This is a genomic window from Microbacterium sp. sgz311019, assembly GCF_056135325.1.
Genome location: NZ_JBWAXO010000009.1, coordinates 56341 through 171045, shown reverse-complemented (window position 1 = coordinate 171045; position 114705 = coordinate 56341). Strand labels below are relative to the sequence as shown.

At 69.7% G+C, this 114705-nt stretch carries 100 protein-coding genes and 1 tRNA gene (2 of these 101 cut by a window edge); 62 read left to right on the top strand and 39 right to left on the bottom strand.

The genetic code is table 11. The annotated features are described in order from the left end of the window. The 12 genes from AC0NZN_RS15200 to AC0NZN_RS15145 all read left to right on the top strand — a co-directional run. Positions 1-83, top strand: the 3' end of a protein-coding gene (locus AC0NZN_RS15200; protein WP_474593151.1) for a metal ABC transporter solute-binding protein, Zn/Mn family. The gene continues 829 nt to the left of window position 1, outside the view; 83 of the gene's 912 nt are visible here — the last part of the coding sequence; its start codon lies beyond the left edge, outside the window; its stop codon occupies positions 81-83. Then, positions 80-910 carry a metal ABC transporter ATP-binding protein gene (locus AC0NZN_RS15195; protein WP_474593150.1) on the top strand — a complete coding sequence of 277 codons (831 nt, stop codon included), beginning with the start codon at positions 80-82 and terminating at the stop codon, positions 908-910. Before AC0NZN_RS15200 ends, AC0NZN_RS15195 begins: the two co-directional genes overlap by 4 nt. Continuing rightward, on the top strand, positions 907-1767 hold the full coding sequence (locus AC0NZN_RS15190; RefSeq protein WP_474593149.1) for a metal ABC transporter permease: 861 nt from the start codon (positions 907-909) through the stop codon (positions 1765-1767). Before AC0NZN_RS15195 ends, AC0NZN_RS15190 begins: the two co-directional genes overlap by 4 nt. A gap of 41 nt (positions 1768-1808) precedes the next feature. Continuing rightward, a complete protein-coding gene (locus AC0NZN_RS15185; RefSeq protein ID WP_474593148.1) occupies positions 1809-4823 on the top strand; it encodes an FtsX-like permease family protein in 3015 nt (1004 codons plus the stop codon). After that, entirely contained in the window at positions 4820-7531 is a 2712-nt protein-coding gene (locus tag AC0NZN_RS15180) for an FtsX-like permease family protein (protein WP_474593147.1), read from the top strand. The genes AC0NZN_RS15185 and AC0NZN_RS15180 overlap by 4 nt, the downstream gene beginning before the upstream one ends. A gap of 5 nt (positions 7532-7536) precedes the next feature. Then, positions 7537-8430 carry an ABC transporter ATP-binding protein gene (locus tag AC0NZN_RS15175; protein ID WP_474593146.1) on the top strand — a complete coding sequence of 298 codons (894 nt, stop codon included), beginning with the start codon at positions 7537-7539 and terminating at the stop codon, positions 8428-8430. Beyond that, positions 8423-9205 (top strand): ABC transporter ATP-binding protein, encoded by a 783-nt coding sequence (locus AC0NZN_RS15170; protein ID WP_474593145.1) that lies wholly within the window; start codon positions 8423-8425, stop codon positions 9203-9205. Before AC0NZN_RS15175 ends, AC0NZN_RS15170 begins: the two co-directional genes overlap by 8 nt. 287 nt (positions 9206-9492) lie before the next feature. Beyond that, on the top strand, positions 9493-9906 hold the full coding sequence (locus AC0NZN_RS15165; protein WP_474593144.1) for a Fur family transcriptional regulator: 414 nt from the start codon (positions 9493-9495) through the stop codon (positions 9904-9906). A 193-nt stretch (positions 9907-10099) separates the two neighbouring features. Further along, complete coding sequence (locus AC0NZN_RS15160) at positions 10100-11050, top strand: permease (protein WP_474593186.1); 951 nt, start codon at positions 10100-10102, stop codon at positions 11048-11050. Continuing rightward, positions 11043-11804, top strand: coding sequence for a TIGR03943 family putative permease subunit (locus AC0NZN_RS15155; RefSeq protein ID WP_474593143.1), 762 nt, complete (start codon positions 11043-11045; stop codon positions 11802-11804). Before AC0NZN_RS15160 ends, AC0NZN_RS15155 begins: the two co-directional genes overlap by 8 nt. Continuing rightward, complete coding sequence (locus AC0NZN_RS15150; RefSeq protein ID WP_474593142.1) at positions 11794-13206, top strand: hypothetical protein; 1413 nt, start codon at positions 11794-11796, stop codon at positions 13204-13206. Before AC0NZN_RS15155 ends, AC0NZN_RS15150 begins: the two co-directional genes overlap by 11 nt. Positions 13207-13229: 23 nt before the next feature. After that, complete coding sequence (locus AC0NZN_RS15145) at positions 13230-13862, top strand: DNA-3-methyladenine glycosylase (protein ID WP_474593185.1); 633 nt, start codon at positions 13230-13232, stop codon at positions 13860-13862. Positions 13863-13906: 44 nt separating this feature from the next. Here the strand turns inward: AC0NZN_RS15145 and AC0NZN_RS15140 are convergent, their stop codons facing one another. After that, positions 13907-15535, bottom strand: a complete 1629-nt coding sequence (locus AC0NZN_RS15140) for an MFS transporter (protein WP_474593141.1) — start codon at positions 15533-15535, stop codon at positions 13907-13909. Between the two features lie 219 nt (positions 15536-15754). On the opposite strand from AC0NZN_RS15140, the gene rpmB reads away from it, so the two are divergent. The 6 genes from rpmB to AC0NZN_RS15110 all read left to right on the top strand — a co-directional run bounded on the left by rpmB (position 15755) and on the right by AC0NZN_RS15110 (position 20362). After that, positions 15755-15991: a 50S ribosomal protein L28 gene (rpmB, locus tag AC0NZN_RS15135; protein ID WP_474593140.1), complete on the top strand. Its 237-nt coding sequence runs from the start codon at positions 15755-15757 to the stop codon at positions 15989-15991. Then, complete coding sequence (gene rpmG, locus AC0NZN_RS15130) at positions 15991-16161, top strand: 50S ribosomal protein L33 (protein WP_320942767.1); 171 nt, start codon at positions 15991-15993, stop codon at positions 16159-16161. The genes rpmB and rpmG overlap by 1 nt, the downstream gene beginning before the upstream one ends. Before the next feature lie 3 nt (positions 16162-16164). Next, positions 16165-16470, top strand: a complete 306-nt coding sequence (gene rpsN, locus AC0NZN_RS15125) for a 30S ribosomal protein S14 (protein WP_474593139.1) — start codon at positions 16165-16167, stop codon at positions 16468-16470. Between the two features lie 74 nt (positions 16471-16544). Then, positions 16545-17636, top strand: a complete 1092-nt coding sequence (locus AC0NZN_RS15120; protein WP_474593138.1) for an alpha/beta hydrolase — start codon at positions 16545-16547, stop codon at positions 17634-17636. Positions 17637-17826: 190 nt separating this feature from the next. Continuing rightward, positions 17827-18114, top strand: coding sequence for an HU family DNA-binding protein (locus tag AC0NZN_RS15115; RefSeq protein ID WP_320942770.1), 288 nt, complete (start codon positions 17827-17829; stop codon positions 18112-18114). A gap of 193 nt (positions 18115-18307) precedes the next feature. Continuing rightward, positions 18308-20362 (top strand): bifunctional copper resistance protein CopD/cytochrome c oxidase assembly protein, encoded by a 2055-nt coding sequence (locus AC0NZN_RS15110; RefSeq protein ID WP_474593137.1) that lies wholly within the window; start codon positions 18308-18310, stop codon positions 20360-20362. 8 nt (positions 20363-20370) lie between these two features. On the opposite strand, the gene AC0NZN_RS15105 is transcribed toward AC0NZN_RS15110, so the two are convergent. Continuing rightward, positions 20371-22116, bottom strand: a complete 1746-nt coding sequence (locus AC0NZN_RS15105; protein ID WP_474593136.1) for a SulP family inorganic anion transporter — start codon at positions 22114-22116, stop codon at positions 20371-20373. Between the two features lie 5 nt (positions 22117-22121). After that, a complete protein-coding gene (locus tag AC0NZN_RS15100; RefSeq protein WP_474593135.1) occupies positions 22122-23354 on the bottom strand; it encodes a hypothetical protein in 1233 nt (410 codons plus the stop codon). Between the two features lie 66 nt (positions 23355-23420). Here AC0NZN_RS15100 and AC0NZN_RS15095 point away from each other — a divergent pair, with 66 nt between their 5' ends. The 5 genes from AC0NZN_RS15095 (at position 23421) to crcB (ending at position 27961) form a co-directional block, all read left to right on the top strand. After that, positions 23421-24791 carry an ATP-dependent DNA helicase gene (locus AC0NZN_RS15095; RefSeq protein WP_474593134.1) on the top strand — a complete coding sequence of 457 codons (1371 nt, stop codon included), beginning with the start codon at positions 23421-23423 and terminating at the stop codon, positions 24789-24791. 146 nt (positions 24792-24937) lie between these two features. After that, positions 24938-26215 carry a serine hydrolase domain-containing protein gene (locus AC0NZN_RS15090; RefSeq protein WP_474593133.1) on the top strand — a complete coding sequence of 426 codons (1278 nt, stop codon included), beginning with the start codon at positions 24938-24940 and terminating at the stop codon, positions 26213-26215. Continuing rightward, on the top strand, positions 26212-27129 hold the full coding sequence (locus tag AC0NZN_RS15085) for an EamA family transporter (protein WP_474593132.1): 918 nt from the start codon (positions 26212-26214) through the stop codon (positions 27127-27129). The genes AC0NZN_RS15090 and AC0NZN_RS15085 overlap by 4 nt, the downstream gene beginning before the upstream one ends. Positions 27130-27191: 62 nt before the next feature. After that, positions 27192-27593: a fluoride efflux transporter FluC gene (locus tag AC0NZN_RS15080; protein WP_474593131.1), complete on the top strand. Its 402-nt coding sequence runs from the start codon at positions 27192-27194 to the stop codon at positions 27591-27593. Next, a complete protein-coding gene (crcB, locus tag AC0NZN_RS15075; protein WP_474593130.1) occupies positions 27590-27961 on the top strand; it encodes a fluoride efflux transporter CrcB in 372 nt (123 codons plus the stop codon). The genes AC0NZN_RS15080 and crcB overlap by 4 nt, the downstream gene beginning before the upstream one ends. 78 nt (positions 27962-28039) lie before the next feature. Here the strand turns inward: crcB and AC0NZN_RS15070 are convergent, their stop codons facing one another. Both AC0NZN_RS15070 and AC0NZN_RS15065 read right to left on the bottom strand, forming a co-directional pair. Beyond that, positions 28040-28864, bottom strand: coding sequence for a GCN5 family acetyltransferase (locus AC0NZN_RS15070; RefSeq protein WP_474593129.1), 825 nt, complete (start codon positions 28862-28864; stop codon positions 28040-28042). A gap of 137 nt (positions 28865-29001) precedes the next feature. Then, positions 29002-36027, bottom strand: a complete 7026-nt coding sequence (locus tag AC0NZN_RS15065; RefSeq protein ID WP_474593128.1) for a N,N-dimethylformamidase beta subunit family domain-containing protein — start codon at positions 36025-36027, stop codon at positions 29002-29004. Between the two features lie 436 nt (positions 36028-36463). On the opposite strand from AC0NZN_RS15065, the gene AC0NZN_RS15060 reads away from it, so the two are divergent. After that, on the top strand, positions 36464-36865 hold the full coding sequence (locus tag AC0NZN_RS15060; protein ID WP_474591230.1) for a VOC family protein: 402 nt from the start codon (positions 36464-36466) through the stop codon (positions 36863-36865). A gap of 590 nt (positions 36866-37455) precedes the next feature. Beyond that, positions 37456-40545 carry a PxKF domain-containing protein gene (locus tag AC0NZN_RS15055; RefSeq protein WP_474593127.1) on the top strand — a complete coding sequence of 1030 codons (3090 nt, stop codon included), beginning with the start codon at positions 37456-37458 and terminating at the stop codon, positions 40543-40545. A gap of 57 nt (positions 40546-40602) precedes the next feature. On the opposite strand, the gene AC0NZN_RS15050 is transcribed toward AC0NZN_RS15055, so the two are convergent. Then, a complete protein-coding gene (locus tag AC0NZN_RS15050; protein ID WP_474593126.1) occupies positions 40603-41595 on the bottom strand; it encodes an aldo/keto reductase in 993 nt (330 codons plus the stop codon). A gap of 157 nt (positions 41596-41752) precedes the next feature. Here AC0NZN_RS15050 and AC0NZN_RS15045 point away from each other — a divergent pair, with 157 nt between their 5' ends. The 10 genes from AC0NZN_RS15045 (at position 41753) to AC0NZN_RS15000 (ending at position 50747) form a co-directional block, all read left to right on the top strand. Then, positions 41753-42736, top strand: a complete 984-nt coding sequence (locus tag AC0NZN_RS15045) for a zinc-dependent alcohol dehydrogenase (protein ID WP_474593125.1) — start codon at positions 41753-41755, stop codon at positions 42734-42736. Further along, positions 42733-43494 carry an SDR family oxidoreductase gene (locus AC0NZN_RS15040; protein WP_474593124.1) on the top strand — a complete coding sequence of 254 codons (762 nt, stop codon included), beginning with the start codon at positions 42733-42735 and terminating at the stop codon, positions 43492-43494. The genes AC0NZN_RS15045 and AC0NZN_RS15040 overlap by 4 nt, the downstream gene beginning before the upstream one ends. Then, entirely contained in the window at positions 43491-44096 is a 606-nt protein-coding gene (gene eda, locus AC0NZN_RS15035; protein WP_474593123.1) for a bifunctional 4-hydroxy-2-oxoglutarate aldolase/2-dehydro-3-deoxy-phosphogluconate aldolase, read from the top strand. Before AC0NZN_RS15040 ends, eda begins: the two co-directional genes overlap by 4 nt. After that, positions 44093-45043: a sugar kinase gene (locus AC0NZN_RS15030; RefSeq protein ID WP_474593122.1), complete on the top strand. Its 951-nt coding sequence runs from the start codon at positions 44093-44095 to the stop codon at positions 45041-45043. Before eda ends, AC0NZN_RS15030 begins: the two co-directional genes overlap by 4 nt. A 92-nt stretch (positions 45044-45135) precedes the next feature. Beyond that, positions 45136-46509 carry an ABC transporter substrate-binding protein gene (locus AC0NZN_RS15025; RefSeq protein WP_474593121.1) on the top strand — a complete coding sequence of 458 codons (1374 nt, stop codon included), beginning with the start codon at positions 45136-45138 and terminating at the stop codon, positions 46507-46509. A gap of 1 nt (position 46510) precedes the next feature. Then, on the top strand, positions 46511-47452 hold the full coding sequence (locus AC0NZN_RS15020; protein ID WP_474593120.1) for a carbohydrate ABC transporter permease: 942 nt from the start codon (positions 46511-46513) through the stop codon (positions 47450-47452). Positions 47453-47454: 2 nt separating this feature from the next. Then, complete coding sequence (locus AC0NZN_RS15015) at positions 47455-48369, top strand: carbohydrate ABC transporter permease (RefSeq protein WP_474593119.1); 915 nt, start codon at positions 47455-47457, stop codon at positions 48367-48369. 28 nt (positions 48370-48397) lie between these two features. After that, positions 48398-49579, top strand: coding sequence for a mandelate racemase/muconate lactonizing enzyme family protein (locus AC0NZN_RS15010; protein WP_474593118.1), 1182 nt, complete (start codon positions 48398-48400; stop codon positions 49577-49579). Then, entirely contained in the window at positions 49576-49914 is a 339-nt protein-coding gene (locus tag AC0NZN_RS15005) for an L-rhamnose mutarotase (protein WP_474593117.1), read from the top strand. Before AC0NZN_RS15010 ends, AC0NZN_RS15005 begins: the two co-directional genes overlap by 4 nt. Continuing rightward, complete coding sequence (locus AC0NZN_RS15000; protein ID WP_474593116.1) at positions 49911-50747, top strand: amidohydrolase family protein; 837 nt, start codon at positions 49911-49913, stop codon at positions 50745-50747. Before AC0NZN_RS15005 ends, AC0NZN_RS15000 begins: the two co-directional genes overlap by 4 nt. Here AC0NZN_RS15000 and AC0NZN_RS14995 read toward each other — a convergent pair. From AC0NZN_RS14995 to AC0NZN_RS14985, 3 genes are all read right to left on the bottom strand, one after another. Further along, positions 50732-51529 carry a FadR/GntR family transcriptional regulator gene (locus tag AC0NZN_RS14995; RefSeq protein ID WP_474593115.1) on the bottom strand — a complete coding sequence of 266 codons (798 nt, stop codon included), beginning with the start codon at positions 51527-51529 and terminating at the stop codon, positions 50732-50734. The two genes, AC0NZN_RS15000 and AC0NZN_RS14995, sit on opposite strands and share 16 nt — an antisense overlap. Positions 51530-51775: 246 nt before the next feature. Further along, positions 51776-51849, bottom strand: a tRNA-Gly gene (locus tag AC0NZN_RS14990). A 105-nt stretch (positions 51850-51954) separates the two neighbouring features. Then, positions 51955-52542, bottom strand: coding sequence for a GNAT family N-acetyltransferase (locus tag AC0NZN_RS14985; RefSeq protein WP_474593114.1), 588 nt, complete (start codon positions 52540-52542; stop codon positions 51955-51957). 155 nt (positions 52543-52697) lie between these two features. On the opposite strand from AC0NZN_RS14985, the gene AC0NZN_RS14980 reads away from it, so the two are divergent. The 5 genes from AC0NZN_RS14980 (at position 52698) to AC0NZN_RS14960 (ending at position 56767) form a co-directional block, all read left to right on the top strand. Beyond that, the gene (locus tag AC0NZN_RS14980; protein ID WP_474593113.1) at positions 52698-52949 is read left to right on the top strand and encodes a DUF4242 domain-containing protein; all 252 of its coding nucleotides are present in this window, start codon (positions 52698-52700) and stop codon (positions 52947-52949) included. 121 nt (positions 52950-53070) lie between these two features. Then, entirely contained in the window at positions 53071-54897 is a 1827-nt protein-coding gene (locus AC0NZN_RS14975; RefSeq protein WP_474593112.1) for an AfsR/SARP family transcriptional regulator, read from the top strand. A gap of 131 nt (positions 54898-55028) precedes the next feature. Next, positions 55029-55568, top strand: coding sequence for an SRPBCC family protein (locus tag AC0NZN_RS14970; RefSeq protein ID WP_474593111.1), 540 nt, complete (start codon positions 55029-55031; stop codon positions 55566-55568). 52 nt (positions 55569-55620) lie between these two features. Continuing rightward, a complete protein-coding gene (dcd, locus tag AC0NZN_RS14965; RefSeq protein WP_474593110.1) occupies positions 55621-56226 on the top strand; it encodes a dCTP deaminase in 606 nt (201 codons plus the stop codon). Positions 56227-56278: 52 nt separating this feature from the next. Then, positions 56279-56767, top strand: a complete 489-nt coding sequence (locus AC0NZN_RS14960; RefSeq protein ID WP_474593109.1) for a 2'-5' RNA ligase family protein — start codon at positions 56279-56281, stop codon at positions 56765-56767. Positions 56768-56789: 22 nt separating this feature from the next. Here the strand turns inward: AC0NZN_RS14960 and AC0NZN_RS14955 are convergent, their stop codons facing one another. The 12 genes from AC0NZN_RS14955 to AC0NZN_RS14900 form a co-directional block, all read right to left on the bottom strand. After that, positions 56790-57758 carry an NAD(P)/FAD-dependent oxidoreductase gene (locus tag AC0NZN_RS14955; RefSeq protein ID WP_474593108.1) on the bottom strand — a complete coding sequence of 323 codons (969 nt, stop codon included), beginning with the start codon at positions 57756-57758 and terminating at the stop codon, positions 56790-56792. After that, positions 57755-59098 carry an FAD-dependent oxidoreductase gene (locus AC0NZN_RS14950; RefSeq protein WP_474593184.1) on the bottom strand — a complete coding sequence of 448 codons (1344 nt, stop codon included), beginning with the start codon at positions 59096-59098 and terminating at the stop codon, positions 57755-57757. Before AC0NZN_RS14950 ends, AC0NZN_RS14955 begins: the two co-directional genes overlap by 4 nt. An 8-nt stretch (positions 59099-59106) precedes the next feature. Continuing rightward, a complete protein-coding gene (gene cobA, locus AC0NZN_RS14945; RefSeq protein WP_474593107.1) occupies positions 59107-59877 on the bottom strand; it encodes a uroporphyrinogen-III C-methyltransferase in 771 nt (256 codons plus the stop codon). Continuing rightward, positions 59874-60854, bottom strand: a complete 981-nt coding sequence (locus AC0NZN_RS14940; protein WP_474593106.1) for an ABC transporter permease — start codon at positions 60852-60854, stop codon at positions 59874-59876. Before AC0NZN_RS14940 ends, cobA begins: the two co-directional genes overlap by 4 nt. Continuing rightward, positions 60844-61590 carry an ABC transporter ATP-binding protein gene (locus AC0NZN_RS14935; RefSeq protein ID WP_474593183.1) on the bottom strand — a complete coding sequence of 249 codons (747 nt, stop codon included), beginning with the start codon at positions 61588-61590 and terminating at the stop codon, positions 60844-60846. Before AC0NZN_RS14935 ends, AC0NZN_RS14940 begins: the two co-directional genes overlap by 11 nt. A 47-nt stretch (positions 61591-61637) precedes the next feature. Next, positions 61638-62708 carry an ABC transporter substrate-binding protein gene (locus AC0NZN_RS14930; protein ID WP_474593105.1) on the bottom strand — a complete coding sequence of 357 codons (1071 nt, stop codon included), beginning with the start codon at positions 62706-62708 and terminating at the stop codon, positions 61638-61640. A gap of 55 nt (positions 62709-62763) precedes the next feature. Further along, on the bottom strand, positions 62764-64068 hold the full coding sequence (locus AC0NZN_RS14925; RefSeq protein ID WP_474593104.1) for a sulfate adenylyltransferase subunit 1: 1305 nt from the start codon (positions 64066-64068) through the stop codon (positions 62764-62766). Next, on the bottom strand, positions 64068-64991 hold the full coding sequence (cysD, locus tag AC0NZN_RS14920) for a sulfate adenylyltransferase subunit CysD (protein ID WP_474593103.1): 924 nt from the start codon (positions 64989-64991) through the stop codon (positions 64068-64070). The genes AC0NZN_RS14925 and cysD overlap by 1 nt, the downstream gene beginning before the upstream one ends. Continuing rightward, the gene (locus AC0NZN_RS14915; protein ID WP_474593102.1) at positions 64988-65731 is read right to left on the bottom strand and encodes a phosphoadenylyl-sulfate reductase; all 744 of its coding nucleotides are present in this window, start codon (positions 65729-65731) and stop codon (positions 64988-64990) included. The genes cysD and AC0NZN_RS14915 overlap by 4 nt, the downstream gene beginning before the upstream one ends. Further along, the gene (locus AC0NZN_RS14910; RefSeq protein WP_474593101.1) at positions 65728-67464 is read right to left on the bottom strand and encodes a nitrite/sulfite reductase; all 1737 of its coding nucleotides are present in this window, start codon (positions 67462-67464) and stop codon (positions 65728-65730) included. The genes AC0NZN_RS14915 and AC0NZN_RS14910 overlap by 4 nt, the downstream gene beginning before the upstream one ends. 177 nt (positions 67465-67641) lie before the next feature. Further along, entirely contained in the window at positions 67642-69423 is a 1782-nt protein-coding gene (locus tag AC0NZN_RS14905; RefSeq protein ID WP_474593100.1) for an APC family permease, read from the bottom strand. Positions 69424-69495: 72 nt separating this feature from the next. Further along, on the bottom strand, positions 69496-70200 hold the full coding sequence (locus AC0NZN_RS14900) for a sirohydrochlorin chelatase (protein WP_474593099.1): 705 nt from the start codon (positions 70198-70200) through the stop codon (positions 69496-69498). Here AC0NZN_RS14900 and AC0NZN_RS14895 point away from each other — a divergent pair. Both AC0NZN_RS14895 and AC0NZN_RS14890 read left to right on the top strand, forming a co-directional pair. After that, a complete protein-coding gene (locus tag AC0NZN_RS14895) occupies positions 70192-70776 on the top strand; it encodes a MarR family winged helix-turn-helix transcriptional regulator (RefSeq protein WP_474593098.1) in 585 nt (194 codons plus the stop codon). The genes AC0NZN_RS14900 and AC0NZN_RS14895 overlap by 9 nt on opposite strands. Further along, a complete protein-coding gene (locus AC0NZN_RS14890; protein WP_474593097.1) occupies positions 70773-71105 on the top strand; it encodes a hypothetical protein in 333 nt (110 codons plus the stop codon). The genes AC0NZN_RS14895 and AC0NZN_RS14890 overlap by 4 nt, the downstream gene beginning before the upstream one ends. Before the next feature lie 41 nt (positions 71106-71146). Here AC0NZN_RS14890 and AC0NZN_RS14885 read toward each other — a convergent pair whose 3' ends face one another. Further along, the gene (locus AC0NZN_RS14885) at positions 71147-71899 is read right to left on the bottom strand and encodes an MBL fold metallo-hydrolase (RefSeq protein ID WP_474593096.1); all 753 of its coding nucleotides are present in this window, start codon (positions 71897-71899) and stop codon (positions 71147-71149) included. Positions 71900-71964: 65 nt separating this feature from the next. Continuing rightward, positions 71965-72750, bottom strand: coding sequence for a hypothetical protein (locus AC0NZN_RS14880; RefSeq protein ID WP_474593095.1), 786 nt, complete (start codon positions 72748-72750; stop codon positions 71965-71967). A 95-nt stretch (positions 72751-72845) separates the two neighbouring features. Here AC0NZN_RS14880 and AC0NZN_RS14875 point away from each other — a divergent pair, with 95 nt between their 5' ends. Further along, positions 72846-73430 carry a MarR family winged helix-turn-helix transcriptional regulator gene (locus tag AC0NZN_RS14875; RefSeq protein WP_474593094.1) on the top strand — a complete coding sequence of 195 codons (585 nt, stop codon included), beginning with the start codon at positions 72846-72848 and terminating at the stop codon, positions 73428-73430. A 9-nt stretch (positions 73431-73439) separates the two neighbouring features. Here the strand turns inward: AC0NZN_RS14875 and AC0NZN_RS14870 are convergent, their stop codons facing one another. Both AC0NZN_RS14870 and AC0NZN_RS14865 read right to left on the bottom strand, forming a co-directional pair. Continuing rightward, positions 73440-74987, bottom strand: coding sequence for an HD domain-containing phosphohydrolase (locus AC0NZN_RS14870; protein WP_474593093.1), 1548 nt, complete (start codon positions 74985-74987; stop codon positions 73440-73442). Between the two features lie 45 nt (positions 74988-75032). Beyond that, complete coding sequence (locus AC0NZN_RS14865; RefSeq protein ID WP_474593092.1) at positions 75033-75776, bottom strand: hypothetical protein; 744 nt, start codon at positions 75774-75776, stop codon at positions 75033-75035. Positions 75777-76047: 271 nt separating this feature from the next. Here AC0NZN_RS14865 and AC0NZN_RS14860 point away from each other — a divergent pair, with 271 nt between their 5' ends. Further along, positions 76048-76827, top strand: a complete 780-nt coding sequence (locus AC0NZN_RS14860; RefSeq protein ID WP_474593091.1) for an SDR family oxidoreductase — start codon at positions 76048-76050, stop codon at positions 76825-76827. On the opposite strand, the gene AC0NZN_RS14855 is transcribed toward AC0NZN_RS14860, so the two are convergent. After that, on the bottom strand, positions 76802-78157 hold the full coding sequence (locus AC0NZN_RS14855; RefSeq protein ID WP_474593182.1) for an MFS transporter: 1356 nt from the start codon (positions 78155-78157) through the stop codon (positions 76802-76804). The genes AC0NZN_RS14860 and AC0NZN_RS14855 overlap by 26 nt on opposite strands. A gap of 125 nt (positions 78158-78282) precedes the next feature. Between AC0NZN_RS14855 and AC0NZN_RS14850 the strand changes: the two genes are divergently transcribed. The 6 genes from AC0NZN_RS14850 to AC0NZN_RS14825 all read left to right on the top strand — a co-directional run bounded on the left by AC0NZN_RS14850 (position 78283) and on the right by AC0NZN_RS14825 (position 85051). Continuing rightward, positions 78283-80031 (top strand): sensor histidine kinase, encoded by a 1749-nt coding sequence (locus tag AC0NZN_RS14850; RefSeq protein ID WP_474593090.1) that lies wholly within the window; start codon positions 78283-78285, stop codon positions 80029-80031. Beyond that, positions 80019-80666 carry a response regulator gene (locus tag AC0NZN_RS14845; protein ID WP_474593089.1) on the top strand — a complete coding sequence of 216 codons (648 nt, stop codon included), beginning with the start codon at positions 80019-80021 and terminating at the stop codon, positions 80664-80666. Before AC0NZN_RS14850 ends, AC0NZN_RS14845 begins: the two co-directional genes overlap by 13 nt. 373 nt (positions 80667-81039) lie before the next feature. Further along, positions 81040-82908 (top strand): molecular chaperone DnaK, encoded by a 1869-nt coding sequence (gene dnaK / locus AC0NZN_RS14840; RefSeq protein ID WP_474593088.1) that lies wholly within the window; start codon positions 81040-81042, stop codon positions 82906-82908. A gap of 2 nt (positions 82909-82910) precedes the next feature. Next, on the top strand, positions 82911-83537 hold the full coding sequence (locus tag AC0NZN_RS14835; protein ID WP_474593087.1) for a nucleotide exchange factor GrpE: 627 nt from the start codon (positions 82911-82913) through the stop codon (positions 83535-83537). Positions 83538-83545: 8 nt separating this feature from the next. Further along, positions 83546-84538, top strand: a complete 993-nt coding sequence (locus AC0NZN_RS14830; RefSeq protein WP_474593086.1) for a DnaJ C-terminal domain-containing protein — start codon at positions 83546-83548, stop codon at positions 84536-84538. Positions 84539-84580: 42 nt separating this feature from the next. Further along, positions 84581-85051 carry a heat shock protein transcriptional repressor HspR gene (locus tag AC0NZN_RS14825; RefSeq protein ID WP_474593085.1) on the top strand — a complete coding sequence of 157 codons (471 nt, stop codon included), beginning with the start codon at positions 84581-84583 and terminating at the stop codon, positions 85049-85051. Between the two features lie 36 nt (positions 85052-85087). Here AC0NZN_RS14825 and AC0NZN_RS14820 read toward each other — a convergent pair whose 3' ends face one another. After that, positions 85088-85273: a DUF1918 domain-containing protein gene (locus tag AC0NZN_RS14820; RefSeq protein ID WP_320942850.1), complete on the bottom strand. Its 186-nt coding sequence runs from the start codon at positions 85271-85273 to the stop codon at positions 85088-85090. Positions 85274-85354: 81 nt separating this feature from the next. After that, positions 85355-86713 carry a DUF2252 domain-containing protein gene (locus AC0NZN_RS14815; RefSeq protein ID WP_474593084.1) on the bottom strand — a complete coding sequence of 453 codons (1359 nt, stop codon included), beginning with the start codon at positions 86711-86713 and terminating at the stop codon, positions 85355-85357. Positions 86714-86887: 174 nt separating this feature from the next. Here AC0NZN_RS14815 and AC0NZN_RS14810 point away from each other — a divergent pair, with 174 nt between their 5' ends. Next, on the top strand, positions 86888-87976 hold the full coding sequence (locus tag AC0NZN_RS14810; protein ID WP_474593083.1) for a DUF998 domain-containing protein: 1089 nt from the start codon (positions 86888-86890) through the stop codon (positions 87974-87976). Between the two features lie 8 nt (positions 87977-87984). Here AC0NZN_RS14810 and AC0NZN_RS14805 read toward each other — a convergent pair whose 3' ends face one another. After that, the gene (locus AC0NZN_RS14805) at positions 87985-89382 is read right to left on the bottom strand and encodes a DUF2252 domain-containing protein (RefSeq protein WP_474593082.1); all 1398 of its coding nucleotides are present in this window, start codon (positions 89380-89382) and stop codon (positions 87985-87987) included. A gap of 78 nt (positions 89383-89460) precedes the next feature. Between AC0NZN_RS14805 and AC0NZN_RS14800 the strand changes: the two genes are divergently transcribed. Continuing rightward, positions 89461-90558 (top strand): AI-2E family transporter, encoded by a 1098-nt coding sequence (locus AC0NZN_RS14800; protein ID WP_474593081.1) that lies wholly within the window; start codon positions 89461-89463, stop codon positions 90556-90558. On the opposite strand, the gene AC0NZN_RS14795 is transcribed toward AC0NZN_RS14800, so the two are convergent. After that, positions 90547-91839, bottom strand: a complete 1293-nt coding sequence (locus AC0NZN_RS14795) for an ion channel protein (protein ID WP_474593080.1) — start codon at positions 91837-91839, stop codon at positions 90547-90549. The genes AC0NZN_RS14800 and AC0NZN_RS14795 overlap by 12 nt on opposite strands. Positions 91840-91935: 96 nt before the next feature. Here AC0NZN_RS14795 and AC0NZN_RS14790 point away from each other — a divergent pair, with 96 nt between their 5' ends. After that, on the top strand, positions 91936-92715 hold the full coding sequence (locus AC0NZN_RS14790; protein WP_474593079.1) for a potassium channel family protein: 780 nt from the start codon (positions 91936-91938) through the stop codon (positions 92713-92715). A 60-nt stretch (positions 92716-92775) separates the two neighbouring features. Here the strand turns inward: AC0NZN_RS14790 and AC0NZN_RS14785 are convergent, their stop codons facing one another. Genes AC0NZN_RS14785 through AC0NZN_RS14775 form a run of 3 tightly spaced genes read right to left on the bottom strand, consistent with a single transcriptional unit; the run spans position 92776 to position 93991 of the window. Further along, complete coding sequence (locus tag AC0NZN_RS14785) at positions 92776-93141, bottom strand: SHOCT domain-containing protein (RefSeq protein WP_474593078.1); 366 nt, start codon at positions 93139-93141, stop codon at positions 92776-92778. Between the two features lie 11 nt (positions 93142-93152). Further along, positions 93153-93572 (bottom strand): DUF6325 family protein, encoded by a 420-nt coding sequence (locus tag AC0NZN_RS14780; RefSeq protein ID WP_474593077.1) that lies wholly within the window; start codon positions 93570-93572, stop codon positions 93153-93155. A 32-nt stretch (positions 93573-93604) separates the two neighbouring features. Next, positions 93605-93991, bottom strand: coding sequence for an SHOCT domain-containing protein (locus AC0NZN_RS14775; protein WP_474593076.1), 387 nt, complete (start codon positions 93989-93991; stop codon positions 93605-93607). A gap of 161 nt (positions 93992-94152) precedes the next feature. Between AC0NZN_RS14775 and AC0NZN_RS14770 the strand changes: the two genes are divergently transcribed. Next, complete coding sequence (locus AC0NZN_RS14770; RefSeq protein ID WP_474593075.1) at positions 94153-95298, top strand: AI-2E family transporter; 1146 nt, start codon at positions 94153-94155, stop codon at positions 95296-95298. Positions 95299-95310: 12 nt separating this feature from the next. Here AC0NZN_RS14770 and AC0NZN_RS14765 read toward each other — a convergent pair whose 3' ends face one another. Next, positions 95311-96138, bottom strand: coding sequence for a GAP family protein (locus AC0NZN_RS14765; RefSeq protein WP_474593074.1), 828 nt, complete (start codon positions 96136-96138; stop codon positions 95311-95313). A gap of 322 nt (positions 96139-96460) precedes the next feature. Here AC0NZN_RS14765 and AC0NZN_RS14760 point away from each other — a divergent pair, with 322 nt between their 5' ends. Both AC0NZN_RS14760 and AC0NZN_RS14755 read left to right on the top strand, forming a co-directional pair. Next, complete coding sequence (locus tag AC0NZN_RS14760) at positions 96461-96988, top strand: DUF1269 domain-containing protein (RefSeq protein WP_474593073.1); 528 nt, start codon at positions 96461-96463, stop codon at positions 96986-96988. An 11-nt stretch (positions 96989-96999) separates the two neighbouring features. Further along, complete coding sequence (locus tag AC0NZN_RS14755; protein ID WP_474593072.1) at positions 97000-98322, top strand: chloride channel protein; 1323 nt, start codon at positions 97000-97002, stop codon at positions 98320-98322. 9 nt (positions 98323-98331) lie between these two features. Here AC0NZN_RS14755 and cls read toward each other — a convergent pair whose 3' ends face one another. The 3 genes from cls to AC0NZN_RS14740 form a co-directional block, all read right to left on the bottom strand. Beyond that, a complete protein-coding gene (gene cls, locus AC0NZN_RS14750; RefSeq protein WP_474593071.1) occupies positions 98332-99807 on the bottom strand; it encodes a cardiolipin synthase in 1476 nt (491 codons plus the stop codon). Positions 99808-99948: 141 nt separating this feature from the next. Further along, complete coding sequence (locus AC0NZN_RS14745) at positions 99949-100599, bottom strand: hypothetical protein (protein WP_474593070.1); 651 nt, start codon at positions 100597-100599, stop codon at positions 99949-99951. 55 nt (positions 100600-100654) lie between these two features. Continuing rightward, the gene (locus tag AC0NZN_RS14740) at positions 100655-103051 is read right to left on the bottom strand and encodes an arylsulfatase (RefSeq protein ID WP_474593069.1); all 2397 of its coding nucleotides are present in this window, start codon (positions 103049-103051) and stop codon (positions 100655-100657) included. Positions 103052-103238: 187 nt separating this feature from the next. On the opposite strand from AC0NZN_RS14740, the gene AC0NZN_RS14735 reads away from it, so the two are divergent. The 5 genes from AC0NZN_RS14735 to AC0NZN_RS14715 are packed head-to-tail and all read left to right on the top strand — an operon-like array spanning position 103239 to position 110583. Then, positions 103239-104801, top strand: a complete 1563-nt coding sequence (locus tag AC0NZN_RS14735) for a sulfatase-like hydrolase/transferase (RefSeq protein WP_474593068.1) — start codon at positions 103239-103241, stop codon at positions 104799-104801. A 25-nt stretch (positions 104802-104826) separates the two neighbouring features. After that, positions 104827-105969 carry a hypothetical protein gene (locus tag AC0NZN_RS14730; RefSeq protein WP_474593067.1) on the top strand — a complete coding sequence of 381 codons (1143 nt, stop codon included), beginning with the start codon at positions 104827-104829 and terminating at the stop codon, positions 105967-105969. A gap of 51 nt (positions 105970-106020) precedes the next feature. Then, entirely contained in the window at positions 106021-106827 is an 807-nt protein-coding gene (locus AC0NZN_RS14725; RefSeq protein ID WP_474593066.1) for a trimeric intracellular cation channel family protein, read from the top strand. A gap of 30 nt (positions 106828-106857) precedes the next feature. Continuing rightward, on the top strand, positions 106858-109242 hold the full coding sequence (locus AC0NZN_RS14720; RefSeq protein ID WP_474593065.1) for a hypothetical protein: 2385 nt from the start codon (positions 106858-106860) through the stop codon (positions 109240-109242). Between the two features lie 21 nt (positions 109243-109263). Next, positions 109264-110583 (top strand): DUF2254 domain-containing protein, encoded by a 1320-nt coding sequence (locus tag AC0NZN_RS14715; protein WP_474593064.1) that lies wholly within the window; start codon positions 109264-109266, stop codon positions 110581-110583. A gap of 6 nt (positions 110584-110589) precedes the next feature. On the opposite strand, the gene AC0NZN_RS14710 is transcribed toward AC0NZN_RS14715, so the two are convergent. Both AC0NZN_RS14710 and AC0NZN_RS14705 read right to left on the bottom strand, forming a co-directional pair. Next, complete coding sequence (locus tag AC0NZN_RS14710; protein WP_474593063.1) at positions 110590-112839, bottom strand: winged helix-turn-helix domain-containing protein; 2250 nt, start codon at positions 112837-112839, stop codon at positions 110590-110592. A gap of 148 nt (positions 112840-112987) precedes the next feature. Further along, the gene (locus tag AC0NZN_RS14705) at positions 112988-114217 is read right to left on the bottom strand and encodes an NAD(P)/FAD-dependent oxidoreductase (protein ID WP_474593062.1); all 1230 of its coding nucleotides are present in this window, start codon (positions 114215-114217) and stop codon (positions 112988-112990) included. Between the two features lie 106 nt (positions 114218-114323). Between AC0NZN_RS14705 and AC0NZN_RS14700 the strand changes: the two genes are divergently transcribed. Next, positions 114324-114705, top strand: partial view of a formylglycine-generating enzyme family protein gene (locus tag AC0NZN_RS14700; protein ID WP_474593181.1) — the 5' end (the start) only. It continues 509 nt past the right edge of the window; the window shows 382 of its 891 coding nt (coding positions 1-382); it begins with the start codon at positions 114324-114326; its stop codon lies beyond the right edge, outside the window.

Below are 114705 nucleotides of genomic sequence, written 5' to 3'. Positions count from 1 at the left end.
TCACGGAGACGCTCCCGCGCGGCCTCACGTACAGCGGGTGGATGCAGCGGAACGTCCTCGCCCTCGCCAAGGCGCTCAGGTGAACCCGCTCGAGATCACGGGCGCCGCGCTGCGGCGCGGCGGCAGGACGCTGTGGAGCGGGCTCGATCTCACGGTGCGTCCCGGCGAGCTCATCGCGGTGCTCGGCCCGAGCGGCTCGGGCAAGACGACGCTGCTGCGCTCGATCCTCGGGCTCGAGCGTCTCTCGGAGGGCGAGATCGTCGCGCTCGGCGAGCCCGTGCGGCGTGCCGGCAACCGTCGTATCGGGTACGTGCACCAGCAGCGGCCGCTCCCGCGCGACACCGCTCTGCGCGGGCGCGACCTCGTCGGCCTCGGGGTGGACGGCCACCGCTTCGGGCTGCCGATCCCGCGCCGTGGCACGCGCAAGCGGGTGGACGAGCTGATCGACGCCGTGGGCGGCACGGCGTTCGCCGACCGCCCGGCCGGGACCCTCTCCGGCGGCGAGCAGCAGCGGCTGCGGATCGGGCAGGCCCTCGCGGACAACCCGGGACTTCTGCTGTGCGACGAGCCCCTCACGAGCCTCGATCTCGCGAACCAGCGGGCAGTGGTCACGCTCATCGACCAGCATCGGAGGGATGCGCAGGCCGGCGTCCTGCTCGTGACCCACGACATCAACCCCTTGCTGGGGCAGGTGGACCGCATCCTGTATCTCGCGCACGGGCGCTTCACGCTGGGCACGCCCGACGAGGTGCTGCGGACCGAGGTGCTCACGAGCCTGTACGGCGCACCCGTGTTCGTGCTGCGCGCCGGCGGACGACTCGTCGTCATCGGCGCCCCCGATGCCGAGGAGGCGCACCACCACGCCGGCGACCACGATCACGACCACGACGGAGAGGGGGCGCACGCGTGAGCGGGAACGACATCTGGAACGCCATGTTCGGCGGCCTCTCGCAGTACGGCGACATCCTCGCGCTGGTCGCGAACTCCGTGTGGGCAGGCGCCATCCTCGGTCTCGTCGGAGGCCTCATCGGCGTCTTCGTCATGCAGCGAGACATGGCGTTCGCGGTACACGGCATCAGCGAGCTGTCGTTCGCGGGTGCCGCGGCGGCGCTGCTGTTCGGATTCGACGTCGTCACGGGCTCGATCATCGGCTCGATCATCGCGGCGGCCGCGATCGGATGGCTCGGCGCGCGCGCCCGCGATCGGAACTCGATCATCGGCGTGCTGATGCCGTTCGGGCTCGGTCTCGGCATCCTGTTCCTCTCGCTGTACAACGGGCGCAGCGCCAACCGGTTCAGCCTGCTCACGGGCCAGATCGTGTCGGTGCAGTCCAGCCAGCTCGGGTGGCTCGCCGGCATCTCGATCGTCGTGCTGCTGGGGCTCCTGCTCGTGTGGCGCCCCCTGCGCTTCGACTCGCTCGACCCGCAGGCCGCGGCGGCGCGGGGGGTTCCGGTGCGGGCCGTCTCGCTGCTGTTCATGCTGCTGCTCGGGCTCATCGTCGCCGTCGCCGTGCACATCATCGGCGCGCTGCTCGTCATGGCGCTCCTCGTGACGCCGGCCGCGGCTGCGATGCGGATCGCCGCGGGGCCGCTCGCCGTGCCGCTGCTCGCGGCCCTCTTCGGGTTCGTCTCGGCGGTCGGCGGCATCATGCTTGCGATCGCCGGCACGCTGCCGGTGAGCCCGTACATCACGACGGTCTCGTTCGTGATCTACCTCGTGTGCCGTGCCGTCGGCGCCCGTCGCGACCGGGTCAGCCGCGCGGAGTAGTCCTCCCCGGCTTCGTCCAAACGATGTCGTAGGCTTCACGGGTGCGCCTGTGGATCCGACGGTCCGCGGCGCGGGCGAGCCTGCTGACGGCCATGGCGGCGGTCTGCCTCGTCGTCGGGTGTCTCGCGATCACGATGATCGGCGCCGTGATGCTGACGCAGGCGCCCGCGGTCCGCGAGACGCTGTCGCACGCCCCGGCGAAGACCACCGGGGTCGAGGCGCAGACGCCCGTGGAGGATGACCGGGCTGCGCAGGACGCGGCGGTGCATCGGCGCGTCGCATCCCTCTTCCCGGGACTCGGCATGCGCATCGCGACGCGTGTCGACACGACTCCGCTGGGCCTGTCGGCGGCAGACGCCGCGAAGGCCGGCGTCGCGTCGGTCGTCCTGCTGCAGGACGACCCGGAGGTGCGCGACGCCGTGAGGGCGACCGCGGGTCACGCGGGCGTCGGACCGGGCACGGTGGCGATCCAGGATGCGGCCGCGAAGCGCCTCGGAGTCGGCGTCGGAGACACGATCACCATCCCCTCCTCGAACGGAGACGTGACCCTCGAGGTGACGGCGACGTGGCTGCCGAACGACCCGGCCGCACCGCTCTGGTTCGGCGATCCGAGCGTCGTGCGCGGCGAGGCCGACGACGCCGTCGGTCCGTTCATCGTGGACGCCGAGACCCTCGCCCGCTTCAGCACGGTCCCGATCGTCAACTGGATCGTGACTCCGCCCGACGACACGGCGCCCGCGGAGGTCGCGACGCTCGCCTCCGGCTTCGACCGGCTGCCCGCCGCGCTGGGCGCGGACCCCGTGGTGACGTCGTCGCAGGTGACGGTCATCGGCGACGGGGCGCAGACCGCGCACAGCATGCAGGATGCGATGGATGCCGCGGCATCCGTCCTCCCGCTTCCCGTCGCGATCCTCGCCGTCGGGACGGTGCTTGCCCTCGTGCTGCTCGCGCGGCTGCTCACCGACGTCCGCGCCGCGGAGACGACGCTGCTGCGCGCCCGCGGGGCGGCGACCGGCGTCGTGGTCGGGGCGACGGCCGCGGAGTCGGCGGTGGTGTCGGTCGTCGGGGCGCTCGTGGGCACGGGCGTCGCGCTGCTGATCCTCGGGCTCGTCTACGGACGGATGCCGGCCCCCTGGGTCGTCGTCATCCCACCGCTGGCCGTCGGCCTCGCGGCGGTGGGCGTCGCCGCGGCCGTCGCCTTCGGAGCCGCGCGCTCGGCCCTCGGAGCTGCGGCCGACTCGGGCAGGGCGCGCTCGGCCGTGTCGACCGGACTCACCGTGCTCGTCGCGCTGGCGGCGGCCTTCGCGCTGTGGCGGTTCCTCGCGGCGCCGGCGTCGGGCGGATCGGATGCGGCGGCCGTCCTGGCTCCGCCGCTCGCTCTGCTCGCCGCCGCGCTCATCGGCCTCGCGGCGTTCGGCCCGCTCGCGCGCGTGTTCGACGCGATCGGCGCCCGCGCGCACCGGTTCGACATCGCGCTGCCCGCGCGCCAGCTCGGCCGAGGCCTCGGCTTCTTCACGGCGCCGGCGGCGCTGGTCGTGCTCGCGATCGCCGCGGGCGTCCTCGGCGCGGGCTATCAGGGCACGTGGGCGTCCTTCAACCTGTCGGCGGCCATCGCCGTCAACGGATCGGACCTGCGCGTTGACACGGCATCCGTCGGTCCCCTGCGCGCCGCGGGCGATTCGATCGACGCGCCCGCCTACGCCGCGCTGCCGGGGGTGACGGCCGCCGTTCCGGTCATGGTCGTGCCCGCCGCGGTCGGCGACGCGCCCGTGTCCGCTGTCGGGGTGGCGTCGTCGCGGCTGGAATCGGTGGAGGCCGCCGCCGCGGAGTCGCTCGACCTCGCTGCGATCCGCGCCGACCTCCCGGCACCGAAGACGACGGGTGAGCCCGCCCTGCCGCGCAGCTCGACGGCCCTCGAGGTGACGACGAGCATGACGGGCGCCGCGTCTGCGCAGGCCACCCTGTGGCTGTGCGACGACGGCGGCGAGCTGATCCCCCTCGCGGTGCCGGCGACGGGATCGGTCCGCCTCGACGCCCCGGTCGCCACCGGCCAGTGGCACCTGGTCGCCGTCGACGTGGTGACCGCAGGTGCCGGAACCTGGACCCTGGACACCCTCGACGCCGTGACCCCCGCCGGCACGACGGCGCTGCTCGGCTCGGCATCCGGCTGGAAGCTCGTCCCCGAGCCGTTCGGCACGCCACCCGGCGACACCGCCGTGCGGAGCGGGATCGGGATGCGGACCCCCTCCGTCGTCGGGACGAGCGCGCGGCTCATGCCCGGACATGCCGCTGCGCCGGACGTCGTGATGACCGATGCCTTCGCCCACAGCCACGGCCAGAGCCACGGCGCCTCCGTCGACCTCGAGGGCGACTGGTGGTCGGTGACCGCGAGGGTGGCCGGCACCGTCCCGGTGGTCCCGGGCACCGTCCAGGACCAGGCCGTCCTCTTCGACCTGCCCACGCTGCAGCGGGCGATCCTCCGCGCCAGTTCGACGCCGACGGCCGCGAACCAGGCGTGGGTCGCGAGCGGCGACCCGGGAACCGTGCTGCCGCTCGCCCAGCGGGCCTCCGGCGGATCCGCCACGGTCACGGTCGCCGACACCGCCTTCGCCGCCCGGTTCGTCGGGAGCGCGTTCGTCGGCGTCGCCCTCGGCGGCCTGGCCGTCATCGCCCTCGCGATCATCGCGCTCGCCGCGGTGGCGGCCGCGCTCCTGCGTCGGCGCCGCAACGAGATCGTGGTGCTGCGCGCTCTCGGATTCAGCACACGGCAGCAGGTGCGCACGCGCCGTGCCGAGCTGGCGTGCGTCGCCATCGCAGCAGGCGCGCTCGGCGCCCTCGCGGGGCTCGTCGTCACCTGGCTCGTCGCACCCGCCCTCGCCCGCCGGACGGTCGTCAACGCTCCCGACGCGCTGCCGGCCCCCGTCTCCGTCGATCTCGTGTGGCTCGCGGCCGCGGTCGTCGTCGTCGCGGTGGCCGCGGCATCCGTCATCGCCGTCTACGGCGCGACCATCCGCCGCCAGGCCGCCGACACCGAATACCGGGAGGAGACGCGATGAGGCTCCTCCTCAAGCAATGGGCGGCGTTCCGCGGAGCGCTCATCGCGCTCGCGGTCGTCGTGCTCGTGGCGACGTTCGCCGTGGTGGCGTGGCCGCGCGCGGTGACCGGGCTGCTCACCCGCGACGTGCAGTACAGCGTCGATGCTCCCTCCGCGGGCATCACCGCGGTGCAGACCACCGTGCACGCGCTGCCGGCGCCTGTCGATGGGACGCTCGTCGGCGGCTCGGGCGGCTGGGTGTGGGATTACTTCGGATCGACGCTCCACGGCACCTACAGGTCGATGTCTCAGCCGCTGCGCTCGGCCCTGCACGCGCCCCAATGGACTGCCCGGACAGCTCCGCTCACCACGTCGGGGCCGCGCCCGGCCACCGCGTATCAGGTGCAGCTCGAGGCGTTCGCGCAGCTGCGTGAGGAGGCGAAGCTCGTCCAGGGGCAGTGGCCGGCGGCGTATGAACCACATCTCCGGCCTGCCCCTGCCGACTCGGGTTCGCTGCCTGCGGGGGTCGTCTACCCGTCACGCATGGTGCCCACGACGGCGCCGATCGAGATCGTCATGACCGCCGAGTCGGCCAAGGCGATGAAGCTCGCCATCGGCGACACGCGGCCTCTCTCGATGGACCTGAGCACACAGCCGGTGAAACTCGTCGGGATCATCCGGCCGCGCGATCCTTCGGCTCCGTACTGGGAGCTGCAGTTCCAGCGTGCTCACCCGTCGGATGTGCAGCTCGGCGACGCGGGCTCGCGCATCACGGCGACCGCCTGGCTCGACCCCGCCCCGTGGGGCGAGATGCAGTACTCGTTCACGAGCGACGCGCTCGGCTGGTTCGCCGCGAAGGCAGAGGCGATCACCTGGCAGAACCTCACGCCCGTGCACGCGCAGCTCGCGGCATTCCTGGCGAGCCCGCACGAGAAGCCCGGCGTCTGGATCCCGCTCCGGTACACCACACAGCTCGACGGGCTGCTGGCCGGTCTCGCGTCCGGCGGCACCTCGTTGCAGACGCTGCTCATCCTGCTGGCGACCGCGCCGCTGGGCGCGGCGATCGCGGTGCTCGTCCTCGGCTCGGAGCTGCTCGTCGATCGACGTCGGGCCGTCCTGACGCTGCTGTCGGCGCGCGGAGCGTCCTCCTGGTGGATCCGCAGCCGCATGGCGATCGAGGGCCTCGTCGCCGCGATTCCGGCGGCCATCGTCGGAGCCGTCGCCGCCGTGCTCGCAACCTCTGGACCGATGGATGCCGCCGCGGTGGTGGGCGCAGCATCCTGTGCCGTCCTGCCCGCCGTGATCCTGGCGGCGCTCGCACGGCCCGCCGAGCGCGCCACCCGCCCGCGCCGCCGACGGTGGCGATGGGTGCTGGAGGTGCTGGTGCTCGCGGCGACCGCGGCAGCGATGGTCACCCTCGCCGAGCGCGGTGTCGCGCCGGGCGGTGTGGATCCGCTGCTCGTGCTGACGCCTCTGCTGATCATGCTGAGTGCGGCCGTCGTCGTGCTGCGGCTGTACCCGCTGCCGCTGCGGGCTCTGCACGGTGCGCTTCGCAGGGGCCGCGGCGCGATCGGCCTGATCGGGGCGTCCCGCAGCGTGCGCGGCATCCGGACGTCCCTCATCCCGGTGCTCGTGGTGCTCGTCGGCGTGGCGACCGCCGTCTTCTCGGCCGTCGCGTTCCAGACAGAGCGCGCCGGCGTGACGCGGGCGGCCCTCGCGCACGCGGGCGCCGACGTCAGCATCGGAGACGACGGCCTGACGGCGGCGCAGGCCACCCGCATCCGGGCCGTTCCCGGCGTCTCGGAGATCGGCGTGGTCCGCAGCGCGGGCTATGCGGGGATCTCGAACGGCACGGGCTCCGACTTCGTCGAGGTGCTGGTCGCCGATACCGCCCGGCTGACGCAGATCCAGGCCGGGCTTCCGGAGGATGCGCGCGTCCCCGACCTCTCGCACACGGTGGACGGCAGGACGCCCATCGTCGTGGGCAACTGGGAGGGAGCGACCGGTCCCGGCGACGTCACACTGACCGCGGGAACCGAGACGCCTGCCCGCGTCGTCTCGGTGACGACCTCGCTCGGCGTCGCCGCGCCGCACTCCGCCTGGATCCTCGTCGACGCGACGCATGTGCCCGACGGGCTGGACACGCCCGTGCAGGCCGGGGCGCTCGCGGCGCTCGATGCGGCCCATTCGACGGGTGCGGATGCCGGGGCCGCCACGGCGGCGATCGCGAAGATCGTCGGCTCGGGTGCGGCGATCGACAGCGCGGCCGCGCAGGAGGACGTCATCCGATCAGCCCCCGCCGTCGCCGGCGTCGAGACCGCGCTGATGATCGCCACCGCGCTCGGGGCGGCGTTGGCGATCATCGCCCTGGTGCTCACGCTCGTCACGGGGGCGCGCGAGCGGATCCGGCTCGTGGGCACGCTGCGCACCCTCGGATTCGATCGCCGCCAGACCACCGGGCTCGTCGTGTGGGAGGTCGCGCCGATCCTCCTCACCGGTCTCGTCGGCGGGCTGGTCGCGGGCCTGCTGCTGCCCTACGCCGTGCTGGCGCCGCTCGACCTGTCATCGCTCACCGGCGGCGCACGGCCCCTGATCACGGTCGATCCGCTGATCATCTCGCTCGTCCTCGTCGTGTTCGTCGTCGTGGTCGCCGCCGCGGTGGCGCTCGCGGTCTGGATCGCATCGACCCGCAGCCCCGCCTCCGTGCTGCGCGTGGGAGAGGAAGAATGACGCTCATGGAACCGGCCATCCTGTGCACGGACCTCGTGCGCATCTATGCGACCGACGGCATCGAGGTGCAGGCGCTGCAGGGGCTGAACCTGCGCGTCGACCCGGGTGAGATGGTGGCGATCGTCGGCGCATCGGGCTCGGGCAAGTCGACGCTTCTCGGGATCGTCTCCGGCCTCGACCGGCCCACGGCGGGCTCCGCCGTCGTCGCCGGCGCGGACCTCACGACCATGACCCGGCAGCAACGGCTGGAATACCGCCGCCACACCGTCGGGTTCGTCTGGCAGCAGACCGGGCGCAATCTGCTGCCGTACCTGACCGCGGCGGAGAACATCGCGATGGCGCGGACCGTGGCCGGAGCGAAGAGGGATGCGTCGGAGGAGAAGCGCCTGCTCGAGCTGCTCGAGGTCGAGGACGTCGCCGACCGCACTCCGGCGCAGATGTCGGGCGGACAGCAGCAGCGCGTCGCCATCGCGGTGGCGCTCGCCAACAGTCCGACCGTGCTGCTCGCCGACGAGCCGACCGGCGAGCTCGACGAGTCCACGAGCGCGGAGGTGCTCGAGGCCATGCGCAGCGTCAATCGCGAGCTCGGAGTGACGGTCCTGATCGTCACGCACGACCCGACGGTGTCGGAGCACGTGCGCCGCACGGTGCAGATCCGCGACGGCCGCACCTCGACCGAGACACTGCGCCGTATCGGCGACGGTGGCGAGCACGTCATCGCCGAGGAGTTCGCGGTCATCGACCGCGTCGGCCGACTCCAGCTGCCGCGCGAGTACGTCTCGGCTCTCGAGCTGCAGGACCGCGTGCGGCTGGCGCTCGAACCCGACCACCTGACCGTGTGGCCCGGGCACGAGAGGCAGGCGGACGCCGCCCCTGCTGAGGAGGACGACCATGAGTGACGAGCATCCCGAGCAGGTCCTGCGGCGGCGCAGCCGCGGGGCCTCGCCGTCGACCGCGGAGATCGCGATCGTCGCGCCCCCGCAGGAGGCCGCTCCCGTGCTGCGCGCCGAGTCGGTCACTCGCGTGTTCGGGCACGGCGCATCGGAGGTCGTCGCCGTCGACGGCGTGAGCCTCGCCGTCGGCGCCGGGGAGCTCCTCATCGTCAAGGGCCGCTCCGGCAGCGGCAAGACCACCCTCCTGAACCTGCTGGGCGGACTCGACCGCCCGACCTCCGGCGCGGTGCACCTCTGCGACCTCGAGCTGAGCTCGGTGCCCGAGGCCAGGCTCGTTGAGACTCGGCGAAGCGACCTCGGCTTCGTCTTCCAGACGTTCGGGCTGATTCCGGTGCTCTCGGCGGCCGAGAACGTCGAGGTGCCGCTGCGCCTGCTGGGCCTCGGCCCCGCAGAGCGCGATGCGCGGGTCGCGGAGCTGCTGGATGCCGTCGGCCTCACGGCCCAGGCATCCCAGCGTCCGCCCGAGCTGTCCGGCGGGCAGCAGCAGCGCGTCGGCATCGCCCGTGCGCTCGCCGCCCGCCCGCGTGTGCTGCTCGCCGACGAGCCCACCGGCCAGCTCGACAGCATGACCGGCGCAGCGATGATGGACCTCCTCGTCGCCCTCGTCCACCGCGAGGGCGTCGCCGCCGTCGTCACGACGCACGACCCGCTGCTCATGGCCCGCGCCGACCGCGTGCTCGAGCTCCACGACGGCCGGGTCACGCTGCCGGAGCCCGCCTAGCCCCTCCCGCGAACCCGCATCCAATTCCCCAGCCCGCCTCGCCCCTGCCGCCAGCCCGCCTCGCACCTGCCGCGAACCCGCATCCAATTCCCCAGCCCGCATCCGTTTCGCGCGAATTGGGTGCGGGTTCGGGAAACGAATGCGGGCTCGCGACCGGGAGCGGCGGGCCGGGAGCGACGACCGGGAGCGGCGACCGGGGGCGGCGACCGGGGTGCGGGGGTCCGGGCTCGCGACCGGGATAGGTGCCTCCCACCAGATGCCCAGCGCCCGCGCGTAGAATCCCGCGGGTGGCACAGCGGAACACGTGGCAGCGCGAGCGGGTGCGCGAGGCTCTCGCCGATGCCCGGGGCTTCGTGAGCGCGCAGTCGCTCCACGCGACCCTGCGCACCGAGAACACCGGCATCGGACTGGCGACGGTGTACCGCACGCTGTCCGGTCTTGCGGCACAGGGCGAGGCAGACTCGCTCCAGTCGCCCGAGGGCGAGGCGCTGTACCGCGCGTGCACCACGACCGGCCACCATCACCACCTCATCTGCCGGTCCTGCGGTCTCACCGTCGAGATCGCCGCGACGGATGTCGAGCAGTGGGCGCGCCAGACCGCGGCCTCACACGGCTTCACCCAGGCCGAGCACGTGGTCGACATCTTCGGACTCTGTGCGACATGCACCGCGGCTCGGAATCTCGAGCGTGACGCAGACTGATCCGTCGGCGGGGCTTCGCCGACGGGACTACCGCTCATCCCTGAGCGGAAGTGAGGCGAGCCCGGCATCCGTCACCGCGACGGTCGCCGACGAACCCGCCGTCACCACGCCGACCCCGACCCCGCCCGTCCCCGCCTGGACCCCCAAGACCGTCCGCATCGGACCGACGTTCAGCGCCCGCGCCGCGGTCGGCATCGTGATCGGCCTCGGCGTCGTCGCCGGCCTGTTCGCCCTGAACGCCCTGGTGCAGGGCCCGTCGCTGCCGACGCGCCTGCAGGACGGACTGACCCTCTCCATCAGCGTCCTGATCGAGTCGCTGCCGTTCGTGGTGCTCGGCGTCGTGCTGTCGATCGTCGTCCAGGTGTGGGTGCCGCCCGGGGCGATCGAGCGATGGATGCCGCGTGCCGGCTGGGCTCGCCGCCTGACGCTGTCGCTCCTCGGCATCATCGTGCCGGTGTGCGAGTGCGGCAACGTCCCGTTCGCCCGCGGCCTCATGATGCGCGGGTTCTCGGTCGCCGAGACCCTCACGTTCCTCGTCGCGGCTCCCATCGTCAGCCCGATCGTCATCATCTCGACGTACCAGGCGTTCGGGTTCAGCGACGGCATCCTGGTCGCCCGCATCCTGGGCGGCTTCGTGATCGCGAACCTCATCGGCTGGCTGTATGCGCGGCACCCGAACCCCGATCAGCTGCTGACCGAGCGCTTCCGCGCGACCTGCGAGGTCGTCGAGCACGAGCAGGGCGGCAAGTGGCGCCGCAGCGCCGCGCAGTTCTTCATCGAGCTGCGCGCCGTGATGCCGGCGCTCATCATCGGATCCGCGCTCGCCGGCGCCGTGCAGGTGCTCATCCCGCGCCAGGCCCTCCTCGCGATCGGCTCGAACCCCGTGCTGTCGATCGTCGCCATGATCGCACTCGCGATGATCGTGTCGATCTGCTCCAACGTCGACGCCTTCTTCGCCCTGTCGTTCGCGTCGACATTCACTCCGGGCGCGATCACCGCGTTCCTCATCGTCGGCCCCCTCGTCGACGTCAAGATGCTGGCGCTCCTGCGCACCACGTTCACCACGCGGGTGCTCGTCGGCATGGTGGTGACCGTCGTGCTGTCGGCGTTCGCCATCGGGATCGGGGTGAACCTTCTTGCGTAGCATCCGTCGCCGCTCTCTCGCGGTCCGCTGGCTCGGCGCGGGCCTCGCCGCGATCCTCGCCGTCGTCACCCTCGCGCTGTTCGCCACGGGTCGTCTCGGCCTCTACGTCAACCCGGCCGGCAGCTGGTTCGCCGTCTCGATGGCGGTCGTGCTGCTCATCGGAGCCGTCCTCAGCTGCGCCCTCCCGCTCGGCGCGGAGGACGACCACGGTCACGACCACGGCGATCACGACCATGACCACGACGCCAGCCGCATCGGCGCCGGCATCGCGCTCACGGGCGGTGCCGTGGCATCCGTGGTCGCCGTGGCGGTGCTCGTCACGCCGCCGGCGACGCTCTCCGCCCAGCTGGCGATGTCGAGGGATGCGGGCGCCCCGCCGCTGTTCGCCGGATCCGACACCGTGAGCCTCGCGGTCTCGGGCGACACGTCGCACTTCGGCGTCGGCGACTGGGCCGCGGTGTTCGCGACAGCGACCAGCACCGACTCGTTCGAGGGCGACCCGGTGACGCTCACCGGCTTCGCCACTCCCGCCTCGAACGGCTCGGGCTTCGATCTCACCCGCCTCGTGATCACGCACTGCGTGATCGACGCCCGGCCGGCGAGCGTGCCGATCGCCGCCTCGGGGCACGTCCCCTCGGCGGGCGCCTGGGTGACGGTGACCGGCACCGTGCGGACGACCCGCGACGGCACGCTCGAGATCGACGCGACCAGCGTGCAGGGAGTCGCCCAGCCCAAGGACCCGTATGAGTACTGAGGGTCGACGCGGTCCGCGGAACCCGCGCAGGCGGGGCTTCTTCGTCGGCTTCGCGGTCGTCGCGGTCGCTCTTGTCGGGGTGAGCCTCGTCGGTGCCGCGGTGAGCTCGCTGCAGGGACCGCGGGTCACGGCGACGCAGACGGATCCCGCTGCGGCGGTCGAGGCATCCGGCTCCCGCGTCATCCTGACGACCAACCAGATGCTGCACAAGGTCCAGCCGTCGCAGGTCACGGTGACGCCGGCGGCGCCGTTCACGGTCGACACGTCCGGGCGCAGCGTCGGTGTGCGCTTCACGCTCCCGCTGCACGACCGCACGGCGTACACGGTGACGATCAAGGATGTCGCGGGCTATGGCGGCGGCCCGGCGACGACGCTCACGACCGACTTCCGCACGCCCTCGATGGACGTCTACCTGCTGCAGCGCAGCTCGACGGGCGACAGGATCCTGCGCACCGGCCTCGACGGCAAGGCGGCGCACGTCGTCTTCCGAAACGCCCACATCGAGGACTTCCGCGCGACGAGCTCGCACCTCGTCGCATCCGTCGCCGACTCTTCCGGCAATGCCCGCCTCATCGTGACCGATCTCGACGGCAGGCACCCCCGCGAGCTGCCGATGCCCGGCGAGGGCACCATCCTCGACCTGCAGAGCGCCGACCGCGGCGAGCTGATCGGCTACACGTACTCGGATGCGCAGCTCGGCAACGGCACCGGACGCGAGAGCGCGCTCTACACGGCATCGCTGAAGGATGCCGCGGCGAAGGCGAAGCCTGTCGCGGTGCCCGTGAGCGGCACGGAGCATCGCATCGCCGACTGGCGCTTCGTGCCCGACACCGACCGCATCCTGCTCCTGACCTACGATGGCCGGCTCATCCTCGGCGGTGCCACGGGCAAGGGAGCCGACATGGGCACGGCCACGACGATCGACGGCATCGCGCGCGGCTCGTCGCGGGCCGTCATCGAGCGCCCGGACGGGATGTTCACGGTCGACCTCACGAACGGCAGGCAGTCGACGCTCGCCGACGCCCAGGGCGTCACGGGCACGCAAGGCGTCGTCACGCCTCTGCCCGCCGCCGGCACGGTCCGGCCGTACTCGACGATCGACGCGTCGGGCGTCGTTCAGGGGACTTCGGTCACGATCGTGGCCGACGACGGCACGGCGACACCCGTCTTCCGGGTGCCGGGAACGGATGCCGTCGTCCAGACGTGCGCCTCGCCGAGCGGCCGCTACCTCGCCGTGATCGTCAGCCCGGACGTCGTGAACAACCCGTTCGACAGCTACGGCCTGCCGATGCCGCGCACCGTGATCACGCACGTCATCGACCTCGGCGCGAAGTCCCAGATCTCGGCGCTGCGCGGCTTCGCGATCTCGTGGTGTCAGGTCCCTCCGCAGGCGGTGCAGTGACCCTCGTCGCCGCGACCCGCGAGATGCTGCTCGGTCTGCCGGCCGACACCGCGCCGCATCTGCTCGGGGGCGTCCTGAGCGTCACGATCGGCGGCGCTACCGTCGCCGTGCGTCTCACCGAGGTGGAGGCGTACCACGGCAAGGGGATGGGCGACCGGCCCGACCCGGGTTCGCACGCCCGCATGGGGCGCACGGCCCGCAACGCAACGATGTGGGGCGAGCCCGGCCACCTGTACGTGTACCTCAGCCACGGCATCCATTCGTGCGTCAACGTCGTGTGCGGCCCGGAGGGTCAGGCGGGCGGAATCCTGATGCGCGGCGGCGAGATCGTCGAAGGCGTCGAGGCCGCGTTCAGCCGACGGAAGGCGGCCCGGACACCTCGCGACCTCGCGCGGGGACCGGGGCGTCTGGGGGATGCCGTGGGCCTGCGACATCCGGTCCACGACGGCATCGACGCCGTCACCGGCGAGGAGCAGGCGGGAGCGACCGCGCGACTGCTGCTTCCGTCGGAGCCCCTGAAGGGGATCGCCGCGGGGCCGCGCGTGGGAGTGGCCGGCGAGGCGGGGACGGATGCCTTCCCCTGGCGCTTCTGGATCTCCGGCGACCCGACCGTCTCGGCGTTCCGCTGGGGCCGCGGCGCGGGCCCAACGGCCTGACCCTCGGGGTCGTCGGGGCTGCGCCCGGGAGCGAGAACGCCGGGCTACGCCTCGCCGGCCGTCTCCTCTTCTTCGGCCTTCGGCGGCACCGGCAGCTTCGACGGCAGCCCGGACGACAGCAGCAGTCCGAGCAGCGTCAGTGCGAAGACGAAGAACAGCGCCTGGCGCAGCGACTCGACCTGGGTGTCGGCGTACAGCTGGGCGACCTCGGTCGCCGACGCGCTGTCGACGCCCGCATCCGTCAAGAGCTTCTCGGCCTGCTGCTGCGACACGATCGGAGCGCCCTTGGAGGCGGCTGCCACGACCTCCGCACGCACGGTGTCGTCGATCGCCGTGCTCTGCTGCACCGCAGTGGTGAAGCCGGAAGTGAGCAGCAGGATGAACACCGAGCCGACGACGGCGGTGCCGAATGACGAGCCGAGGTTCTGAAACGTGCCCTGCAATCCGCCGACCTCCGACGTGTCGGCCTGGTCGACGGCCGACATGTTGACGTTGCCGAGCTGCGAGGCGAGCAGACCGAAACCGGCGCCGACCACGAACATTCCCGTCGCGAACAGGAGGTCGGCGAGCTCGGGCTGCACCGCCACGAACACGAGGAGCACGCCGACCCCGAGGATGAACTGGCCGATCCGGCCGATGTTCCGAGCGGTCCGCACGGTCGACAGGCGCGATCCCAGGATCGAGAAGAGGATCAGACCGACCGAAAGGGGGAGGATCTTGAGCCCGGTCTGCAGCGCGTTGTAGCCGAGGATCGTCTGCAGGTAGACCGGGATCACGAAGAACAGCGCCGCGATCGCGAAGTACTGCGCGAGGAACATCGTCAGGCCGCTGCGCAGAGCGGGGATGCGCAGCAGGCTGACCTTCAGGAGAGGCACACGGCCGGTGCGCTCGAGCTTCTGCTGGCGCTTGACGAACCACCACAGCACGACGAACGCGAGAAGGATCAGGTAGGCGACCGGCGAGATGCCGAACGGCGCCAGCGGCTGCCCGTTGACGACCGGCGGGTTCAGCGGCACGAACCAGCCCCATGTCTTGCTCTGCAGGATGCCGTAGACGAGCATCGCGAGGCCCGCGGCCGACAGCACGACGCTCAGCAGGTCGATGCGCAGCCTGTGGTCGCCGGGGACGTCCTTGATCCGCCCCGACACGAGCAGGACCAGCACCATGACGATGGTCTCGGCAAGGAAGACGTAGCGCCACGACGAGTAGGTCGTGACGACGCCGCCGATCAAGGGCCCCGCGGCCGCTGCCGCGCCGGTCACAGCGCCGAGGACCGCGAAGGCGACAACGCGCGCGCGGCCCTCGTAGTTGATCGCGGCGAGGGCGGCGATCGCGGGGATGACGAGCACCGCACCCAGGCCCTCGACGAGCGACCAGCCCAGCATGAGCACCGTGAGGTTGGGGGCGAGGGCGGTGGTCAGCGACCCGATGCCGTAGACGATCGAACCGATGCGGAAGGCCAGGCTGCGCCCCCAGCGGTCGCCGAGCTTGCCGCCGGTGAGCATGAACGCCGCCATGGTCAGCGCGTAGAACGTGATGGCGGCCTGCATGCCCGAGATATCGGTCCCGAGGTCGTGCGCGACGGTCGAGATGGACACGTTCATCACCGTGCTGTCGAGCACCATGATGAACTGCGCGACGCTCAGCAGGATGAGTACGAACCATTTCCCCATGCGTGAAGGGTAGTGGCGGGTGGGTGTCGAATTGGGGACCTGGGCGGCGGTCAGGTCAAGATGCCGCCCGTGCTAGACTGACTCTTTGTCTGCGCGCACTCCTGCGTGCAGTTCGCCCCCAATACGATGCCCCGGCCGGAGACGGCCGGTTGTCGCGTGGGGACAGACAAGGGATCTTGGGTGGGGCCGTCCGGCTCCACGGTACTGAAGGAGTCACCAATGGCAGCAGTGTGCCAGGTGACCGGAGCTGTTCCCGGCTTCGGTCACAACATCTCGCACTCGCACCGCCGGACGAAGCGTCGCTTCGACCCGAACGTGCAGAAGAAGACCTACTACGTTCCGTCGCTCGGTCGTAAGATCACGCTCAACGTGTCCGCCAAGGGCATCAAGGTGATCGACGTGCGCGGCATCGAGTCGGTCGTGAAGGACCTCCTCGCGAAGGGTGTGAAGCTCTGATGGCGAAGAAGGCTCAGGACGTTCGTCCGATCATCAAGCTGCGTTCGACCGCCGGCACGGGTTACACCTACGTGACGCGCAAGAACCGCCGCAACAACCCCGACCGCATCGTGCTCAAGAAGTACGACCCCATCGTGCGCAAGCACGTCGAATTCCGAGAGGAGCGCTGACCTATGGCGAAGAAGAGCAAGATCGCTCGCAACGAGCAGCGCAAGGTCGTCGTCGAGCGCTACGCGGCCAAGCGTGCCGAGCTGAAGAAGCAGCTCATCGACCCCAACTCGACCGACGAGCAGCGTGAGGCCGCTCGCATCGGCCTGCAGAAGCTGCCCCGCAACGCGTCGCCGGTGCGCCTGCGCAGCCGCGACGTCATCGACGGCCGCCCCCGCGGTGTCCTGTCGAAGTTCGGCATCTCGCGTGTCCGCTTCCGCGACATGGCCCACCGTGGCGAGCTGCCCGGCGTGACCAAGTCGTCCTGGTAAGCACTCGCTGGAAGAAGGCCGGAGCCCCTCGGGGCTCCGGCCTTCTTCGCATCCGGGCGGCCTACAATCGCCGGATGCCGCTCGACCCGTTCTTCGCGCAACGGCTGCGCACGCATCGGCGCTACCTGATCGGCAAGGCCTTCGGCGACCTGAAGCGCAGGCTGCCGTGGACGGCGTTGAAGGCGAAGACGAAGGAGGACGCGGATGCGGCGGCCCCCGCATCCTCCCCAGCACAGGCGAAGCCCGCTCCCCAGTCCGCGCCCTCCGGCCCGCGCGAGGCCCGCGCCCGGCATCGCCGCGCCGCCCTCGGGTGGGACCGCACTGAGCAGAAGACCGTCGGCACCCCGGGCCCCGACCTTCGCACGACGGAGCACATGGTGCCCGTCCCCGGATACCCCGACGTCCGCGTGCGGATCTACCACCCCGACTCCACAGGCCCCGCTCCCGCCTGCCTGACCTTCTACGGCGGAGCCTTCCGCATCGGAGGCATCGACTTTCCGACGACGGATGCCGCCCACCGCCGGCGGGCGGCCGCATCCGGGGTCGCGATGGTCGCCGTCGACTACGCGCTCGCTCCCGAGCACCGCTACCCGACGCAGATCGAGCAGGCCTATGCCGCGCTGGAGTGGCTGTTCGCGAACGGCGTCGAGCTCGGCCTCGACACCGGGCGGGTCGCGGTCGACGGCGCGAGCGCCGGCGGATGCCTGGCCGCCGCGCTGACGCTGGTGAACCGCGACAGGGCGCAGCATCCGATCCGCCTGCAGATCCTCGAGGTGCCCGTCGTCGATCTCACCGGCCGGCACATCGATCTCGGCGCTACGTGGGCCGTCGGCATCCCGGGTCCGATCGTCACCCGCGAGCTGCGCTCGGTGCGCCGCACGTACCTCGGCCGCCAAGAACGCGCCCGCGAGGCGTACGCGTCGCCGCTGCGGGCGCACTCCCACGCCGGGCTTCCGCCCGCCGTGATCCTGACCGCCGAGTACGACCCGCTGCGGCGGCAGGGCGAGGTCTATGCGGCCGCGCTTCGCGCGGCGGGCGTCGAGGCGAGCGCGGTGCGCTACCTCGGCGTCACACACGACATCGCGGTCTTCACGGGCGTGCTGGCGGCGGCGCGGCGGTGGGAGGCGGAGGTCGTCAATGCCCTTCGCACTCTGCACAACGCGTAACACACGTCACATCTGTCACACCAGTCACAGCGACACGCCGCCGGAATACTCCGAAACGGGCGGAATTCCGCGGGATTCCGCGGAATCTCTGTATATTCGAGGGCGGTCGAACCGACCAGCCGGGGGCGCAGTCCTCTGGTCCGTTGCAAGAAGGGCGATCGTTCGATCGATCGCTCCGGAGGACAACCACATGGCTGACAAGTCCATCACCAAGACCGAGCTCGTCGCGAGCATCGCCAGCGCCACCGGGCAGAGCCAGTCCGCCGTTTCGGGCGTGCTCGACTCGCTGTTCGCCACCGTCTCCGACGCGGTCGCGAAGGGGAACAAGGTCTCGATCCCCGGCTGGATCGCCTTCGAGCAGGTCGAGACGGCCGCCCGCACCGGCCGCAACCCGCAGACCGGCGAGGAGATCAAGATCCCCGCGGGCAAGCGCGTCAAGGTCACCGCGGGCTCGAAGCTCAAGGCTTCGGTCAAGTAACCCACGCTCTCGGAGGAGGGGGACGCCGTCGGCATCCCCCTCCTCCGCTTTTCCGGTCGCGCGCCGTGACTTGCCCTAGGTGCACGGCGCGCCCGCGCGTGTCGCGAGCACCTAGGGCAAGTCAGCGCCGGACAAGTCAGCGCCGACGGGAACCACGGCCGGCGGTCACAGCCTGCCGACGTAGGCTGGAGGAATGCCGTCCACCACCGCTCCGCGCCGGCCTGCCGTGCCGCGCGGCGCTGCGTCGCGGTCGGACTCCGAGCAGGCGCGCGCGGCGCGGGCGCTGCGGTTCGCCGGGCCCGCGCTCCTGATCGCGGCGGCGCTCGTCACCCTCGTGTGGGCGCTCGCGGTCGGCGGCGGTGCGGCGCCGCTCGCGATCGGCGACCCCGGCCCGGTCGTGCGGTGGACGCTGCCCGTCGCCATGATGTGCGTGAACCTCTCCGCCGCGGGCATGGTGGGCGCGCTCATCCTCGCGCTGTACGCACTGCGGGCCGGCGAGAAGCCGTACGAGCGAGCGATGGATGCAGCATCCGTCTCCGCCGCGATCTTCACGGTCGCCGCGGGCGCCACCGGCTACCTCACGTACCTCAACGCCTTCAACCCCAAGGTCGACCTGGGGCTGGAGTCGGGCCAGCAGCTGGCCGACTTCCTCGTGCAGACCGAGCTCGGCCGCACGTGGCTCATCACGACGATCGCCGGCGCGCTCCTGACCGTCGGCACCTTCGCGGTCCGCTCCTGGACCGGCTCCCTGATCATCGCGATCCTCGCCCTCGCCGCGCTCGTCCCGATGGGCACGCAGGGGCACTCCGGCGACCTCTCGACCCACAACATCGCGGCGACGTCGCTCATCCTGCACATGATGGGTGCCGCGGCCTGGATCGGCGGACTCGTGACGGTCGTGCTCGTCCGCCCGATCCTCGCGCGCGGCGACCTGCCGAAGCTGCTGCAGCGCTACTCCACCATCGCGCTCGTCTCGTTCGTGATCGTCGCCGTCTCCGGCGTGGCCCGCGCGCTCGTGGGGATCGGCACGCTCTCCGGGATCTTCTCCCCTTACGGCCTGATCCTCGGCGTCAAGGTCGTCGCGCTGCTGGTCATCGGAATGCTGGGCGCCGTCTATCGGACGCGCCTCATCGGCCGGATGAAGGACGAGGCCGCCGCCCGCGCGTTCTGGCGGCTCATCGTCGTCGAGCTCATCGTGATGGGCGTCGCGAGCGGGGCGGCGGCAGCGCTCGCGCGCACGGCCCCGCCGTCGAACGAGACGCTGCCCTCGGTGCGCACGCCGGCGGAGTTCCTCACGCAGTCGCCCTTGCCGCCGGAGCTCACGATCGGGCGCTGGTTCACCGCGTGGAACATCGACCTGCTCTGGGCGATCGTCATCGGCTTCGGGCTCTTCTTCTACCTCGCCGGCGCCTGGCGCCTGCACCGCAACGGCGATCGCTGGCCGATCTACCGCACCATCTGCTGGGTGCTGGGGATGCTGTGGCTGTTCTGGGTCACGTGCGGCCCCGTCAACGCGTACCAGGACTACCTGTTCAGCGTGCACATGGTCGGGCACATGCTCCTGACGATGGCGATCCCGCTGCTGCTGGTCGCGGGTGCCCCGATCACCTTGGCGATGCGCGCCATCCACAAGCGGGACGACGACACGCGCGGTGGTCGCGAGTGGATCCTCTGGGCCGTGCACTCGCCGGTGTCACGCGTGATCACGAACCCCTGGGTGGATGCCGCACTCTTCGTCGGATCGCTCTGGATCTTCTACTACACCGACCTCTTCCGCTGGTCGCTCTACGACCACCTCGGACACGAGTGGATGACGGTCCACTTCCTGATCGTCGGCTACCTGTTCGTGCAGTCCCTGGTCGGCATCGATCCGGTGCCGTACCGCGCACCGTATCCCTTCCGGCTGCTCACCCTCATCGGCGTCATGGCGATCCACGCCTTCTTCGGCATCGCGATCATGATGCAGACGGGGCTGATGGTCTCGGAGTGGTACGGCTCGATGGGCCGGACCTGGGGGCCGACGCCGCTTCAGGACCAGTACATCGGCGGCGGTGCGGCCTGGTCGATCGGCGAGATCCCGACACTGTTCCTCGCGATCATCGTGGCGATCCAGTGGAGTCGCAGCGACAGCAGGCTCCAGAAGCGTCGCGACCGGCACGCCGACCGCACCGGCGATGCGGAGCTCGAGGAGTACAACGCCCGACTCGCGGCTCTCGCCGAGCGCGACGCCCGGACGCCTGGCCGCTGACACGCGGATCAGGTTGTGGGCGACCCGGTGTCGTCGGTCTCCTCGCCCTCGTCCGGCTCGATGTCGCTGCGCAGCCTGCCGGTGATGGCGTCCACGGCGGCCCCGACGGTCGGTGCGAACCGGTCGGGCGTGAATCGATCGGTGACTCCGAACTCACGCAGGATGTCCTTCACAGGGTCCTTCATCTCGGCGAAGACGAGCCGGATCCCCTGAGCCGTCAGATAGTCGTCGAGCTCGAGGAGCTCGTCGATCGCGGTCGTGTCGATGTCGGTGATGGGCTCGGCGGCGAGGATCACCGTGTGGACGCCGGGCCCGGCCGCGATCGTCTGCTCGCGGACGTAGTCGTCGAAGCTCGCGCCGTTCGCGAAGAACAGCGGCGCATCGAAGCGCACGATGACGATGCCCGGGATGCGGGTGCCGGTCGGGTTGCGGGAGAGGTCGTGATAGCCGCGCAGGCCGGGCACACGGCCCAGCTCGGCCCGGTAGGGCCGCCACGACCGGATCACCACCGCGAGCAGCGAGAGGACGATGGTGATGACGATGCCCGGCAGCACACCGACGACGAGGACGCCGAGGAAGGCCGCCAGGGAGAGAACGGCATCCGTCCTGTCCATCCGGAACAGGCGAATCGTGCCGCGGACGTCGATGAGCCCGGCGGCCGCGGAGATGACCACGGCGGCGAGCGTCGCGGACGGGAGGAACGCCGTGATGCCGGGCGCGAGCAGGATGAAGACGACGATGAGGGCGGCGCCCACGAGCCCCGTGACCTGGGTCCGTGCCCCCGCCTGCTCCGCGACAGGCGTGCGCGACGACGACGCCGAGACGGGGAAGCCGCCGAGCAGCCCGCCGGCGATGTTGGAGATCCCGATCCCGGTCATCTCCTGGCTTCCGCTCACGCTCTCGCCGCGTCGCGCGGCGAACGTGCGTGAGAGGACAGCGGTGTCGGTGAAGGCGACCAGCGCGATGCCGGCCGCGGCGGGAAGGAGGACGACGATATCGCCCCACTGCAGTCCGGCGAGCGCGGGCGCCGGAAGTCCGCGCGGGAGAGCGCCGACGACGGGCAGGACGTCCTGGAGCTGCAGCAGCCACGTCAGCAGCATCGCTGCGACGACGGCGACGAGCACCCCGGGCACCGGTGATCGCAGCCAGCGGAGGGCGAAGATGAGCAGGAGCGAGCCGATCCCGAAGGCGACCGCGATCGGCAGCACCTCGCCGGCAGCGATGCCGTGGATGATCGCATCGACCTCGGCGACCGGGCCCTGGGCGTCGGTCGAGAAGCCGAGGAGCTTCGGCACCTGGGAGATGACGACGAGCACGCCGATCGCGTTGAGGTAGCCGACGCGGATGGGCTTCGAGAGCAGGTCCGTCACGAACCCCAGCCGGAGGATGCCGCCGATCAGCATCAGCGTGCCCACCAGGATGCCGAGCAGCCCGGCGAGGGCCACCGCGCGGCTCTCGCTGCCGAGTGCGAGCGGCAGGATGGCCGCGGCGATGATGGGCGCGAGCGCCGAGTCGGGGCCGAGCACGAGCACGCGCGACGGGCCGAAGATCGCGTACACGGCGAGAGGGACGATCGTCGCGTAGAGACCGGTGACCGGGGGAAGCCCGGCGACCTCGGCGTACCCCATCCCGGCGGGGATGAGCAGCGCGGTCACGACGATCCCGGCGCGTAGGTCGGGCCACAGCCACGACCGTCGATATCTGAGGATCGTGACCAGCCCCGGCACCCACCGCTCGGCGACTCCCGCAGTCATGGCGTCTAGTCCGTATCGGGGGAGACGACTCTGATGGATGCCGAGCCGTCGGGCTGGATCGTCACGGTCCCGGTCACGAGGAACGGCACGTCCTCATCCACGTGCTTGACCGAGCCGTCGAAGATCGAGCGCACGTCGACGCGGATGTGCGCGACCGCGGTGGTCGCCTGGATGCGCCAGCCCGCACCGTCGGGCTGCAGGTGCACGGGCGGCTGCGTGACGATCGACCACTTCGGAAGTCCGATCACGCGGTTCTCCACGACGTAGCCGAACGGACAGGCCGTCGGCTGGAGCACCTGCTGCGTCGCGCAGGTGGCCAGGAAGTCGTCGACCTGCGTCGTCACGGCCTTCTCGAAGCTCGCGGTCGGCTGGGCCTGGATGTCGATGGGCGTCGACGTCATAGACGAGTTGGCGAGCACGGCGACGCCCGAGCTCTCGGCGATCGGGGTGTCGACGGTCACCGAGTAGAGCCCCGGTGAGAAGACCAGGAGGGGAACCGGGGCGAGCGCGTTGGCGGACGCCTCGTTCGACACCTGCCGCTTGTCGACCTCGAAGCCGTTGACCGAGAACTGCATCGAGCCGCGCACCGTCAGGTCGATGACGGCGAGCGGGCTGCGCGCGAAGCGCCACGCGGGGACGATGCCGATCCATCCGTCGCGCGCGACGGCGAATTCGGTCGTCCCGCGGTGACCGTCGGCGCGGTACCCGATGGTCACGAAGGTCTCGCCGTCGCGCTCCTCAGCCGAGATCGCGTGCACGTCGCTGAGCGTCCCGAGCGCCGCGGGCCGCAGCAGGGCATCGGATGCGTGGAGGGGCAGTCCGGATGTCTCGAGCTCGGACGAGTCGACCGCCACTCCGGGGATGGCGAGGGCATCGGCTGTTCGGCCGTCTCCGAGGTCTTGAACGTAGCGGAGCACGAAGGCGGTCGGACTGTAGAAGTCCTGGTACACGGCCGCGGCGCCTGCGCCGAGGGCGGCGAGCAGCAGCACGCCCACTCCGGCGAGGAGGCCTATGTCGAGGGCGAGCGGGCGCCGCCGCGGGCGCGCGGGGGACGGCTCCTGCGGAAGTGCGGGAAGCGGCGGGGCCGGGGCGTCGATGACGTCGGTTGCGGCGGTGCCGTCCTCGATTCGTGCGGATGCCGGCGCGTCCGGTGCCGGGGGCGCGGGAGGGCTCGCGGATGCGACGGATGCCGCCGCATCCGTCCCCGGGTCCCCGGTGTGCACGCCCCCCTGGCTCACAAGGCGATTCTAGGAACGAACGGCTGGAAAAGCCCTGGCCGCGGCTCGCCGTCTACCATGGATTCGATGACGGTGCGCACGCTCTCGGCCGAGCAGGAGGCCCTGTTCCGGCTGATCGAGGACACTCGCGAGCACGTCTTCGTCACCGGCCGCGCAGGCACGGGCAAGTCGACGCTGCTGCAGCATCTCGCGTGGAACACGAGCAAGCAGATCGTCGTGTGCGCGCCCACGGGCGTCGCGGCCCTGAACGTCGAGGGCCAGACGATCCATTCGCTCTTCCGGCTGCCGATCGGGCTCATCGCGAACAGCGAGCTCGAGCAGTCGGATGCGACGCGCAAGATCCTCAACGCCATCGACACGCTCGTCATCGACGAGATCTCGATGGTCAGCGCGGATCTGATGGATGCGATCGATCGCTCGCTGCGGCAGGCCCGCGGCCGCCGACGCGAGCCGTTCGGCGGGGTGCAGGTCGTCATGTTCGGCGATCCCTACCAGCTCGCGCCCGTGCCGCCCCGCGGCGACGAGCGCCGCTACGTCGACGACCACTACCGCTCGTTCTGGTTCTTCGACGCGCGGGTGTGGACCGGCGCATCCACCGAGGGCGACGGGATGCTGGACGAGATCCTGGCAACCGGCGAGTTCGGCGCTCCCCTGAACGTGAGCGAGCTGCGCGACATCCACCGCCAGTCCGACCCGGCCTTCAAGGCGATGCTCAACGCTGTGCGCCATGGGCGGGTGACGGCCGACATCGCGCAGGTGCTCAACGACACCGGCGCCCGGCGCCCCCCGGCGAACGTCGAGGGCGAGCCGCCGATCATCACGCTGGCGACGCGCAACGACCGGGTCAACGCGATAAACCGCGGCCACCTCGAGGCGCTCGACGGCCGCGAGCAGACCGCGACGGCGGAGGTGAGCGGCGACTTCGGGCGCGGCGACGTGTACCCCGCCGACGTCGAGCTGAAGCTCAAGGTGGGTGCACAGGTGATGTTCCTGCGGAACGACACGCAGCAGCACGGCGACGGACCCCGCTGGGTGAACGGCACCATCGGCACCGTGACGCGCATCGCCGGCGGCACGGTGCGCGTCGACGTCGACGGTGAGGAGCACGATGTCGAGCCGGCCGTGTGGGAGAGGTTCCGCTACGCCTACGATCCCGGGTCGAAGAAGTTGACACGCGACATCGTGGCCGAGTTCACGCAGTTCCCGCTGCGGCTGGCGTGGGCGGTCACCATCCACAAGTCGCAGGGCAAGACGTACGACAGAGCGGTGGTCGACCTCGGCTCGGGCGCCTTCGCGCCGGGGCAGACGTATGTCGCGCTGTCCCGCCTCACCTCTCTCGAGGGGCTGTACCTCACGCGCCCTCTGCGCCCGAGCGACATCCGCGTCGATCCCGACGTGCAGCGGTTCATGCAGCGGGTGCGGCAGGCCGCATCCTGAATCGCGCGCGCGTGGCGCCGAACCTATACGGCATCACGTCGCACGAGGCAAGCCCCCGCGGGCATGGTCGACGCGGTGTGCTTGAATCGAAATGCACGATCAGGCGTGCAGGGCGCGATCACCGGGGGGTGAGGATGCGATTCCCTATGACGAAGGGCCGGAGGACGGCAGTGGCCGCCGCGGCCGCTCTCGTCGTCGCGCTCGCCGTCGCCGGGTGCGCTCCCACGCCGAAGGTCGAGGCCGCCGCAGTCGCGGGGAACGGCGGCGCTTTCGCGAAGGACACGCAGAAGCAGCTGCAGGATGCCGTGGCCGCCGCGATGACCGCTGCCGGCGCATCCGGAGCCATCGTCGGCGTCTGGGCGCCGTGGGCAGGTGACTGGGTGGACGGCGTGGGCACGCAGTCGGCCACGACCAAGACGCCTGTGACGACCCGGATGGACTTCCGTGTGGCGGACATCACGCGCGCCATGACGTGCGACGCCCTGTATCACCTCGCCGGCGAGGGCAGGATCGACGTCGACAAGCGGGTCTCCGCCTACGACTCCCGGTATCCCGACCTGCAGGACGCGACGCTGCGCCAGCTGTGCGACGGCACCGCGCCCATCGGCTCGTATCGCGCGATGCTGGGCGCAGCGATGGCGGACAACCCCACGCGCGTGTGGGATGCGAACGAGCTCATCACCTACGGGCTCGGCCAGACGATCCCACCCGCGACCGTCACGCCCTACCACGACGCCGATGCCGGATACGTGCTCGTCGGGCTCGTCCTGGAGAAGGTGATCGGCAAGCCCATCGCGCAGATCCTGCACGACGAGGTGTTCGCACCCCTCGGACTGTCCTCGACCGCTCTGCCGGGCGCCAAGGCGGCGCCCCCGCACACGACCGGAACGCCTCTCCAGGGCTTCAACTCCGTCAAGGACGCCAAGGGCGCGTGGGTGTGCGACAAGCCCACGGACGTGACGGATGCCTCGGCCTCGCTGGGCTCGTCGGCCGCGGGTGTCGTCTCCGACATCGACGACCTCGGCGCGTACGTCCAGGCCCTCGCGAAGGGCACGCTGACCCCGAAGGATGCCAAACGCTACGCGTCGCCGAAGCCCGTCGGTGCCGACACGCCAACCTGGTACACGGCGGCCGGCGGCGCGTACCAGGCCGGCAGCCTCATCGGCCAGTACGGATCGGTCCCGGGCTACGCCACCGCCGCGTACTCCGACCCGCGCTCCGGGCTGACGATCGCGGTCGTGCTCAACAACTCGGGAGCCGGCGCATCCATCGCCCAGGACCTCGCCTTCGAGCTCGCGGCCATCGCGTCGAAGGCCCCCGCCGAGAAGGGCAAGGCGGCGCCGCCCGCCGGCCTGCCGTGGACGGCGCAGCAGTATGCCGACGCGATCGCGCACTCGGCCATCTGCGCACCGCCGAGCAAGTGACGACGCGCGCCGCCGGCGCGCCCGCCATCCTCCTGGTGATCGCGGGCCTGCTGTGTCAGGACATCGGCGCCTCGCTCGCGGTCCTGCTGTTCCCGAAGACCGGACCGCTCGGCATGGTGATGCTGCGGCTCGTCTTCTCCGCGATCGTCCTGCTGGTCATCGCGCGTCCGCGGCTGCGCGGGCATTCACCGTCCGGATGGCGGGCGGTGATCGCGTTCGGCGTCGTGCTCGCCCTCATGAACAGCCTGTTCTACCTCGCGCTGAATCACCTGCCGCTCGGCGTGACGGTCACGATCGAGGTGCTCGGCCCTCTGGTCCTGTCGATCATCGCCGCCCATCGCGCCTCGGCGTGGGTGTGGGCGGGGCTCGCCTTCGCCGGGGTCGTCGCGCTCGCCGGGGGCGGATGGGACCGGCTCAACGTCGTCGGCGTGCTCTTCGCCCTGGGGGCGGCAGCCAGCTGGGCGCTGTACATCGTGTCGTCCGCGCGGGTCGGCGGCGAGTTCCCGAAGCTCGACGGGCTCGCCCTGGCGATGAGCATCGGCGCGATCGTGTCGCTGCCGTTGGGCATCGCGGATGCGGGCGCCGCCCTGCTGCAGCCGCTCGTCATCGGTCTCGGAGCCGCGGTGGCGATGCTCTCCTCGACGATCCCGTACGCGTTCGAGCTGATCGCGCTGCGGCGGATCCCGGCATCCGTCTTCGCCGTCCTGATGAGCGTGTCACCGGCGGTGGCGACGCTCGCCGGCCTCGTGCTGCTCGGCCAGAGCCTCACCTGGGTCGAGCTCGTGGGCATCGGCCTGGTGATCGCGGCGAGCATGGGCGCCGTGTGGAGCGGCATGACCCGACGGGCCCCGCAGGCTCCGCCGTCGCCGGAGGCCGCCGCGCCCGAGGCGCCGTTCGCCGAGCCCATCGCCTGAACCATCGCCGACGCCGTCGGGGTCGCCGAGGTCGAGGCACTCCGGATGGGAGAATGGGCGCGATGTCCGACCGGCCCCTGCATCAGCGTCCGCGCTACCTTGCACTCGTGTTCGCCGGCGGGGCGCTCGGCACCCTCGCGCGATGGGCCCTCGCGGCGGCGCTGCCGTCGGGCTGGCCGGTCGCGACGCTGCTCGTCAACGTGACGGGAGCCTTCGCCCTCGGCTGGCTCCTCGAGGCTCTGGCCCTTCGGGGCGAGGACGACAGGCCGACGCACGGCGTGCGCCTCTTCTTCGGCACCGGCGTGCTCGGCGGATACACGACCTACAGCGCGTTCGCCGTCGACACCGACCTCCTCGGGATCACCTGGCCGTCGCTCGTCTACGTCGTCGCGACGATCGTGCTCGGGGCCGCGGCATCCCTCGCCGGAATCGCCATCGCCGCACGGATCGGGCGCCGCGCATGACGCTGTGGGCCGTGATCCTCATGGCGATCGCGGGCGGGCTCGGCGCCGTCGCGCGGTTCGTGCTCGACAGCATCGTGCGGATGCGGGTCGAGGCCTACCCGCTCGGCACGCTGATCATCAACCTCAGCGGCTCGTTCCTGCTGGGTGTGGTCGTCGGGCTCGCCGGCCACGTCCTGTCGCCGGAGTGGCGGCTCGTTCTCGGGACAGGATTCCTCGGCGGGTACACGACGTTCAGCACCGCGAGCTACGAGGCGGTGCGCCTCGCGCAGCAGGGCCGGTGGCGGGAGGTCTCGCTGCACACGGTCGGCATGGCGATCGGCGCCTTCGCCTTCGCCGTCGTCGGGCTGTGGCTCGGGACAGCGCTCTGACGGTCAAGGCAGGATCACGGCTTCCTCGGCCGTGGTGACGCCGGCCGGGGCGGTCGATGCATCCCTCCCGGGGCAGACCTACGGCGTCCAGCGCCAGTTGCGTCGGGCGTAGAGCTCGGTGAGGCCCATGCGCCGCATGTTGTGCAGCGACGGATTGGGGCCCGACTGCTCGGTCTCGGCGAAGGTCTCCGCCGTCACCCACGTGCTGCCGGCCGCGACGGCGTCGGCGAACCGCGCGGCCATGAGGGCGCTCTGGGCTCCGCGTCCTCGCGCCGACGGGAGGGTCGCCGCGCCGCAGAGGATCGTGCGCCCGCTCTCGGAGTGCGAGATCGACGCGGCGACGAGCCGGTCGCCGTCCCACGCGCCGTGCGCGCGGAAGCCCGGCGCCGTGGCTGCCGACGAGACCCACTCGAGCAGGTACGGGTCGTCCGGCATCCCGAATCCCGTGATCATCACCTCGGCGTACGCGGGCGCCTGGTGCGCGGTGATCGATGCGATGCGCAGGTCGGTCGGCGCCTCGGGGGCGTCGACGGGGACGGATGCGGCGAACTTCACCCACGACGTGCCCGGCGTCGCGCCGCGGTCGGCGAGCAGCTGCTCCCACGGCCCGTCGGCGTCGGGCGCGATCTGCCACAGAAGGCTCTGTGCGCCGTGGTTCCGCGCGAAGGCGATGATGCCGTCGACGATGTCCGCCGTCACGGGCTCGTCGACGCCGAGTCCGATGACGCGGCTCCAGAAGCCACCGGTCGGGTCCTTCGCCATGACGGTGGCGGATGCCGACCCGAACCGCTCCTGCGCCATTCCGAGCATCTCGCGGGTCGTGTCGTCCGCCCCCGCGAACATCGCGTGGAGGTAGTCCCCCTCGGCGAGCTCAGCCGCCCGCATCGCCTCCTGCAGGTCCATGGACGAACCATAGTGCGGCTGCGCCGCCGGAGATAGCGGTGCGATGCCGTGCACGCGCGGCGAAGGGAGACCGGACGCTGTAGGGGAGAGGCATCCGGTCTCCCATCGATCTCCCTCAGAGGATTGTGCTCAACTCGTCAGGAGCCTTTGAAGACGATCGTCGACATGAGCCAGATCGTTCCGGCCTTGGTGGTCGCGCCTGCATTGGCCGTCGCGCCCGCCGCGATCTGCTGATCCTCGACGAGCAGGTCCATGTCGGTGGCGTTGGCGATCGTCGAGCGGGCGGTGAAGCCGGTGCTCGGCGTCGGGGAGACGCCGAACCCGGAGTCGGCGTAGAAGCCCAGGGCAAGGCCGTTCGCGGCCGCTGCGGCGGTGGCTCCGGAGAACACGGTGGTGGCGGATGCCGCGGTGCCCGTCGCCGTCTTGGACACCTGGACGGCGCCGGTACCCGCGGCCGACGACAGACCCGAGTACTCGAGTGTCGAGATCCCGATGTCGGCGTTGTTCGTCGCGGTCACCGTGATCGTCGGCTTCGTTCCGCCTCCGGCCGTGATCGGAGCCGACCAGATGCTCTGCTCCGTCTGGTCGGAGGCGGTGAAGTGCAGCAGCTCGGTGTACACGTTCCCCGCGGAGTCGGTGACACTGCTGGTGGTCGCATTCGAACTCGACCACACGCCGACCTCGACGATGAGACGGTTGCCGGCGGTGATCGCGTTGGGCAGCGTGATCGTGCGCGTCTTCGTACCCCCTCCGTGCGCGGTCGCGGCCTGCACGAACGACGGCGTCACCGTCGCGGTCGGCGTCACCGCGTTGGACGGGGCGGACGGCTGACCGCTGCCCACCGCGTTCGTGGCCTTGACCGTGAAGGTGTACGCCGTACCGTTGGCGAGGCCGGTGATCGTCGCCGTCGTGGCGGGCGGGGTCCCCGTGATCGTGGTCGGCGTCTGGGCCGTCGTCCCGATGAACGGGGTGACCGTGTACGACGTGATCGGCGAACCACCGTCGGCGGGTGCCGTCCACGACACCGTCGCCTGCGTGTTGCCGGCCGTCGCCGTGACACCGGTGGGCGCCCCCGGCGCCGTCGTCGTGGCGCTGATGTGCACCATCGAGGCGACCGACGGCACCCCGCTGCTGTTGACGATGAACATCATGTAGTCACCGGGGGTTGCGACCGTCGACCCGCTCGGTGCCGTCACCGACAGGGTCGAGCTGCCTGCGGTGAAGTTCAGCGGCACGAAATGCTGACCCATGTCGGCCTGGTGTGTGTCGGCGCCGAGGGAGACGAGGTTGACCGCCGAGATGCTCGCCGCGTCCGGCGTGTTCACCGTGATCGTGCCGCCGTAGGTCGTCGACGAGGTCGACGAGGTGATCGTCGGCCGAGGGCCGTTGGACAGGTAGGCCGGCGAGTAGATCTGCGCGGAGTTCTGACCGGGGTCGGACAGCGTGTTCTCATGCCCGCCGCCCGCCACGAGCACGCGGCCGTCCGGCATCAGCACCGCGGTCGAGTGGTAGTTCCTCGCCGCCGACATGGACGGTCCGAGCGTCCAGGTCTCGGTCGTGGGGTTCCAGATCTCGGTCGTCAGAATGCCCGATGTGACCTGGGTCTGATCGCTGCTGGCCTCGCCGCCGACGGCGAGCACCGTGCCATCGGCGAGCATCGTGAGGGTGTGGTAAACCCGCGCGGTGTTCATCGGCGCGGTCTGCCGCCACGTCGGCGTCGCCCCGCTCAGATCGATGACCGATGTCGCCGCCGACGCCGGCGCCGTCGTGATCACGCTGCCGGCCCCGCCGCTGTAGAGCACCTTGCCCGGCCGGTACATCACCGACGACCCGTTGACGACACCGCTCGCCCCGATCGGCGTCCAGGTCTTCGCGTTGACGTCGAGCACGTACGAGACGTCCTCGGACGGCCCCATCGCGAGGACCTTGCCGTTCGGCATCAGATACGTGAACGGATACTCCTCCTCGTGGATCTGCGAGGTGCTGACGCCGGTGAGGAGCGTCCACGTGTTCGCTGTCGGATCGTAGACCTCAGGCGTATCCGCCCAGTGGTTTCCGTCGGTGGAGTTCCCGCTCAGAGCGAGGAATCGGCCGTCGGACAGCGGCAGCAGGGAGGGGTACCAGCGCGGCGCGTTCATGTCGGCCACCTTCGTCCAGGCGCCGGTCGCCGGGTCGAAGATCGAGGTCGTCGGGATGCCGAGATCCGTGGTGCCGTGACCCCCGACGACCAGGACCCGGCCGTCGGGCAGGTGGGTGTTGCCGGCGCAGAAGATGCTGGCCGGCGCGTTCACCGTGGTGAAGGTGTTGGATGCGGGATCCCACACCATCGTCGGCGTCGGGTTCTGCCATCCGTCGAAGAGCAGGTACTTGCCGTTGCTCAGCTGGATGTTGTGGATCGCGACCAGTGGCCAGGTCTGCAGCGCGCCCCACTGGCCTTGCCCGCCACTGCTCGGTGTCACGCTGTTGGACGCTGCTGACGCGGGTCCGGTTCCGACGGCGTTCGTCGCCGTGACCGTGAACGTGTATGCGGTGCCGTTGGTGAGCCCCGACACGGTCGCGGTCGTGACAGGTGGTGTGCCGGTGACGATGGTCGTCGACTGCGGCGTCGAGCCGATGTACGGCGTGACCGTGTAGGAGGTGATGGGTGAGCCGCCGTTGTTCGGTGCGGTCCAGGAGACTGTCGCCTGCCCGTTGCCCGCGGTGGCCGTCACTGCGGAGGGCGCCGCGGGTGCGCTCGCGCTGGTTCCGCCCGCCGTCGTGAACACGATCGTGCTCTGGAGCCAGATCGTGTTCACGCCGGTCCCGGTGCCGGCGTTCGGAGTGGCGCCTGCGACGACGCTCTGGTCTTCCACCAGCAGATCCATGTCCGATGCGTTCGCGATGGATGCTCGCGCAGTGAAGCCGCTCGACGGCGTCAGCGTGGTGCCGAACCCGGAGTCGGCGTAGAAGCCGAGCGCCAAACCCGCGACCGAGGTGGGAGCTGTGGCGCCGGAGAACACGGTCGCCGCTCCGGTCGTCGTTCCGTTGGCGGTCTTCGTCACATCGACCGCACCCAGTCCGGCCGTGGTGGAGAGCCCGGCGTATTCGACAGCAGCTACGCCGATGTCGCCGCTGCCTGTGGCGGTGGCGGTGATCGTGGGCTTCGTGCCGCCCCCCGCGGTGATCGGGGCAGTCCAGACGGTCTGCTCGGTGCCGTCGCCGGCGGCGGTGAAGCGCGCCACATTGACGTACGTGTTGCCCGCGCTGTCGGTGACCGAGCTGATCGTCGGGTGGGCAGCGCCCCAGATGCCCACCTCGACGATCATCCGGTCGCCGGTCGCGATGGCCGATGTCGGGGTCACCGTGCGTGTGGCCCCGACGCCGTGGCTGGTGGCCTGCTGGACGAACGCGACCGGCGGAGCGGTCGCCGGGGTGACCGCGTTGGACCGTGCAGACTCCGCGCCCGTGCCGATGCTGTTCGTCGCCTTCACCGTGAAGGTGTACGCGGTGCCGTTGGTGAGCCCCGTCACGGTGGCGGTCGTCACCGGCGGCGTGCCGGTGATCGTCGTCGGGGCCTGCGCAACGCTGCCGATGTAGGGGGTGATCGTGTACCCGGTGATGGGGGCGCCCCCGTTGCTCGGGGCCGTCCACGACACGGTCGCCTGCGTGTTCCCCGCGATGGCCGTCACTCCGCTGGGCGCTGCAGGTGCGGTCGGAGCACTCGGCGTGACGCTGTTGGAGGGCGCGGATGCGGGGCCGGTGCCGACGTTGTTCGTGGCGGTCACCGTGAACGTGTAGGCGGTGCCGTCGGTCAGGCCGGTGACCGTCGTAGTGGTACCGGGGGGCGTTCCGGTGACCGTGGTCGGTGTCTGGGGAGCGCTGCCGATGTAGGGGGTGACGGTGTAACTCGTGATCGGCGCACCACCGGTGGCCGGTGCCGTCCACGACACGGTCGCCTGGCCGTCGCCGGCTGTGGCGGTCACACCCGTCGGCGCACCCGGAGCGGTCGGCTGGGACCCGGTCAGGGTGACGTCGTCCACGTACATCCACGTGTCGTCGGGCGGATTCGCCCCGTCCTGATGGACGTTGAACCAGAGGACGATGGACTGACCGGCGTACGGCGTGGTATCGAAGGTGACCTTCGTCCAGGTTCTCGCGTTGCTGTTGCTCTTGAGCACCGAAGCGAGCGTCGAGCCCGAGGGGGTTCGCAGCTGCGCCTCCTGCCAGTCGAAGGCGCACGCCGACCCGGTGCAGAGCTCATCCGTCGTGGCGGGCCAGTACCAGAAGCTCAGGGTGCTGGTGCCGCCGGGGACGGCGACCTGCTGACTCAGCGATCCGTTTCCGGTGGGCTCGGTGCCCGATACCGTGCCGAGCAGGGCCGACCCGGTGCCGGAATGCACCGTCGTGGTGCTCGCCGTCCCCAGCGGGCTACCGGCGGGCGTCCACAGACTCACGCCGGATTCGAAGCCGCCGTTCTGCACAACGGACGCGCTCGCGGAGGGCGTCACGCTGTTGGACGGCGGAGAGGTCGGCCCGAATCCGTTGGGGTTCGAGGCTGTGACCGTGAACGTGTAGGTCGTGCCGTTGGTCAGTCCTGCGACCACTGTCGATGTCGCCGGAGGGTTGCCGGCGACCGTCGTCGAGGGCTGTGCGGTCGCGCCGATATAGGGGGTGATCGTGTAGACGGTGGCGATTCCGCTGCTCGGCGCACTCCAGCTGACGGCGGCGGAGGTGTATCCCGGCGTCGCCGTCACGTTCGTCACTTGACCGGGTGCCGGGGACGGTGTGAACACGACGTCCACCCAGTAGTTCTCGGCGTTGTATGTGCTGCTGGGGAACGTCGTCGACGAGGTGTACGAATACACGCCGTCCGGGTTGGATGCTGTCGATCGCGGCGCGTGCAGCGGCGGGCTGTCGACGGAGTCGTTGCCATCCGGTGCGGGCGCGGGTGCGTTGTAGAAGTAGCCGCTGTCCTGGGCGTAGTGCCCCACGGGCGCATAGTAGGACGCGATGTAGGTCGTTCCCGGGCTGACCGCGACCGGCTGACTGAACGAGGCCTGCTGCCAGCCCGAGGCGCTCTCGCCCGAGAAGGTCACCCGCCCGAGTAGCTGGCCGGTGGAGGTCCACAGGTTGCCGATGTGCGTTCCGGTGTTCTTGCTCGACTTGTAGAAGCGGATCCCGCTGACGGTGCCGAACGTGTCGGTGGTGAATCTCACGCCGACCTCGATCGACTGACCGTCGCCCGAGTCGGCTGAACCGGGCGTGACATTCGTTCCCCAGATCGAGCAGGGGCAGCCGACGTTCACCGTGGTACCGGCACTCGGCGCCTCGAGGTTGCCGCTGTCGTCCACAGCCCGCGAGCGAATGGTGGTCGTGGGGCTTCCGTGGGCCACCCACGAGTAGGTCCACGAGCTGGTTCCCTTGGCCGGGTGCCAGGTCTTGCCGTTGTCCGTGGATACCTCGACGCCGGCGACCTGACCGCCTCCGGCATCCGTTGCCGTCCCAGAGATGGTCGTCGCAGCGCCGTCGGCGAGGTTCGCGGTCTGCGCCGGGCTCGTGATCGTCGAGCTGGGCGCGGCGGTGTCGGTCGAGGCGGATGCCGCGACCAGGTTCCCGGCCAGCGTCGCCGGCTGCGCGCCCATATCCGCGAAGAGGTTGACGGTCGCCTGCTGCATGTTGCGGTCAGGCGTCTTTCCGGTGGTGGCGCCGTCGAGGCCCCACGACCACTGGACGGTGCCGGCGCCGAAGACGAGTGCGCCGCTGGGCGCGCGGTACTCGGTGAGGTGATGCGTCGCGGTCCCCGTCGCCACATTCGTGCCGTAGTCGACGAAGACCTGCGCCGAGGTGGAGGTCGTGGAGGAGAGATCGAACAGCCCGGCCGGTCGCGCGCCGTTGTCCGCATCCTCGTCCCATTCGTAGCCGAGCGTGCCGATGCCCGAGCCGAGGGTGGCCGTCTGGCTGGAACTGAGCGAAGCCACCCCCGTGTTGCGCCACAATCGCATCGCGGCATACGCCCCGGGCACTTGGATATCGGTCGTGCCTGCGTTGACGATGAAGAACTGCCCGGTCAGGGCGTTCTCAGATCTTCCGCCGTCGGCGGGCGGACTGAAGCGCGGATCGCGCCAGGTTCCCGTCCACGTGGTCGGATCCTGCGGGTCGGCCGGAGCGTCGAAGTGCGTCTCCTTGTACGAGACCAGGGTGCGGCCGGCGGTCTTCGACGCATCCGTGCTCGGCTCCCAACGGGTCTTCCAGAAGACCTCGTTGCCGCTGAAGAAGGCGAGGTTCACGCCACGATCGCGCGCCGCCTCGACGTTGGCGCGCTGATCGCCCGACCAGTACTCGTCGTGACCCACCGACAGGAACGTCTTGTGGTTGAGCAGGAGCGATCCGCGTGTCGCGACATCCAAGCCGCTCGTGTAGCTGACGTCGTAGCCGTTGGACTCCAGGAACCGGATCATCGGGTACTCGGCGTACATGATCCAGCTGGCGCCGCTGTCGTCGGCCGGGCTGTGCCACGGCCGGTTGTACGACACCTTGTACGCGGCCTTGTAGCCGCCCGGGTTGCCCGGGGGGCACGCGACCGTGCAGGAGTAGAGGCTGTTGCCGCCGTACGTGTTGTAGGCCTGCCACGTCTCGTCCGAGGTCTGCACGACGATGTCGCTCGTGCTGGTGTCGTTGCGCACGACGAATGGGATGAGGCTGCTGCCGCCGGTGTCGTTGCGGACGAGGTGCGCGAGGTAGACGCCCGAGACGGCACCCGTCGGGACGGTCCAGGATGCGGATTCCGCCCAGTTTCCGCAGTCGATGAGCCCCGTGCTGGAGTCGGTGAGGCACGCGGGCTGGCTCTGCGGCAGTTTCGCCGACGGCAGCACGCCGGCAGCGACCTTGCGCGCACCGTTGCCCTGGTAATAGCCCATCCGGAGGATGTCGATGTGGTAGCTGCTGGCGGGCGTGCTGACCTTGAAGCGCACCGTCTCGCCGACGTTGACACTCATCGAGGTCGCATAGCCCTGGATGCTGGCATCCCCGATCCCCGACACCTGCCAATCGCTCGGCGCATCGCCCGTCAGCGTGTTCTCGCACGCGATGACGCTCGTCACGGGCGGACCGCACGGTCCGGCGGCGATGGCCTGAGATGCCGGCAGCACGACTGCAGGCACGAGCGCGCTGACCAGAACAGACACCGCTAGCAGTGCCAGACGACGTCGCATACGCGACGAGCCGCTGATCTCCCCGACAATCGAGCGTGCCACAAGAGCGCCTTCAATCCCCAGTACGGGCCCGTGGGCCCGCGTCCCCAACGCTGCCCCCAGGCAGCGCACCATCGGATCTTGGGGATCCCTATCCGGCGATCTCTGATGTCGTGGACATCATAGGGGTCAGAGCGACGAAGTGTAACCCCTGAGGCGGATTCAGTCGTGTTCGTTGAGGGGCTGACGGGAATCGAACCCGCGCTGTCTGCTGGGGAAGCAATGGCTGGCGCGAGCGGCTGGGGGTGCGATGCCTTGAAAACAAAGGGATCTCGTGCGGCGGAGCGCGGAGGGACCGCGGGCCGGTCGAGCGTGCCGATGCCGGCGCTGCTCCGCGGTGGGTGCGGAGTTCGCGGAGTACGCTAGCGGCGTGCCTATTCGCTCCAGCGGCATCCGGCAGCAGAGCATCTGGGCGAGCGTCGTCAGCGACGACGCCCCGGCTATTCGTGCCTGGCTTCTCGCCCTCGGGTTCACCCAGGACCTCCTGATTCCGGGTGAACGTGACGGACAGATCCATCACTGCCAGCTCGACTGGCCCGACGGCGGTCGCGTACTGGTTTCCAGCACCGGCGAACGCGCGACGCCGTGCCGCCCGGGAACGAGTTCGCTTCACGTCGTGACGGCCGATCCCGACGAGGTGATGACCAGGGCCCGCGCCCTAGGTGCAGTGATCGTGCACGAGCTCGTCGACCAGACGGATTACCCATCGCGCGAGTTCACCATCGCCGACCCCGACGGAAACCACTGGACGTTCGCGACCTTCGCGGGTTAGGTGCACCGCCCTCCGCAGCTGCGCCCGCGTCGCATGCCCACATGCAGGTGCAAGACGCTCAGTCGCACTTGCCTCACGCCCACGCACGGCAGCAAGTCGACTCATCCATCAGTCGGCGTCGAAACGGGCCGCAGGCCGGTCGCTGAGCGTTCGCCACCGGTGCGCTCATTGAAGTGCGAGGAATGGCAATACGGCGAACGCGCTACTTCTCAGGCACCTCAATGCGCCGACTCGTCCACACCCGCCACGACCACACCGAACAGCCACAGCCCACGACGAGCTCCTCCTCACCGCCTAACCCGGCTACACCACGAAAAGGACTTGACCATGAGAACTGCTGGACAGAGACATAATACGTATGATATGTGTTCTTTCGGGCGATTCGTCCCCTGAGAGAGAGAGCGAATTTCATGACACCGAAGTCATCTACGCGGTCGCGAAGTGCGCGACCGGCGTGGCGAGCGGCCGCGATGGCCGCTGTTGGTCTGGGAGCGCTGGTCCTGTCTGGACTGACCGCTCAGAGCGCATCAGCGGATGCAGGCACCACGCTGTACGCGGCACCGTCGGGCAGCACGTCATCGGACTGCTCCGTGGCTGCTCCGTGCTCGATCGAGCACGCGAAGTCCGTCGTCCAAGGCATGGACAAGACGGGCGGGATCACCGTCCAGCTCGCCGACGGCACGTACCGGATCTCCAGCCCCCTCGAGTTCGGGGCGAACGACGGTGGTGGCGACAGCCTCGTGACCTGGCAGGCCGCACCGGGCGCCCACCCCGTCATCTCCGGCAGCACCGCAGTCGAGAACTGGCAGCCGTCGAGCGCGGGATCCGGCATCTGGCAGGCCGCGACACCGGCGGGCCTCGACACCCGACAGCTCTATGTGAACGGCGTCATCGCGCCGCGCGCGGGCATCAAGGTGTCCAGCAGCGACGTCGCGGTCACCGCCACCGGAATCACGATCAAGAACGCCGCCCTGAGCTATCTTGCGACGCTTCCCGACCAGGGACGGATCGAGTTCGAGTCGACGGGTGACTTCACCGATCGTTACAGCCAGGTTGACAGCGTCAGCGGATCGACCATCACCATGAAGCAGCCCGGCTGGGACAACAACACCTGGGGTTGGGACACGGTGCAGAGTTCGCTTCTCGCTGCGCCCACGTGGTATCTCGAGAACTCCCTGCGGTTCCTCACCGATGTGGGTCAGTGGTACATCAGCCCGAGCGACGGAGTGCTGTACTACAAGCCCGCCCCTGGCGTCGACCCGAACAACCTGAAGATCGAACTCCCTCGTCTTCAGACTCTCGTCAGCATCAGCGGCACCTACGACAACCCCGTGAAGGGTCTGGCGTTCAGCGGCATCCAGTTCTCCGGCACGTCCTGGCTGGCGCCCTCGTCCGCCGAAGGCTACGCGGACCAGCAGAACGGGACGTTCCTCACCGGTACTCGGTCTTATCGGCCCGCTGACGCGTTCACCAGCTGTGCGCGCGGCTGCGAGATGTTCGAGCGCGCCCGGACGGAGTGGCATCAGGAGCCGGCGGCGGTCCAGGTCTCCGCAGCCTCGAACGTGACCTTCACGGGCAACACGTTCACGAACCTCGGTCAGAGCGCGCTGGGCGTCGGCAACGACGCGAACGCGACGCACAGCGGGGTCGGACTCGGCGCAAGCAACATCGAGATCACGGGGAACCGGTTCTTCGAGGATGCCGGCCACGGCATCGCGGTAGGCGGCGTCCTTCCGGATGCGCACCACCCGAGCGACCCGCGGATGACCAACAGCGACATCCTCATCCAGGACAACACCGTCGATCACGTGTCTGTGGACTACAAGGACAACGGCGGCATTCTGAGCACCTATGTCACGCGGGCATCCATCCTCCACAACGAGGTGTCCAACGTCCCGTACGACGGAATCGACACCGGATACGGGTGGGGCATCAACGACGCGGGAGGGTCGAACGACTACGTCGACCGGGGGTACTACAACTGGAACCCGCTCTACACGACGCCCACCACGTTGAAGGACAACAGGGTGGAGGGCAACCTGGTCCACAACTCGAAGGCGAAGTTCGCCGACGGCGGGACCGTGTACAACCTCTCGGCCAGCCCGGGCACCGTCATCCAGAACAACTACCTGTACAACTTCTCCGGAGTCGCGCTGTACGGCGATGAGGGGACGCGTTACGTGACGTATCAGAACAACGTCCTGCAGGGCGGCGGGGCGTGGACGTTCCTGAACGGTTACAGCCTGCGCAACAACACGGGCGACAACACTCTGCAGAACAACTGGTACTCGGGGGGCGGGGCATCCACCCCCAACTCGACGCAGCATCGCGACGTGATCACGAACAACCTGAAGGTCACCGTGCCGAACTGGCCGGCAGCCGCGCAGGCCGTGACGTGTGATGCGGGAGTCCGCCCGGCCTACCGCACCTCGCTGAACGCCAACCTCCTCGGTCTGGCAGGATGCCCGACATCCAACCCCGTGAGCGCGCCGTATTCGACCTACGCGTCGGCGACCTCCTCCGTCTTCGGGCAGGCCGGGGGCGGTTTCGGAATCGCCGCGAAGGGCGCGGATGTGTGGGGTGCCGGCGGTCAGCACGACGACCAGTACGGATCCATCTTCCAGGCGCACTCGTACAGCCAGAACGCCGTCGTGAAGACCCGCGTGGTCGCCATCAACGACACGAACGCGTGGGCGAAGTCCGGCGTCATGGTGAGGAACGACATCACGAAGTCCGGATCCTCGGCGGGCTATGCCGTCGTGGCCGTGACGGGAACGAACGGCGTCGACTTCGAGTGGGATGCCAACGCTGACGGGTATCTCGACAGCAGCGCGAACGTGAAGGTGGACCGCTTCCGTCCGATCTGGGTCAAGCTGAGCCGCTCGGGCAACGTCTACACCGCGTCGTACTCGTACGACGGTGCGAACTGGGTGCGAATCGGCTCGCCGGTCACGCTCGCGAGCGCAGCGGCGCTGCAGGATGCCGGACTGTTCAGCACCTCCCACGACGTCAACCAGTGGGCGGTCAACCAGTTCGACGGACTCGATGTGACCAGCGCACCGGAGTTCACGGCCGGCGGCGAGTCGCAGACGGTGAGCGAGGGCAGCAACCTGGCCTTCGGAGTGGATGCCGCGGCCCCGAGCGGCGACGCCATCACCTATTCAGCGTCGGGCCTGCCCGACGGCGCCACCTTCGATCCCGCGACGCACCGGTTCAGCTGGACGCCCTCGCATACACAGGCGGGAACCTACACGGTGACGTTCACGGCGACTGACGGGTCGGGGAGCGAGAGCTTCTCGGCGACGAAGGTCGTGACGATCACCGTGATCTACGAGTGGGGCGGCTTCCAGAGCCCGATCGACACGGGTGACGTCGTGAACTCGGTCAAGGCCGGCAGTGCCGTGCCGATCAAGTTCAGCCTGACCGGGGATCACGGAACGGCGATCCTGGCGGCCGGCTCGCCCTCTGTGCAGTTCGGCCAGTGCTCCGATTCGGCGACCGTAGACGCGATCGAGCAGACCGCGTCTGCGGGCGACAGCGGACTGCAGTACGACCCCGCCACCGACACCTACACCTACGTGTGGAAGACGGCGAAGTCGTGGGCCGGCACCTGCGGAACCCTCGTTGTCGCACTTGCTGACGGCACGACCCACACGGCGCTCTTCTCGTTCCTGAAGTAGCAGCGCCCTGACGCACAGTGGTGTGCGCGGACCTTGAGCGAGTTCCGTGCGAACCGGTCAGCGGTCGGCCGGGTCGGGCGCGAGGCCAGTGGCGTCGAGCTCCTCCCACAGTCCTTCGGGGACCCGAGCCTGGTAGCGCTCGACCGTGCTGCGCACGTGGTTGTCCGTCCGCATTCCGGTCACGACTGACACGACGGCGGGGTGCCGAAGCGGGTATTGCACGGCCACCGCGGGGAGCGTGACGCCGTGCCTCGCGCAGACCTGCGCGATCGCGACCGCCCGATCCACGATCTCGTCGGCTGCGGTGCCGTAGTCGAAGTGCGCGTGACGGTTCACTGTGTCGCTGCTGAGGAGCCCGGAGTTGTACACGGCGGCCGCGACGACACCGACCCCGCGGGACTGTGCCAGAGGGAGGAGATCGTCGAGCGCGGAGGAGTCGAGCAGGGTGAATCGGCCCGCCACCATGACGACATCCACATCCGTGCGCCGGACGAACTCGGTCAGCATCGCAGACTGGTTCATCCCGGCGCCGATCGCCCCGACCACTCCTTGATCACGCAGCTCGATCAGGGCGGCAATGCCACTGGTGGAGGCCGCACTCCAGTGATCGTCGGGGTCATGCAGGTAGGCGATGTCGAGCCGATCCGTGCCGAGACGGGCCAGGGACGCCTCGACCGAGCGGAGGATGCCGTCGCGGCTGAAGTCCCAGACACGGCGGCGGCTCGCGGGCACGACGAATCCGTCGTCGTCCAGCCGGTCTGCCGTCTCGGGGCTGTCGACCAGCAGCCGGCCCACTTTCGAGGACAGCACGATGTCGCCGCGCTGCACCGGTGCCACGGCCCGACCGAGGCGCTGCTCGGAGAGCCCGAGGCCGTAATGCGGCGCGCTGTCGAAGTACCGGATACCGGCCCGGAGCGCCGCATCGACGGCGGATGCGGATGCTTCGTCGGTGGTCTCGGTGAAGAGGTTTCCGAGCTGCGCTGCGCCGAAGCCGAGCTCGGTCATCGCGATGCCGTTTCGGAGTCGGCGGGTCGGCAAGGCGGTCGTCATCGCTGTCCGCCCTCGTTCGGGTAACGGGATGATGCGTCGTAGGTGAGCATACGTATTATGTTTACATGACCTCGGCCGATGGTCCACGATCGCCGGCCGTCAACGTACCCGAGAGGAGCAGCCGATGCAGGCGGCGATGTACACAGGTGAGCGGACGATGGCCGTCGAAGAACGCGATCCGGACGATCTGCGGGCCGGCGAGGTCCGCCTCTCCGTCGCCTATGTGGGGATCTGCGGCACGGACCTTCACATCTTCCACGGCGACATGGACGGGCGCGTCGCGGTGCCCGCGACGATCGGGCATGAGATGTCGGGCACGATCCTCGAACTCGGTCCCGGTGTCGAGGGGTGGGCGGTCGGCGACGCCGTGACCGTGATGCCGCTCGCGTGGGACGGCACGTGCCCAGCCTGTCGAGCGGGCAACGAGCACATCTGTCAGAACCTGGACTTCATCGGCATCGACACCCCCGGCGCGATGCAGGAGCAGTGGAATGTTCCGGCGTCCAAGCTGGTGCGGGTGCCCGCCGAGGTGTCGCTTCGCGATGCGGCGCTCGTGGAACCGGTCGCCGTCGCCGTGCACGACGTTCGACGGTCCGAGCTGAGTGCCGGAGACAAGGCGGTCGTCATCGGCGCGGGTCCGATCGGCGTGCTCATCGCGACGGTCGCCGCGGCCTTCGGCGCCGAGGTCGTCGTCTTCGAGATCGACTCGAACCGGCGGGCGGCGGCCGATGCCATGGGGCTGCGCACGGTCGATCCGTCGAGCGTCGATCAGGTCGCCTGGGTGGAGGAATGGACGGGTGGCGCGGGCGCCGATGTCGTCTTCGAGGTCTCCGGTGCCGCGGCCGCTGTGCTCGGCGCCACCTCGCTCGCGAAGGTTCGCGGGACGCTGGTCGTCGTCGCCATCCACTCGCAGCCGCGCCCGATCGACCTGCATCGCGTGTTCTGGCGCGAACTCCGGATCCTGGGCGCCCGCGTTTACCAGCGACAGGACTTCGAGCGCGCCGTGGAGCTGATCTCCGACGGCGTCATCCCCGCGGAACGCCTGATCACGAGGGTCGTGCCCCTCACCGACGTGGCGCAGGCGTTCGAGGCCCTCGAGGCCGGCACGGCCATGAAGCTCCTCGTGGAGGTGCCGCGATGAATCCGTTCGACCTGTCGGGCCGAGTGGCCGTCGTGACAGGCGCCAAGCGCGGGATCGGCTTCGCCGTCGCCGAGGCCCTGGCCGCCGCCGGCGCCGACATCATCGGCGTGTCGGCAACGCTCGATCCCGAGTCCTCATCGATCGGTGAGCGCGTGCGCCAAATGGGGCGCGCCTTCGAGGGCCACCGCGTCGATTTCGCCGACCGCCACCAGGTGGCCGATCTCGCGACGCAGCTGGCCGCGCGCGAGCGGGCCGTGGACATCCTGATCAACAACGCGGGGACGATCCGGCGTGCACCGGCGGCGGAACACCCGCTCGAGTGGTTCGACGAGGTGCTCGAAGTCGATCTCACCAGCGGGTTCATCCTCGCGCAGACGCTCGGCAGGCGGATGCTGGAGGCCGGCCGCGGCCGGATCGTCTTCACCGCATCCCTCCTGTCGTTCCAGGGCGGGATCAATGTCCCGGGTTACGCCGCGGCCAAGTCAGGGGTGGCAGGTCTCGTTCGCGCTCTGTCGAACGAGTGGGCCGGGCGCGGAGTGACCGTGAACGGCATCGCCCCGGGTTACATCGAGACCGACAACACTCAGGCCCTGCGTGAGGACGACGACCGCTCGCGCGCGATTCTGGATCGGATTCCCGCGGGCCGCTGGGGGCGTGCCGAGGACATCGGGGGGACCGCGGTCTTCCTCGCGTCGGAGGCTGCCGGATACGTCTCGGGAGCGATCGTGCCCGTCGACGGAGGGTGGCTCGGTCGATGATCGAGCTCGGGCCCATACTGCCGGTGCTCGTCATCGACAGTCCGGACGCGGCTGAGCCCCTCGCATGCGCACTGCTCGCGGGCGGCATCCGACAGGTCGAGGTCACACTGCGCACCGACGCGGCACTCGGCGCGCTGCGCATCCTCGCGGCGATCCCCGGCCTGCGCGCGGCAGCGGGCACCGTTCTGTCCGCTGCCGACGTGGATGCCGCGGTGGACGCGGGCGCACGATTCCTGGTCAGCCCCGGTCTCTCGGAGGAGGTGGTGCACGCTGCACAGGCGAGAGGCATCCCTCTGGTCCCCGGCCTCGCGACGGCGACGGAGCTGATGCGTGCGCGTTCCCTCGGACTGCGCACCGTGAAGTACTTCCCTGCAGAGCAGTCCGGCGGACGCGCCGCCCTCGCTGCCCTGGCCACCGTGTTCCCCGATACGGCGTTCATCCCCACCGGCGGCATCGACGCTTCGAGCGCCCGCGAGTACCTGCGGCTTCCGTCAGTCGTGGCCGTCGGAGGCAGCTGGATGGTGCCTCGCGACGCGATCGCATCCGGCGACTTCGCACGTGTCGAGACGCTGTGCAGAGAAGCCGTCGAGACCGTCGCATGAGCGGGCATGTGCTCACCTTCGGCGAGACGATGGGGTTGTTCAGGACCAACGACATCGGTGACCTCTCCGACGTCGACACGGCGCGGATCGCCACGGGCGGTGCCGACAGCAACGTCGCGATCGGACTGAGCAGGCTCGGCATCCCGGTGGCGTGGGTGGGACGGGTCGGAGACGACAGCCTCGGTCGCCGGATCATCCGGGACATCCGTGGTCAAGGCGTTTCCGCCTCTGCCATCGTCGACGCCGATGCGCCGACCGGACTCATGCTCAAGGAGAAGCCGACGCCGCACACCTCGCGCGTGTGGTTCTACCGCTCCGGGAGCGCGGGGAGTCGGATCCAGCCGGACGACATACCGCCCTCGCTCGTCGAGACCGCTGCCATGGTGCATGTCAGCGGCATCACGGCATCCATCTCACAGTCCGGCATGGACACGGTGCGAGACGTCCTCCGTCGGGCCCGAGACGCACGAGTCCCCGTGTCGTTCGATGTGAACCACCGGTCTTCGCTGTGGCGATCGGGAGACCCCGCAGAGGTGTACCGCGAAGTCGCAGCATTCGCGGACATCCTGTTCGCCGGCGAAGACGAGGCGGCCCTGCTGACCGGTGCACCGGCGGACGACCCGAAGAGGCTCGTGACGGCGATGGCAGCCCTCGGTCCCGCCGTCGCCGTGCTCAAGCGCGGCGCTCGCGGAAGCCTCGCGCAAGAAGGAGTTTCCCTCATCGAGCGGCCGGCGCTGGCCGTTCCCGTCGTAGACACGGTGGGCGCGGGGGATGCCTTCGTCGCGGGGTTCCTGTCCGCTCGACTGCGTGGCCGGCATACCGAGGAGTGTCTCGAGCTGGGCACCGCCGCGGGGGCGTTCGCCTGCATGGGGGCCGGCGATTGGGAGAGCCTGCCGCGAGCCGGGGATCTCGCGCTCCTCGAAAGTAACGATCCGGTATCTCGGTGAATCACGGATGGTAAACATAATACGTATGCTCTATAGTCGGGGTACGCGCCTCCCCGGAGTCGTCAACGAAGTCGACAAGACAAGGAAATCTCATGGTCGGAATCCACACTGCGGTGGGGTCACGTCGCCGATCGGCGCTGATCGTCTCCGCACTCGGCGCCGTGACGGCGCTCCTGACCCTCACCGGCTGCACATCCGCTGCAAGCACGGCGAACGGGTCGTACGGCTTTCCCGAAGCCAAGCAGGACAACTCCTCGACGATCACCGTCTGGGTGGATGCGGATCGTCAAGCCGCAGCCAAGGCCTTCGAGGCCGCACACCCTGAAGCGAAGATCAAGGTCGTGACCTACGACGGTTCGGCCAACGGCTCGAACTCCTTCCGGACGAAGATGCAGCTGTTCGACCGGGCGGGCAGCGGATGGCCCGACGTCGTGTTCTCCTCGCAGAACAACGACGCGGCGTGGGCGAGCCAGAAGAACGGCGGCAAGCAGGCCTTCGCCGCAGTTCTCGACAAGGGCCTCGTTCCCAAGGACACGCTCTCGAACTTCACGACCGGGGCGCTGAACCCCTGCACGGTGAACGGTCAGGTCTACTGCCTCCGCAACGACCTCGCGCAGGCCGTGCTCTGGTACGACAAGTCGCTCATGGATCAGTTCGGCTACTCCGTCCCCACGACGTGGGAGGAGTACCAGGCGCTCGGCGAGAAGGTCGCGACCGAGCACCCCGGCTACATCGTGGGGACCGCCGGCGACCCGTGGACGCCCGAGGTCTTCATGTGGGCCAGCAAGTGCGAGGCGAACAACATCACCGGTCCCACCTCGGTGACCGTGAAGACGGACACGACCGAGTGCAAGCGGGCGGCCTCGATGCTCGACACGCTTCGCACCGACAAGACCGTCCCGCTCGTCAGCGTCTTCACCCCGGAGTTCGTGAAGAACTACGCGGGCAAGGTCCTGATGATGCCGGGTCCGGCCTGGTACGCGGGCGCGATCTTCAACAACCCGCAGTCGCTGAACGTGCCGGCGGGCCAGCTCGGAGTCGCGGCTCCGCTCGCGTGGAAGGGTGACGACAAGCCGGCGACGGGCAACGTCGGCGGCGGGACGTGGTTCATCTCGAGCCATTCGAAGAACCTCAAGGCCGCCGAGCAGTTCGCGGAGTTCGTGACGACCGCCGACGACTACCAGGTCGACAAGGCTCCGGGCTACCCCGCCTATGCGCCGGCCGCCAAGAAGTGGGTCGCGAAGCAGGAGGACAGCAAGTACTACGCCACCTCGCTCGACCCGATCGTGACCGCGGCCTCCCAGGTGTGGGACGGCTGGGGGTACGGCATCTTCAGCCAGGAGGCGATCTGGGCGAAGACCATGACCCCGGCCATCACCGGCGGGCAGTCGATCGCGAGCCTTCTTCCCACCTGGCAGCAGGCGATCGAGAACCAGGCCAAGGTCAACGGATACAAGGTGAACTGACATGACCATCGCTCCCCCGAGCGAACAGCTGGCCGTCGGCGCTCCCGAGCGCCGGCGGCCGGCCCGGCGAACCGGCCGTGCGCCGGGCCGTACGCCGATCGGATACGTCTTCGTCTCGCTCTATGTGATCCTCGCTCTCGCATTCGGGATCTTCCCCGCGCTGTATGCGGTGTTCCTCGCCTTCACGAACACCGACGGAGGTTTCGCCGGCCTCGACAACTTCGTGCAGGTCGTCACGGACTTCCGGTTCTGGCCGGCCGTGTTGCACGTCGTGGCGTATCTCGTCGTCTGGCTCATCGCTCTCCTCGTCTTCGTCGTGCTCCTGGCGCTCGTCGTGCACGCTCTTCGCGTCCGCTGGGCGAGCACGACGTTCCGGTTCGTCTACTACCTGCCGGGTGCGCTCGCCGGAGCGTCCAGCGTGCTGCTCTGGCTGTTCGTCCTGGACCCGGTCGCGAGCCCGGTCAGCGGGCTCCTGCACCTGATGGGTCTCACGAGCTTCGTCCAGGTCATCCAGCCCGGCAATCTGCCGGTGATCTTCGCGATCATCGCCTTCTGGACCGGGGCGGGCGGATGGATCATCATCATGTACGGCGCCCTCAACAACATCAGCACCGAGGTGATCGAGGCAGCTCGCATCGACGGCGCGAACGCCGTGCAGATCGCGCTCCAGATCCAGCTGCCGATGCTTCGCAAGTGGATCGCCTACATGGGCGTGATGTCGCTGGCCGCGGGCACACAGCTCTTCGTCGAGCCGCAGCTGCTCAGCCAGGCCAGCAACGGCGTGGTGCCGAACGACTACTCGCTGAACCAGCTCGCGTATCTCTACGCGTTCCAGCAGAACGACTTCAACGGCGCGGCGGCGATCTCGCTGATCCTGCTCATCGTCGCCCTCCTGCTCTCCTGGGTCTTCGTGACCCGTGGCGGCCTCTTCGAGAAGGAATGACCATGACCGCATTGACCAGCGAGCGTCGCGGCTCACGGCTGGGCATGAGCACCGGGGGATGGAGCGGGCGCACCATCGCGGGCATCGTCCTCGTCGTCTTCGTCCTCTTCTTCGCCATCCCGATGGTGTGGCTGCTCTTCGCCGTCACGAAGTCGTCGAAAGCGCTCATCGTCGACAACCCGTTCGCGCTCGGTTCGTGGTCGGACTTCGTCGCCAACTGGAACCAACTGTTCGGGTTCCAGGATGGCGCGGTGACGACCTGGATCGGCAACTCCGCGCTGTACGCCGTCGGCGCCCTCGTGGTGACGCTGATCGTCAGCATCCCCGCCGGCTACGCGCTGGCCCTCACCGAGTTCCGCCTGCGGAGGGCACTGCTGGTGATGACCCTCGTCGTGATGCTGATTCCCAGCACGGCCCTCGTGCTCCCGATCTTCCTCGAGCTCAACACCGTCGGCCTGATCGGCAGCCCGCTGTCCGTCATCCTGCCGATGTCGTTCTTCCCGTTCGGGGTCTACCTCACGTACATCTACTTCTCGACCAGCATCCCGCAGGACCTGCTCGCGGCGGCCCGTATCGACGGCTGCTCCGAGTTCCAGGTGTTCACCCGCGTGGCGCTGCCGCTCGCGACGCCGATCGTCGCCCTCGTCGCCTTCTTCAGCTTCGTGCAGAACTGGAACAACTTCTTCCTGCCCTTCGTGATGCTGCCGTCGAGCGATGGCTACCCGATCCAGGTGGGCCTCACGTCGCTGCTCTCGGCGACTCCGGCATTCAACCCGAGCTCGGCGGGGTCCGACTCCGTCCAACTTCCGACTCTCGCACTGGCGACGATCGTCTCGGTCCTGCCGGTTCTCATCGTCTTCCTCTTCTCGCAGCGCTTTCTCGTGTCGGGCATGACCGCAGGAGGCACCAAGGAATGAACATGCCCGCACCAAAGGAGAACCACCTATGAAGATCACCGGTTATCGCAGTCTCACCACGGTTCACGACTGGGGTCGCGTGACGGGCGATGTCAACGGTGTGCAGCCGGGAAACACCACGCCCGTGCCTGTGCTCATCATCGAGACCGACTCAGGGATCGAGGGCGTCGGTCTCGGCGCCCACGACGACCTCGCGCGGGTCTTCCCGGCCATCGACGGCCAGGATCCGCGGTCCGTGGTGGCCCTCTACGACCGCATGCTCGACTGGGTCTTCAAGGCCGGTCACTCCGGCAGCACCTTCGGCACGATCGGTGCGATCGACATGGCGCTGTGGGACATCAAGGCGAAGGCAGCCGACGAGCCGCTGTGGCGCACGCTCGGCGCGCGCGAGCGCTTCGTGCCGGGCTATGCCTCGGGCCTGGAGTACGGCCTCACCGACGACGAGCTGGCCGAGCTGTACAGCCGGTTCGCCGATCGCGGATTCAAGGCGGGCAAGCTCAAGGGCGGCCGGGATCTCGACCGCGACCTGCCCCGGCTCGAGATCATGCGGGACGTCCTGAGCCGCAACTCGCGTCGACCGGCCCTCATGCTCGACGTCAACGAATCGTGGAACCACGTCGTGGCGGCGCGCTACCTCGCTGCTGTCGAGGAGCGCCTGGAGCTGACCTGGGTCGAGGAACCCCTGCGGCGATGGGACGCCCATGGCATGGCGTCGCTGCGCTGCAAGGTCCGAACGGCTATCGCCTCCGGGGAGAACCTCACGGGACTCGAGCAGTATCGGCCGCTCCTCGACGCGGGGGCACTCGACATCGTCCAGATCGGCAACGTCTGGGGCATCACCCACTTCCTGCGGGTGGCGGTCCTCGCGCACGCGCACGACCTGCCCGTCAGCCCCGTCGCGTACAACACGAACCCGATCGCGCACGCGGCGGCCGCGGTGCCCAACCTCCTGACGCACGAGGTGCAGGATCTGGGCTTCCCGCGGGGCTTGATCGTCGATCAGCAGATCGACGACGGTGGCATCATCCTCGGAGACAGTCCGGGCCTCGGCATCATCGTGGACGAGGCGCGGCTCGCAGCGGCGGGCTCCGGTCCGGCGCTGCCGACCGCCGCCGGGCCGCACGTCCGCCCGGAGCGGGCGGCCCTCCGCATCGTCGCGGAGCCCGACCGCATCGACGACCCGACCGTCCCTGAGAAGTCGGCGTCATGACCGCAGAACCGAAACGCATGGCGCTGGTCGTCGGCGTCCGCCCTGAGAAGCGTGAGGAGTATCTCGAGCTCCACCGCAACGTGTGGCCGGACGTCGAGGCCAAGATCACCGAGTGCAACATCCGCAACTACAGCATCTTCGTGTTCGGCGACGTGCTGTTCGCGTACTACGAGTACATCGGCGAGGACCACGAAGCCGATCTCCGTCGGATCGGCGAAGACCCGGTGTCGCGGGAGTGGTGGACGCACACCGACCCCTGCCAGATCAGGATCGCCGAGGAACGCGACCCGGGCTCGCTCTGGCAGCCTATCGACGAAGTCTGGCATCTCGAGTGACGGGTGGCGTCGATGCCCACGTGCATCTGTGGAACCGCGAGACGGATCCCCAGGACTGGATCGATCCGGTCTCGATGGCGGCGATCGATCGCGACTTCGGCTCGACCGACGTGGAGGAGATGCTGACCTCGACCGGTATGGGTCGCGCCGTCCTGGTCCAGGCGGCGAACAGCCTGGAGGAGAGCGTCCGGCTCGCGCGCGCCGATCCACGGCTGGTGGCGGGGCTCGTCGCGTGGGTGGACGTTCGCGCGGACGTGGCCGGGCAGCTGGCCCGAATCCGCGAGACCGCCACGGTGCCCGTCGTCGGGGTGCGTCACCTGGTGCACATCGACCCGGATCCTGAGTGGCTGCTGGGGGATGCCGTGAACCACGGCCTCGCCGAGCTTGCCCGCGGCGGGCTGACCTTCGACCTGGTCGTACGCGACTGGCAACTGGGACAGGCCGCAGAGGTCGTCGGTCGGCATCCGGACCTGAGATTCGTGCTCGACCATCTCGGCGGTCCGCTTGCCGAGGATGCCCGAGCAGACCGGTGGGAGAGCGGGCTGCGGTCAGTCGCCGCGCACGAGAACGTCGTCGTCAAGCTCTCGGGAATCGCCTCCGGCCTCGAACCCGGCAGCTGGACTCCCGACGACGTGCGCGGTGTCGTCTCGACCGCGTTCGACGCCTTCGGCACGAGCCGCCTGCTGTACGGGTCGGACTGGCCGCTGGTGGAGCTGCGCGGAGGGGCCGTCACGTGGAGAGCGGCGACCGACGAGCTGCTCGCCGGGCTCTCATCGAGCGAGAGATCCGCGATCCTCGGTGCCACCGCATCCGAGGTCTACGCCCTGGACTGAAGCTCCGCTTCCGGATCCGCATCGCTGATCCTGGCACGCGGATCGTGATCGGGCAGCCGCCGACGCTCCCATGAGATGTGGATGTGGTCGTGCATCGCCTTCTCGGCGCCGGCCACGTCGCCGCGGGCGATGGCGTCGACCACCGCTTCGTGCTCCAGCAACGTCAGGCTGACGGCATCCGGAGGGTTGATGCCCTGGTAGCGGCTCGACTCGACGGCCCGCTTGTACAAGTGCTTCGCGATGTTCTCGGCAAGGCGATTCTCCGAGATCTCCATGAGCGCGTAGTGGAAGACGACGTCGGCTTGCCGGAACGAATCGGTCTCCGATTCGCTTTCCCGCATCGCGGTCAATGCGTTCTCCAGGCGACGCAACCCCTCCGCCGTGTGGTCCTTCGCGACGGCGCCCGCCATGGCCGACTCCAGGCTGGCGCGGACGATCGTCAGTTCGTCGAGCACTCCGAGGCTCTCGTCGTTGTCGATGAGCGCGGACAGCACCACTGGATCGAGCATGTTCCAGTAGCCCGGCGCACGGACCTGGGTGCCACGACCCTGGGACACGATCACGAGCCCCTTCTCCTCGAGCCGCTTGACCGACTCCCGCAGCACCGTTCGGCTGACACCGAAGTGCTCGCTGAGGGGGCCCTCGGGCGGCAGAAGGTCGTCCTCTTTGAGCTGCCCCGTGACGATGAGGTCGACGAGCTCCGCAACGACGGCGACGCCCAACCGACCCGCCGGAAGCCGTTGTGGCATGAGCCGCGAGACTCCGCTCCATTCAGAGGTCATAAGTATGACCTTAGCCGCGTCCCTCTGGACCTTGGATGAGAATCGCCCGCGCGTGGCCGCCGTGGGCGGCGCGACGCAGCTGGCGCGGGTCACTTCAGCGGATGACGTGGTGCTCGAGCGGGTCGTTGGCGATCGCCATGCCGCGCCTTGCGGGGTGCTCCGGAGGTATACACATCGGTATACACATACGTGTGCGGCGCCCTGTGGCGTCAGGTGAAGTCACATCCGCGGAATTCCGCGGAATCTTGGAGGGGCTGACGGGAATCGAACCCGCGCTGTCTGCTTGGGAAGCAGAAGTTCTGCCATTGAACTACAGCCCCGATGCCTCGAAATTATGGGGATCTGTGATTCCCGTCAAGGTCGGTGTGCACACATCCGTGTGCACATAGCCGTGGCGTCCCACCGCTCGACGCCACTCCCCCATACTACCGACCGGATTGTATGCGAACGGACGTGCGGCTCTCGAAATCGGCAGCGAGCGCCGCGTAGACGTACTCGCTGCCCCAGCGTTCTCCATCCAGGTCATTCTCGACGAAGTGGGCTTCGCGACGCATCCCGAGGCGCTCACAGACTCGTACGGACCCCGCATTCTCGACGTCCAGCCGGGCGTAGAGCCGATGCACACCCAGTCTGTCGAAGGCGAGACCGGCCAGCGCGGCCGCCGCCTCGGTCGCGTAGCCGAGCCCTTGGTGCGCCGGGCCGAGTGCCCAGCCGATCTCGGCTTGGGCCGCGCGGGCATCGGTCAGGGTGAGTGTCACCTCGCCGACCACGCCTGCTTCATCGCGTCGGCACAGGGCAAGCGCCAGCTTGTCCCCGTCGGCACGCCACACGGAGTGCGCCGCGCGCTCGGCGGCAACCTCCTCGCTGCGCTCCCGCGAGTGCGCCGGCCGGTAGAGGTAACGCGCCACGCTCGGCAGGCCCTGGTAGGCGTAGAGGTCGTCCGCGTCACCCGGGGTGAACAGGCGAAGCGACAATCGGGCCGTGGTCAGCGGCAGCAGCGGGGCGATGTCCATGGGGACCTCCGGGTGCTTGTCGGATGGGGATGCCGACCTGATCGTCGCAGCAGAACCGGGGTCGCCCGTCAAACATCACATCAAACACGCAGCGTGTCCACTGGTGGGAACGGGCCCGAATCGAGGCCCGCCAACCCGACGGAGAGAACGATCAGATGACGCTGTTCATGGACGTACACAACATCGAGGGCGGCGTGACGGAGGCCGACGTCGCCGGGGCGCATGGCGCCGACCTCGCCACCCAGGATGCGCACGGCGTCAACTACCTGCGGTACTGGGTCGACGCGGAGGCCGGCAAGATCTTCTGCTTGGTCGACGCGCCGGATGCCGAGGCGGCCAACGCCGTGCACCGAGAGGCGCACGGCCTCGTCGCCGACGAGATCTACCAGGTCAGCGAGCACTCCTGACCGCCCCTTGTCCCGCGGGCGGCAGGCTGTACGGCCGCCCGCGGGTCACCCGCGCCACGGTTGCCGGCAGTATCATCAGTGCCACGCCGAGGCGTTCCCGATACCCAGGATCGGAGCCGTCATGAGCCTGGCCGTCCATCTGCTCGGTGCGCCCCGGATCGTCCGCTCGTCAGGCGAGGTGTACCGATTCCGGAGCCGGAAGAGCTGGGCCCTTCTCGCCTATCTGCTGCTCGAGGGTCGCCGGCCCGGTCGCAGCGCGCTGGCCGCGCTTCTCTTTCCCGAGGCGGACGACCCGATGCGCGCGCTGCGGTGGAGCCTGTCCGAGCTGCGCCGCGGCCTCGGGCCGGATGTCGCCGTCGTGGGCGACCCGCTGGTGCTCCGGATGCCGCCGGGGACGATGATCGACGTCGACGTGGTCGTGCGGGGTCTGTGGTCGGAGGCTGTGGAACTGCCCGGACTCGGCAGCGACCTGTTGGAGGGAGTGGTCATCCGCGGTGCCGCTGCATTCGAGACCTGGCTGCTGTCGCAGCGCCGGCACCAGGCCGCCGCCTGCGAGACGATCCTGCACGAGGCCGCGCTCGGCTCGATGTCCCGTGGCCGGCTCGATGACGCGATCGGCTATGCGGTCAGGGCCACCGCGATGTCGCCGTTGGACGAGAACCACCAGGCGCTGCTCATCCGGCTGTACCGGCTCGCGGGTGACGACGAGGCGGCCACGGCCCAGCTCGCCGCGTGCACTGTGCTGTTCGAGACGGAGCTCGGCATCGCTCCGGGTGTCGCGGTGCGGTCCGCGGTGCATGAGAACCGCCTGCTCCCGCGCGATGACACTGTCGATGAGCCCACGCTGCAGGCTCTGGTCGAGGCCGGAACCGCCGCGGTGTCGGCAGGAGCGGTGGATGCGGGCGTGACCTCATTGCGGACCGCCGCCCGCTTGGCGGATGCCACAGGTGCGACCGCGGTGCGGATCGGGGCTCGGCTGATCCTCGGCGAGGCGCTGATCCACGAGCTCGGCGGCCTGGACCAGGACGGCCTGGGAGCGCTCTTCGAAGCGGATGCGATCGCTTTGGAGCACGACGATCCGGGCAGTGCGGCGCAGGCGCGGGCCGAGCTCGGCTACGTCGACTACTTGCGCGCCCACTACGCCCGAGCGGAGCGGTGGCTCACCGACGCCCTGGAGCTCTCCGCCGACGCCGTTGCAGTGCGGGCCAAGGCCACCACGTACCTCGGTTGCGTGGCCAGCGACCGGGGCGACTACCCGCGCGCCCGTGCCCTGCTGGCCGCAGCCGTCCGGCTCTGCGCCGCCGCCGGTGCACGCCGGATGGAAGCGTTCGCGCGCTCCATGCTCGGAAGGCTGCACCTGCTGCGCGGCGAACTGACGGATGCCACGGCGGAGCTTGACGCCTCCGTCGCTCTGGCCGAGGCGGACCACTGGCTGGCGTTCCTGCCCTGGCCGCAGGCGCACCGGGGTGAGGTGCAGCTCCTTCGCGGTGATGTCGATGGTGCGTCCTTGCTGCTGGAGCAGGCGTTCGCCCGGGCGTGCCAGCTGGGAAACCCGTGCTGGGAGGGCACCGCGGCGCGGGGCTTGGCCCGAGTCGCGGAGGCCAGAGAGGACGCCGCACGAGCGTTCGACATCCTCGCCGACGCCTCCGCACGCTCGACCCGTCTCGCCGACCCGTATGTCTGGCTGGCCGGCTACCTTCTTGACGCCCGCTGCGAGCTCGGTCGCCGGCACGGCCACCCGGACACCGCGATCTGGGTGGAGCGCATGCAGGAGCTGACCTCGCGCACGGGTATGCGCGACCTTGCCGTACGGTCGCTGCTGCATGGTGCCGCGCTCGGAAAGGACGGTGACGCGGAGGCGGCCGCGATGCTCATGGCCAGCATGGACAATCCGCAGCTCGCGGCATTGGTGCCCGCGCCGCCGGCACATGGTCTTCCCGTCGTATGACTCAAGCGCCTCGACCCGCCTGCTCGGTACGGTCGCAGAGCGGCAGCAGACGGCGCCCGGTCGGCTCGACACACCCGCCCCCTTACCGAATGCCGCACGCGGGCATATTCTGCCGACACTGGGGAGGCGTCATGGACGCTCGGTATCACTTCGTCACCACCTACACGCTCGCGGGCGATCCCGCGCGTCTGTGGAACGTGCTGCGCGACGTCGAGGGATGGGTCCGATGGTGGTCCGGCCTCGAGAGCGTGCAGCTCGTGACCGCTCCGAACGGCGCCGAGGGGATCGGCGCCGTCCATCGTTACGTGGTCCGCGCGCCCGTCGGCTACCGCTTCACGTACGAGACCGAGGTCACCGCCATCGAGCCGCGCAGATACGTGGATGCGACCGCCCGTGGCGAGCTGTCCGGTCGCGGTCGGATCGCGATGCAGACGCCCCCCGAGGACGATGTCACGGTGTGGATCGCGTGGCTCGTCGAGACGCCGAGACGATGGATGCGAATCCTCTCGCCCATCGCGCGGCCCATGTTCGCGTGGAACCATCACCGCCTCATGGAAGGCTTCGGCGCGGGGTTGGCGGGAGCATCCGGCATGCTCCTCGTGTCCACCGAGCACGTCGAGATGTCGCCGCGGCAGCCCGGCTTCTGGGTGATGCCCGAGCCGGTCCGCTGAGGCGGGCCGTCACACCCGGCGCAGGCGGGAGCCGCGCGGCTAGGCTGAACGCGTGCTGCTGTCTGACCGGGATATCCGTCGCGAGATCGAGTCCGAGCGCATCGGCCTGAGCCCGTGGGATGCCGACATGGTGCAGCCGTCGAGCGTCGATGTACGCCTCGACCGGTACTTCCGGCTGTTCGACAACCACAAGTACCCGTTCATCGATCCGGCGCTGGATCAGCCGGATCTCACGCACCTCGTCGACGTGGCGCCGGATGAGCCGTTCATCCTGCACCCCGGAGAGTTCGCCCTGGGGTCGACCTTCGAGCAGGTCACCCTGCCCGATGACATCGCGGCGCGCCTCGAGGGGAAGTCCTCGCTCGGGCGCCTCGGACTGCTCACCCACTCGACGGCCGGATTCATCGATCCCGGCTTCTCGGGCCACGTGACACTCGAGCTGTCGAACGTCGCGACGCTGCCGATCAAGCTCTGGCCCGGCATGAAGATCGGGCAGATGTGCTTCTTCCGCCTCTCGTCGCCCGCCGAGAACCCCTACGGCACGGGGTCGTACGGCAACCGGTATCAGGGTCAGCGGGGGCCGACGGCATCCCGTTCGTTCCAGCGCTTCCACGTGACGGACGTGGGCGCGTCGGATGCCGGTTCCCCGGGTCGCTGATCAGGGTCCGACCGACCCGCCTTCTCGCCATCCGATCGGCGACACTGGACGGATGACGAGTAACCCGGCGCGAAGCCTGTGGGTCGTGGTCGCGCTCTTCGAGCCGCTGGTACGGGGGGCGTCGTTCAGCAGGCGCGAGTGGCCTGCCCACGTCACGCTGGCCTCGAACTTCGTCGTCGACGTCCCCGCCGACGAGGTCGCCGGGGCGGTCGCGTCTGCCGCGGATGGCGAGTGGCCGCTCGCAGTCCGCTTCGGCGGTGACGCGATGTTCGGGGCACGTCACGATGTCCCCGTGCAGCTCGTGGACTCGGCTGACGTCGTCGCCCTGCACGACCGTCTTGCCGATCTTCTCGAGAAGATGCCCGGCTTCGTCGCGCGCGATCCGCGGCACTGGCGACAGGGCTTCCGGCCGCACATGACGCACGTTCCGACGATGGATGTCCACGACGGCGACATACACGAGCTGCGGTGCATCGCACTCGCCGAGCTCGCAGGCAGCACGGCGACGGTGGCCGCAGCGTTCGGCGGCTCCGAGGTGTGACAGGGCGCCGGAAGAGATCGGGTCAGTGGGCGGTGACGACGCCCACCAGGTCGTGAACGATCACGGCGGCGCTGCGAGCGCCCTGGCCTGCGGCCACGATGAGCTGCTGGGGGCCGGGGGCCGCCGCATCCCCCGCTCCATACAGACCGGGGATGCTCGTGCGGCCCGACCGGTCGACCACGAGGTGCCCGTACTCGTCACGGGACGGGTCGACGCTTGTCAGGAACTCGAGGGCCGGCGTCCAGATCGGACGGACGAAGCCGCCCTCCACGGGGACGACGGCGCCGCTCGCGAGGCGCACGCCGGTGATCGCGCCGCGGTCGCCCTCGAGACCGGCGATCGGCTCACGCTCGATGCGGACACCGGATGCGGTGAGCTCGGCCTCATCCGCGGCATCCATCGTCTGGGCGCCGTTCGTGAAGACCGTGAGGCTGTGCGTCCAGCGTGCGATCAGGCGGGCGCGAGCGGCGAGGTCGCCGGTCTCGCCGATGAGGGCGAGGGGGCGGTCCTGCAGCTCCCACGCGTCGCACGCCGCACAGCTGAAGAGGCTCATGCCGTAGAACCCGCGGATGTTCGGGACCTCGGGGAGCGTCTCGCGCAGGCCCGTCGCGACGAGGACCGAGCGGGCGGCGACCGTCGAAGGCGCCTTGCGGCCCTCGAGGACCGCGGTGAAGCGCGCACCGTCCGGACCGGTCGCCTCCTCGAGCGACGCGACCTTCGTGCGCACCAGCACCTGGACGCCCGGGTACTGCCCGAGCTCCTCACGGGCGAGACGGCGGAGCTCCTGCGGCGGCACGCCGTCGCGGGTCAGGAAGCCGTGCGAGCGGAGGGTCGCCGCGTTGCGGGGGCGGTCGGCATCCACCACCACGACCGTCGCCCGCGCGCGACCGAGGTTCAGTGCCGCCGAGAGACCGGCGGGGCCGCCGCCGATGACGAGCACGTCGACGACCGGGTCGCCGGGCGAATCGACCGCGGAGCTCTCCGCGGTCATGAGCCGAGGAGAGAACCGCTGCGCGAGAGCTCCACCTGCTCGTCGCGCGGGACGACCTTCACGCGCTCGCGCGTGTGCTCGTGCGCAGCTCCCAGCGCGCGCTCGTGCGCGTCGAGGGCGAGCCAGCCGTCCCACGTCGTGTAGGCCACGTCACGCTCGGCGAGGAGGTCGAGCACATCGCCCTCGACCGTGGGCGCCGACAGCACGCCGTTCTCGACGTCGGCGACGAGATGGGCGATCGTCTCCATCGCGTCGGACTTCGTGTGGCCGATGAGGCCGACAGGTCCGCGCTTGATCCAGCCCGTGGCGTACAGCCCGGGGGACACCCGGCCCTCGACGTTCGGGACGACGCCGCGGACGTCGTCGAACGGCGCATCCACGATCGGCGAGCCGAAGTACCCGACCGCGCGGTAGACCTGCTGCACCGGGATCTCGCGGTACTCGCCGGTTCCGACGACGCCGCTCTCGGTGGGCGTCGTCCGCTCGAACCGCACCGCCTCGACGCGCTCCGTGCCGACGACCTCGACCGGCGCGTGCCAGAAGTGCAGGTGCAGGCGACGGGATGCGCCGGACGTTCCGCGGTCGCGCCAGGCCTGGAACGTGCGCAGCATGACCTTGAGCTGGTTGTTCGTGGCGGCCGCCGCATCCAGCGTCTCGAAGTCCTCGTCCGCGAGCACGATGTCGACGTCGCGCACCTCGCCGAGCTCGCGCAGCTCGATGGGCGTGAACTTGACGTCGGCGGGTCCGCGGCGCCCGAACACGTGCACGTCGGTGACGGCGAAGGACTCGAGCCCCGCGAGCACGTTGTCGGGGATCTCGGTCGGGCGGAGGTCCACGGCGTGCTTCGCGAGGACGCGTGCCACGTCGAGGGCCACATTGCCGTTGCCGATGACCGCGACCTCGCGCGCGTCGAGCGGCCACTCGCGCGGGACGTCGGGGTGCCCGTCGTACCAGGCGACGAAGTCCGCGGCGCCGTACGAGCCGGGGAGGTGGATGCCGGGGATGTCGAGCTCCGCGTCGCGGATCGCGCCGGTCGCCAGGATCACGGCGTCGTAGCGCTCGTTCAGCTCGTCGATCGCGATGTCGCGGCCGACCTCGACGTTGCCGATGAAGCGGGTGGTGCCGGCATCCAGCATCTCGTGCAGCGAGGTGACGATGCCCTTGATGCGCGGGTGGTCGGGGGCCACCCCGTAGCGGATGAGGCCGTACGGCGCGGGAAGGGACTCGAACAGGTCGATGGCCACCGTGCCGCCGGCGGCGGTCACGGCGTTCGTCAGGATGTTGCCGGCGTAGATTCCGGCGGGGCCGGCTCCGACGATCGCGACACGGAGGTGGTTCAGAGAGGAGGTCACAGGGATGCGGCCTTTCGGTCTTCGTTCTGGAGAGCTTCAGCGTAGGGACTGAGGGAGACGACGTCGCCGGCGACGACGACGGCGGGCGAGCGAACGCCGCGGGCAGCGGCCTGGTGCGCGATGGTGGCGAGGGTGCCGACCGTGACGCGCTGGCCGGGGCCGAAGCCGTCCTCGACGATCGCGACGGGGCAGTCGGCGCCGCGCTCGCCGTGGGCGAGGGTCATGGCCGCGTGGGCGAGGGTGCCGATGCCCATGAGCAGGACGACGGTGTGGTCGCGACCGCCGCCGAGCTGCCGGATCTGGTCGTGCGCGGTCACGACGGTGAAGGCCGTCGCGACACCGCGATGCGTGAGGGGGATGCCGGCGATCGCGGGCACCGAGACGGCCGAGGTGACACCCGAGACGACCTCGACCTCGATGCCGGCCTCGAGGCAGAACTCCCGCTCCTCGCCGCCGCGGCCGAAGATGTAGGGGTCGCCGCCCTTGAGCCGGACCACCGTCTTGCCGTCGTGGGCGAGCTGGACGAGCAGGGCGTTGATCGCGTCCTGCGGCACGGCGTGATGGCCGGGGAGCTTGCCGACGTCGACGACCTCGGCCGTCAGCTCCACGCCGTCAGCGGCGAGCCCGTCGAGCACGGCGCGGGCGCCGAGGCGGTCGGCGACGATGACGTCGGCCTGCTCGAGCGCGCGCAGGCCGCGCAGCGTTAGGAGGCCCGGGTCACCCGGTCCTGCGCCCACGAGCCACACCTTGCCGGTCGGGCGGCTCATCGGGCCGTCTCCACGAGCAGCCCGCGGCGGCGCAGCATCCGCCGCTCGAACGGGGCGAACACCACCAGCTCCACGAGGATGCCGATGACGAGGATCACGAGGATGGCGGCGAGCACCGACGAGATGTCGGCCAGCTGCCGCGACGTGTCGAGGAGGGAGCCGAGACCGAAGCCCATGGTGCCTCCGACGGTGATGATCTCGGCGGCCATGAGCGAGCGCCACGCGAACGCCCAGCCCTGCTTGAGGCCGGCGACATACCCGGGCAGCGCCGCGGGGAGCACGATGAGGGTCGCGAGGCGCAAGCGCCGTGCGCCGAGGACCGTCCCGACGCGCCGCAGCTGAGGCGGCACCTGGTCGACGCCCGACACGAGGCCGTTGACGATGGACGGGATGGCGCCCATCAGCACGACGAAGTACGCCGTGGCATCCGTCAGCCCGAACCACAGGATCGCGGCCGGGACCCACGCGACCGACGGCAGCACCTGCAGGCCCGAGATGATCGGCCCGACAGCGCGACGGATGGGGCGCACCTCGGCCAGGAGCAGGCCGATCGGCGTCGCGACGACGATCGAGATGAGGAAGCCGAGGATGCCGCGCTGCAGGCTCGTGACGATCGCCGTCGGCAGGCGGCCGGACGCCCAGGCGTCGCCGAGCGCCGCCGCGACATCGGCCGGGGACGGCACGATGTCGGGGCGCGGCTGCGCGATGAGGATGTATGCCTGCCATGCGACGAGCAGCACGAGGACGAAGAGGATGGGCGGCAGCACGCTCGTGCGGAACCGGCGCCACGCGCTCGGTCGGCGTTCGGTGTCGGTCTGCAGACTGTCGAGGCCGGCCGCGAGGTCGCGCAGCTCGGCATCGGTCGGGGTGACGGCTCGAACGGTCTCCGAGCCTGTGGACGGGTCGCCCGCGTTGATGCCCGTCGAGTGCGACGCCTCGACGGGCTCGGCGACCGGGATGCGGGTCTCAGGCGGCATTGCGGCGGATCTCCTTCCGCAGCTGCTCGGTGATCTGCTGTTCGAGGACGGCGTGGTCGGCTCCCGCGGTGCGCCACTGGCCGGCGATGCGGCCGGGACGGCTCGAGAGCAGGATGACGCGCTGGCCGAGGCGGGCGGCCTCGCGCACGTTGTGCGTGACGAAGACGATCGTGCGGCTCGTGGCACGCCAGACGCGCTCGAGCTCCTCGTGCAGGATGTCGCGCGTGATGGCGTCGAGCGCCGCGAAAGGCTCGTCCATGAGGAGCACCGGTCGGTCCTGCGCGAGGGCGCGCGCCAGCGCGACGCGCTGGCGCATGCCGCCGGAGAGCTCGTGCGGGCGCTTGTCCGCGGCATCCGTCAGCGACACGATGTCGAGCAGCTCGAGTGCCCGCGTACCGCGCTCGGCGCGGGGCACGCCGCGCAGCCGCAGTGCCAGCTCGATGTTCTTGCGCGCCGTGAGCCACGGCATGAGCGCCGAGTCCTGGAACATGAAGGCGGAGCCCTGGGCCGGGGTCTCGATGGTGCCGGCGGTCGGCGCATCCAGGCCCGCGATGAGGTTCAGCAGGGTCGACTTGCCGCAGCCCGATGCGCCGAGCAGGCACACGAACTCGCCGGGAGCGATGTCGAGGGTGATGTCCTCGAGCACGACGGGCCCGGAGCCGTAGCGCTTGCCGACGTGCTGGAGGCGGATCGCCGGCGCCGGCGCGAGGGGAGCTGCGACCGGCGGCGTGGTCATGTCGAAGCTCGGCCCGAGGCGGCGCTCCGGCGCCGGCGATCCGGAACTCATTGCTGGCCCAGTCCGTGCGCCGACACGGCCTTCTCGCCGTCGGCCTTCAGGATCTCGTTGAGCAGCCGCAGGTCGAAGAGCCCCTCGATCGAGCCCTTCTTCTGCGTGCCGGCGGCCAGGCCGTGCTGCACGAGTTCGGTATACGTCTGCGCCTGCGGGTCCGCCGAGAACGTCACGTGCTCGAGCGACCGGTTCAGGACGGCATCCGAGAGGCCCTTGCCCGAGTCGGACTTGAGCTTGTCGTTGATCGCGGCGGCGGCCTTGCTCTTGCTCTTGTTCAGCCAGTCGATCGCATCGACGTCGCCCTGCACGAGCTGCTTGACGGTCTGCGGATGCTTCGCCAGGAAGTCCGCGTTCACCACGAGCACCGTCGTCGGGAACGCGCCGTTCTTCCACAGGTCGGCCTCGTCGACGAGCACCTTGGCGCCCGCGTCCTCGACCAGCCGCGAGACCCACGGCTCCGGCAGCCAGGCGCCGTCGATCTTGCCCTGCTGGAAGAGCGCAAGCGTCTGCGCGTTGTCGGTCGGCGTGATCTTCACGTCGCCGCCTCCGGTCGTGTCGGTCTGGAAGCCCTTGCTCCCGAGCCAGCTGCGGAGCGCGACATCCTGCGTGTTGCCGAGCTGCGGGGTCGCAAGCGTCTTGCCCTTGAGGTCCGCAGGCTTCGTGACGTCGCTCTTGACGACGAGCGCCGCCCCGCCGGTGGTCGCACCCGCGACGATGCGCACGGAGCGTCCCGCCGACTGGATGTAGGAGTTGATCGACGGGCTCGGGCCGATGAAGGCGGCGTCGATGGCGCCCGCGGAGAGGGCCTCGATCGTCGCCGGGCCGGCGTTGAACAGCTGCGTGGTGATCTTCGCGTCGATGTCCTTGTCGAAGATCCCCTCCTGCAGCCCGATGAGTGCCGGTGCGTGGGTCACATTGGCGAAGTAGCCGATGCGCACCTCGGATGCCGGGGTCCCACCCGTCAGCGCCGCGGGCGACTTGGTCGCCGCATCGGCAGAGGCGGCGCAGCCGGCCAGCATCATGGCTGCGAGGGCCAGGGTCGTGAACTTCGCGGTCTTAATCATGCGTTGCGCCTCCTTCGTGATGGGTGGATGTCGGGTGTTGCGGTGTCCCGGCGATTCAGGCCAGGACGGTCCCGGCGGCGAGTGTGGCGCCGTCGGACGGATGGATGACGAGGAACGACCCGCCCGCGCGTGCCAGCGCGTAGGGCTCGACCGGGAGGTCGGCGGCGACGCGCACGTGCGCGCGGCCGATGTCGTTGACGGAGAGCGATGCCGCGTCCTCGTGCGCGAGCGCATCGAGGTCGTAGCGGCTCGTGATCTGCAGCACCGCCTGGACGGTCGAAGTGCCGTGCTTCACCAGCACGCGGGTGCCGGATGCGAGTCCCCGGGCGTCGAGCTGGAAGAGCTCGGCGTCGAACTCGCGCTTCGGGACGGGGGCCGCGTCGGCGGCGGCGAGCACCGTGCCGCGCGCGGCATCCACGTCGTCGGCGAGCTCGATCGCGACGGACTGGGGGGCGGATGCCTCGTCCGTCGGCGCTCCGGCGACCCAGACGCCGGTGACCGTCGTGCGGAGGCCCGCAGGGAGAACGGTGACCTCGTCGCCGACGCGCACCCGGCCCGACGAGATGCGCCCCGCGGATGCGCGGTAATCGCGGAACTCGTCGGCGTCGAGCCCCGGTGCGAGACCGCCCTGCGGGCGGAGCACCAGTTGCACCGGCAGCCGGAAGGGCTCGCCCTCGGTCTCGAGCTGGTCCTCGGCGGGCAGGGTCTCGAGCAGCTCGATGAGCGACGGGCCGTCGTACCAGGGGGTGCGCTCGGAGCGATCCACGATGTTGTCGCCCTCCAGTGCCGAGACGGGCAGCACATGCAGGTCGTCGATGTGGAGCTGCGCGCCGACCGCTCGGGCCTGCTCCTCGACATCCGCGAAGATCGCCTGGTCGAAGTCGACCAGGTCGATCTTGTTCACGGCGATGATGACGTGCGGCACACGCAGGAGCGCGACCACCGCGAGGTGGCGACGCGTCTGCTCGAGCACGCCCTTGCGCGCGTCGACCAGGACGACGACGGCGTCGGCCGTCGCGGAGCCGGTGACCATGTTGCGCGTGTACTGAACGTGTCCGGGGCAGTCGGCGAGGATGAAGCTCCGGCGGTCGGTCGCGAAGTAGCGGTACGCGACGTCGATCGTGATGCCCTGCTCGCGCTCGGCGCGCAGGCCGTCGGTGAGGAGAGCGAAGTCGAAGCCGGTGCCGTGCGCGAAGCCGCGCTCGGCGGAGGTGCGCGCGACCTGCTCGAGCTGGTCGGCGAGGATCGCCTTGGCGTCGTGCAGCAGCCGGCCGACGAGCGTCGACTTGCCGTCGTCGACCGAGCCCGCGGTCGCGAAGCGGAAGAGGGTGGTTGCGCGCGTGGGGGCGGCGATGCTCATCAGAAGTACCCGTCCTTCTTGCGGTCCTCCATGGCGGCCTCGCTGATGCGGTCGTCGGCCCGGGTCGCACCGCGCTCGGTGAGGGTGGAAACGGCGACCTCGGCGACGATCGCGGCGGTGGTCGCGGCATCCGACTCGACCGCTCCGGTGCAGCTCATGTCGCCGACCGTGCGGTAGCGGACCGTGCGCTTCTCGACGCTCTCGTGCGCGAGCGGCTGCGAGACCTCTCCCACTGCGCGCCACATGCCGTCGCGCCGGAAGACATCGCGCTCGTGGGCGAAGTAGAGCGGGGGGAGTGCGATGCCCTCGCGCTCGATGTAGCGCCACACGTCGAGCTCGGTCCAGTTCGAGATCGGGAACGCCCGGACATGCTGACCGGGCGTGTGGCGGCCGTTGTAGAGGCTCCAGAGCTCGGGGCGCTGGTTGCGCGGGTCCCACTGGCCGAACTCGTCGCGCAGCGAGATGATGCGCTCCTTGGCGCGGGCCTTGTCCTCGTCGCGTCGCGCGCCGCCGAAGACGGCGTCGTGCCGCCCGGCCGCGATGGCGTCGAGCAGGGGCATCGTCTGCAGCGGGTTGCGCGTGCCGTCGGCGCGCTCGTGCAGGCGTCCGTCGTCGATGTAGTCCTGCACACGGGCGACTTCGAGACGGATGCCGAGGCGAGCCACCGTGTCGTCGCGGAACGCGATGACCTCGGGGAAGTTGTGGCCGGTGTCCACGTGCAGCACCGGGAACGGCACCTTGCCCGGGAAGAACGCCTTGGTCGCCAGGTGCAGCACGACGACGGAGTCCTTGCCGCCGGAGAAGAGCAGCACGGGGCGCTCGAACTCGGCGACCACTTCGCGGATGATGTGGATCGCCTCTGCCTCGAGCTGGTCGAGGGCGTCGAGACCCGTGACGGGAGTCGCGGTCAGGGTGTCGCTCATGCGTGCAGCCCGCATTCCGTCTTGGAGGTGCCGGCCCAGCGGCCCGACCGGGGATCTTCGCCGGCGGCGACCGGCTTCGTGCAGGGCTCGCAGCCGATCGAGGGGTAGCCGAAGTTCACGAGGAGGTTCACCGGCGCCTTGTGCTCGGCCGCGTAGGCGAGCAGGTCGTCGAAGCTCCAGGATGCGACGGGGTTCACCTTGACGAGCCCGTTGCGCTCGTCCCACGTGACGAGCGGGGTGTTCGTGCGGGTCGGCGCCTCGTCGCGGCGGACGCCCGTGAACCACACCTCGTAGCCGCCGAGCGCCTCCTGCAGGGGAGCGACCTTGCGACGCGCGCAGCACAGCGCAGGGTCGCGCTCGAACAGCTTCGCGCCGAACTCGGCATCCTGCTCGGCGACGGTCTGCTCCGGCGTGATGTCGATGATCCGCACGTCGAGGACGCGCTCGACCTCATCGCGCGTGGCGTAGGTCTCCGAGAAGTGATAGCCGGTGTCCAGGAAGAGCACATCGACGCCGGGCAGCTGCTCGGCGACCAGGTGCGGAAGAGCGGCGTCGGCCATCGAGCACGCGACGGCCGCGGCATCCACCCCGAAGTTCTCCGCGACCCACGCGACGACCTCGGCGGGCGTCGCCTCGTGGTCCGTGAGGCTGCCGAGCTCGATGTTCCCGCGGTCGGCGAGGGCCTTCAGTTCCTCCGCGCTGCGCTTGACCGCGACGCGGGGGGCGAGGGAGACGGTCATTGGAGTGCCTCCTCGTCTGCGCGGTGCGCCCACTGTGCGAACGTCTCGTCGGCCTCGCGGTCGGCGAGGAAGCGGGTGACGACCCGCTCGACGTAGTCGGCGATGCCGTCGGCGGCGACCTTCAGCCCGCGGACCGTGCGGCCGAGGCCCGGCTCGTCACGGTCCTGCGAGGCGAGCCCGCCGCCGAGGTGCACCTGGTAGCCCGGCACCTGCTCGCCGTCGATCGTCACGAGCTGACCCTTGAGGCCGATGTCGGCGGTCTGGATGCGGGCGCAGGAGTTCGGGCAGCCGTTGACGTGAAGGGAGATCGGATGCGGCAGCTCGAAGCCCGCGAGTCGCTCCTCGAGGTCGAGCACGGCGGCGGTCGCGTTGACCTTCGTCTCGACGATCGCCAGCTTGCAGAACTCGATGCCGGTGCACGCGATCGTGCCGCGGCGGATGAGGCTCGGCCGAGCCTGCAGGCCGAGCTCGTCGAGCTCGGCGATGAGCGGCTCGACCTGCTCCTCGGGGACATCGAGGATCACGATCTTCTGATGCGGTGTCGTGCGCAGGCGTGCCGATCCGTGTGCTTCGACGACGTCGGCGAGCTTCGTGATGGTCTCGCCGCTCACGCGGCCGACGATCGGGGTGACGCCCACGTAGAAGCGGCCGTCCTTCTGCCGGTGGACGCCGACATGATCCCCCGGCTCGCCGGGGCGCGGGGCTGCGGGTCCGTCGGCCAGCGCGTAGCCGAGGTACTCGTCCTGCAGCACCTGGCGGAACTTCTCCGTGCCCCACTCCGCGAGGAGGAACTTGAGGCGCGCCTTGTTCCGGAGGCGACGGTAGCCGTAGTCGCGGAAGATCTGCGTCACACCGTGCCACACGTCGGCGACGCGGTCGGGCTCGACGAAGGCTCCGAGGCGCTCGCCGAGACGCGGTGTCGTCGACAGGGCGCCGCCGACCCAGAGGTCGTAGCCGGCGCCGAGCTCCGGATGGACGACGCCGACGAAGGCGACGTCGTTGATCTCGTGCACGACGTCCTGGCTCGGGTGGCCGGTGATGGCGGTCTTGAACTTGCGCGGGAGGTTCGCGAGCGAGGCGTCGCCGATGAAGCGTTCGGTGATCTCCTGGATCTGCGGCGTCGGGTCGACGATCTCGTCGGCGGCGATACCCGCGACGGGCGATCCGAGGATGACGCGCGGGACGTCGCCGCAGGCTTCGGTGGTCTGCAGGCCGACCGATTCGAGGCGGCGCCAGATCTCGGGGACGTCCTCGACGCGGATCCAATGGAGCTGGATGTTCTGGCGGTCGGTGATGTCGGCGGTGCCGCGCGCGAAGTCGGTGGAGATCCCGCCGATGACGCGAAGCTGCTCGGTCGTGAGCTGTCCGCCGTCGATGCGGACGCGGAGCATGAAGTACTCGTCCTCGAGCTCCTCGGGCGTGAGCGTCGCGGTGCGGCCGCCGTCGATGCCGGGCTTGCGCTGCGTGTAGAGGCCCCACACGCGGAAGCGCCCGTGCAGGTCGGTCGGGTCGATGCTCTGGAAGCCGCCCTTCGAGTACACCTTCTCGATGCGCGCGCGCACGCTCAGGCCGTCGTCGACCTGCTTCCACTCCTCGTTGCCGTTCAGGGGCGCTGTGCCGTCGATCTTCCACTGGCCGTTCGGCTTGGATGACGGGCGCGGCGGCCGCGCGCGGTCTGTGACCGCCCGAGCGTGCCCGTCCGGCTGCCGCGCGTCCGTGTCGCTGATCGTCACTGGTGGGCACCTCCCCGGTCGTCCGGCTGAGCCGGGCAGGCCCGTTCGGACCTCTGGCGAGGCTATGCCCGAGGGTCGGCGTGTGACATCTCGCGTGTCATGTCACGGAACGCGACGTAACGCGGAGACATGAACTTGACGCATGTATTCCATAACGTCCAGTTATTGTTCGACGATCTAGTGTCGGCCGTCGTCCGTCGACCCGTCCGCCTCGCGTTGGAGCGGGGTGGGGGAGGCGGCCGGCGGAAGCTCGTCCGGCGTCTCGACGGGCTCGAGCGTCGCGGCGTTCAGCGGCTCGTGGCCCGCGGGCAGGTTCGAGAAGTCGGGGGCGATCACGAGCGCCTCGTGCGGGGAGTCCGGCAGTCCGAAGTCCTTCATGGTTCCCTCGGCCGTCAGCACGAGGTCCGCCGACTGCCTCGGCAGAGTCCTTCCGCGGAAGAAGTCGGGCTTGACGATCCACCACACGCCCATCAGCACGAAGCCGATGAGGATTCCGCCCACACCGACCACCGCTTCCGCGCCGATGCCGAATATCGTGACGTTGTTGCCGTTGTCGTCGGTGAGCCAGTCCGGTGCGGCGAACTGGATGAGCCCGTAGATGAAGACCGCCGTGAGCATGAGGCCGCCGAGGAGCGGGAACAGGCCGCGCATGATCAGGGAGCGCGCGCCCGTGAACAGCAACCGCCGGTAGTACCACACGCAGGCGAATCCGGTGAGGCCGTAGTAGAAGGCGATCATGAGGCCGATGGAGCCGATGAGCGCGTTCAGGAGATTGACGCTGATCGCCGTGAAGATGAGGTAGAAAACGGCCGAGATGACGCCCATGCCGATCGTCGACCAGGTGGGGGTGAGGAACCGGGGGTGGATGCGGGCGAATCTCTCGGGGATCGCCTTGTACACGGCCATCGACAACGACGTGCGCGCGGTCGGCAGGATCGTGGTCTGTGTGGAGGCCGCGGCGGAGGTCAGGATCGAGAACGCGAGCGCGGTGATCAGGATGGATCCGATGGGTCCGCTGCCGAACAGTGCGGGTGCGATCGCGGAGAAGACGTCGTTGGCGTTGTCGGGATTGCCGAGCCCGACCCCCTTCGTGCCGACCCCCGCGAAGGCGACCGCTGCCACGGTGACGAGCGCATACGTGAGCAGGAGCAGGACGGTGCTGATGACCGCGGCGCGTCCGGGCGTCTTGCCGGGGTCCTTCGTCTCCTCGTTCACGGAGACGGCGGTGTCCCAGCCCCAGTAGATGAAGATCGCGGTCAGGAGCGCGGGTGCGATGACCTGGCCGAAGTCGAGCGTGAACGGGTTGAACCAGCTGAGCTGCGGGATGAGGGAGTACGGCTCGGCGTTGCCCGTGTAGACCTTCACGAGCGCGAACGTCGCGAAGAAGATGAGGATGATCACCTCGAAGCCGAGGAGGACGTACTGCAGGCGTGCGGAGATCTCGATTCCGCGGTAGCAGATCCACGTCATGAGCGCGATCCAGACGAGTCCCGCGATCGTGACAGCCGTCGGATTATTCGCGAGGTCGCCCACCGCGGGGAGCCCGAACCCGCCGACGAAGGTGAAGGAGTACTGGCCGGCGATCTGCGCCAGATTCGACATCACGATGACGTCCGCGATGATGATCCCCCAACCTCCCATCCACCCGGTGATCGGGCCGAAGGCGCGTGTCGCCCACGTGAAGGTCGTGCCGCAGTCCGGTTCGGCCTTGTTGAGCTCCTGGTAGGCGACCGCGATGAGGTACATCGGGACGAACGCCAGGAGCACGATGCCGGGCGCCTTCACGCCGGCCAGGAGTGCTCCGCCGCTCGCGACGATGAACCCGAGGCTGGCGGCCAGGCTGTACGCCGGGGCGGTGGAGGCGATGCCCACCACGACGCTCGACACCAGGCCGAGTGCGCCGTCCTTGAGACCCTTGGTCTCGACGTTCTGTGTCGGGGAACCCTGCATGCTGCTCATGACGAACTCCGCTCTGCGACGCATCGGTCTCGGGTGGACCGGAGGGTGGCGATGCCGAATTCTATCCGCGGGTCAGCGCGAACGGGAGGGGTCTGCGGCGTCCTGATAGAGCTCGACGACGATGTCGACGAGGGATGCCGCGGGCTCCGTGTCGGGCGTCAGCAGCGGGCGCGCGACGGGCCGGCCGTGCGCCTCGCGCGTCGCCAGGTCGTGGAAGTAGCCGGGCGCGAGCAGGTAGTCCGCCACGACCGTGTCCGGCGACACCGCGACCGCGGCGTCCACCGCGGCGCCGAGCCGCGGCTCGGCGGCCGCGAGGAATCCGACCTGAACATCGCGCCCGAGCTTCTCGCCGAGCATCCGGGCGACGATGCGGCAGTCGTCGTTGGCGCGCTCGTCGCTGGAGCCGGCCACCGCGAGGACGACGGCGTGCGGGGCGGGCTCGACCTCCCGGAGCCGCTCGGCGAGGACGTCGGCGAGTCGAGGGTCGGGGCCGAGGGCGGGCGTGATCGTGATGTCGTCACGGTGCGCGCTCTGCTCGCGGAGGTCGATGCGGACGTGGTAGCCGGCCGACAGGAGGAGCGGCACGATGACCACCGGCCCGTCGGTGAGTTCGCCGAGGGATGCCGCGACATCCGGCTGCTGAACGTCGACGTGCCCCAGCCGCACGGTGACCTCCGGCAGGCGTCGTGCGACCGCGTCGACGAGCGCCTGGATGGACGCCTGCCCCTCCGGGGACGCCGTTCCGTGCGAGATCGCGAGCAGTGCGGGGTGCGGCATCCGCTCATTCTTCCGCAGCAGGGCGCGTTCCATATTGACAGCATGCTGTCAATATGGAACGATGTCCGCATGGCCGGGAAGCGAGATGACCTGTGGGCGCTGTCGCTGGCGGTGTTCCGCGTGAACGGCCTCTTGATGCGCAACGGTGAACGGCTGACGGCTCCTTCCGGGCAGTCCAGCGCGCGCTGGCAGGTGCTGGGACGAGCGGACGACGCGCCTCGGACCGTCGCGCAGATGGCCCGGGAGCTCGGGCTCGCGCGCCAGAGCGTCCAGCGGGTGGCTGACGCGCTCGAAGCCGACGGCCTGGTCGCCTATGTCGACGATCCCGCAGATCGGCGGGCGCGTCAGGTGGCGATCACTTCGGCAGGAGCGAGGGCGCTGGCCGACATCGTCGATCGTTACGATCGCTGGGCGGAGCACATGGCCGCCCTGGTGGATGCCGACGACCTCCGCCTCGCGACGGCGGCGCTCGACCGGGTCGGCGACTGCATCCAGGCCGACCTGGCCGATGCTTCCGGCGGCGGGGTCGGGAAACCGGCGGTCGGAGTCGTGCTGAGTGAGAGGAGTACCTCATGAACACCTACGTCGTGCTGTACCACGCGCCGCAGGAGGTGTCCGCGCGGTTCGCGTCGGCGACCCCCGCGGAGGCTCAGACCGGGCTCACGCTCTGGGCCGCGTGGAGCGAACTCCTGGGCGATCAGCTGCTCGATGTCGGTCGGCCCCTGGGCACGCCGATCACCGTGACGGCGGATGGCGTCGTCGACGGTGGCAGCGATGTCGTCGGGATGTCCCGCATCCGTGCGGAATCCCGCCGCGACGCGGTCGCCCTCGTGCAGAATCACCATCACCTCGCGTGGGGTTCGATCACGGTTCTCGAGGAGCAGGTGATCCCCGAGCTCGCCTGAGGCCCGCCTCTGGTGTGTGAGCCTCCTTCGAGGGCGTCGAGCTACCCTGCGTCGCCGATCGTGCGCAGCAGCCGGCGGTACTCGGCATCCATCCCGGCGTTCGCCCGGCGCGGGTCATCGGACGAGCCGTGCCGGAGCACATCCTCGAGATAGCGCCGGTCGGCATCCAGGCGCGCGAGGGCATCGGTGCCCACATGCCCATGCCCCGGGATCACGACAGCCGCGCGCGCGGCGTAGGGCGCCAGCACGTCGAGCGCGGCGCGATAGGCCGGCACGTCATCCGGATCGAACGGCAGCGGAAGCTCGACGTCGCTCAGCATGTCGCCCGCGATCAGCACGCGCTCGCGCGGCAGCCACAGCGCGGTGTGCCCCGGCGCGTGCCCGTCGTGCACGATGAGCTCGATCTCGAAGCCCGCGGATTCGGGGATGCCGTCGGCCACGGCATCCACCCTCCCCATGAGGTCGACGAGGGGATGCGGGAACCCGGCGCCGAGTCCTTCCACCAGCGAAGCCCGCTCGGTGCGCGCCAACGCGGCGGTCTGCGCGGAAGCCCACCGCGGAGCATCCCCGAATCCCGGATGCCAGAGCAGATGGTCGTGGTGCGCGTGGGTGGCGAAGCCGCCGACCACACGCAGCCCGGCCACGAAGGAGGCCAGGGCGGCGAGCTCGTCGGGCATCCAGGCGGGGTCGACGAGGAACGCCTCGCCGCCCCGGGCGAGGACGGTCGACGTCGTCAGCATCTTCCGGCTCGTGGCGACGTGGATGCCGGGTGCCACCTGCTGCGGAACGCTCACGCGCTCACGGTAGAGCACGAAGAAGAGGCCCGCGACGTCTCCGTCGCGGGCCTCTCACATCGCCGTTACGCGCTCTGGCGTGCCGCGAACCCGGCTGCGAAGCCGCGCTCGTACGCCGCCTCGGCACCGCCGTCGGCGTGCTCGTCCCCGTGATGCTCGTGCTCGTGCGCGTCCTGGCCGTGGGGGCCATGCCCGCACTCGGCTCCGCGGTGGCCGGGATGTCCGTGATGTCCGTGGTGCTGCCAGGGTCCGCGACCCTGCTCCCACGGTCCGTGACCATGCCCCCAGCCACCGGCGGACTCGGGACCGAACCCGGGGCCGAATCCGGGACCGAAGCCTCGGCGACCGCTCCAAGGCCCGAAACCGGGGCCGAATCCGGCACCCCGGAACCCGGGACCGAACGCGGGACCGAACCCGGGACCGAACCCTGGCCGGCCGAAGCCGCGCCCGGGAACCCCGGCCTTCTCGTCCCACCCGAGCGCGCGCGAGACGCCCTCGAGCGACGACGCCAGAGCCTCGTACTGCTCCTGCCCGACCGCGTCGCGCATCGTGGCGTGCAGCTCGTCGAGCCGCTGGGTGAGCCGGTCGGCGGCCGCGCGGCCGTCCTCGGTGAGCTCCCACGTGCCGTCGCCCCGCTGGTGGGCCCAGCCGCGGTCTTCCAGCGATCGCAGCTTCTTGTCGCGATCGGTGGTCAGGGGGCCTTTCGCCAGTCGGCGCAGCAGCATCCCGTCGCGTCGCGACAGCCCCTCCGCCGCGAATGCGGCACCGAACGACTGGGCGACCTGGAAGTCTGCGATGCGGAGCCAGTCGCGCAGCGACGGCGTCCATTCCGTGTTTTCGTTCTCCGTCATGAGAACTCCTCTCGATGAAGTACATGTCATCTGGCATGTACATGCAGTGTGACATGCATCTGGGATCCATGTCAAGTCGCATGTATCGTCGGGGTATGAGCGACTCCGACATCGACCGCATCGCGAACGCGCTCGCGCGCCTGCGCGGCCGCCGGATGCCGTTTCCCGGTGGCCCGGTCATGCCTCTTCGTCCGTCGGATCAGCCCTGGCCCGGCATGCGGGGAGGCCCCGGCATGCATGAGCACGGCCCGCACGACCACGGCTGGCCCGGCGGCCCGCACGGCCACCAGCCGCCGCCCTGGGCCGGCGCCATGCACGGCCGCTTCGGCGGCCCGGCCCGGTTCCGTCTGCTGGAGGCGCTGGCCAAGGCATCCAGTCCCCTCTCGGTGAGCGAGCTCGGCGACGCGATCGGCGTGGATCAGCCCCGCGCGTCACGGCTCGTGCAGCAGGCCGTCGAGATGGGACTCGTGCGCCGGGAAGCCGACCCCGACGACGCGCGCCGCACGCGCATCGCCCTCACGACGGAGGGGGAGCGTCTCGTGGGCGGCTTCCTGGGGCAGCGGACGGATGCCGTCGCCGCCGCCCTCACGGACTTCACCGACGCCGAGCGGGCGGAGCTGGCCCGCCTGCTCACGAAGCTGGCAGACGCCTGGCCCGGCAACCCCTCCAACACCCGCTGACGGGACGGCTCACCGCAGGAATCCGTGGTCGATCGCGAACAGGCTCGCGCCGACCCGGTTGCTCACGCCGATCTTGGCGTAGGTGTGCTCGACGTGGTTGCGCACGGTCTTCTCGCTGATCGAGAGGGATGCCGCGATCTGCCGGTTCGTCCGGCCTTGAGCCACGAGCGTCAGGACCTCCGCCTCGCGCGGAGTGAGACCGGCCGGCGCGGCCGGCCGCGACGAGGCGCCACCCACGGTGGCGGCGACCGCCGCGACGGCCTCCGCATCCAGTCGTCCCTCCGTTGCGCGCCGCTGAAGGCGCTCGAGCGCAGCCGAGGGCTCCAGCGCCTCCCGGTAGGGCCGCGGCTCGATCGCCGAGCGAAAGGCGACGGCCGCGGCGAGCAGCCGATCGGCGCGTGTGAGGCTCGTGCCGCGGCTGCCGGCGGGGTAGCCGCTGCCGTCGGGCCGCTCGTGATGGGCGCGGACCAGGGCGGCCTCGGCATCCATCCCCGGAACCCGGGAGAGCACGCGGCCGCCGAGGTACGGGTGCATCCGCACCCGCTCCCAGTCGGCGTCGTCGAGGGGGCCCGCTTTCGACCAGATGAGGTTCGAGACGCCGAGCCGTCCGATGTCGTGCAGGTAGGCCGCCCGCCGCAGGGTCGACGCCTCCGCCGCCGACATGCCCATCGCGAGAGCCGCCGATCCGGCCAGCGTCGCCACCCCGCGCGAGTGCCCGAGCATGAACGGGCACTTGAGGTCGACGAAGTCGCCGATCGCGGCGAGCGTCTCCTCGAGGGCCTCGCCGTGCAGCACCACATCGCGGTCCGGCGCGCAGTCGATCGCCGCCGTCCACGCGTCGGAGCCATGCGGGATGTCCAGCAGGGCCGCGGCATCCCCGACGAATGCGTCGACGATCACCGGGTCGAACTGACGGCCCCGCCTGCTCTGCGCCATCGCGAGGGCGGCGTCGGCGCCGCCGAGCCGGTCGTGCACTTCGGCGGTGCCGGCGAGCTGCGCGATCCGCATCTCGATCGGAATCCGATCCCCGGACAGCCCCTGCGGGAGCCCCCGGCCGTCGTACCGCTCGAAAGCGCAGGCGACGGCATCCTGAACCTCGCGCGGCAGACCCAGTCGCGCAGCCAGCAGCGACGCCGACAGGCAGTGCGAGTGCAGCAGGCGGCCGAGGTTGCCACGTGCATCCGTCATCATCCCGGCGAGCGTCGCGACGCGCCGCGTGACCGGCTCGCCCTCGGCGACGTGGTCGACGAGGAACCGCAGGAACGGCAGCCCCGACCAGTCGACGAGGTACGACGCACCGCGCACGGCGATGTCGTCGCCGAACCAGCGGGCGTACTCCTGCGAGTCGGCGGTGCAGCCGATCCACATGAGCAGCGTCGAGTAGTAGGTGGCGCCCCGCTGCTGCGCGGACAGCCCGAGGCGGCCGGCGAGCCTGCTCGCGAGGATCGCGGCCCGCAGCATGTGCTCGGCCGGCTGGCCGAGCCCGAGGTCGATCGCGATCGACAGCGCCGCGAGCATCTCGGCCCGCGTCGGAGCCTTCATGGCTGACGCGCCCACGGCGCCATTGTGGACGATCGGATGCGCCGCATCCAGGTCCCGCGCTCACGGAGCGTCGGCCCGAACCTCGGGGGCGAGGTGACGGATCGGGTCGAACGACGCGAACCGCGCCTCGCCGACGTAGAAGATCCCGCGCTGCGGCATCCAGAAATCGCCCAGCCGGGACTGCTCGTCGAGCGGATGCGCCGACCCCAGATCCGCCCCCGCGAGAGTCGCCGTGCTCGAGGCGACCGACCACACCCGCAGCGGAACCACCTGGAAGTGCTGCCGGTTCGGCGCGGCGCCGGCGAGCCGCATCCGTCCCGCCCGCAGCATCGGGCGCGACATGGGCCCCATGGCGGCCAGCAGCGGGTCGCTGCTGCGCGCGGCCGCCGGCATGGCGCCCGCCACCCTCGTCATCATCCGCGTGGCGGGCGTCGCCTGGAGGGCGATGTCCCACGCGAGAGTGCGCGGGATGCGCACGCGCAGGCGATGCGCATCCGTCCAGGTCAGCTCGATCGCGGGAACGCGCTCGAAGGATGCGGCGGAGCTGAAGTAGCGCGGACAGCTCCGCTCGGGCGCCGCCGTCACGTACATGTGCCAGCGGCCGTGCGGGTCGCGGTGCCACACGGACCGGTACGGGTCGCCGATCGTGGTCTCGGTCCACACGCGCAGGGCGAGGTAGTGCCCGCTGTCGAAGGCGATGCCCATGACGCCGAACCCGGTGAATCGTTCCTCGATGCCGTCCGGAAGGTCGGGGTGTCGTGTCGCGTCCTCGGCGGCGGATGCGGGTGTGACCTGCGTGCTCATGTCCCGACTCTCGTCGCCTCACCGCGCGGGGGCATGGGGCATCCGCCTCAATTCGACCGGCCGATCTCCGTGGGGTGCGGACGACATCCCGCGCCGGCAGGAGCGAGCGCCCGCCCGCAGGCGTCCCGACTCATGGGACTTCTGGCCCAACCCCCGACCGGGCAGCTGGCCAGGATCAGTCATCGGGGCGCTCGATTCCCAGGGTGAGGTCGCGACCAGCTCAGGGTTCCGTCGGCCTTCCACACGGCAACAGATCGAAACGAGGAGTCTCATGGTCCGTACGTATGTGGTCACCGGGTCCGCAAGCGGCATAGGCAAGGCGACAGCGGAGCTGCTCGTCGAGCGCGGGCATCGAGTCATCGGCGTCGACGTGGCGAACGCGGATGTCTGCGTGGACCTCGGCACGGCCGAGGGTCGCGGCCGGCTGGTCGACCAGGTCCGCGATGCGTCGGGAGGGCGCATCGACGCCGTCCTCGCGATCGCGGGGATTGCCACGCCGACACCGGCAACGGTCTCGGTGAACTACTACGGGGCGGTGGCGACTCTCGAAGGCCTTCGGCCGATGCTCGCCGATTCCAGCGCTCCCCGTGCCGTTCTCGTGTCTTCGATGGCCGCTCTCTTCCCGCCGGATCAGACGCTTCTCGATGCTCTGCTCGAGCACGACGAGCCGACGGCTCTTGCGCGAGCCGTCGAGCTCGCGGAGAACGCGGACACGGGCGCGCTCATCTATGGCACCGCGAAGCGCGCGCTCTCGCGCTGGGTGCGTCGAAACGCCCCTCGTCCGGAATGGGCGGGCGCCTCGATCCCGCTCAACGCCATTGCCCCCGGTGTGGTGCTCACTCCGATGACGGCCGACCTCACCGCCAGCGAGGAGGGCCGCCAGCAGCTCTCCCAGATCGTTCCCATGCCCCTGAACGGCTTCTTCAAGCCCCGTGACGCGGCGGAACTCCTCGTCTGGCTCACGAGCGAGGAGAACGCGCACCTGTGCGGCCAGATCATCTACATCGACGGCGGCTCGGATGCCGTCATGCGCGGCGACTCGGTCTGGTAGCGGCAGGCGACGAGACCTTCGGCACGGGCTGCGGCGCCTTCACCGGCAGCAGGAGCAGCAGCCCGATGAGCAGCACGAGGACGATCGCGAGGATCCCCCAGTACTGCGCGCCGCCGAGGGCGACGAAGATGCCGAAGAGCGTCGGCGCGATGAAGGTCGCCGCTCGACCGGTGGTCGCGTAGAGGCCGAAGACCTCGCCCTCGCGGCCGGGCGGGATGATCCGGGCGAGGAACGTGCGGGAGGCCGACTGCGCGGGGCCCACGAACAGGCACAGCAGCAGCCCGAAGATCCAGAACATCGTCTGGCCGCCGCCGTGCAGGAGGAACACGGCCGTCCCGCAGACGATGAGTCCCACGAGCGAGACGACGATGAGCGGCTTCGCGCCGAACCGGTCGTCCAGCGCGCCGCTGGACACGGTCGCGATGCCGGCGACGATGTTCGCCGCGATTCCGAAGAGGATGACCTCGCTCGCAGAGAAGCCGAAGGTGCCGGCGGCCAGGACGCCGCCGAAGGTGAAGACGCCGGTGAGGCCGTCGCGGAAGACGGCGCTCGCGATGAGGAAGTAGACCGTGTGCCTCGCCTCGCGCCAGAGCCGCGCGATGTCGCGGAAGAGCTTCATGTACGACGCGCCGATGCCGACCTTCACCGGATCGCCGTCCGGGCGGTTCTCCGGCACCGCGATCAGCACCGGGAGGGCCGAGAGCAGGAACCACACGGCTGCTGCGGCCATCGCGATGCGGACGCCCGTCGCGCTGTCGAGGCCCAGGATGCCGAACGGCGGGATGAACAGGATCAGGAGGATCAGCAGGAGCACGATGCCGCCGAAGTACCCCATGCTCCAGCCGAAGCCGGACACCTTGCCGACGTTCCGCGGCGTGGACACCTGCGACAGCATCGCGTTGTAGTTGACGCTCGCCAGCTCGTAGAAGACGGTGCCGACAGCGAGCAGCGCGATCCCGAACCAGAAGAACGCCGGGTCGGGCTGCACGAAGGCCATCAGGGCCAGCATCACGACGACGATCACCGTGTTGACGGCGAGCCACAGCTTGCGCCGTGCCGACGCATCCGTTCGCTGCCCGGTGACCGGCGCGGTGATGGCCACGAGAAGTCCGGCGGCGCCCAGGGCGAATCCGACGGCGGCGCTCGTCGACGCGTTCGAGCCGAACGAGTCGCTCGTGATGTACCGCGTGAAGACGAAGGTGGTCGCGACGGCGTTGAACGCGGCGGAGCCCCAGTCCCACAGCCCCCACGCGAGCACCTTGCCCCGGCCCGGCGCCACGGCGCTCGCGGGCGCATGGGGGGCTGAGGAGCCTGCCGCGATCGAGTCCATGTCGCTCAAGCCACAGCCCTTTCGTGAACGCCCGTGCCCCGCATCCATGCTCTTCGAAGGAGGATGCCGCCCGCTTCGTCACGGCGCGCGCTCAGGCTACCGCGCGCAGGCCACAATGGAGGCTCATGAGGCCTGTTCCCCGCGTGCGGTTCGCGCTGCGGCGTTCCCTCGATCGAGCACTGGTCGTCATCGGGGTCGCCGCAGTGCTGCTCGGCGTGTTCCAGTACGCGGTCATGCCGGTGAACGACAGCCCGGTCGGGCTCATCCTCGCGTGCCTGCCCCTGATCTTCTGGGCCTACATCGCGGGCGGGGTCATCGCGTGGCGCCGCCGCCCGAGCAACCCCATCGGCTTCCTCATCGTGATCGCCGGCGTCGCGATCTACCTGGGGCTGCTCGGCAACGCCACGATTCCGCTGCTGCAGGCGCTCGGCGCGATCTTCGCGAGCGTGGCGCTGGCGGCGACGCTGCACCTCCTGCTGGCGTTCCCGTCGGGACGGCTGACGCGGCCGGCGTTCTGGATCGTCGTCGCCTGCTACGTCGTCTCGCTCGTGCTGCAGGCGCCCCGCTATCTGCTCGACCCGCAGGGGCCCTACCCGCCGTTCGCGGTCGCCGACGCGCCGTCGATGGTGCAGGCGTCGGAGCGAGTGCAGGACATCGCGGGCTTTGTCGTCATGAGCGCCGCGGCCATCGTGCTGGCGGCCCGGCTGAGCCGGGCGGCAGGACCCCAGCGTCGCGTCCTCATCCCGCTCTACGTCTACGGCATCATCACGGTGCTCTACACCCCGCTCTCCAGCCTGATCGGGGTCGACCTGCTCGGCTTCGACCCGCTCGTCCGCACGGTGATCCAGCTCGCGCTGCTCGCCGGCATCCCGCTCGTGCTCGCGATCGCCATCCTGCGTGGCGGCTTCGCCCGCACGAGCGAGCTCGAGGAGCTGTCGACGTGGCTCGGCAGCACGACCCGGACGAGCTTGTCGATCGAGGCACTGCTCGCGACCGCCCTCGGCGATCCCACGCTGCGGCTGGGTGTGTGGGTCGCCGAGCGTGGGCAGTTCATCGGCGACGACGGCCAGGTCATCGAGCCGCCGACGTCGCCGACGCGCGCGTGGCATGTGATCGAGCGCGACGGCCGGACGATCGGCGGGTTCTCGTACGACTCGGCGCTCAAGGGCGACGCGGACCTCGTGGAGCGCGCCGGCAACGTCGTGGCGATCGCGGTCGAGAGCGAGCAGCTCACCGCCGAGCTGCTCGCCAGCCGTCAGGCGCTCGTGGAGTCGCGCGAGCGCATCGTCGAGGCCGCAGACCGAGAGCGCCGGCGTATTGCGGGCGATCTGCACGACGGCCTGCAGGCGAAGCTCGTGATGCTGGCGCTCGAAGCCCACCGGATCGCTTCAGCTCCTGCATCCGCCGTGCCCGAGCGCGCGCTGCGCCTGCGTGCCGACATCGACGCCGCCGCGGCCGATCTGCGTGCCTTCGTCCACGACCTCGTGCCCGCTGCGCTGATCGAGCGGGGGATCACGGCCGCCGCCGAGGACCTCGTGGATCGCATGCCGATCGCGACCGTGCTGGATGACAGCACAGACGGCGCGGCCTTCGGCCCGGCGATCGAATACACCGCGTACCACGTGATCTCGGAGGGCCTGACGAACATCGTCAAGCACTCCCGGGCGAGCGCCGCACGGGTGCGGCTCGGCAGCTCCGAGGGGGTGCTGCGCATCGAGATCGCCGACGACGGCGTCGGCACCGCCGCGATCGACCGCGGCACGGGGCTGCGAGGTCTCGCCGACCGAGTCGACGCCGTCGGCGGCACCCTCCGGATCCACAGCATGCCCGGGACGGGCACGACCCTCAGAGCGGAGCTGCCGTGCGCATCGTGATCGCCGAGGACGAGGCTCTCATCCGCCGAGGACTCGAGCTCGTGCTCGCCGACGCCGGTCATGAGGTGGTCGCATCGGCGACGGATGCCGAGGGCCTGATCGCCGCGGTCGGGCGGCTGCATCCCGATCTCGTCGTCACCGACATCCGCATGCCGCCGACGTGCACCGACGAGGGGCTCGTCGCCGCGCTGGAGATCCGCCGCACCGATCCGAGCACGGCGGTCGTCGTGCTGTCGCAGCACGTGCAGCGCCGCTACGCGCGCGAGCTGCTCGCCGACGGCGTCGAGCGCGTCGGCTATCTCCTCAAGCAGCGGATCGCCGACATCGACACGTTCCTCGCCGACCTGGAGCGGGTCGCCGCCGGCGGCACGGCCCTGGATCCCGACGTCGTCGCGGTCATGATGGGCCGGGCGCGCAACGCCGACTCCGCAGTGGGGGCGCTGACTCCCCGACAGCAGGAGGTGCTCGCGCTCGTCGCCGAGGGACTCAGCAACGCCAGCATCGCCACCCGCCTGTTCCTCACCGAGAAGGCGGTCGTGCAGCACGTGTCGCGCATCTATGACGCTCTCGGTTTGACGGCGGATGCCGAGTCTCACCGGCGCGTGCAGGCCGTCGTCCGCTACCTCGACGCCTGAAGAAAGGACCGGGAAGGGGCGCCCAGCCCGCCCCCATCCCGTCCCATGCATCCGGGCCCGTCTTGACGACGCTCCCCAGCGTGGCGTCGAGCTCTTCGGATGCGCGTCTGCGCCGATGGCGCGGAGACATTCGGGACGCTACGGGAGCGTGTTCGCCGGTGGCTAGGGACCCAGGTCCCTACTGCACTCCGAGCCAAACTTGAGTGCGTTCATATCAACTTCACTTGACGCCGAAAATGCCCCGGCGTATGCTTGAGCCATCGCGACTCAAGATTCCCGTCTTCTCGGGATGTCATGGGTCGACGAGCAGATGTGAAAGAGAACCCCGGGCCGCGGCATCCGTCGCGACCCCCGTCAAGGAGAGAGAACACATATGCCCCGTGCAGTGGGAATCGACCTCGGTACGACGAACTCGGTCGTGAGCGTCCTCGAGGGCGGCGAGCCCAAGGTCATCGCGAACGCCGAAGGCTTCCGCACGACGCCCTCGGTCGTGGCGTTCACGAAGGACGGCGAGGTGCTCGTCGGCGAGACCGCCAAGCGCCAGGCGGTCACGAACGTCGACCGCACGATCACGTCGGTCAAGCGCCACATGGGCACCGACTGGAAGACCCAGCCGATCGACGGCAAGACCTACACGCCGCAGGAGGTGTCGGCGCGCATCCTGCAGAAGCTGAAGCGGGATGCGGAGCAGTACCTCGGCGACTCCGTCAGCGACGCGGTCATCACCGTCCCGGCCTACTTCAACGACGCCGAGCGCCAGGCCACCAAGGAGGCCGGCGAGATCGCGGGCCTGAACGTCCTGCGCATCATCAACGAGCCGACCGCGGCGGCTCTCGCCTACGGCCTCGACAAGGGCAAGGAGGACGAGCTCATCCTCGTCTTCGACCTCGGTGGCGGAACGTTCGACGTCTCGCTCCTCGAGGTGGGCAAGGACGACGACTTCTCCACGATCCAGGTGCGGGCGACCGCCGGTGACAACCGCCTCGGCGGCGACGACTGGGATCAGCGGCTCGTCGACTACCTCATCAAGCAGTTCAAGGACACCACGGGTGTCGACGTCTCGGGCGACAAGATCGCGCTGCAGCGCCTCAAGGAGGCTGCAGAGCAGGCGAAGAAGGAGCTCTCGTCGTCGAGCTCGACGTCGGTGAACCTGCCCTACCTGTCGCTGACCGAGTCCGGCCCGGTGTCGCTGTCGGAGACGATCACGCGCGCGAAGTTCGAGGACCTCACCAAGGACCTTCTCGACCGCACCAAGAAGCCGTTCGAGGACGTCATCCGCGAGGCCGGCATCAAGGTCGGCGACATCGACCACGTCGTGCTCGTCGGCGGATCGACCCGCATGCCCGCGGTCTCCGAGCTCGTCAAGAAGGAGACCGGCGGCCAGGAGCCCAACAAGGGCGTGAACCCGGACGAGGTCGTCGCCGTCGGCGCCGCCCTGCAGGCCGGCGTCCTCAAGGGCGAACGCAAGGACGTGCTGCTGATCGACGTCACCCCCCTGAGCCTCGGCATCGAGACCAAGGGTGGCATCATGACGAAGCTCATCGAGCGCAACACCGCCATTCCCACCAAGCGCAGCGAGACCTTCACGACCGCCGACGACAACCAGCCGTCGGTCGCCATCCAGGTCTTCCAGGGCGAGCGCGAGTTCACGCGCGACAACAAGCCGCTCGGAACGTTCGAGCTCACCGGAATCGCGCCGGCGCCCCGCGGCATCCCGCAGATCGAGGTCACCTTCGACATCGACGCGAACGGCATCGTGCATGTGTCCGCCAAGGACAAGGGCACGGGTAAGGAGCAGTCGATGACGATCACCGGCGGCTCGTCGCTGCCGAAGGACGACATCGAGCGGATGGTGCGCGAGGCCGAGGAGCACGCGGCCGAGGACAAGAAGCGCCGCGAGTCCGCCGAGACCCGCAACCACGCCGAGACCCTCGCCTACTCCATCGAGAAGCTCATCAAGGAGAACGAGGACAAGCTCCCGGCCGAGGTCAAGAACGACGTCCAGGGCGACGTCGACGCGCTGAAGACCGCGCTCGCCGGCGATGACGACGACGCCGTGAAGAACGCGTTCGACAAGCTGAACCAGTCGCAGGGCAAGCTGGGCGAGGCGATCTACGCCTCGCAGCAGGCTCAGGGCCAGGAGGCCGACCCGAACGTCGCCGACCCGGGCAACGGCTCCGTGCCGAATCCCGAGGAGGACGTGATCGACGCCGAGGTCGTCGACGACGAGGAGCAGAAATAAGCATGACGGACAAGGACTTCCCCGAGCCGGGCACCGGCGACGACGAGGTCCGTCCGAGCGACGAGGGGTCGGAGGCTCACGCCTCCGGCCCCCGCGCGCAGGACGGGTCCCCTGACGCCGACGCCTCGACGGATGACGAGCTGACGGTCGACGACATCCTCGGCACGACGCAGAACGTGGATGCCGCCGCCGAGGACGCGGCACTGGCCGACCTCGAGTCTGCTCTGCTCAACGACCTCAAGCGGCTGCAGGCCGAGTACGCGAACTACCGTCGCCGTACCGAGGAGCAGCGCGAGGTCGAGATCGCCCGCGCGCAGGGCGCGGTGGCCAAGGGCCTCCTGCCGGTGCTCGACGACCTCGACCGGGCCGAGAAGCACGGCGACCTCGACGACGGCAGCCCCTTCGCGGCCATCGCCGAGAAGCTGCGGGCGGTGGCGGAGCGCATGGGAATCTCCACGTACGGCGCCAGGGGAGATCTCTTCGACCCCCAGCAGCACGAGGCGATCTTCCAGCAGCCGACGCCGGGTGCGACCGAGACCACGATCCTCGAAGTCGTCGAGGTCGGTTACCGCCTCGGCGACGTCGAGCTGCGGCCGGCGAAGGTCGTCGTCGCGGTGCCCGCCGAGTAGGAGGCGCGATGGCCAGCCAGGACTGGTTCGACAAGGACTTCTACGCGGTCCTCGGCGTCTCGAAGGACGTCGACGCGACAGAGCTGAAGAAGACGTACCGCAAGCTCGCGCGCACGTATCACCCGGACTCCAATCCGGGTGATGCGGCTGCCGAGGCGAAGTTCAAGGAGATCAGCGAGGCGTACTCCGTGCTGTCGGATGCCGAGCAGCGCGCGGAGTACGACCAGATCCGTGCCATGGGCTCCGGTGCCCGCTTCCAGGCGGGCGGTCCGGGGGCCGGCGGCTTCGAGGACGTCTTCAGCATGTTCGGCCAGGGCCGTGGCGGTTCGCGCTACCAGACGGCGGGCGACTTCGACGACATCTTCTCGATGTTCAACCAGCAGGGCGGCGGCTTCGGCACGGGCCGGTTCGGGCAGCCGACAGGCGGCTACCGCGGCTTCGGCGGTCCCACGAAGGGCGCGGACGTCACGGCCCGCACCACGATCGACTTCGTCACCGCCACCAAGGGCGAGACCATCACGCTGCAGGGCGAGGACGGCAAGCCGTTCAAGGTGAAGATCCCGGCCGGCATCGCCGACGGCCAGAAGGTGCGGCTACGTGGCCGGGGCCGACCGTCGGCCGACGGCGGCGAGAACGGCGACATCGTCGTGCTCGTCACGGTGCGCCCGCATCCGGTCTTCACCCGCGAGGGACTGAACCTCCGCGTGCACGTGCCGGTGACCTTCACCGAGGCTGCGCTGGGCGCGACGATCGAGGTGCCCACGCTGGGGGGCGATCCCGTGCGGCTCCGTGTCGCGCCGGGCACGCCCTCCGGACGCGTTCTGCGGGTCAAGGGTCGCGGCGTCTCGACGTCGAAGGGCACCGGCGACCTGCTCGCCGAGGTCCAGGTTGCGGTGCCCTCCCACCTCGACGACGCCGCACGCGAGGCCCTCGAGCGCTTCCAGGCGCTCGAGCCGAAGGAGAACCCGCGCGCCGAGCTCATGGCGAAGGCGCGCGGCTAGATGATGGGGACGCCCGCTCGACGGATCTGAGGAGGTGAGGGCGTGGCAGATCGACACGAGATCGACGAGGATGCGCCGATCTTCGCGATCGCGGCGGCCGCCGAGCTGTCAGGGATGCATCCGCAGACCCTCCGCCAGTACGACCGACTCGGGCTCGTCGTCCCCGCACGCACCCAGGGCGGCTCGCGCCGCTACTCCCTGCGACACGTCGCGAAGCTGCGCGAGGTCGCGCGGATGTCGGCCGACGGCATGAGCCTGCCCGCCATCGTCCGCATCCTCGAGCTCGAGGAGCGGGTGCGCGAACTGCACGGCCGCGTCCAGCTCCTCGAGCAGCGGGTGCAGATCGAACTCGAGAACCGTCCCGGTGCCCGCGTGTTCGCGGCCGAGGCCAGCGGATCGGTGATCCGGCTGAAGTCCGGCACGCGCGTGCGCCGCACGCGCGACGTCGTCCTCTGGCAGAAGCCGCGCGGCGAACTGGGCCGGGGAACGGATGCCGCGGCATCCGACGACTGATCCGTCGACGGACCGAGCAGGCCGCCGAGGAGTCGGTCAGCCCTGGTGCAGGATCTCGCAGTCGGCGCCCGGCGAGAGCACGCCCTCGTGTCCGTCGTCGTAGCGGATGACGAGGAGCTGATCGTCATCCGTCCCGCGGATCTCGACCACCTCGCCGAGGTGGTCCGCCATCCCGACCGCCCTGCCGTGCACACGGATGCGGTCACCCACCGTCGCTCGCATCTCGGACTCCCTCCGCTTCGTCGCTGAGTCTGCTGTCCCTCCACGGTACGGCGCAGCTCCGGGGAATGACAGGGCCCTTGGTCACTTGCGCCGAGCGGCGACGAATGCCTGCCAGTCTCCGTGGGACACGTCGGCGTACGCGTTCGCCCATGACACGATCGCGTCGGCGACGACGCGGCCCTTTCCGATGTAGCCTGCGACGCGGGCTGCATTCGCCGTCTGCCCGTGCGCGCGCGCCAGCGTGATCGCGCAGGCCTCGCCGAAACGGGTGAAGGGCCCGTCCGCCAGCCTCTCGACGTCGATGCCGCCCTTCATGTCGCGGAACTGCCGAACGTAGTACTCGCCGTTCTCGTCCTTCGAGTGTCCGAGGAAAGGGTCCGAGATCGCCTGCAGCACGCGCTGCATCCCGACGACCCGTCCGCCCTCCCCGTGGCGCTCGATGTGCTCGATCGCGGCGGCGGGCTGCGTCGCGCGGCCGTAGCGGATGAGGACGCTCTCCTGTGCCTCCTTGGTCTGCAGCAGCAGCGCGTTGCCGTCGCCGTCCTCGAGGACTGTGATGTAGCAGCGGGTGCCGACGCTGCCGACGCCGACGGCGCGGAAGGCGGTGTCCGAGGCCGTGTAGTGCAGCAGCAGCATCTGGATGTCGACGTTCGCACTGCGTGCGTAGGCGCGCAGTCGGGCCTCGGCATCCGCTTCCAGCGCGGCATCGAGGTGGAACATCGCGGGCGGACGGATGACGAACCTCAGACGCCCGTCGGGCCCCGGCTCGGTCATCCGGCGCACGGCCTGGTCACCGGTCCGCTTGCGTGCAGAGCGCATGGCGCGCAGCAGCACGTCGCGAGAGGATCTCGCGATCGCGTGCACCGATGCCTTGGCGTCGAAGTGCGTCCAGTAGCGATCGAGCGGGCTCATGCGCGCCGCCCGCGCGATGCGTCTGCTGTAGGCATCCACGGCGCTGCGGGCGGCGATCTCGATGACCGCGTCCTTCCGGCCTGTGGCTCTGCCCGCGATGACGATGCTCGTGACGAGCCGTTTCACGTCCCACTCCCACGGCGCCCAGGCGGCCTCGTCGAAGTCGTTGAGGTCGAACAGCAGCGTGCGCTGCGGGGAGGCATAGAACCCGAAGTTGGCGAGATGCGCGTCGCCGCATGATCCGACCGAGATCCCCGTCCGCGCATCGCGGGCGAGGTCGGCCGCCATGATGGCGGCTGTGCCGCGGTAGAAGGCGAAGGGGCTCGCGGCCATCCGCTCGGCTCGGAGGGGCAGCACCTGCTCGACGCGGGTCGACTCCTGCTCCTGGAGGATCCCGAGGGGATCGCGCCCCGACGTCCTCAGCTGCGCCAGGTCGCCGCGAGGGGTCCGCTGTCGTTCGGCTCTGCCGGCGGCGAGGCGTTGCGCAAGGGAGGGGATCGCCGGTCGGGCGGATTCCGCGTCGGTCATGGGCGTCATCCTTGCACCAGCATCCGATGCATCGGCCATGCCCTGGCCGAGAGTCTGTCCGCACGCGCTGTGTCGGAAGGGGTACGGCGGAGGCCCGCATCCCTCGTTTATGATCTCCTGAAGGTGCGCCCCCTGAACGCGCCGATGCAGACGTCCCGGCCGCTCGGAGGACATATGCCCGAGACCGCCGCATCCCCGACGGAGAACGAGGATGCCGCACCGCACGAGCGTGCGGCATCGGCGGTCTTCTCGGCGCCCGCCTTCGGCAGCCTGCGCTCGCGTGAGGCGCTGGCCTTGGTCGTCGGCGCAGCCGCGTTCGTCGGCGCCATGCTCGTCTGCATCCCCGCGTTCCACCTCGCCCCCGTGCCGATCTCCGGACGCGGCTCTCTCGGCCAGTTCGTGGCGCTCGCCTCGGGGATCGTCGCCGTCCTGTCCTTCGTCTTCGGGCGGTTCGTCGTCCGCGACCGCCGTCGGCGCATCGGCGTGCTCGACACCATCGACGTCGTGGCCATCGCGGTCGCGCTGGGTGTCATCGCGGTCCTGACCTGGACGCTGCTGGCGAATCTCCTCTCGCACGCATTCATCGGCGCCGACGTCTTCGCCGTCCCCGCGCTCGTGCTCGCGGGCGTCTCGGCGGCCCTCACCGCGTACGCCGCATGCGTCGCGGCGACCGAGCTCGACCTGCAGCTGCTGGCATTCATCCTCGCGATGTTCCTCGTCGAGGGGGTTCTCGCCGCCACGCTGACCGCGTCCGACAAGGACTGGTGGAAGGAGAACCTCAGCGCGCTCGGCATGACCGACGACATCTCCTCGCTGGCCTTCAACAGCACGCTGATCCTTGCCGGCGTCATCGTCACCACGTTGTCTCGGCACGCGACGCGCGGCATCGAGACGCCGTCGCGGGCGGCCCGGCGGTGGGTCCGCGGGCTCCTCATCGCGATCGGCGTGTTCCTCGCGTGCGTCGGCATCTTCCCCGTCGACCGGTTCTTCACCGTCCACAACACGGCCGCGACCGGGATGGCGGTCGCCTACTGCGCGCTCGTCGTCGGGCTGCGGTTCTGGATCCCCGGACTGCAGCGCGCGTTCATCTACCTCGGCTGGGTCTTCCTCGCCGTGATCGTGGTGCTCGGCGTGTTCTTCGCGATCGGCTACTACACGCTCACGGCCGTCGAGCTCGTCGCCGCGATGCTGATCTTCTCGTGGATCATCCTGTTCCTGCGCAATGTCTCCGCATTGCAGAAGGACACGCGCGCGACGGCCTGAGCGGCGACCTACTTCTCCACGCCGCGGTGCGCGCGGAAAAGCTCCCAGTCGGCGCGCGACAGCTCGGCGTAGGCGTTCGCCCACTCGAGGATCGCCTCGCCGACCATCTTGCCGCCTCCGATGTAGCCCGACACCGTCGCCGCGGTCGGCGACTGTCCGTGTGCCCGTGCCAGCGTCGCGGCGCAGGCCATGGCGTACCAGTTGAACGCGGAGTCCTCGAGGCTGTCGACGTCGAAGCCGCCCTTCTTGTCATGGAACTGGCGGACGTAGAACGCGCGCCGCCCCGCGCCGTCGAGCGTCGGGCCGAGAATGTGGCCGAGGAACGGATCCGACACCGCCTGCAGGATGCGCTGCATCGCCACCACACGCGCCCCGTTGCCGTTGTCGTCGATATAGCGCTGCACCCCCTCGGGCTGCTGCACCTTGCCGTACTTGATCAGCACGCTGTCCTCGGCCTCCTTGGCCTGAAGCAGCAGCACGTTGCCGTCGCCGTCCTGCATCGAGATGATGTAGCACCGCGTCCCGACGCTGCCCACCCCCACCACGCGCAGCGCGACATCGGAGGGCACGTACTTCTGCAGGAGCACGCGGATGTCGATGTTCGTCGTCAGCATGTACTCCTGCACGAGCCGACGCACCTGAGCCTCGCGCGCTGCGTCGATGTGGGCCATGGTCGGCGTGGACTCGACGAAGACGAGCCGGCCGTCCGGGCCTGTGGTGGTGAGCTTGCGGGCGGCCCGCTCTCCGGTGCGCTTGTCGGCATCCTTGATGGCGTTCTCGATCGCCGCGCGCGTCTCGGTGTCGTCTGCGCGCGCCGAGGCCTCGGCATCGAACCGGTCGTAGTACCGCCCGAGAGGCGTACGCTTGGCGCCGCTGGCGAGGGATCGGGCGTACGTCCGCACGGCGCCCAGAGCTGCGTCCTTGATCACCTTCTCGCTGCGTGACACGGCCTGCCCCGCGATGACGATGCTCGTGACGAGGCGCTTCACGTCCCAGTCCCAGGGCGCCCAGGCGGCCTCGTCGAAGTCGTTGAGGTCGAACACGAGCGTGCGCTGCGGGGATGCGTACAGCCCGAAGTTCGCCACGTGCGCATCGCCGCACGACCCGACGAGCAGACGGTCGTCGGAGGACCGGGCGAGGTCCGCGGCCATGAGTGCGGCCGTCCCGCGGTAGAAGGCGAACGGGCTGGCTGCCATCCGCTCGGTGCGGATCGGCACGAGCTCGGGCACGCGCACCGAGTCCTGCTCGTCGAGGATTCCCATCGGGTCGCGGCCGGTCGTGTCGAGCACGGCGAGCGATTCCCGACGCTCGATCGCGCGGATCGCACGGCCCTCGTCGAGGAGCTCCTGAAGTGAGGGCGGAGCCATCCAGTTCTCCGCCAGCGGTCGCACGACTGGTGTTGACATGGCCCCAGTGTGGCACTGCTCACGGATCACATCGAGAGCCCCACGTCGATCTCACCGTGACTTCGATAGCCTGACGCCGTGACCCGCGCCACGCCGCCGCCACCGCCCGCACCTGCCGGCATGCTCTCTCCGAGCCTGCGCACGTTGATCGGACTGTCGGCTGCGGTCGTCGTGCTCGCCGGCGTCTACGTCGCCCGCAGCCTCGTGGGGCCTCTTGCGCTGGCGATCGTGCTGGTCGTCATCTGCCAGCCTGTGCGGCGTCCGTTCGACCGGCAAGGCCGGCGGCGCTGGGTCGGCACGACGGCCGTCATCGTGGTCGCCTACCTCGTGCTGGTCGTGATGGGCCTGCTGCTGTGGGTGGCGGGCGTGCAGTTCGTCCACCTCGTCGGCCAGTACCTCACGACACTTCGCGCCTCGCTCGATGAGTTCCTCGCCTGGCTGCAGTCCGCAGGGCTCGATAAGAGGGCGACGGATGCCGCGGCATCCGTCCTGGATCCGAAGGCCGTCCTCAGCCTGGCTTCGAGCCTCGGGGGCACCGTCATCGCGACCGCGACGGCGCTGTTCTTCGTCGTCTCGTACGTGATCTTCATGGCGGCGGATGCGGCGCGCTATCGCGATGCGGAGCGCGTCTTCGGCCCCGGGCGTCGACCCGTGCTGGCGCGCATCGGTCGACTCAACCGCGGCATCCGCCGGTACTACGTCGTCAACGCGTCATTCGGCGCCGTCGTCGCGATCATCGACGGCCTCGCCCTCTGGGCGCTCGGCATCCCCGCGCCCATCGTCTGGGCTGTTCTCGCCTTCGTGACGAACTTCATCCCGAACATCGGGTTCGTCCTCGGGCTGATCCCCCCCGCGGTCCTCGCCTTCGTGGTCGGCGGCTGGCCGATGCTCCTCGCGGTGATCGCGATCTACTGCGTCGTGAACGTCGTGCTGCAGGTGCTCGTCCAGCCGAAGTTCGTGAGCGACGCCGTCGATCTCAGCCTCACGCTGAGCTTCTTCTCGGTCCTCTTCTGGACCTTCGTCCTCGGTCCGCTCGGCGCCATTCTGTCCATACCGCTGACGCTGTTCGTCCGGGCGCTCGTGCTCGAGGGCGACCCGGGCGCACTGTGGCTGCGATGGCTGTCCGGCGATCGATCCGCGGTACCTGCGCGCGGTACGCAGCCGTCAGACCCTTGACCCCTTCTCCCGCGCGAGATCCTTCGGCGTGATGAGCATCTCGCGCGCCTTCGTGACGACGAGCCATGCCGGCAGCACGATGATGCAGAGCATGGGCAGGACGGTGATATCGCCCACGATCGCCACCCCGACGAAGATCGCGATCCACCCGTCGCGGGAGATCGTGAGGACGACACCCAGCACGCCGCAGGCGATCGAGAGGCTGGCGGGCAGCCCGGGAAGCAACGCGTGCCCGAGAAGCCCCGCCGTGACCCCGATGAACACCGCCGGGAAGATCCGGCCGCCGCGGAAGCCGGCGGATGCGGCGACGACGAGTGCAAGCAGTTTCACCACGAGGAACAGCGTCAGCTGCCCGGTGCTGTATGCGGAGGGGTCCTTCAGCAGCTCGTCACTCTGTTCGAGGCCTTTGAAGAGGGTGAGCGGGCCGCCGAGCATGCCGAGCAGTCCCAGCACGATGCCGCCGGCGGTGATGAAGAGCAGGGGGTGACGCAGCGCATGGAACAGGCGGTGGGCGAGCGGGAAGAGGTACACGGCGATGAGCCCGATCGCCGCGGAAGCGCAGGCGACGACCGAGCCCGTGAGCAGATCGAAGGGCTGAGGCGCACCGTAGGGCGTGCCGGTGTAGGCGGCGCCGAAGCTGTCACCGAGCAGGTAGGTGGTCACCGAACCGGCGCCGGCGGCGACGAGCGGTAGGAAGAGGCGATCCCACAGCGATCCTCCCATCTTGAATCCTGCGGCCATCCCCGTGAACACCAGCGCGGCGGCCACAGGCGTCCCGAAGAGCGCACCGATCGTGCCGGAGGCGGCCATCGCGGCGATGATCGGGGTCGGTGCTGCCTTCGCGAGCCGCGCCGCGAATGCGACCGCCAGGGCGATGTTGATGGCGACGATCGGGTTCTCAGGCCCGAGGCTGACGCCGCCCGCCAGCGACAGGATGACCGCGAGCAGCAGCCCGGGCAGCACGCGGAGCTTCAGCGGTGGGGCGACGAGCTCGGTCGTGGCCGAGTCGGGGCCGGCGTGACCCGGCATGAGCCAGACGACGAGGCCCACTGCGATGCCCGTCACGGTGAGGACGAGGAAGATCCACCATGGCGCGTCGCCGCTGATCCCGAAGGCGGCCGGAGCGTTCGTCCACAGCACATCGTGCAGCAGACCCGCGACCCGGTCGACGAACGCGAGCGCGAGCGCGGAGATGACGCCGATCAGCAGTGCGGGAATCGACATCAGAAGGAGCTGACGGATGCTGAGCGCGGGCGGCGGTGCGGTGGCTTCGGCGGTCATGACTGAAAGATACCGGCCTGTCGTTGCACCCGATCAGGACGTTCGCGAGCGGCGCGCCCGCCGGTCCAGCCGGCGCGCCTGCGCCAGAATTCGGCTGTGGATGAGCGGATCTGGCACGAGCACACGGAGCGGCTGCTGACGGTTGCCAGCCTCGCCTACCTCGTCGCCTATTCATGGCGGGTGATCGCCGATCTCACCGGCGTCGCTTTCTTGGTCGCGACCGTGGTGATCCTCGTCACGTGGGCGATGTTCATCGCGGACTACGTCGTGCGGCTCGTCCTCGCGAGGAATCGCGCCAGGTGGTTTCGGAACCATCTGGCCGCGCTCGCGTTCGCGCTGATCCCGGTCCTCCGGCTGGTGGGGCTCCTGCGGGTGCTCACGCATTTTCCGGGGATGAGGACGACCGCGGGAAACGTGCTGCGCACACAGCTCCTCGTCTACGGAGCGGGCGCCTCGCTGATCCTCATCTACGTCGCATCCCTCGCGGTTCTGGAGGCCGAGCGTCCGGCCGCCGGCGCGAACATCACGACGTTCGACGTCGCGCTGTGGTGGTCCGTGGTGACCGTCACGACCACGGGGTACGGGGACTACACACCGATCACGAGTGCCGGCCGATGGGTTGCGGTCGGGCTGATGCTCGGAGGGGTGGCGCTGGCCGGCGTCATCACCGCGACGTTGGCGTCGTGGGTGTTCGACCGAGCGTCACGCAACAATGAGGATGCCGAGCCGGCGACGCGCGCGCAGGTGCGCATCCTCACCGAGAAGGTGGATGCGCTTACCGCGCGCGGCGGCGGCAGCGCGGGCTCAGACGAGGGGCACAGCGCCCCCGACGTCGCCGAGCCGCGCGACGATGAGGACAGTGACGACGGCACGTGAGCGATCGGGAGAACGATGAAGGCCGCGCCCCACGGGGCGCGGCCTTCATCGTCGATCCGATCAGGACAGGAGCTTCGCCTTCGCGGCGCTGAACTCCTCATCCGACAGGATGCCCTGCGAGTGCAGAGTGGCGAGCTGACTGAGCTGCGCCATCATGTCGTCGCCGGCAGACGGCGCCGCAGCGGCGGGTGCCGGAGCGGCCTGCGCCTGGGCTGCCTGCGCGTTGGCGACGGCCTGAGCCGCTGCCTGGTTCATCGCATCCTGCTGCGCCTGGGCCTCGGCGGCCTGTTGCTGCTGTGCGTTGTACGCCTTCTCCTGCTGGTGACGCGAGACGCTGCCGGAGACGGCGGTCGCGGTGCCCGCGACGACCGCGGTGCGTGCCGCCATGCCGATGAGGCCGGGGCGTCCCATTCTTCCGAGGGGCATGATCTTCTCCTTTACTCGGCGTTCTCTGCGAGGAACGCATTCACGACGGGGGCGGGGATGCCTTCGCGCGCGATGACCGCGCCGCCGGCCTCCCACAGCCGTGAGGCGAAGGCCTTCGCCCACAGCAGCTCGACGACGAGGATCGCGGCGGACTTGCCGGGCTCGAGACCCTCCGCGAGGTAGAGGATGTCGTCCTGACCGGCGAGGCCGGCCAGGTCGAGGGCGGGAGCGCCACCGTCGTCGATCGTGTCGGACAGCTCGAGCACCTCGAGCTCGCCGTCCGGCGAGCGGCGGGCGAACACGAGGTCGAGCAGGTTCACGGTGCCGGCGGCGACGAGGTCGTCGATGGCCTGCAGCACCGCGGGACCGGGCCGGTCGCCGTCGAAGCCGATCGCGTAGAACTCGATGGGGCCGTAGTCGAAATCGGTCATTTCTTCTCCTGTCTCTCCTGTTCGGTTTCGCGTCAGGACGCGAGTGCCTTGGCCTTGAGCGAGTCGAACTCGGCCTGCGTGATGGCGCCCGAGTCGAGGAGGGTCTTCGCCTTCGCGATGTCGTCCGCGGCACTCGAGGAACCGGCCGTCTGTCGGATGTACTCCGCCTGCGCAGCCTGCATCTCCTGCGCCTGAGCCATCGCGCGCTTCTGCATGCTGCCGCCGCGAGCGATCAGGTAGACCAGCGCCGTGAGGAACGGCAGGAAGATCAGGAAGATGATCCACACGGCCTTCCACCATCCGCTGAGAGTGTGATCGCGGAACAGGTCGCCGATGATCGAGAAGATCACCATCAGATACGCCACGAAGACGAACACCCAGAAGACCCAGACGATGAAGTCCCCGAAACTACCACCCATAAGCAACACCAATCGTAGGGACGGGCAATTCGCCCATCCGACCCCGACAGACCGCGGATATGCGGACCCTGCGAGGGTGACACTACTACTTCGCCGTGGCGCGGAGAGGAAATGAACACAGGAAGATGGCGTGAACGCACCCGGGAGTGCATCATGTCCCCATGAGCGACGAACCGGGATCATCCGCGCAGGCCGATGCATCCATCGCGGAGCCGTTGACGACGATTCCGGAAGAGCGTCCGCGACGCCTCGGGCACATCCTCGCCGGGATCGATCACCCGGCAGCGGCGGGCTTCCTCGCCACGATCGGCGTGCTCGGCGCGCTCGTGGTCGGATTCGCGATCGCCTCGATCACGACGATCCTCATCTACATCGTCCTGGGCATGTTCCTCGCGCTCGGACTCGATCCGATCGTGCGGCTGCTCGAGCGCCACCGCGTGAAGCGCAGCCTGGGCATCGCGATCGTCTTCTGCGCCTTCGCGCTCGTGATGGTCCTGTTCTTCGTCTTCATGCTCCCTCCGGTCGTGGCGCAGGTCATAGAGCTGATCCGTGCGATCCCATCCGCGGTGGAGCAGATCCCGCACACGGACTGGTTCGCCCAGCTCTCACCGGACGTCCAGGCGTCGGTGCACGCGGCCCTCGAGCAGGTCTCGGCGTGGATATCGGCACCTTCGACGCTGGCCGCCTTCGGCGGAGGGGTGCTGCACGTGGGTCTCAGCTTCGTCTCGGCGATCTCGGCGAGCTTCATCGTCATCGCCCTCACTCTGTATTTCCTGGCATCCCTCTCAGCGGCGAAGAGGGCGCTGTACTCCCTCGCGCCGGCCCGCAACCGCCTGCGTCTGGAGGACCTCACCGAACGCGTCACGGGCTCCGTGGGAAGTGCGCTCATCGGCTCCGTCATCCTCTCGTCGCTGAACGCCGCCGCCGTGTTCGTGCTGCACGTGCTGATCCATCTGCCCTACCCGGCGCTCATGGCGGTGATCGCCTTCGTGATCACGCTCATCCCGCTGTTCGGCTCGGTCATCTTCCTGGTGTTCGCGACCTTCATCGCGCTGTTCTCCAGCCCCACGCAGGCCCTGATCTTCCTGATCGCGTACCTGGTCTACATCCAGCTCGAGTCGTATGTCATCAGTCCGCGTGTCATGAACCGCGCGATCGAGATCCCCGCGGCGCTCGTGCTGATCGGAGCCCTCGCGGGCGGTGCGCTCGCGGGCGTGCTCGGGGTGCTCGTGGCCCTCCCGCTGATGGCGTCGCTGCTGCTGATCATCCGGGAGGTCGTCGTCCCGCGTCAGGACCTCAAGGTCTGACGGCCACTGCTCTCAGAGCCGCTGGATGCCGAGGTAGATCACGAGGAGCCCCACGAGCACGAGGAGCACGCTCGCGATGAGGTTCCCGTGGGTGACGAGCCACTCGCGTGCGGCGGTGAGCGGCCGCTCGGCCCGCTTCGGCGCGGCGACGGCGGCGAGGATCGGAATGGCGACGGTGGATGCGCCGATGACGGTGTAGACCACGAGGGCGAGCACCGCGTTCCTGGGCGAGCCGGCGTCCGCGTGCAGTGAGAGGCCGGCGGCGATCGCGAGCAGAAGCGCCTTCGGGCGGATGTTGAGCAGCAGCGCGACGCCGAACGACGAACGCGGCCCCAGCTTCTCGACGGAGCGAAACCATGCCGGCTCGGCGTACACCCCCGGCGTCGCAGACGGTGGATGCGCGCTCGCATTCAGCGCGGCGCTCGCATTCACCGCGGCCGTCGCATCCGCGTTGGCAGACGTCTCAGCGCCCAAGGCACCCGCGCGCTCTACCTCATGCTCCGTCGCGACCGGTTCGGCGGCCGGAGCATTGTTTCCGCGCCCGCGCCCGCGGAAGAAGGACCATGCGGCGACGCCGGTGAGCAGGACCCCGACGACGATCTCGATGATGCCGATGACCCGGTCGCTCTGCTTCACATGCGGTGAGGCGGGAACATACTGGGCGGCCAGCGCCGCCAGGCCTGCGAGGAAGAAGATCCCGCAGATGAGGCCGATCAGGTAGGGGATCGCCGATCGCGACCGGGCCGGCGAGAGCACGATGACCAATGCCGCGAGGATGGGCACGGTGCTGAACGCCACAGCGAGGCCGAGCGGTATCAGGTGCACAAAGACCACGCGCACCCCCACTCGATCGTTCGTAGCGCCCGCTCCCGAGCCCAGCGCCGCACAGTTCACACTATGGGATGCGACCCGCATCCGGAGTCGGCGAGACAGGGCGCGGATACGTGTCGCGTCGGTGTCGGTCCGTGGCCGGCAACGATTGATGTGCGCGTGCCCGCGCCGCTACGCTGGGGCCGATTCGTCAGGCCGCAGGGACAACGGGGCATTGCCGATTCGGGTGCGGCGGAATGCGTGCGGCATCCGGAATGCGCAATGGGGGCGCTTGTATGCGCAATTCCGTTCCATTCCACGGTCGGACCACGAGGAATCGGGGGAATGCGACATGGCTTCAGACGATCTGACCTTGGTGGTCGGCACTTACGACGACGCGGGCACGGCAGTGTCCGATTCGGAATCGCTGAAGAGCGGTCAGGATGCGGGCGGCTACAGCCTCCACGGGCTCGTTGTGCTGACTCGCGATGCGAAAGGCGAGGTGCGCCTCCAGGAGCACGATGCATCCGTCGGCCACGGCGCGACCGCCGGCGCCGGCGTCGGCATCGTCGTCGGGCTGTTCGCGCCGCCCATGCTGGTGGCGACCCTGATCGGCGCCGCGGTCGGCGCCGGGATCGGCAAGCTCAGGAAGCGGCACGAGGAGAAGAAGCTCGGGGTCGACGTCGACGAGTACCTGCCGCCGGGGACCTCGGCTGTCATCGCCGTCGTCACTGCGGAGTCCGCGGACACGGCCGAGGCGACCCTCGTGAAGGCGGACAAGCACATCAGCAGGCCGGTCGCCGCCGAGGACTACGAAGCCTTGAAGGACCTCATGTCGAAAGCGTCGCGCGACGACACCGACGTCACCGCGGACGACTGAGAGGCGGGACTGTGTCGGACAAGGACGGCGCAGACTCCGGTCAGGACGCGGGCGGCGAGCAGGCAGCGGCCCCGCGAGCCACAGGCGGGGGCGGGGGGAACCGCAGCTACTGGGTGCTCATGGGCTACGCCGTCCTGTTCGGAGTCGCCGGCGGACTCTTCTCACTGGTCTTCATGTGGTTACTCCACCTCGGCGAGAGCTGGTACGCGTACACGAGCCCCGGATGGATGGGCGGGCAATGGTGGTGGATCGCCCTGACCGCGGCGGCCGGCGTCGTCGTCGGTCTGCTGCGGATGCTCACCCGACTGCCGGAGAAGACGCCCGGCCTGATCGCCGACATCCAGGAGGCGAAGGTCGAGCCGAGGCTGATCCCGGGCGTCCTCCTGGTGTCCGCGGCCTCGCTGATGGGGGGTGCGAGCGTAGGCCCGGAGAAGGCGCTGGGCACCTTCGGCGGAGGACTCGGGCGTGGCCTGGCCACGCGCGCTCGATTGACCGATGACGACGCCGCGGCCGCCACTCTGAGCGGCATGGGCGGCGCGTACGGCGGGCTGTTCTCGAGCCCGCTGATCGTCGTCATGCTGTTCCTGGAGATCGTCCGTGCCGGTGGCGCCAGATTCACCAAGATCCTCGTGTCCACGGTCCTGTCGTCGAGCATCAGCTTCGGCATCTACTTCGCGATCGCGGGTGCGGTCTTCCTCGGTCTCTACGCGGTTCCGGCGTTCGCCTACCAGGACTGGTACCTGATCGCCGCGGTCGGGATGGGTCTCCTCGCGGCAATCGTCAGCTCTGTCTTCGGTGTCATCGTGACGCTCTGCGGCGCGCTGTTCAACCGACTGCGGCTGCCGTCGCTTGTGAAATCGACGATCGGCGGGGCGCTGTTCGGGCTCATCGGTGTCGTGCTTCCGCTGACGATGATGACCGGCAACGACCAGCTGGGCGTCGTGCTCGCGCAGGGACCCACCCTCGGGATCGGCCTCCTGATCGTGCTCGTGATCGCGAAGATGGTGACCATGGGGGTGAGCCTCGGAAGCGGATTCGTCGGCGGCCCGATCCTCCCCTCGCTCTTCGTCGGAGGAACGGCCGGCGTGGCACTGCATCTCGCTCTGCCCGTGCTGCCGCTCGGCCTGACATTCGCCTGCATGCTGGCATCCGTCGTCGGCGGCTTCGTCTCGGCCCCGTTCGCGATGGTGCTCTTCGCGGCGTTCACGACACAGATGGGCGCCCTGAACACCGCGCCTGTCCTGGTCTCGGTCGTCACGTCGTATCTGGTCGTGCAGGCCGTGCTGCGCCTCATCGCCGCCCGTCGCGAGAAGCGCACGAAGACGGCTGCCTAGCGCCGAGGATCAGTTCAGCGCGGAGGTGAGCCGCATGACGCCGTCGAGGAAGGTCGACTTCAGCGGCTCCTTCTTCCACTCCTCGAGGGTCAGCTCGCGGCCCGCGTCGCGGTAGGCCTGCTCGACCTCGCGCATCTGCGCCACGAAGGACTCGCCGCGCACCATCATCGAGACCTCCATGTTCAGGCTGAACGACCGGATGTCCATGTTGCTCGAGCCGATGACGGCGATGTCGTCGTCGATCGAGAAGTGCTTCGAGTGCAGGATGTACGGCGCCGGGTACAGGAAGATGCGCACCCCGGCCTCGAGAAGCGCCTCGTAGTACGAGCGCTGGGCGTGATAGACCATGGTCTGGTCTCCGATCTCGGAGACGAACAGCTGCACCTCGAGGCCCCGCTGGCACGCGGTCGTGATCGCGTAGACCATCGCCTCGTCCGGCACGAAGTACGGGCTCGTGAGGATGACCTTCTCGGTCGCCCCGTAGATGAGCGCGAGGAACAGCCTCAGGTTGTTCTCGGTGACGTACCCCGGCCCGCTCGGTACGATCTGGCACAGCAGCGCGTCGGACGAGGTGGATGCCGGCAGCTCGGGGACCGGCACGTGCTCGGTGTTCTGCAGGTCCTCGCCGGCCTCGATGAACCAGTCCGACAGGAACACGATGTTGAGCCCGGCGACCGCCGGACCCGTCAGACGCGTCACGAGCTCCTGCCACATGAGGCCGCGCTTCTGGTTCTTGGGCGAGTCGTAGTCGCGGGAGATGAGGTTCTGCGACCCCATATAGCCGACCTTTCCGTCGACGACGACGATCTTGCGGTGGTTGCGCAGGTCGGGGCGCTGATACTTGCCCTTGAACGGCTGGACCGGCAGCATCCACGCCCATGTCACGCCGATGCGGTCGAGCTCGGCGAACGTCTCCTTGCTCTTGGCCACCTTGCGCGTCGCCACGTAGTCGGCGAGAAGGCGCACGGTCACGCCGCGGGCGACCGCGCGCTCCATCGCGGAGAAGAAGCCGCGCGTGGTGTCGTCCCACGCGACGATGAAGAACTCGACGTGGACCCAGCTCGTCGCCGTGTCGATCTCCGCCGCCATCGCGTCGATCGACGCCTGGTAGTCGGCGTAGAGGGTCGCCTCGTTGCCGAGCGTCGCGGGCAGCGCGGTCAGCGACTCGTTCTGCTGGACCACGCGCTGGAACCAGCGAGGCCACGCGGCATCCATCGTCGAGACCGCGTTCTCGGCGACCTTCGCTCTGATCATCCCGTCGACGCGATTCTGCTCCGCCCGGCGCCTCGCCGGCAGGTGATAGCTGCCGATGAGCAGGAACAGCACGATGCCGAGTCCGGGCAGCACGATGATCAGCAGCAGCCAGGCCATCGCGGCGGTCGGCTTGCGATCGCGGGGGAGCACGATGAGCGCGGTGATGACGATCGCGGCGTGCACGATGAGCGCGAGCACCCAGGACCCATTGGCGATAAGCAGTGCAGTCACGAGAGCAGTGTGCCCTGTTTCGCGGCTCCCGCGCGAACGGCGACCGGTGCGGCGCGTCGCGGGCGGCTGGCGCGGGGTGGTTGTCCGACAGCGCGAAGGAGGGGGATGCCGTGGCGGCCACGGCATCCCCCTCCTCCCGGATCACCCGGCGGGCCTCGTCCGGAGCTCCAGCGAGCGGCGCGCGAGCACGGCGGCGACGAAGAAGCAGACCGCGCCGAGGAATGTGCCGAGATCCACCCAGAGGACGTTGTAGATGTCGTTCGTCGACGGGAGGACGTAGGCGCCGACCGCCGAGATGCCGAAGAAGATCGAGCCGATCATGTTCAGCCACGTGCCGTGCAGCGTCCGGGCGTCGCGGTCCCACAGCTCGTGGCGCCGCTGCGCCGCCACGATCGCCAGCGCGCTCGCGAGGAGGAATGCCGCGGAGCCCCAGGCGTCCGGACGCCACCCGGTGGACGCCGTCGAGGTCTCACGGACGACGCCGATGAGGACGGCGCCCGTGCTGACGTTGAACAGCAGCGTGCCGACGAACTGGATCACGGCCGACCACCAGTCCGCGAACTCGCCCGCGGCCGAAGAGCGCCGCGGCGGTCGCCTGCCGCTCAGAGCCAGTTGCACGAACGCGGCGCCGGTGAAGAAGATCGAGCCGACGAAGAAGGTCGCCGCATCCCAGGTCGGTCCGACGGTGTCCGCGTACCAGGGCACGACGCCCACGGCGAAGAGCACCGAGCCGATGGCGAAGCCCCACGACTCGCGGCGCAGGCGCGTCACGCGCGTCCGGGGCTTCGGCATCCGCCGATCGTACCGGCGTCGGCTGAGTCCTTCTCCGGCGCGGAAGGCCGGGGCGTCAGTCCCTGCTCATCATCGCTTGAACCTCGAGTTCGTAGTCACGGTAGGCCTCTCCCGAGACGTCGACGACGACCTCCTTGATGACGCCACCTGTGAAGCTCCACGGCTGCCGGCCGGGGTAGTCGAAGGTGACGGGGGCGCCGCCGTCGCGTCCGATGTTCAGGCCCTCGCCGGCGAGCGCGAACTTGCCGAGCTGCGTCGCCATCCCCTTGTACTCCCCGACCGGCGTCTCGCCGATGTAGAGGGTGGCGTCGCCGATGCACTGGTTGGGCACGGGCGAGTTGCGCAGCTTCTCGAAGTGGTCCTTCACGAACTCCACGCCCAGGATGCTGCGCCCCTGCGGCACGTCGATGTCCGACGTGATGACCTGCGCGTTCTCGCCCAGGAAGTTGTACACGTAGACGAGCTTGCCGCCCGTGACGTAGAGCGCGTGGCCGCCGAACACGTGGCCGTGCGCGAACAGCACGCCTTCGGCATCGGCGGATCGAATGTCGACGTCCACCGCGATCTTGAACGACCTGCCGCGCACGTTCACTGCCACCGCCTCCGGCACCTCCAGGGTGCCCGGATAGTAGACGTACCGATCGCGCGGGGGCATGAGCTGCGGGCGATCCATCGTGAGGAGCTCCTGCGCGGTGCGGTCCTCGAGGGGCAGGCCGAAGAACTGGCCGGCCTGCACGTGCCACAGCGCAATCAGCTCGTCGCGGAGCTCGGGATGCTGGTCGCCGACGTCGGTCAGCTCCGAACGATCCTCGTCCGTGTGGTACAGCGCCCAGGTGTCCTGGCCGAAGTGCGACCAGCCGGACGGAGCGCCGGCGTGCAGCGCATCGACCTTCCAGCCGTCGCGCCAGAGCGCACGGGTGCCGAGCATCTGGTAGAACTGGCTCCGCTTCTGCGTCTTCGCCGATGCGTCCTCGAAGCTGTAGCGGAAGCTCGTGCCCTCGAGCGGCCACTGCGTGTAGCCCTTCACCTGCTCCGGCAGCTGGAGGGCGAGGCACTCGAAGATCGTGGGGACGACGTCGGTGACGTGCGTGTACTGGTCGCGCAGCTCGCCCTTCGCCGTGATCCCGGCCGGCCAGTGGACGATCATCGGGTCGCAGACGCCACCCTCCCAGGTGGAGCGCTTGAAGAGCTTGAAGGGTGTGTTGAACGCCATCGCCCATCCGGTCGGATAGTGGTTGTAGGTTCCCGGTGATCCGAGGATGTCGAGCTGCTTCAGGTTCTGCGCCGTGTCGTCGGGGACGCTGTTGAAGAAGTTGTTCTCGTTGACCGATCCATTCGGGCCACCCTCGCCCGATGCGCCGTTGTCGGAGAGCATGACGATGATCGTGTTGTCGAGCTCGCCGGTCTGCTCGAGGTAGTCGATCAGCCGACCCACCTGATCGTCGGCGTAGCTCGCGAAGCCGGCGAACACCTCGGCCATGCGGATGAACAGCGTCTTCTCGTCGTCCGACAGACTGTCCCACGGCCGCACCATGTCGACCTCCGGCTGCGGCTTGCCGTCGACGCTCTTCAGGTCTCCGAGCGGGTTCATGGGTGAGAGCCCGGTGCTCTGCGGAAGGATGCCGAGCTCCTTCTGCTTCGCGAGGATCTGCTCACGGATCTTCTCGTAGCCCTCGTCGAACCGGCCCTTGTACTTGTCCGCCCACGCCTTCGGCGGCTGGTGGGGAGCGTGGTTCGCACCCGGGCAGAAGTACATGAAGAAGGGGCGGTCGGGCGCGATCTGCTTGGCATCCCCGATCATCGCGATCGCGCGGTCCACGAGGTCGGTGGTCAGCATGTAGCCGTCCTTGCCCGCCTGCCACTCCTCGACGGAGGCCGGCGCCGCCGGCTGCTCGACGAACTGCTGGTCCTGCACGAGATCCGGGTAGTACTGGTTGGTCTCACCGCCGAGGAACCCGTAGAAGCGCTCGAATCCGCGGCCCGTCGGCCAGTTGCGCTTGGTCGACGCCATGTTGGTCTCGTCGTCCGCCACGCAGTGCCACTTGCCGAGCATGTACGTGTTGTAGCCGCGCTCCTGGAGCACCTCGCCGATGAGCGCCGTCTCGAACGGGATATGCCCGTTCATCCCCGGGAAGCCCTCCGTGGCCTCCGCCACGCACGCCATGCCCACCGTCGTGTGGTTGCGCCCCGTGAGCAGCGCGGCGCGGGACGGCGAGCAGATGGATGTCGTGTGGAACTGCGTGTAGCGCAGGCCGTTGTCCGCCAACCGCTGCATCACCGGCATGTCGACCGGACCGCCGAACGGGCTGAAAGTGCCGAATCCGGTGTCGTCCCAGACGACGAAGAGCACATTCGGTGCGCCGTCCCCTGCTTTCGGCTGCGTATACGGCTCCCAATCCGGGACGGAATCCCGCACATCGAGGTTGATGACGCCGTTGAACTTCTTTTCCATGAGAGACGTTCCTTTCCCGTGGAGCCACGATGTCTGCATCCTCCCAGCGGGGTGTCGTCGTGATCTCATCCCATCCGCATGATGCGGGTGCCTGAGCGGGCTCCTAGCGTGCACCACAGAGTCGGGCACCTGGCTCCGGGCAGCCGGCGTCCGACGACACCCAATCGACCGCGGGGGGATCACTGACATGAGTGACAACAAGCCGAACATCATCGTCTTCTTCTGGGACAACTTCGGCTGGGGCGAGCTCGGATGCTACGGAGGCGGCGTCCTGCGCGGCGCTCCGACGCCGCGCATCGACCAGTTCGCGAGTGAAGGACTGAAGCTCCTGAACTTCAACGTCGAGGCGCAGTGCACGCCGAGCCGATCGGCGATCCTCACCGGGCGCCACCCGATCCGCTCGGGAACGCACAGCGTCGCGATGGCGCCCCCGGACGGGCTCACGCGCTGGGAGATCACGAGCGCTCAGGCGCTGTCGGACGCGGGGTATGCGACCGGCATGTGGGGCAAGTGGCACCTCGGCAGCGATCCGGCGCACCGCAGCCCGGTGGACTTCGGATTCGACGAGGCCGTGTGGTCCCCGCGCACCGCGGACGAGGTGCTGTGGACCACGCAGTCGTACTTCCCCAATGGGAACGTCACGGCCAAGCCCTACGCGGGCGCGATGGAGATCCCGATCGAGCCGGAGACCATCTACTCACGGAAGAAGGGCGAGGACCCCGTCCCGGTGTCGGTCTACGACGCCGAGTTCCGGGCGAGCTTCGACCGGAAGATCACCGAGTGGGCGATCGACTTCATGAACCGCTCTCACGGGGACGACAAGCCGTTCTACATGTACCTGCCCTACACCCAGGTGCACATCCCGCCCATCCCCGACCCCGAGTACGCGGGCAAGACCAAGCGCGGCAACTGGGCCGACATCCTCACGCAGATGGACGACTTCACGGGACGCGTGCTCGACGAGCTCGACAAGCTCGGCATCGCGGACCACACCATCGTCGTCTGGGCGTCGGACAACGGCGCGGACTCGACGTACCGCGCGCCTGCGAGCGACCCCGACCCGCTCGGAGGCCAGTGGAACGGCTTCTCGGGACCCTGGCGCGGATCGCTGTTCACCGCGCTCGAGGGCTCGAACCGCACGCCCTGCATGATCCGCTGGCCGGGCAAGATCCCGGCGGGACGGGTCAGCAATGAGCTGGTCCACGAGGTCGACCTCTTCACGACGCTGGTGCTGGCCGGAGGCGGAGCCGTGCCCAAAGACCGGGCGATCGACGGCGTGGACATGCGCGATTTCCTCCTCGGTGACGCGGAGGAGTCCGGGCGCGAGACGATCCTCTGCTTCAACGGGAACCGGCTGCAGGCGATCAAGTGGCGGCAGTGGAAGGCGCACCTCTTCCAGCAGGACGACTTCTACTCGACGTGGGTGCCCTACAGCATCCCGCACATCTTCAACCTGGAGTGGGACCCGCGCGAGGAGATGCAGGTGGACTTCCCGCACTTCTGGGTCGCTCATCCGATGGCAGCCGCGGCCGGCGCGTTCCTGAAGTCCCTGGCGATGGAACCGCCCATCAAGCCCGGCACGCCGGACCCCTACACGCCCCCGGCGCCGGGAGAGCTCGTACCGCAGGAGCACCTGCAGATCGGGCCCATCGTGCAGTACATCACCACGCTGCACCACCCGCACCCGGCGGCCATGGACGTGAAGGACCACCAGCCCGACCACGGGATGAGCCACCACTCGGGTTCGTGACGGATTCGAAGAGGGGGAGGGGCCGATGAGCGAGGTGGCCCACGGCCCCGGCGATGCCGGGGCCCGGACCGGGACCGGATCGGGGGGCCCGGTCCTGGTCCTGCTCGAGTGCTTCGGCGGACGCAAGTCCGCCGGAGCGGCTCGCAAGGATCTGGATGCGCAGCTGAAGTCGCATGAGAGCGTGCTGCTGGACAGCGTCATCCTCGAGGTGGACGCCGAGAACAAGGCATCCGTCCACGACCCGCGGCGGGTCGCGCAGGGGACCTGGACCGCGTTCCTCACCTGGGGCGTGTTCGGCCTCATCGCGGGAGGGCTCGAGAGCTTCGCGATCTGGGCGATCCTCGGAGCGATCTGCGGTGGACTGTGGGCTCTCTACACGGAGCACCTGCTGGCGAAGAACGAGTTGACGCGCATCGGTCGCCGTGTGCCGGCGGACTCGTCGGCTCTCGTCACGTTCGCGCAGACGCGGGACGTGCGAGCGCTGATGACGGCCGCAGCCGCCCATTCTCCGAAGACCGCGAGCGCTGTCGTCATCGGCGATGACCTCAGCGGGCGCGTGTTCGCGGGAGCCGCCGATCCCATCGAGCTCGAGAAGGTCACCGGCACCGGGGCGATCGCGCCGGATCGCACCGGCGTGCTCTCCATGATCCTGCTGCGCTATCCGGGTGCGGCCACGGCGAAGGAGGTCGCGGCCCTGGCGGCCAAGGGCACGGGCACCTCTCCGGCCCTCGACGTCGAACTGGTGCTGCACGCGGATGCCGACGGCCGGCGCCACGTCAGCTCGCCCAGCTACGGCGCCGGCGCGAACTCGGTCCAGTCGCTCATCAGCTGGGCCGCGTTCGGACTCGTGTGCGGTGCCGTCATCGGCGCCGTCGGCGGCGGCGGAGTGATGGGCGCGGTGCACCAGGCGCTCGTCACGGGCGTCCTGTGGGGCGTCTTCGGCATCGTCGCGGGTGCACTGTTCGGGCTCTGGGCAGGGCGGGGAGTCTCGGCCCGGCGGCTGCGCAGCGTCGGAGCGGTTCTCGCTCCGGACACGTCGATCGTGCTGGCCTGGACGGAGCGACCCGTCGACGACACCCTCCTGGCGCCGTTCCGGCGTCCGGGCATGCAGCACCTGATCGTGCGATTCAACCCGGTCGAGGGCGGGGCCCTCCTCGAGGCCGCCTGACGAGCCGGCCGGGCGGACGCGCGACGACCACACCAAGAAGGGGGAAGGTCAATGCTGGATTCTGTGGTGATGGCCGCGAACATCGACTTCGGCGGCTGGAAGTGGATCGGGAGCTTCACGACTCTCGATCTGATCGCGGCCAGCGTCAATGCGCTCAACGGTGCGCTCCTCGCCCGTCGCCCCGACCACTACAAGAACTTCACGATCATCGGCGTGCTGGGCATGGCGATGCTGATGGGTCTCGGCGGTGGCATCACGCGTGACGTCATCCTGAACCAGGTGCCGGGTGCGCTGACCAACCCGGCGTACATCTTCCTCGCGTTCGTCTTCGGACTCATCGGGTACTCGCTCGCCTTCGGCAAGGGACAGCTCTTCCGCGAGGGCCTCTTCCAGTTCTTCACGTCGTTCTCTCTCCCGCTGTACGCGATCGTCGGCGCACAGAAGGCCGAGGGCGTCGGCCTCCCCGTGCTCGGCGTGCTGGCAATCGCCGTGATCGGCCCGACCGCAGGGCGCTGGTACGTCGACGTGTCGAGCGGTGTGACACCGAAGCAGTTCATCCGCGGTGAGTGGTTCGTGAGCATCGCGCTCCTGACGGGCATCATCTGGGTGATCTGCACCGCCTTCGGTCTGAACACCTGGTGGGCCGCGGGCATCTCGTTCGTCATCGGATACACGTTGCGGATGGTGGCGCTGTACCGCGGCTGGGAGGAGCCGCTCGCGAGGGAGCCCAAGGGCGTCTACAAGCACGACGATGGACGACCGCTGCTCGGCCGCAAGCTCGCCGGCAAGTCGCAGCGCGAGCTGCACGATCTCGGACTCGCCGTCGACAGTCCGTCCGGCGGCGCATCCGGCTCCTAGCCCGCGCCGCGTCCGCCTGAGGGGGAACTCATGAACGCCAGTTCGCATCGGCTCGTCGGACAGGCCCTCCGCCGACGGCCGCAGAAGGCGGCCCTTCGCGTCAGCAGCGGGGTGGTGGTGCTCGTCGTCGTGACCTTCGCACTGAGCGCATGCTTCGGCGGGGGTGGCACCGCGGGGGGCGCCACCCCCACCGGATCCTCCACGCCCGCCGCGTCATCCAGCGGCTCCGCGGCTGCCGCCCAGAGCACCACCTGCGCATCCCCCGACGAGTCGACGCCCTACAGTCCGGTGCCTGCGACGCCCGGTTCGACGGCGGGCAGCGACTGGGTGGGTGTCACGCAGCGCGTGGACGCGAAGATGGATGCGGGCGGGTCGCCGTCGAAGGCGCCGACGGAGACGACCGTCGTCTCGGCCAGTGGCAACCAGACGGGATCCGTGCAGGTCCCGGTCTCGACGTCACACCTGAAGATCAAGGACTCGAAGCACCGCGGCAACTCCCCGAAGCCGACTGCCTCCGACGGCGTGGCCGACATCGCGCTGCGCCCTGAGGGCATCACCGACATGAAGTTCGACTCGAAGTACACCAAGCCGCTGCCCGTCGACGTCACCGTCAGCTACACGTTCGACGGCAAGGCCGTCCCGGCGAGCGACATCGGCAAGGACATCAAAGACAAGAACGGCACGGTCCAGGTCACCTACGAGCTCAAGAACACGACGACCATGCCGATCGCCACCTGTTTCACGGGGTTCGACGGCACGCCGCAGCAGCAGACGGTCGACGTGCCCGTGCCCATCGTGGCCTACCTGACGACGACCGTGCCGCAGACCGCGACGGCGTTCACCGCGCCGGGCGCCGTGCCCGCCGCGAGCAAGAACGGCGTCTCCATCGCCTGGACCCAGTCGATGTTCGCCCCCTTCGGAAACACGAGTCTGACCTTCACTCTGACGATGACCTCGCCCAAGACCTCGATTCCGAAGGCGTACCTCTTCCTCATCACCCTCGACCCGGCGACGATCACCGGGCAGGCGGCTGCGACCTCGACGCAGGTGCTGGGAACAGCGCAGGCGGCCGCGGATCAGGCCATCGGGGCGGTGCAGAGCGCCCTCGATGCGCTGAGCCAGCGCTCGGGCACCTTCGGCAGTTCCCGGTCGACGACCTCCTCGAAGGGCGGGCTCGGCCCGATCTCGCTGCCCGCGGTCTCGGCGCCGGGCCTTTCGCTCCCGGGGCTCTCGCTGCCCGCCATCCCCCCGCTCGGGATCAGTGCGTCGTCCCTGCAGCTGCCCGCCTCTCCGGCCTTCATCGCTCCGCACCTCACGGTTCCTGCCCTCACCGATCCCGGGCTGCCCCAGACCGACTTCGCCGGCCTCGAGGCTCAGCTGACGACCCTTCTCGGCGATCTCGACATGCACCCGATCCAGACGAAACTGGATGCGACGGCCGCCGCGATCGCATCGAGCACAGCCGACGCGCAGTCGATCTGCCAGGCCGCGACCGCTCTCGTCGGCATCGCGACGACGCTGAAGGCGACGTCCCAGAAGATCTCGTCGGCGCTGTCCGACCTGACCGCGAAGCTGCCGCCCGCGATCGACAAGGCCGTGACGATCCGCCAGCAGCTCGACCAGATCCAGCAGGACGTCGATGCGCTGAACCACCCCGCCGACGCGGCCCTGCAGAAGCTGAACGCCGACCTGCAGGCGGAGCGCGACCGTGCGGACCTGCTCGTCAGCGCCCTCACCGACATCGATCACGTCCGGCAGACACTGGTGGCCGATGCGGCCGCGCTCCTCACGCAGGCCGATTCCGTGCTGAACAGCGCGAACAGCCTCGCATCCGCCGCCACGGGGCAGCTCCTGTCGGACATCACCGCGGCGCAGACCGCGGAGACGGATGCGGCGGCCGCCGTCGCCGCGCAGTTCGCGAATGCGGAGGGCGCCGGCAACACGCTGATGTCCACACTGCAGGCGGAGGCCTCCCAGAGCGCGGCGAATGCGAAGAGCCTCACCAGCACGATGAACACGGCCGTGCAGGATGCCGCGGGCAAGGCCGTGCAGAACGCCGCCGAGAAGGCCGCCGCGGCCGTCGCGGCTGCCCGGGCCGCCGCGAACGATGCGCTGGAGTCGGCGAACGCCAACGTGAGCCGGGCCGTGCAGCAGGCGAAGGCCGCGACCTCCGCGGCCGTCTCAGCCGCGTCGGCGCAGGCCGCCACGGCGATCGCGGCCGCCGAGGCATCCGCCCAGGCGAGTGCGAACGCCGCCGCGGGCCAGGTCGCCGCCAGCGTGACGAAGGCGAACGATGCGTTCGCCCAGACCCTCGCGCTCAACCAGCAGGCCCTGCTGAATCAGCTGCCCGAGGGCGCGGCGCAGGGCGCCACGACGCAGAACGGACGATTCCGCTACACGATCGACGGCACCTGAGTCGGGGAGGGGGCGGTTGACGTGAACTTCCCCGGCGACATCCGTCTGCGACGGGCCGCGACGAGCGTCTGGCGGAGCATGCTCTTCTTCCCCGCGATCTACGCGGCGGTAGCCCTCGTCCTGAGCTTCGCGCTGCTGCGCTGGGACGCCGCCGATCCGGCGACGTTCGGATTCCAGGCGAGCGCATCGAGCATCCAGGTCGCGATGTCTGCGCTTGCGAGCGGCATGCTGGCTTTCACGGGTTTCGTCACATCCGTCGTCCTGCTCATCGTCCAATTCGGGACGAGCGAATTCTCGCCGCGGCTCGTGCGGTGGTTCAGCAGCGACCGCACGCTCAACCTGGCGCTCAGCACCTTCATCGCGACCTTCCTCTTCGCGCTCGTGACCACCGCGCAGATCAACACGGCGGCGGGGCAACCGCCGCCGACGCGCAGCCTGGTGGCAGCGACGATGCTGACCCTGCTCAGCATCGTGATGTTCCTTCTGCTCATCGATCACACGATGAACGGGCTGCGCGTCGCTCGGGTCGTGCAGGAGGTGGATGCCGCGGCCCGCCATGTCTTCGACGCCGTCTACCCGCCGAGCCAGTCCGAGGCCGACCACGCCGACCAGGTCGTGAAACGGGCGATGTCCGAGACGCCGGTCCAGGTCGTGACCGCCGGAAACGTCGGCGCCGTCATCGCGACGCTCGACCAGATGGCGCTCGTGGCCATGGCCCGCCGGGCCGATGCGCTGATCCGCATGGACAGCGCGGTCGGCGATCACGTGCCGGCACGCGGCCGACTGCTGAGCGTCTACGGGGCGAAGACCATTCCGGAGTCGCGGCTGCGCCGCGCGGTGATCATGGATGACGAGCGCACCATCGACTTCGATCCCGCTTTCGCTCTCCGCACCCTCGTCGACGTTGCCATCAAAGCCCTCTCTCCCGCCGTGAACGACCCCACGACGGCGGTCCAATCGATCGACCGGATCGAGGACCTCTTGCGCTATGCCGCGCAGAAGCACCTGTCGGTGGGGGCTATCGCAGACAAAGGGGGCGTCATCCGTCTCGTCTATCCGACACCGACCTGGGACGATCTCGTGGAACTGGCGCTCGACGAGATCCGCCAGTTCGGCAGGAATCAGTATCAGATCGCGCGACGACTGCGGGCCCTGCTCGGTTCGTTGTTGGAGGACCTTCCCAAGCGCCGCCGACCCGCGCTGGAGCGTCAGCTGTCGCTGCTCGATGATGCCGTCGCATCCGCCTACCCGGAGTCACAGCGCGCGGACGCGCTGGTGGCCGATCGGCAGGGCATCGGGATGTCACGGTCCCGCCCGGGCGGGGCTTCCCCCACCGCGTGACGGGCATCATCCCTCGAGCAGAGCGAGCTCCCGTGATCGTGCGACCGCCTCGCTGCGCGAGGTGACGTCGAGCTTGCGGAAGAGCGAGTAGGCCTGCGACTTGATCGTGTTCTTCGAGACGAACAGCTCCACCGCGATCTCCGAATAGGTGAGATGGGTCGCCAGCAGCGGCAGCACCCGCAGCTCCGCCGACGTGAGAGAAGAAGCGCCGCCCACACCGGAGCCCTCCAGCGCCGCGAGGTGCCGACGCACATCCTCGGCGTCGTCGACGAGAACGCCGAGGCGCGGCCGGCGCCGCAGGATGTCGTCGATCTCGAGCATCAGCGTGCGGGCGCCCTCCACGTCGTCCATTCCCAGCTCGACGTGTGCGAGAGTCAGCCGGCACTGAAGGGCGCGATGGGGCAGCGCGTAGGTCAGGAGCGAGCGGAGCCGGAGGGCGGACGTGAGTTCGCGCCGCGTTCCCACGACGTCGCCGAAGTGCTGCAGCACCCGCGCGCGGACGGCGCTGACGATGGCGGCGACGTACGACTCCTCGACTCCGGCGTCGAGGAGGACGGCGCGGGCGTCGTCGATCTTCGCCTGGGCGGCCCGCCAGTCCTGCCGCGCCACCGCGACCAGTGCGCGTTCGGCCAGCACCAGCGCGCCGATGTCGGGTGCCGACCGCTCGATGTCCTGGGCCTCGATGAAGAATCCATCCGCCGCGTCCAGGTCCCCGTCGAGCTCCCGCGCGGTTCCCTGCAGGAGCGGTGTGATCGCCCCTCGGAAGCCGACGGCGCCGAGCAATCGCGCCGCCTCGTCGGCGTCCTCGCGCATCGCGTCCACGCCGCGCCGGCAGGTCATGGCCCGCAGGATCGCGGCCATGCCCTCGCTGTAGTCGTCGAAGGCGGGACTCTGCGGCTGTGTGCGCCACCGCTCGACGGCCTCATCCCATCGCTCGGCCTCCCGGGGGTGACCCGTCGTGAGGGCGAGAAAGGCCGCGTTCATCGCGTTGAGCGGATGGAGCTCGATCCCGCGCTTGTCATCCAGCCAGGCGAACCATCGCTGCAGCGTCGCGGTGCGCCCCTGACGGTAGGTCGGGCTCCACTGCGTGCGCAGGAGGCGTGCAACGCTCTCGACGTCGTTCGCCAGGATCGAGTACTCGATGGCCTCCTCCGGCATGTCGTGCTCGAGGTACCAGGCGGCCGCCCGCTTCCGGAGGACGGGCATCAGGTCCGGTTCGAGGCGCTCCAACTCCCCGCGCAGCAGGTCGCGGAAGAGGTGGTGATATCGATACCACTGCCCGCGATGGTCGAGCGGGACGAGCAGAAGATTCGATTGGGCCAGCACCGCCAGCGTGGCGGCGGCGCCGGGGAGGCCGAGGACGGCCTCGCACAGCGGTGCGGACATCCGGTCGAGCGCTGCGGCTCTGGTCAGGAACTGCCGCTGCGCCTCGGAGATCCGAGACAGGAACTCGGACTCGACGTATGCGCTCACGAATCGGTCGTCCCCGGCGAACCGATCGGGTGCGCCGCGGGAGGTGCCACCCGACCTCATGTACAGGGCGGCCAGGTAGAGCCCGACGGGCCAGCCCTCCGTGCGCCGGTAGAGGTCGTCGAGTTCCTCGGCGTCGACCACCACGTTCGCTCCGCGCAGCAGGAGAGCGGCCTCCTCGACCGACAGGGTCAGATCCTCGATGCCGAGTTCGACCAGCCTCCCCTCGGCGCGGAGCCGCGCGACCGGCAGCGGAGGGTCGGTGCGTCCGGCGAGCACGATCCCGGATCCCTCGGGAACGTTGTCGGCGAGAACCCGGACGGCCAAGCGGCACTCCCGGTTCTGCAGCAGGTGGACGTCGTCGAGCACCAGAACCATGGGCGTCGCGATCGACGCCAAGGCCGCGCTCAGCCGCGGGACCGCGGTGGCGAAGACGGACGACCCCGGGGAGTTCAACGCGTCGAACACCCGCTGAGGCAGCGGCGCGATGCGGGAGAGGGACTCGGCGATGTAGGTCAGCAGGACCTTCGGGTCATTGTCGTATTCGTCGATCGAGACCCAGGCGAACGGCCGCTCATCCTGATCCGCCCACTGCGTGAGGAGCGTCGTCTTGCCGTACCCGGCCGGCGCGACGACGGAGATGATCGATCTCGAATCCGCCCGCGCCAGCCGCTCGACCAGGGAATGACGCAGCACGACTCCGGCGCGCGCCGCCGGGCGCGCGAGCTTCGACGTGATGAGATCGAAAGCCCGATTCTCATCGAGATCGTCACGCACATCAGCCATGTCGCACTTCCCTCGGCAACATCGGGCCTGGCCCTCATCACATGCTGGCACAGGTGGCGCCGGGCGTGCGAGGAGGGACGCGTTCCCGTCGCCGCGGCCGGGCTCGGCTCACGGACCTTCGGATGCCGTGGGCCGGGACCGCGGCGGATCAGCCGTTTCGGTGCTTGGTGATCGGAGGCGCCGTCATCCGGTCGCCGCTCGTCGGCAGCAATGCCATGTGCATGGTGAGCCAGGCCAGCTGAGCTCTGGGCCCGGTGATCGTGGCGCCGTCCGGCAGCTGGGCGCACGCCCCGTCCCGACCGATCGTGGCCATCGCGCCGTTGTCGCGATAGCGGAACAGGGCGCTCTCTTCGCCGCTGATCCGTCGCTCGATCGACGCCCCCGCATGCCGTCCGGATTGGAGGGCGACCGAGCCGAGCTGCGGCAGCACCGCCCCCGTCATCCGGTCCCCGATGGCTGCGGCATCCCCGACGACGAAGACTTCGGGATGGCCGGCGAGGGTGAGCGTGCGATCCGTGCCGATCCGGCCCGCCTGCTCCAGCTCGATCCCGAGGCCGCGGGCGACCGATGTCGCCTGGACGCCCGCGCTCCAGATCGTCGTGTGGGCGTTGACCACCGCGCCCGATGCGAGCGTCACCCGAGTCGGCGAGACCGCGGTGACGCGCTCTCCCGTGCGGACGTCGACGGTCCGTTCGGACAGCGCGCGTTCCGCGTAGGCATGGAGCCCGGGGGCGAACTCCGAGAGCAGCTCTGTCTTGGCCTCGACCAGGATCACTCGCGCCTGACTCTCGGAGATCGTCGGGTAGCTCTGTGAGAGCCGCCGGCGATACAGCTCTGCGACGGCGCCGGCAGTCTCGACGCCTGTCGCTCCTCCGCCGGCGATGACGACCGTCGGGCCGCCGTCCTCGATCAGCGCGGGATCCCGATCGGCGGCCGCCCACCGCTCGGCGAGGTGCTCGCGCAGGCGCACCGCATCCCTCAGCGTGTGCAGCGGGAACGCGTGGTCCGCGGCTCCCCGCGCGCTCGACCTGTCGACCTCGGTCCCGAGCGCATACACGAGGTAGTCGTAGGAGAGGGAGGGCAGTCCGTCGACGTGCACCACCTGCGCCGCGAGATCGACCGAGGTCACGGTTCCCTGGTGGACGGTCACATTCGACTGGTCTCCGAGGAGGCCGCGCAGAGAATGTCCGACCGCGCTGGTGTCCAGGAGCCCCGTCGCGAGCTGATACAGCAGCGGCTGAAAGGTCTGAGATTCGTCACGATCGACGACGACGACGTCCGCGTCGACACCATCGAGTCGCCGTGCCGCGCCCACCCCGGCGAACCCGCCGCCCAGGATGACGATCCGCGGAGGCGCGGGAGTGCGGTCACCGGCCATGTCTGGAAGCTAGAGGCGAACGCGGGCGTCCGCGTCATCCAAAAAGTATGAGATCGCCCTGCGCGCCAGTCGCTACGGTGGTCGCATGTCGGATGACGCGCGCGAGATGGTGCTGATCGAGGGCGGGTCCTTCCACATGGGATCGATGGAGTTCTACCCGGACGAACAGCCCGTGGTGGAGCGGACGGTGGCCACGTTCCGCATCGATCGCCATCAGGTCACGAACGAGGACTTCGCCCGCTTCGTCCTCGACACGGGCTACATCACCGTGGCGGAGCGGCCGCTCGTCGGGCCGGCCTACGCGGGCGTCGCGCCCGAGGACCGCGAGCCGGGGTCGATGGTGTTCACGCCGGCGCCCGGCCCTGTCGATCTGCGCGATTGGCGCAACTGGTGGCGGTGGGAGCCGGGCGCCCACTGGCGCGCGCCGTTCGGGCGCGGGTCGTCGATCGACGACAGGATGCGGCATCCCGTCGTCCACGTCGCGTTCG

What these genes read in the sequence shown, in the direction of transcription:
- AC0NZN_RS14880 (WP_474593095.1), bottom strand. Translation starts at nt 72,750, where the DNA reads ATGACGGAGAACGAAAACACGGAATGGACGCCGTCGCTGCGCGACTGG.
- AC0NZN_RS15180 (WP_474593147.1), top strand. Translation starts at nt 4,820, where the DNA reads ATGAGGCTCCTCCTCAAGCAATGGGCGGCGTTCCGCGGAGCGCTCATC.
- AC0NZN_RS14810 (WP_474593083.1), top strand. Translation starts at nt 86,888, where the DNA reads ATGCCCGAGACCGCCGCATCCCCGACGGAGAACGAGGATGCCGCACCG.
- AC0NZN_RS14710 (WP_474593063.1), bottom strand. Translation starts at nt 112,839, where the DNA reads ATGGCTGATGTGCGTGACGATCTCGATGAGAATCGGGCTTTCGATCTC.
- AC0NZN_RS15110 (WP_474593137.1), top strand. Translation starts at nt 18,308, where the DNA reads ATGCCGTCCACCACCGCTCCGCGCCGGCCTGCCGTGCCGCGCGGCGCT.
- AC0NZN_RS14735 (WP_474593068.1), top strand. Translation starts at nt 103,239, where the DNA reads ATGAGTGACAACAAGCCGAACATCATCGTCTTCTTCTGGGACAACTTC.
- cobA (WP_474593107.1), bottom strand. Translation starts at nt 59,877, where the DNA reads ATGAGCCGCCCGACCGGCAAGGTGTGGCTCGTGGGCGCAGGACCGGGT.
- AC0NZN_RS14730 (WP_474593067.1), top strand. Translation starts at nt 104,827, where the DNA reads ATGAGCGAGGTGGCCCACGGCCCCGGCGATGCCGGGGCCCGGACCGGG.
- AC0NZN_RS14860 (WP_474593091.1), top strand. Translation starts at nt 76,048, where the DNA reads ATGGTCCGTACGTATGTGGTCACCGGGTCCGCAAGCGGCATAGGCAAG.
- AC0NZN_RS14745 (WP_474593070.1), bottom strand. Translation starts at nt 100,599, where the DNA reads ATGCCGAAGCCCCGGACGCGCGTGACGCGCCTGCGCCGCGAGTCGTGG.
- AC0NZN_RS14705 (WP_474593062.1), bottom strand. Translation starts at nt 114,217, where the DNA reads ATGGCCGGTGACCGCACTCCCGCGCCTCCGCGGATCGTCATCCTGGGC.
- eda (WP_474593123.1), top strand. Translation starts at nt 43,491, where the DNA reads ATGATCGAGCTCGGGCCCATACTGCCGGTGCTCGTCATCGACAGTCCG.
- AC0NZN_RS15045 (WP_474593125.1), top strand. Translation starts at nt 41,753, where the DNA reads ATGGCCGTCGAAGAACGCGATCCGGACGATCTGCGGGCCGGCGAGGTC.
- cysD (WP_474593103.1), bottom strand. Translation starts at nt 64,991, where the DNA reads ATGAGCGACACCCTGACCGCGACTCCCGTCACGGGTCTCGACGCCCTC.
- AC0NZN_RS14905 (WP_474593100.1), bottom strand. Translation starts at nt 69,423, where the DNA reads ATGAGCAGCATGCAGGGTTCCCCGACACAGAACGTCGAGACCAAGGGT.
- AC0NZN_RS14760 (WP_474593073.1), top strand. Translation starts at nt 96,461, where the DNA reads ATGGCTTCAGACGATCTGACCTTGGTGGTCGGCACTTACGACGACGCG.
- AC0NZN_RS14955 (WP_474593108.1), bottom strand. Translation starts at nt 57,758, where the DNA reads ATGACCGCGGAGAGCTCCGCGGTCGATTCGCCCGGCGACCCGGTCGTC.
- AC0NZN_RS14980 (WP_474593113.1), top strand. Translation starts at nt 52,698, where the DNA reads ATGACGCTGTTCATGGACGTACACAACATCGAGGGCGGCGTGACGGAG.
- AC0NZN_RS14875 (WP_474593094.1), top strand. Translation starts at nt 72,846, where the DNA reads ATGAGCGACTCCGACATCGACCGCATCGCGAACGCGCTCGCGCGCCTG.
- dnaK (WP_474593088.1), top strand. Translation starts at nt 81,040, where the DNA reads ATGCCCCGTGCAGTGGGAATCGACCTCGGTACGACGAACTCGGTCGTG.
- AC0NZN_RS15115 (WP_320942770.1), top strand. Translation starts at nt 17,827, where the DNA reads ATGGCTGACAAGTCCATCACCAAGACCGAGCTCGTCGCGAGCATCGCC.
- AC0NZN_RS14935 (WP_474593183.1), bottom strand. Translation starts at nt 61,590, where the DNA reads ATGACCACGCCGCCGGTCGCAGCTCCCCTCGCGCCGGCGCCGGCGATC.
- AC0NZN_RS15175 (WP_474593146.1), top strand. Translation starts at nt 7,537, where the DNA reads ATGGAACCGGCCATCCTGTGCACGGACCTCGTGCGCATCTATGCGACC.
- crcB (WP_474593130.1), top strand. Translation starts at nt 27,590, where the DNA reads ATGACGCTGTGGGCCGTGATCCTCATGGCGATCGCGGGCGGGCTCGGC.
- AC0NZN_RS14820 (WP_320942850.1), bottom strand. Translation starts at nt 85,273, where the DNA reads ATGCGAGCGACGGTGGGTGACCGCATCCGTGTGCACGGCAGGGCGGTC.
- AC0NZN_RS14795 (WP_474593080.1), bottom strand. Translation starts at nt 91,839, where the DNA reads ATGACCGCCGAAGCCACCGCACCGCCGCCCGCGCTCAGCATCCGTCAG.
- AC0NZN_RS14725 (WP_474593066.1), top strand. Translation starts at nt 106,021, where the DNA reads ATGCTGGATTCTGTGGTGATGGCCGCGAACATCGACTTCGGCGGCTGG.
- AC0NZN_RS14890 (WP_474593097.1), top strand. Translation starts at nt 70,773, where the DNA reads ATGAACACCTACGTCGTGCTGTACCACGCGCCGCAGGAGGTGTCCGCG.
- AC0NZN_RS14720 (WP_474593065.1), top strand. Translation starts at nt 106,858, where the DNA reads ATGAACGCCAGTTCGCATCGGCTCGTCGGACAGGCCCTCCGCCGACGG.
- rpsN (WP_474593139.1), top strand. Translation starts at nt 16,165, where the DNA reads ATGGCGAAGAAGAGCAAGATCGCTCGCAACGAGCAGCGCAAGGTCGTC.
- AC0NZN_RS14850 (WP_474593090.1), top strand. Translation starts at nt 78,283, where the DNA reads ATGAGGCCTGTTCCCCGCGTGCGGTTCGCGCTGCGGCGTTCCCTCGAT.
- AC0NZN_RS15095 (WP_474593134.1), top strand. Translation starts at nt 23,421, where the DNA reads ATGACGGTGCGCACGCTCTCGGCCGAGCAGGAGGCCCTGTTCCGGCTG.
- AC0NZN_RS14830 (WP_474593086.1), top strand. Translation starts at nt 83,546, where the DNA reads ATGGCCAGCCAGGACTGGTTCGACAAGGACTTCTACGCGGTCCTCGGC.
- AC0NZN_RS14925 (WP_474593104.1), bottom strand. Translation starts at nt 64,068, where the DNA reads ATGAGCATCGCCGCCCCCACGCGCGCAACCACCCTCTTCCGCTTCGCG.
- AC0NZN_RS14770 (WP_474593075.1), top strand. Translation starts at nt 94,153, where the DNA reads ATGAGCGACGAACCGGGATCATCCGCGCAGGCCGATGCATCCATCGCG.
- AC0NZN_RS15090 (WP_474593133.1), top strand. Translation starts at nt 24,938, where the DNA reads ATGACGAAGGGCCGGAGGACGGCAGTGGCCGCCGCGGCCGCTCTCGTC.
- AC0NZN_RS14835 (WP_474593087.1), top strand. Translation starts at nt 82,911, where the DNA reads ATGACGGACAAGGACTTCCCCGAGCCGGGCACCGGCGACGACGAGGTC.
- rpmG (WP_320942767.1), top strand. Translation starts at nt 15,991, where the DNA reads ATGGCGAAGAAGGCTCAGGACGTTCGTCCGATCATCAAGCTGCGTTCG.
- AC0NZN_RS15050 (WP_474593126.1), bottom strand. Translation starts at nt 41,595, where the DNA reads ATGACGACCGCCTTGCCGACCCGCCGACTCCGAAACGGCATCGCGATG.
- AC0NZN_RS15010 (WP_474593118.1), top strand. Translation starts at nt 48,398, where the DNA reads ATGAAGATCACCGGTTATCGCAGTCTCACCACGGTTCACGACTGGGGT.
- AC0NZN_RS15150 (WP_474593142.1), top strand. Translation starts at nt 11,794, where the DNA reads ATGAGTACTGAGGGTCGACGCGGTCCGCGGAACCCGCGCAGGCGGGGC.
- AC0NZN_RS15025 (WP_474593121.1), top strand. Translation starts at nt 45,136, where the DNA reads ATGGTCGGAATCCACACTGCGGTGGGGTCACGTCGCCGATCGGCGCTG.
- AC0NZN_RS14815 (WP_474593084.1), bottom strand. Translation starts at nt 86,713, where the DNA reads ATGACCGACGCGGAATCCGCCCGACCGGCGATCCCCTCCCTTGCGCAA.
- AC0NZN_RS15005 (WP_474593117.1), top strand. Translation starts at nt 49,576, where the DNA reads ATGACCGCAGAACCGAAACGCATGGCGCTGGTCGTCGGCGTCCGCCCT.
- AC0NZN_RS14915 (WP_474593102.1), bottom strand. Translation starts at nt 65,731, where the DNA reads ATGACCGTCTCCCTCGCCCCCCGCGTCGCGGTCAAGCGCAGCGCGGAG.
- AC0NZN_RS14940 (WP_474593106.1), bottom strand. Translation starts at nt 60,854, where the DNA reads ATGCCGCCTGAGACCCGCATCCCGGTCGCCGAGCCCGTCGAGGCGTCG.
- AC0NZN_RS14975 (WP_474593112.1), top strand. Translation starts at nt 53,071, where the DNA reads ATGAGCCTGGCCGTCCATCTGCTCGGTGCGCCCCGGATCGTCCGCTCG.
- AC0NZN_RS14900 (WP_474593099.1), bottom strand. Translation starts at nt 70,200, where the DNA reads ATGCCGCACCCCGCACTGCTCGCGATCTCGCACGGAACGGCGTCCCCG.
- AC0NZN_RS14970 (WP_474593111.1), top strand. Translation starts at nt 55,029, where the DNA reads ATGGACGCTCGGTATCACTTCGTCACCACCTACACGCTCGCGGGCGAT.
- AC0NZN_RS14960 (WP_474593109.1), top strand. Translation starts at nt 56,279, where the DNA reads ATGACGAGTAACCCGGCGCGAAGCCTGTGGGTCGTGGTCGCGCTCTTC.
- AC0NZN_RS14855 (WP_474593182.1), bottom strand. Translation starts at nt 78,157, where the DNA reads ATGGACTCGATCGCGGCAGGCTCCTCAGCCCCCCATGCGCCCGCGAGC.
- AC0NZN_RS15120 (WP_474593138.1), top strand. Translation starts at nt 16,545, where the DNA reads ATGCCGCTCGACCCGTTCTTCGCGCAACGGCTGCGCACGCATCGGCGC.
- AC0NZN_RS15105 (WP_474593136.1), bottom strand. Translation starts at nt 22,116, where the DNA reads ATGACTGCGGGAGTCGCCGAGCGGTGGGTGCCGGGGCTGGTCACGATC.
- AC0NZN_RS14985 (WP_474593114.1), bottom strand. Translation starts at nt 52,542, where the DNA reads ATGGACATCGCCCCGCTGCTGCCGCTGACCACGGCCCGATTGTCGCTT.
- AC0NZN_RS15170 (WP_474593145.1), top strand. Translation starts at nt 8,423, where the DNA reads ATGAGTGACGAGCATCCCGAGCAGGTCCTGCGGCGGCGCAGCCGCGGG.
- rpmB (WP_474593140.1), top strand. Translation starts at nt 15,755, where the DNA reads ATGGCAGCAGTGTGCCAGGTGACCGGAGCTGTTCCCGGCTTCGGTCAC.
- AC0NZN_RS15145 (WP_474593185.1), top strand. Translation starts at nt 13,230, where the DNA reads ATGCTGCTCGGTCTGCCGGCCGACACCGCGCCGCATCTGCTCGGGGGC.
- AC0NZN_RS15070 (WP_474593129.1), bottom strand. Translation starts at nt 28,864, where the DNA reads ATGGACCTGCAGGAGGCGATGCGGGCGGCTGAGCTCGCCGAGGGGGAC.
- AC0NZN_RS15030 (WP_474593122.1), top strand. Translation starts at nt 44,093, where the DNA reads ATGAGCGGGCATGTGCTCACCTTCGGCGAGACGATGGGGTTGTTCAGG.
- AC0NZN_RS14775 (WP_474593076.1), bottom strand. Translation starts at nt 93,991, where the DNA reads ATGGGTGGTAGTTTCGGGGACTTCATCGTCTGGGTCTTCTGGGTGTTC.
- AC0NZN_RS15020 (WP_474593120.1), top strand. Translation starts at nt 46,511, where the DNA reads ATGACCATCGCTCCCCCGAGCGAACAGCTGGCCGTCGGCGCTCCCGAG.
- AC0NZN_RS14930 (WP_474593105.1), bottom strand. Translation starts at nt 62,708, where the DNA reads ATGATTAAGACCGCGAAGTTCACGACCCTGGCCCTCGCAGCCATGATG.
- AC0NZN_RS14805 (WP_474593082.1), bottom strand. Translation starts at nt 89,382, where the DNA reads ATGTCAACACCAGTCGTGCGACCGCTGGCGGAGAACTGGATGGCTCCG.
- AC0NZN_RS15080 (WP_474593131.1), top strand. Translation starts at nt 27,192, where the DNA reads ATGTCCGACCGGCCCCTGCATCAGCGTCCGCGCTACCTTGCACTCGTG.
- AC0NZN_RS14995 (WP_474593115.1), bottom strand. Translation starts at nt 51,529, where the DNA reads ATGACCTCTGAATGGAGCGGAGTCTCGCGGCTCATGCCACAACGGCTT.
- AC0NZN_RS14865 (WP_474593092.1), bottom strand. Translation starts at nt 75,776, where the DNA reads ATGAGCACGCAGGTCACACCCGCATCCGCCGCCGAGGACGCGACACGA.
- AC0NZN_RS14780 (WP_474593077.1), bottom strand. Translation starts at nt 93,572, where the DNA reads ATGACCGATTTCGACTACGGCCCCATCGAGTTCTACGCGATCGGCTTC.
- AC0NZN_RS15140 (WP_474593141.1), bottom strand. Translation starts at nt 15,535, where the DNA reads ATGGGGAAATGGTTCGTACTCATCCTGCTGAGCGTCGCGCAGTTCATC.
- AC0NZN_RS15040 (WP_474593124.1), top strand. Translation starts at nt 42,733, where the DNA reads ATGAATCCGTTCGACCTGTCGGGCCGAGTGGCCGTCGTGACAGGCGCC.
- AC0NZN_RS14740 (WP_474593069.1), bottom strand. Translation starts at nt 103,051, where the DNA reads ATGGAAAAGAAGTTCAACGGCGTCATCAACCTCGATGTGCGGGATTCC.
- AC0NZN_RS14785 (WP_474593078.1), bottom strand. Translation starts at nt 93,141, where the DNA reads ATGCCCCTCGGAAGAATGGGACGCCCCGGCCTCATCGGCATGGCGGCA.
- AC0NZN_RS15015 (WP_474593119.1), top strand. Translation starts at nt 47,455, where the DNA reads ATGACCGCATTGACCAGCGAGCGTCGCGGCTCACGGCTGGGCATGAGC.